We start from the raw sequence: 115,343 nt of genomic DNA on the forward strand, positions 1-115,343 counted from the left end.
ATTATCATAGGGTCGTTTGCCATAGTCAGGACGATGATGCTTCGTTCCGCCACAGAAAAAATTGAACTGGTTCAGGCTAATGTAGAGAAGACCCTGGAAGAAGAGATAGACAATGTCTCCATGCGTCTGTCTCATCTGTGTAATGTAAATAACAGTGATGTATTGGCTTTGGCGGCACAGACAGATGACAGCAATGCATTTAACAAATATAACTTTGAAAAGATTTTACGGGAAACTTTCAATTATATGATGATCCCAAGTGATGATATGCTGGCTTCCGTGTTCTATATGGTCAGCGGGGACAACACTTATATCAAGGATGACCTGGTAATACCCCAGACTGAGATCAAACAGTCAAAGTGGTATCAGCAGGCATTGTCGAACAAGAATAATGTGTGTATAGGCAGTTATTCGTCTAAAGTAACCTATTCTCTAAAGACAAAATATCAGTTTACCATTGCAGCGGGGCTGTCCCCGGACAACAGTCTGGACAGAACGAATAAAATTGAGATGGCAACCTTGTTTATTCAGTCTGAAATCGGAAATATGCTTCGGGAATATAACAAAGAAAGCAGTCTTGGAACCATGTACCTGGTGGACGAAAACAAAGAAGTGCTCCTGAATGTCAGCGATCAGGAAATCCAGCTTCCAAATGATCTGGATCTGAACCAGAGTATATATCGAGAGCGCTTAGGTTTAACGGCATTTACATATCTGGTAAAAGAGATTACCCCAACCGGTTGGAAGCTGGTAAGCGTGGTAGATTCAGAGATTCTGTTGGAGGAATTTAATAAAATTGCTTGTATTATTATAGTGATTACCGTAATACTCTTCATTTTATTTTACCTGTTTTCCAGCATCTTCTTAAAGCGTATTATACATCCGGTCAATGAGGTCATTGAAGGGCTGAAGCAGGTAGAAGGAGGAAGCCTTGACATTCATATTCCAATCAGCGGACAGTCAGAAATCAGAACCATGATCCATTCCTTCAACCGCATGGTGCGCAGGTTGAAAGTACTGATTCATGACAATGAGCAGCAGCAGCAAATGAAACACGAAGCCGAGATACGGGCACTGCAGTCACAGATTAACCCGCACTTTTTGGTAAATACACTGAGTTCGATCCGCTTTATGGCTCAGGTATCAAAGTTCGATGGGATTAAAAATATGGCGGAAGCATTAATTCGCATTTTGTCCTGTTCTTTTCGCAGAAACGGAAGTTTTTACAGCCTGAAGGAAGAGCTGGAGGTGCTCAGCAGCTATATTTTCTTGATGAAAGTGCGTTATTCAGATGGATTTGAATATACAGCAGATGTAGGGGAGGCATGCATGGAGGACCGGGTACCCCGGCTGATTCTGCAGCCGATTATAGAAAACTGTATCGTCCATGGATTTAGTGAAATGGAGGATATCGGGGAAATACAGCTGCGGGCTTATCATGAAGAAGACAAGCTTTGCATTGTCATTGAAGATAATGGAAAGGGCATGACAGAAGCTCAGATTCGTGAGATATTAAAACCAAAAGAAGATAAGGAGGACAATTACAGCATTGGAATATCCAATGTTTACAGCAGGCTGAAGCTGAATTTTGGAGAGACGTGTGAGATGAAAATTGTGAGTGAACCTGGAAAATACACCAGAACAACTATTGAGATACCGCGTAAAAGTATGGGATAGCTCATGAATCAGAGAGGATGATGAAGATGTACAGAGTTATGTTTGTAGATGATGATATGATTGTAAGGACAACACTGCATACGATCGTGGATTGGGAAAAGTTTGGGTTTGAAATTGTGGGTGATGCCAAAAATGGACAGCAGGCATTGGAAAAGTTAAAGGATACCTGCGTAGACCTGTTAATTACCGATATGAAAATGCCAATCATGGATGGTATTACATTGATTAAGCAGGTAAACCGGATGGAACAGGTACCAGTAATTCTCGCGCTTAGCGGTTACGATGATTTTCTGCTGGTGCGGGAGGCATTCCGGCTGGGGGCACAGGATTATCTGCTTAAATCAGATATCAATGAGATTATGCTGAGCAGCCATCTGGAACGCATCGCAGATCATCTGCAAAAGGCGAAGGGGAGCAGTCCGGTGGGGAAAACAACAGTAAAACCAGTGGGAGAAAGCCAGATTCTGCAGGATATGGCTCTTGGTAGGACGGAGTTAAAAGAATCTTTTTTTGCAGATTATTATTATATTGTCCGTTTTGAAATTCTGGATTTCAAACAGCAGGTATTGCGATTTGGCAATGACCTGGAGGATGCATTGATAAAACCGATGCTGGAAATTGCAAATCAGATACCCATGGTTGCTTCCAAATGTACGATCTGCTCCCTGTCGCCTTCTTCTTATCTCTTGTATTATCGTGCGAAGGATGCCGATGAAAATAGAAAGAACCGGGTGCAGTCGGTAAGCAGACAGATACTGAATAACTGGAAGAATTATATGAATCTCCCGGCAATTGCAGGAATCAGCCAGATCGGTTCAGGTGCATCCGGGTTCCTGGAATGCTTACAATCGGCTGGAGTTCTGCTCACATTTCAAAGTGTTTTCGAAAAAACAGATGTATTTACCACGGATATCCAGCAAAAGGTCAATTTACAGGAAGCTATCCAGGCGGGAATCCGTTACCAGGACTTAAAAGACAGCCTGAAATCCCTGGATAATGCGGCATTTGAACAGAGCTGTCAGAGAATTTTCACTAACTTTTACCAAATGGGATTTGAGCAGGCAAAAATAGAAAGCATCTACATGATCTACCAGGTGTCGGTGTCTCTGCGGGAGAATAACGATGATATTCTTAAGGTATTTCCCCAAGAGGTGGATTACTACGAAAAAATACAACGGATAACCAGTTTAAAGGAAATGGAGATCTGGATGACCAATTACCTTCGTTGGATTATGGATTACCTGGAACATAACTATGACAGAAGGCAGAACGATGTAATACAAAAAGCAAAGCGCTTTATCTGGGATAATTATGCCAATCCGGAACTTTCCCTGGGTAATGTGGCGGATTTTGTAGGATTAAATGAAAAATACTTCAGCACACGGTTTACGAAAGAGACAGGAACTACATTCAGCAGTTACCTGATGGAATTCCGTATCTCTAAAGCAAAAGACCTGATTCGAAAGACGGATATGAAAATTTATGAGGTCAGCCAGAGCGTAGGATATAACAGTGTGGAACACTTTAACAGGATATTTAAAAAGCTTTGCCAGATGAGCCCGGTTCATTATAAAAAGGGCGGGAGCAGAGTATAAAATAAACATGCTCTAATACTACAGGGAACAGTTTATAAGTGTCCTGTCATTGTCTATCGCATTCTCGTTCCGAACACCCCCCAGCTACAAAGCGTTCCCTTCATAAAAAACACAAATTTAAGCTAAAACTGTACGCCGTAGTACAAAGACATCTGGATTGAAAACCTTTGTTTTCAAACAGATGTCTTTTTTGCAAGTGTGGGCTGCATTCTCATACCTGACTTTAGATCAATAAAAACAACCAGGGTACAAGGAAATAAATCAAGTTCAATGATAAAATGAGACCAACCAGGTGGGAAGGAGTGGAATAATATGGTAAAAATGAAAAGTTTTAAAGCGTATATCCTGGCAGCGGCAGTGGTTTTAATCGTTGCAGCAGGTATTCTTTTTGCATGTTTTACGGGAAAAAATAAAAAAGTTGTGGCTGCAGTGAATGACATTCCCATCTATCAGGAAGAAATCATATTTGCAGCATCCGAACTGCGGTTGTCAATCCGCAATGAATGGATGAATACATATAACCTGGATTCGGAAGGGTTTTCCTGGGAAAAAAGTTATGACGGAGGGGAAAGTGCTTTAGCTTGCGTAACGGACAGGGCTGTCCGGATAATTGCAGGAGATAAGCTTCTTCAGAAAATTGCCCTGGATAAGGGATTGATGGAAGCCATCGATTACCCATCCATTCAAAAGCAGATGGAAAGTGAGAACGCACAGCGGCAGGAGAAAAAGAGCAAAAACGAGGTGTTTTACGGGATTACGAGTTTTCCTGAGAGCCAGTATTATGATTATCTGAACCAGAACCTGAGACTTCAGGTGATCCGGAAATTAAGTGAGGACGAGTTGCTTGTATTATCGGATGAAGAGATGCAGGAGATCTACAATGAGAACATGGAATATTTCCAAAATGAAGATTTTGAATCGGTGAAGATGAGTGTAAAAGACTTAGGCTTAAAGGAAAAATTTGATCAATATATGGAAGATATGCTTGCGAAAGCAGACATTCAAATAAACAAACCGGAGGTGATGGAGCAGGCAGTTAAGAAGGCAGTGATGTAGCAGAAAAAATAGAAACAGGCTATATCAAAGAAAAAAGGAGGAAAAGATTGATGAGATTGAAAAAGCAATGGACAGCCAGGGCAATGAGCGTTCTTCTGGCAGGCGCAATGACAGTTTCCGGAATTCCGGCTACGGCACAGGCAGCAGAGCCGGAGACAGTTACAGAGTCAGTTACGAATACAGTTACAGCGGTACAGCACGGGTACCAGGCAGTGATAAATGAATATGTACCTGTGACAGACGGAATGATCTATTATGTGGACAGTGAAACGGGAAGCGACGAAAACGATGGAACATCAGCAGATAAAGCATTTAAGACTCTGGAAAAAGTAAATGCAGTAAACCTCCAGCCGGGGGATTCCATCCTGCTGAAAAAGGGAAGTATCTTCGATAACCAGCGTCTGTATCCAAAGGGAAAAGGAACAGAGGAAAGACCTATTCTGATCAGCAGCTACGGTGAAGGTAATATGCCGGTGATCAATGCAGGCGGTTTTCGAAAGACAGGGGCTGCCAATCCAGACGGAACACCCGGATATGCAGGGTATAAAGAAGCAATTTTGATTGAAAACATGGAATATACTACGGTTACCGGTATTGAGGTAACCAATGACGATGATTTCACGGTGAACTGGCAATCCGGTGCATCCAACAAGGATGATGAACTGCCAAGAAGGCTGGGAATCCATGTAACGGTGGATGAACGGGCAGTAGAAACTTATAAAGGGCTGGATGAGCGTTCGTATAAGGGCATTGTGATTGACGGCTGCTATGTTCATGATGTAGATGGAAATGAAAACAGAGGTGTGAATAAAGTCGACGGTGGCATTGGGATTGAGGTTATTTTTAGTTCCAAAGCGGGCGTTTATCCTTATTTTGACGGTGTTACCATTCAGAATAATCAGATTGAGAAATGTGACCGTACCGGAATCAAAGGAATCCGTATTTCGGATTTAGACAATTTCCGACACAATGATCCCAGTAAAAGCGATTATGATCCCAATAATGACGCGGACAATAATGGGGCAAATGACGGGTCCCGCAGTAATAATATCCGTTACAAAGATCAGGCTCAGAGAAACTATAAGGTTCTGAATAATGATGTATCGGATATTGGAGGAGACGGAATTCTGGTATGTGAGACAAAGGGAGCAGTTGTAGAAAATAACTTACTCCACAATCATACCATGCGTGCCACTCCGGGAGCCAATGCGGGAATATGGTCCTGGAATGCATTTGACACCATGTTCCGATATAACGAAAGTTATGGCGGACCTTCTTATAATCAGGATGGATGTTCTTACGACAGTGATTATTACAGTGCAGGGACAATTTTTGAATATAACTACAGTCATGATACTCCAATGGGATTTATGCTGTTAATGGGTGGTAACGATACAGATGTTATCCGCTATAATTTAAGTCAGAATGATGGTATGGTAATGAGGCACATTGCAGCTGGAAGCAGTACGCCAAGTTATATCTACAACAATGTATTTTATTATAATGGAGATAACTGGAAGTGGTCTTTGGGATCTCCTAACTCCGTAGCATCAAACTGGAATTTTTACAATAACATTTTCTACAACACCAGTACCAAGAGTAACGGGGAATGGGGAAATGTGGACTGGTCAAAGGCAGGCACTGCCAATAACCTGGTCTATAATGCAACCGGAACTTATTCGGAAAAAGAAATTGCAGGTGCAATCCACGGAGATCCGGAGTTTGTTAAACCCGGAGGCGGTGCAGACAGGGCAGATGGAAATAAGGATAATATCTGGTCCTCTCTGGAAGCTTATCAGATTAAGAACAGTTCAATAGCGATTGGAGCAGGTACCTATGTAAATGTGGTGCCCCAGACCAAACAGTCTAATGCAGGACAGTGGGATTATACATCTGACCGTAATGCAACACAGGATTTCTACGGCAATCCGCTGTATAACGGAGTACCGGACATTGGTATCCACGAAACTGCAGATACCGGAACCCGTGATTTCACAATAGAAAAAAATGCTGTTTACCGTGTTATGAACACAGATCAAATGTCTTATCTGGAAATAAGCGGAAACGAACTGGCATTGAATAAAGAGGAAGACAATAATCAGGGATTCACATTTGTGGGAACAAAAGACGGAGTAAAGATCCGCATATGGGATTCCGAAGCAAACAGTTATCAGTATCTCGCTATTGTAAATGATACATTTGCTTTATCCGAGACCGATCAGACCGTATGGCAGACAGAAGATCTTCACAATGGACTGTTCCGTCTTCATGATGGAAATCAATACCTGAGTCTGGCAGACGGAAAAGTCACATTAGAAGCACCGGCAGATACAGCGGCACAGCAGTGGTATCTGAAACTGGCAGAGCATTCTTCTTCTTTTAACAGCGGCGGCGGGGAGATTGAAGGATATTCCCCTGATCAGGCATTTGATGCAGAAAAAGGGAAGTCCGGTTATTATGGTGAAGTGAAACAGATCAGCGGTACGGCAGCAGGAGCAGATGAAGTTTATAACACCGCTCTTACCGGTGCAGAATTTGGCTATAAGATCTATGCCAAACAGGGCGAATACAACGTGAAGCTGAATTTTGCCGAGTTAGAAGGCGTAAAAGACAGAACGTTTGATATTCTGGTAAATGGTGAGCAATACGATGTCTATACAATCACGGATACCGCCTCTGTAAAAGAAATAGGTTCGGTATATCCGGTGGACGGAATCATTGATATTCGTCTGGCAGCCGCATACAATGGAGACGGAATAGAAACAGACGCTATCTTAAACGGTATTTCACTGGAAAGAAATGCAATGTCTGATGTCAATATGCGACTGAACTGCGGTGGAGATGCTTCTGATGGTTTATATGCAGATGCCCGGTTCCCCGCAGGCGGCAGCGGATATTATGGAGAAAATACAGAGACAGAGGCAGGCAACAGACTGCCTGATCCTGATGCAGGAATGGGAACCGTTTTAAAATCTGCAAGATCAGGACAGGATTTTGGATACAAATTTAAAGCCCAGCCTGGAAATTACAGAGTAAAATTGTACTTTAATGAAGTAAATGATGAAGAGCATATCTTCAGCATTGCCTTAAACGGAAAAACTATTAAGGAAAACTATAGCATTAAAAAAGAGGCAGGCGGAAAAGAAAAAGCAGTGGACATTACGGCCTATACGGAGTCTCAAAATGGTTTGATTGATATTCACTTTACTGCAGCAGAGGGATCTTTGGCCATGGTGAATGCTATTGTAGTAGAGCCGTATGCAGGTATCGAAGGTGACAATCTGGCAGTTGGCAAAACAGTGAGCGCCAGCTCCGAAAAGGGCAGCAATACGGCAGACAAGGCTATTGATAATAATCAGTCCACACGCTGGTCGGCTGAGGACAGCGGAGACCAGTGGTATCAGGTAGATCTTGGAAAGAACTACATGATTAACAATGTGGCGGCAGACTGGACCCCGGGTGCTTATGCCACCAAATACCGTGTGGAGATCTCCGAGAATGGTGTGGATTTCACTACGGCGGCATCTGTAAATGCAGCATTGCCGGGATTAAATGTAACTACCCTGGATTCAGAAGTGGCACGTTACATACGGATTACAGGAGAAGAAAAAAATGCTTCCTGGGGAATATCCATGACAGAGCTTGGTGTGTATGGAACAGAAGTACGTGGAAATGCCCGGGTGAATGTTGCGACAAACCATGCAGACGGCACAGAAAATAATTATGATCTGATTATCGGTGCCCAAAATATCTACAAACGTTATAAAACAATGACGGTTAAAATGAGTTATGACAGCCATCTTGCAGAATTTGTGGAAGCAAAGACAGATTTAAACACCGGAGCACTGGTCAATGTCTCCACGTCGCAGCCGGATCTTTCTAACCCGGACAATGCGGTGGTAACATCTGTCTTCAGTATCAAAAAAGCAGATGGATTTATGGAAACGGCAGAAATTTTATCCGCCAGATTTAAGGCTTTAAGTCAGGAGAAAACGCCAATCTATACGGAAATTGCCCTGACCAATGCGGCAGGACACGTAACAACCCTTCCGGTAAAAAAAGTATTTATTCCGGATGAAGTAAGCAAGGAGCAGTTAGCGGCATTTATTGAAGAGGCAGTTGTGCTTCATGATGAAGCTGAAGTAGGCGATATGCGCGGACAGTATCCAAAGGAAGCGAAAGATGCATTCCATGAGGCCATTCGGTCAGCACAGGAAACAGCCGGGAATCCGGATGCTGCAGCGGACAGCTATAAAGAATCTTATCTTGCGCTTGAAGAAGCGGTGACAGTATTTAAGAACAGCGTAGTTGTTGCAAAATATACCAACTACCACAGAGATTATAACATAGATACAGAAGCCAATTATTCCGGCGGAACTGCAGCGGTTGAGAACCAGGCACTGAAGCTGAGTCTGTCAGGAGGCGGAAAAGTACATGTAGTAGACCAGGATTCCACCCCATTAAAAGAAGGCACTTATTATACCAGATTCTCCGTAAATAATTTATCAGACCAGACAAGGTTTGTAATTAAGCTTACAACCGGGAACGAGATAGTAGTGGGAATTGACGGAAACAGTAACTGGTTCTGGGAAGACGGCAAAACCTATGGATACTTTAAAGGCTTTGGTGTAAGCGTTAATACAGAATATGAATTACAGGTGAATCTGGTGATGACCGGAGCGAATACCTGTACATTAGAACCAGTTGTGAATGGAGTTTCCCTTGGAAAATCCGGAAATATTTATCATGACGGCGCAGCAGGCAAGGCAGGATTCTCTACCAGAAATGTTGCAAGAACCTTTACCGTCAAAGAGTTCTATTTCACAAATGCACCAAAACACGTGATCAATGTAACGGCTTCGGGAAAAGGAAGCGTCAGCCAGACCGGCGCAGTAACTGCGTTTGAAGAAGCGGACAAGACGTTATTCTTTACTCCGGAAGAAGGGGAGCGTATTACGAAGGTTCTGGCAGACGGTGTGGATGTAACAGACGAAGTACAGGACAACAGTTATACTTTTGCGTATATTCGTAATGACCATACTCTGGAGGTCACATTTTCAGGTGACGGAGGCAGCGGTGAAGAGACAGAAAAGGTTACCTACCATCAGGACTACAGCGTAGACGATAGGGCTGACTATGCGGGAAATCTGATGGAGAGCAGTGTAGTAGAAGAAGATGGCGTAAAGATTAAGCTGAACAAGGGCAGTGACAATAATTTCCCAATGGCAATTGATACAAATGCTCCGGAAATTACAGAAGGAACTTTCTATACCAGGTTTGCCATTGATAACCTGAGTGACCAGAGCCTGTTTGATATCAAGACAGGGGACGGCGGATTTATCCGCATTGGATACGAAGTAGATCCCCAGGCGGCAACACCAAGGGCGGCATGGTTCTATGATAAGTCCGGCAATAATCCGGGATGGGGAGATTTTAACCAGACAACCCCGCTTACAGCAAACCAAGAGCATACGCTAAAAGTTACGTTTACGAAAAATGGAACAACAAATTATGACATTACACTTTGGGTGGACGGCGAAAATCTTGGAACAAAAACGTTAGCTTATGCACAGACACCCGGAAAGTTTGGATTTGGTGCCAGAAGAACAGGTAAGACTTATACAGTCAAAGAGGTATATTACACTACAGAAGAGGAGTATAAGATTGATGTAACAGCAGGGGATCACGGTGCGGCAAGCCAGGAAGGTGATGTAACTGTATTCGGACTGAGCAGCAAGACCATTTTCTTTACACCGGATGACGGATATGAGGTGGACAAAGTACTGGTAGACAACGTAGAGACAGAAGTAACCGATGCTCAATATACCTTTACGGATATTACAGGAAACCATACCCTTGCAGTATCCTTTAAAGAGACAGAGGCTCCCGCCGTTGATAAATCAGCTTTACAGAATCTGTATGATGAAAACACCGGTAAAAAAGCAGAAGATTATACTGAAGAGAGCTGGGCAGCTTTTGATACGGCAATGAAAGCAGCGAAAGCAGTATTAGACAGCGGGACAGCAGACCAGGCGGCAGTGGATGCAGCGAAGGAAGCGCTGGAAACGGCAGCTGGAGGCTTACAAGCAGCAGAACCTCAGCCGGTAGATAAAACAGAATTGCAGGGATTGTATGATAACAATACCGGTAAAAAGGCTGAAGATTATACCCTGGAGAGCTGGAATACTTTTGATGGGGCAATGAAAGCAGCCAAAGAGGTACTGGACAGTGAATCTGCGGACCAGGATGCAGTAGATGCAGCAAAAGCGGCACTGGAAGAGGCAATTAAAGGTCTGGTTCCGGCTGAAATTCCGGATCCGGCAGATAAAGCTGAATTACAGGCACTTTATGACCAGAATGCAGATAAGGCAGCAAAAGATTACACAGAAGAAAGCTTTGCCGTATTTGATCAGGCTATGAAAGCGGCAAAAGGGGTACTGGACAGCGAAACAGCCACACAGGACGATGTGAATCAGGCGCTGCAGGTATTAAGAGATGCCATTGCTCAGCTGAAAGATGCAGGAACAGAGGAAGATATCAAAGGGGCGCTTCGGCTGCTTTATGAGGCAAATACCACTAGAGAAGAAGCAAAGTATACGCCGGATTCCTGGAAAGTATTTGCAGATGCCATGGAAGAAGCAAAACGAGTGCTGGATGATCCGGATGCAGTGCAGGAACAGGCAGATGCAGCAAAAGATGCATTACAGAACGCAATTAATGGTTTGGCAGATGCAGATCCAGTTCCGGAAGTCAATAAAACAGCACTGAAGAATCTGTATGATGCAAATTCCGGAAAAGACCAGTCGAAATATACGCAGGATAGCTGGAGTGCATTTGTAAATGCAATGAATCAGGCTGAGATGGTATTAAATGACAGTGAAGCAACTCAAGAACAGGTTAATGCAGCTCATGCAGCATTAGAAAAAGCAGCGGCAGGACTTACTGAAATTCCGGTACCAGTTATAAAAGTAACGGGAGTAAGCCTGGATAAGCCGGCAGTGACCTTTACAAAAGCAGGAGAAACTGCACAGTTAAGGGCTCAGGTTGCTCCGGAAGATGCGGCAAATAAAAATGTCACCTGGAAATCTACCAATACAAAGTCGGTAACCGTAGACCAAAACGGACTGGTAAAGGCAGCGGCGAGCGGTTCCGCGGAGATTATTGTTACTACGGAAGACGGCGGAAAAACAGCCGTTTGTAAAGTAACGGTAAGCATTCCGGATCCGGTTGTAAAAGTAACCGGCGTGAGACTGGCACAAAAGAGTGCAGTTTTATCAGCGAAAGGGGCTTCTGTAAAACTAAGTGCAGCCGTATTGCCGAAAAATGCATCAAATAAAACAGTGACCTGGAAATCTAAAAATAAAAAAGTTGCGGTGGTTGATGCAAAGGGAAAAGTAACTGCAGTTGGAAACGGAACCACAAAGATCACCGTTACCACAAAAGATGGTAAAAAGACTGCAGAATGCACAATCGAGGTACAGATTGTGAAGAAACCGGTAAAAGTAACAGGAACAAAGGTAAATAAGACTACCAGGACCACCTTAACCGTATCCTGGAATAAAGTAAAAGGCGCTGATTCTTATAAAGTATATGTTTATAAGTCAAATAAGAAATGGAAAGACTTTGCGGCTACAAAAAAGACAAGCATTACATTAAAAGGTTTGCCGGCAGGAACAAAGTACACGGTGAAAGTCGCAGCGGTGAATAAAGGCGGACGGGGAGCTTACTCTTCCGGCGCTTCTGCAGCAACAAGACCGGCAGCAGCCAGATTAAACCTTGCGAAGAAGAATGGTTCAGGCAGTGTAAAGCTTTCTTATAGTAAAGTCAGTGGAGCCAGATACGACATTTACATGAAGACCGGTAAAGGAAGTTACCGGAAAGTAACCACAGCCACGAAGACAAATGCAGTGGTAAAGGGGCTGAAAAAAGGAAAAAACTATCGTTTTAAAGTACGTACTTATATCAGAACCAATGGAAAGAACTACTACGGCAGTTATTCCAATGTATTAAAGTATAAGGCGAAATAAAGGGAATCAAGGTATTATTACCTGTCGGCATCTGAAAATATATCAAGAAATCAAACGTTTGTGCATAGTCCCCACCGGATGCACATGGTAGAATACATTTACAAAGTGAAAGGGAGGAAACAAATAATGAAGAAAAAAGTAATTAGTGCAATTCTTTGTGTATCAATGGTTGCAGGTATCTTAGCAGGATGCGGCGGCTCAACAGGAAGCAGTACAACGGAGGCCGGGAAAACAGAAGGAACGCAGGCAGCCGCAACACAGGCAGGTACAACCGAAGCCGGCACAGACGAAGCTAAGGGGGAAACAGCTGCAGCAGATGACACAGAGAAAGCAGATGCAAATACAGAACTGAGCGGAACATTGGTGGTTGCCCTTTGGGATAATGTTTCCATGCAGTTATTTGAGGATCTGGATCTGGCCGGAAAATTTCAGGAAGTGTATCCGGATGCCAACATTGAATTTGAGAAACTGAAAGATGATTCTGAGTACTGGAACGCAATGAAAATGCGTGCATCCGCCAATCAGCTTCCGGACATTATGTTTAATAAGACCTTTACCCTGTCAAGATTTAAAGATTATTTAGTTGACCTGTCTGATACAGAGGCTAATAAAAATAACAATATTGCAGAGGGCTATGCAGTTGATGGAAAAGTATTAGGTCTTCCGGAAAAAATGACAGCAGAATATGTGTATTACTGGAAAGATATGTTCAAAGAAGCAGGCGTAGAAGTGCCCTCAACCTGGTCAGAGCTGGAAGAAGTTTCTAAGAAGCTGCAGGAACATTTCGGAGCAGATAACGGTGACTTTATGGCAATTGCAATGGGCGGCAAAGATGAATGGCCAACCTATCCATTTACCGAGTTCATGCCGGCACTGGAAAGCGGAAACGGACAGAACTGGAATACAATGGCAACTCAGGACGAGCCATTTTCGGAAGGAACGGATTTCTATAAGGCATATACAAAGATTAACAGCTTATTCACCTCCGGCGTATTTGGAAAAGATCCGGTAGGTATCGGTAATGATCAGGCTACTGCATTATTTGCACAGAAGCAGGCAGCGATGGTTGCATCCGGCGGATGGGCACTTACCAGTATCTCAGAAGGTGCTGACAGCACAGATGAACTGGGAACCTTCTACCTGCCAACCAGGGAAAAAGCAGAAGATCCATTCAGAGCAATTACACAGGGTGATAACTTTATGTCTATTACCACACATGCAAAGAATCCGGAGTTGGCAAAAGCTTTTGTAGAATTCTACTTTAGTGATGCATGGTACCCGGAATACATCAAATCCCAGGCGGATGATAATACCATGAAGACGGTTCAGAAAGACAAAGACCCGATACTTGCACAGGCTGATGAGTTACAGCCGGACAAAGAACTTGTTATGTATGACGGCGGCGGTGATGACTTTACTGCACTGGTAGCAGAGACCACCTTTGATTATAAAAAATTAGGGGCTGAAATGCTGGTAAATGGATTTGATCTTCCGTCAGCACTAAATGACCTGAATACAAAATGGAAAGCAGCGAGAGAAAAATTAAGTATTAAATAAATAGGATAAGGGCTGCCTCAGCACAACTGTTGCAACAGTCTGTAATGGGGCAGCATTTTTTATGCAAGTAAGGGCGTATTTGAAAAATGCAGAACAATTTTCAATCGCCATCCAGAGGAGAAATGGAGGGATCTCATGAATAGTTTAACGAAAAAAAGGAATCGATTTATCATTCTGAGTCTGTTAGTTCCGGTTGTATTACTGGTGGCATTCGTTGTATTTCCGGCAGTGGATTTATTTCGAATGAGCTTTACGAATTGGGACGGGTACTCAGCAAACAGCAATTTTATTGGAATTGACAACTACATATCCATGTTTAAAAATAAAGATCTGTGGCTGTCCCTTCGCAATAATGGTATCTACTTTGCAGTCCATCTGTTAATGATTCCGGTGGAAATGGCAATAGCGGTCATCTTAACCTCTAAATTAAGAGCAGCAAAGGCCTATAAGACAATCGTATTCCTGCCCTATATCATCAATGGTGTAGCAATCGCATATGCATTTTCTTACTTTTTTTCACCGGTAAATGGTGCATTTGATTCTATATTAGAAGCATTGCATCTGGGCGGACTGAGCAGAAACTGGTTATCCGATCCGAAGATCGTAAACTTTGTTCTGGCATTTGTATCTTTATGGAAATTCAGCGGTTACCATATTGTATTATTTATAGCCGCATTACAGTCCGTACCCAAAGATATTGTTGAGGCAGCAAATGTAGATGGTGCAAATGCATTCCAGATCTTCCGTTACATTCAGGTTCCGTCCATTTCCCTGGTACTGGATTTCATCTTATTTGACAATATCAGAGGTGCATTACAGGTATTTGATATCCCGTTTGTTATGACCCAGGGAGGTCCGGGATATGCTTCTTCCACATTTACACTTTATACCATTAAGACGGCATTTACCTTTAACAACTTTGGTCTGGCTTCTACTATGGCAGTTGCAATTATGATCCTCATTGTGATTATCTATGTAGTACAAAACAGAGTGCTTCACATTGGGAAACCAAAGCCGCAGAAGGTATTAAAAATCAGAAGAAAGGGAGGGAAATAATATGAAGTCAGGTAAATCTAAGAGAATTATGACCCAGTGCGCAAAGCAGCTGATTTGTATCGCCATGGTTATCATTGTAGTACTTCCTATTATACTGACTCTGTTTGCAGCCTTGAAGACAAGGGGAGACATGATTAAGACATCCCCTCTGCTCCTGCCGGCACTGGATAAAATTACCTTTGAAAACTTTGAAAGGGTATTGGGAGATAAATATTTATTAGTAGGGTTTAGGAATACGTTTTTAATTGCATTTATCAGTATTATTTTCAATATCATGCTGGGATCGGTAACCGCATTTATTCTGGAACGTTTTGAATTCCGTTTTAAGAAAGTTGTATTTGCACTTTTTTTCCTTGGAATGCTGATTCCTACCTTTGTTACCGAAATTGCAAGGTTTAAGATAATACAGGGAATCGGGGCTTATAATACCCTGGGTGCACCAATCATTATTTATGTGGCATCGGATCTGATGCAGCTTTACATTTACCGGCAGTTTATATCCAAGATATCCGTATCGCTGGATGAGAGCGCTTTGCTGGACGGATGCGGTTATTTTGGGCTGTTTGGCAGAATAATTTTTCCGCTGCTGGCACCGGCAACCGCAACTGTGGTGATTATTAAAGCAATTACAATTATTAATGACATGTACATTCCATACTTATATATGCCAAAGAATTCTCTGCGGACACTTACTACATTCCTGATGAACTTTGCCAATGCCCAGCAGGGATCGTGGCAGAGACTGGCAGCAGGTATTATTATCGTAATGATACCTACGGTTATTATCTACATTTTCTTCCAGAAATACATTTTGGAAGGGGTTTCAGCAGGAGCTGTTAAGGAATAGGTTAAACACCCCTTTGGCCTTTGTAAAATACCCGGATATCATTGTAGGACTTCAAATTCCATGCTATAATAGGGATTATGAATTATGGTCATAAATGGCATCAGGAGTAATAACAGACAGAGGGGATTTGTATGGAGAAAGATGATAAAAAAGCATTGAGCATGCAGAGTTTCGTATTTGACTCGTTATTAAATAATATGAATGCTGTGTTGTATGTAAGTGACATAGAAACGGACGAGATTATATTTATGAGTAAAAACATGCAGGAGATCTTTGGGGTGGAAAATCCGGAAGGAAAGATTTGCTGGCAGATTTTACAGCGGGGAATGAACCACCGGTGTTCTTTTTGCCCGATTGCACATTTGCTGGAACAGGACAGCGAAACGCCTTTCTTCGTCTGGGAAGAAGAGAATACGGCTACGGGACGTATATACGAAAATTATGACAGTCTGATCAGATGGGCGGACGGCAGGCTGGTTCATTTACAGCATTCCGTTGATATTACGGAATTCAAGCGCATTACGGAAATTGCAAGTAAGGATGAGTTAACCGGGATGTTTAACCGGCGTGCAGGGAAATTAATGCTGCAGGAAGCTTTAAAAAAACTGCAGGGAACGGAAAGAACCCTGTGTGTATGCCTTTATGATCTCAACGGATTAAAACAGATCAATGATGTATATGGGCATTATGAGGGAGATAAAAGCATCTCCTATATAGCGCAGGCTGCACTGGATAATTTAACAGCGGATGATATGGCATTCCGGCTCAGCGGAGATGAATTTGTAATTATTTTCATGGATATCTGCCTGGAGGAGGCAGATGGCAGGGTACGTTCCATTCAGAAAGATCTGAAGCAGATTGTGAAGGAAAAGGCAGTTTCACATGAAGTATCCTTCTGTTATGGGATTGTGGAAATAACAGGAAAGGACGAATTTTCTGTATCCAAAGTTATATCCCTGGCGGATGAGGAAATGTATCGTCAAAAAAAGGTGTATCACATCAAAAAAGCAGAAGAGAGATTAAGCGGAAGTCTTTCTGAATATCAGGCTGCAGTAGAGGATTTTGATTATGATAAAGAGCACCTGTATGATGCTCTGATGGAGAGCACAGATGACTACATATACGTAGGCAACATGAAAACCGGTACTTTTCGGTATTCTCCTGCCATGGTAGAAGAATTCGGGCTTCCGGGGCAGGTTATCCCTAATGCGGCAGCCGTCTGGGGGAGTCTTATTCATCCGGATGATAAAAAATGTTTTCTGGAAGCTAATCAGGAAATTGCCGATGGAAGGGTAAATACTCACAATGTAAAATACCGGGCACAAAAACCCAGTGGGGAATGGATCTGGTTAAGATGCAGAGGTTACCTGATCCGCGATAAATATGATATTCCGGAACTGTTTGCAGGATTTATATCAAAAGTGAAAGATCCTTCTCTGGATTGAATATAGCGATAAAGCATGGATGCCATATTATTCTGGCAGAGGATATCAATGCTTTATCGCTTTTGTTATTGAATGGGAATTTCACAGGACATAAAACAGGACGGTCTGACATATGCTGTGAGTAAGAGATGTACAGGCAGGAGATACGGATGAAGGTACTCGTCTTTCTTTCTACTTTTATGATTCCCTTTGTTATATTTTATATTGTGGGATACGGACTGCTAATGAAGAAAAATGTTTATGAAACATTTATAAAAGGTGCGGTGGATGGATTTCACACCGTAATCCAGATCATGCCTACGCTGATCGGGCTTATGGTTGCAGTTGGAATACTGCGTGCTTCCGGATTCCTGGATATGCTTTCCGGTGTGCTGGGAGGGCTGCTGCAAAATGTGGGTTTCCCGCCTCAGCTGATGCCGGTCGCAATTGTAAGGATGTTTTCTTCCAGTGCGGCAACGGGGCTGGTATTGGATATTTTCAAGGAATATGGACCGGATTCGGCAATGGGGATACTTACTTCGATTATGATGAGTTGTACGGAGACCATATTTTATACCATGTCGGTTTATTTTATGACGGCAAAAGTAAAGAAGACCAGGTATACATTGGCAGGAGCACTGGTGGCTACGCTGGCGGGGATAATTGCAAGCGTTGTCCTGGCCGGGAGGATGTAACCGGAATTGACGTGCCTATTTTTAGATGCTAAAATGAACTCAGCAAAGTGCTTATACAAAAGCATTTACTCAATCAGATGAGTAAAAGGAGAGGGCAGGTAGCATCATGTTTAAAGTAATGATTGTAGATGATGAGATTTTCATTATCTCTCTGATCGAGAAACTGATCGACTGGGAAAAGTATGGGATGTGTATTGTTGGAACGGCAGATAATGGAATGACAGCTTTAGAAGAGGTGAAGCGGCTGCAGCCGGATATCATTATTGTAGATGTCCGCATGCCGGGGTATGACGGAATTACGTTTATGCAGAAAGTGCGGGAGTTAAATGATAAAGTAAAGTTCGTGGTCATCAGCGGACATAAGAAGTTTGAATATGCAAAAAGTGCAATGCAGTATAATGTGGAAGACTATCTCTTAAAGCCTGTCAGTAAAAATGAACTGGAGCAGATCCTGCAGAAACTGGGAACAAAGCTGGAGTCGGAGAAACAAAATGAAGCGGTTCTGAAAAAGCTGGATAATCAATTGGGCGTAAGCAAGGGGAAGCTTCGCTCTTATTTTTTTGAACGTATATTAAATGGCAGTCTGAATATTCCTCCGGAGGATCTCGCGGCAGTGAACCAGACTTTTTTTACAACTTTTAGTCTGGGGATTTTTCAGGTTATCTGTGTGAAGTTAGATGCAGCAGAGTCTATTCCGGATAAGAATTTTACGGATACGTTAATCGGGCGGGTACAGGAGCTGATGGCGGATGGGCTGGCTGGCTGCTGCTTTGAGTGCCTGGTTAAAACAGAACAAAATAGCATTACTATGCTGTTGAATTACCAGGCAAACCAGAGAGAGGAAGTCTGGAAAAAGCTCAGGGATAATTTTAAAGGAATCCAGGAAGTGTTGGTTAAATTTGAACAGTTATATATTACAATGGGGATGGGAAGAGAGGTAACGGGGCTTTCTGGTTTTTCGGAGAGCTATGGCTCTGCTGAAAAATGCCTGTATACCAGAACCGCACTTGAAATTGGAGCTATTATACAGGATTCTATGGTTAAAGAAGATCCCGGAATAATTGATATTATATTTTCAGATGAAGCCAGGGTAAGACTTGCAGAGTCATTTAAAAGCTTTCAGGTTGACAAGATTAAATTACAGGTTCTGGGGGCATTTTCGGCGGGGGATGAATACCGTTACCGTGATACATGCATTTATCATGAGATACTGCAGTTTATTCACCGGAAGTTTTATGAATATCTCAGGCAGATTGACATTTATAAAGGCAGTTATGAAGATTTGGAAGTACAGCTGATGGAAAAGCTGCTCTGGTGTTATACGCCCAGGCAGACAGCAGCCGCGCTGATGGATCAGATCAGTATTTTTATTGAAGAATATACACAGAACAGCAAAGGTGGTGAGAACCCTTCCATACGAATTGCGAAAAAGTATATTGCCGAAAATTATGCCAAGAATATCTCAATGGCATCTGTAGCAGAGGTGGTCAATCTGAGCGGTGTATATTTCAGCGTACTTTTTAAGAAAGAGGTTGGGACAAACTTTGTTGATTATCTGAATCAATACCGGATTGATATGGCGAAGAAGCTGTTAAAAGATGTGAGGTATAATGTAAACGAGGTGGCAGGACTTGTGGGATTTTCCGATGCCAGATATTTTTCCAAGATGTTTAAAAAAAACGTAGGGGTTAAGCCAACGGAATATCGAAGCAGAAATGTAACGTAAATGATTTGTTAAAATTGAATTACGGAGGTACCCATGAAAAATATTAAGAAAAAATTCATGCCGGGTAAATTAAACAGCAGCGGAGTGATGCTGGCTGCAGCGGTAAATCTTCTGCTGCCAAGCTTCTTATGCCTGATTGGAAAAGAAATAGCAGATTTTCAGATCATAAACAATTATATAGAGGAAACATCCATTGGATACTATCAGAAAATCGTCTTCTTGTGCCTGGGACTCAGCATTGTAATCCTGGGGGTAATAGATTATATTTTTCTGATCAAGCCGGTTTTTCATCTGGAAAGCACAGTAGAAGAGTATAAAACCCTCACCAGGATGGAGGACAGTGCGGTATATGAGAAGTATCTTGCAGACTCTTCCATAGAACGGATGTTTCTGGAAATGCTGGAGGAACAGAAGTTTATCCAACAGCAAAACCAGATTGCTGAAAATCAACGGCAGGAGACGGAGCTGCTGGCACTGCAGACTCAGATTAATCCCCACTTTTTGTATAATACCCTGGACTCCATCAGGGGGCTCGCCCTGATTCATGATGTGGAGGAAATAGCGGCGATGACAGAGGCTCTATCCAGACTATTCCGCAATATGATTGCCAAAGATGGGAAACTGTTAACCTTGCGGGAAGAGCTTGAAAACGTGGAGAATTATATGCTGATACAGGAATTTCGCTTCCAGGGGAGATTTGCCTACATCTGTGAGGTGGAAAAAAGCCTGCTGGACCGCTATCAGATTCCCAATCTGATATTGCAGCCGATTGTGGAGAATGCTATTATGCACGGATTAGAAAATAAGAACGGGAGAGGGCACCTGGTAATCAGTGGATATGTAACAGAGAAGCGGCTTGTTCTGAATGTTACGGATGACGGTGTGGGAATAGAAGAGGAGGCACTGGAATACCTGAAGAAGCGATTAAAGAGCAAAGAGCGGTCATCGCCCAGGGAAGCGGCAAAGTTTCATACCGGAATTGCACTTATTAATATCAGCCAGCGGATTAAGCTGCGTTTTGGTGAGATCTATGGAATTGCCATAGAGAGCACACCCGGTGTAGGGACGACTACGGAGCTTATATTGCCCTGCATTGAAGTGGAGGACAGGCAGGTAAAGGGAAGTATCTATGAATAGAGAAATTCTGAGAATGGAAGAAATAGAAAGTTATCTGGGAGGGAAAAAAATTTTAAGCGGTGCCAGGCTAAACTTGTTCCAGAATGAGATTATTGGAATTATCGGAGTAAATTATTCTGGAAAATCTACCCTGATTGGGGGGATAGCAGGATTTTATCCCTATGCGGCAGGAAGATCATATCTGAATGAGGAAAGTATTCGTATCACTTCTATTGAACAGGCGAGAAAAGCGGGTATATTTTATATACAGAAGCAATCTTCATTAATTGAGGACTTTACAATATTAGAAAACCTTTTTCTGACGGTAAAAGAGAAAACCGTTCTAATAAACAAAAAGGAAGTGAGAAACCAATGCCTTGAGATTATGGAATTATTGGAAGTTCAGGCGGATATTACGGACAAGGTGGGGACGCTGTCTTTTAAAAACAGGATCTTGGTGGAAATTGCAAAGGCAATTGTCTATGATGTAAGGATATTGGTTATGGACGATGTATTAAACGGAATGTCACAGGAAGCGCTCAAGTGGTTTTCAAAACTTTTTTACATACTGCGTTCGCTCCGCATCAGTATTATTTTGGTTGAGACAACTTTACGCTGTCTGAAACCATATTGCGACCGGTTATTTATTATGCGGGATGGGAAGACGGCAGCGGTTTTGGATAAAAAGCATCTAAAAGAAGATGAGATCATTTCTTACATGATCGGTTATCCGCTGAACGAAAGAGAAGAAGGGATTCGTGCAGTTCCAAAAGAGCTTCCCAGATTAGAAAATCTTCTGGAATTTTCAGATGTATATTTTGAAAATATTCTCCATGGTCTGGATTTTAAAGTTACTAAAGGCAGCATTACCGGGATGCTGAATGTGAATAAAAACTCCGGGAAGGCAGTGGAAAGGCTGCTTATGGGTCTTGGCAGTGCGGATAAGGGAGAGATTATATTTGATGGGAAAACGCTGCTCCTAAAGTCCACGGAACAGGCATTGCAGGCAGGGATTGCTGTAGTGCCCGAAGATGACCGGATCTTCTGGGAATTCAGTATAGAAGAAAATATTATGATGTCTGCACTTAAAATGAACAGAGGGCTGGCAGGACGGTTAAACCGTGGGGAATTAAAATACATATCCGGGGAATTATTTTCCGACTATATGAAATCCGCATGCCCATACTGTACTTTAGATTCTTGTGTGCCGGAAAGCCGGTTAGCTCAGAAGAAAATAGCACTTTGCAGAGTTCTGGCATCTGATCCTGCGCTGATAGTCCTGGTAAATCCCGCACAGACTATAGATGTGATATCCAAAGACAGTATATACGCAGATATTATGACATTGAAGGCAAAAGGGAAAACTGTACTTCTCATAACTTCTGATATTAAGGAGATGTTCGATGTATGCGACAGAATTATTGTAGTAAACCAGGGAAAGACAAAGGCGACATTTAGCGTAACGGATGGAAACAGGGATCAGTTGCTGCAAAGCTATGGGGAGAGTCTGAGGGATATCTGAAACGGATTATGGATGCTGGTTAAAAGCGCCCGGCAGAAGTTGTGTCAATGAAAAACAACAAAGGTTTCTTAAAAAATATATACAATGAAATAGAGAATATTAAGATAAGGATATCATAAATGACACATTGTCATTGTGGTATCTTTATTTTTATGGTCTAAAATATATAAAAAATAGTGAAAAAAGATAAAAATGAACACAATATATTAAATTTAGTGCATTGTTGCGGCTCCCTGGGACAGATATAATAGGTACAGAAACAAAAACAAATAATTCTTGCAAGAATTGAGGGTGTAAACAGGAGGAAGGTTATGCTAGGCGATACAATTTTAAAGTTGAATCATATTTCGAAATTATATCCCGGCGTGGTTGCTCTGGACGATTTAAATATTGAATTTAAAGAAGGCGAAATTCATGCAATGGTAGGGGAAAACGGCGCAGGGAAGTCCACAATGATTAAGACAATTTCCGGAGCTGTACAGCCAACCAGAGGAACGATTGAGATTAACAATCATACATATGAACAAATGACGCCAACCCTGTCCAGGCAGAATGGGATAGCAGTTATCTATCAGGAATTTACGCTGATTCCGGTACTCAGCGCATCGGAAAATATATTTTTGGGTGAATTCATTATGAAAGGGATGGTTTTAGACCGGAAGGAAATGGATAAGAAAGCAGAGGAGCTGTTTAATAGGCTCCATGTAGACATCGATCCTTCTACAAAGGTAGCAGATCTGACTACCGGTTATCAGCAGATTGTGGAGATAGCAAAGGCGGTTTCTAAGGATGCTAAGATTTTAATTATGGATGAGCCGTCTGCCCCTCTTACCACATCAGAGGTTGAGGCGATGTTTAAGATCGTAGATACCTTGAAGACACAGGGAGTGACCATTATCTATATCTCTCACAGAATGGAAGAGATCTTTCGGTTGTCGGACCGTGTATCGGTACTCCGGGATGGAAAATATATTACTACAGTAAATACGGCAGATACCAGTAAATCAGAATTAATTAAGCTGATGGTGGGCAGGGAGCTCAGTGAGACATATCCGGAACGAAAGAATAAAGCCTCTGAAACCGTACTGTCTATTAAAAAGCTCACGGGTAATGGTGTAAAGGATGTTTCCTTTGATGTAAAACGAGGTGAGGTATTAGGCCTGGCAGGGCTGATTGGCGCCGGCAGGACAGAATTGGCACAGCTGCTTTTTGGATATGAAAAGATTATATCCGGAGAAATAATTTTAAATGGAAAATCTATTCGGCCAAAAAACTGCATAGAGGCAATAGCGGCGGGAATTGCGCTGGTTCCGGAAGACCGCAAGCGTCAGGGGCTGGTATTGGAAATGAGCATTAAGGAGAATACAACCATGCCAAGCATGAAAAGAATTTCCACGCTTGCAGTGATCAGCAGTGACCAAGAAAAAGAGATGTCCCAGTCTTATATGGACAGTCTTCGTACAAAAGCCCCTTCCATCGAACAGAAAACGAAAAATCTAAGTGGTGGAAATCAACAGAAAGTAGTACTGGCAAAGTGGCTGGCGATGGATCCCCAGGTGTTAATATTTGACGAACCCACCAGAGGAATTGATGTGGGAGCAAAACAGGAGATCTACAATATTATGAACGAACTGGCGGACAATGGTAAGACGATCCTTATGATTTCATCAGATATGGAAGAATTAATCGGAATGTCAGACCGGATTGTGGTGCTGTGCAAGGGAAGAGTTACCGGGCTGCTAGAAAAAGAAGAAGTCAGCCAGGAATTAATATTATCAAAATCGGCAGGGAGTGATACGGATGAATAAGAGTAAAAAGTTATTTAAATCTAAGGAACTGGGAATTTTTCTGGTATTGGTGGCAATGTTTCTGGTATTTAGTATACTATCGCCGCAGTTTTTAAAGCTGAACAATATTTTTAATATCACAAAACAGATTGCAACCCTTGGTATCTGCTCAGTGGGATTCACCTTCGTCTTAATAACAGGCGGTATAGATTTGTCCCTGGGTTATCAGATATCGCTGATTAATATCATTTGCGCCTATATGATGACCAAAATGGGGGTTCACTGGGTGGCAGCCATAATGATTTCTATTCTGGCTGGTATACTGATCGGGCTGATTAATGGATTAATTATTACAAAAACCGGAGTGGCGCCTCTGATAGTGACCCTTTCCATGATGACTATTTTAAATGGTCTGAGTTATTTAATATCAAAAGGACTGCCTATGTTTGGATTCCCCAGGAGCTTTTCCTTTTTAGGACAGGGTAGTATACTTTCCGTCCCGGTATCCCTGATATTTTTGCTGATTATAATTGCAATAGGGGTATTTATCCTGAATAAGACTTATTATGGAAGATATTTCTATGCTATCGGAAGCAATGAAGAGGCGACAAAGCTTTCCGGTGTTAATACAGGCAAAGTGCGGATATTAGTATACAGTTTATGCGGATTTTTTACGTCAATCGGAGCAATATTAATGCTTTCGCGTCTGAATTCAGCGCAATCCGCAACAGGAGCAGGTTTTGAATTTGATGTACTGACTGCCTGTGTCCTGGGCGGTGTATCCAGCAGCGGCGGAAAAGGAACAATGCTGGGAGCATTTATCGGAGTGTTAATTGTAGGAGTTCTGGATAACGGACTGGTACTGCTAAATGTCAGTGAATACGTACAGCTGGTAATCAAAGGATGTATCTTACTGATTGCAGTGGTTTACGATACGATGTCCAGAGCAAACAGTGAGAAGATAAAGAGAATGAAGGCTATAAATGCTAATAATGCGTAATATTCACATTATCTTGTGGAAAATGTGGATACAAAATCAGATAATATGAAAAAAATGTGGATAACTTTTAATGCATTTTAATATTGAGTGTATTTATGACGAAATGAAGATAAAAAAATAAAATATAAAGTGATGAAAGGGAAGATTATGATGAAAAAAAGATTATTAAGCATGGTAATTTCTATAGCTATGATAACAGGCATGCTGGCTGGATGCAGCAATCCGTCAGACAGCGGAGGAACAACTGCAGCAGCATCAGCACAAACAGAGGGGACAAAAGCGGGAGGAGAAGATGGAACAGCAGCAGGAGCATTAAATGAAAACGGGGAAAACAGTACAATTACAGAAGCTGCCGGCAAAAGTGAGAGTAAGGATTCTTATAATGTAGGAATTACATTTTCAGATCTCAGTAATCCGGTTTGGGCAGAGCTGGTTCAGGAAGCAGAAAGCTATGGTAAAGAAAAAGCAATGTCAGTTACTTATGTAGATGCACAGAGTGATGCGACTAAGCAGGTTACCCAGATTGAGAACTTTATCCAAAATGGAATGGATGCAATTATTATCTGTGCAGTGGAGGCAAATGCTATTGCCGATGTGACAAAAAAAGCAAAAGAGGCAGGAATCTATGTAGTTGCCTACACCCAGGTATTAGAAAATTATGATGCCCAGTACCTGGTAGATCCTTATAATACAGGCTATGCATGCGGTAAAAAAGCTGCGGAGTGGATTAACGAAAAATATGGAGATGAAGAAGTTGTGGAATGGGCGCTTATGGATCTTCCGGAATTTCCTGAAATCATAGAACGTGCCAATGGAATCAAAGCAGGTGTGGAAGAAAACGCAAAGAATGCGAAATTAGTCGCTACTTCTCCGGCATTGACAGCAGAGCAGGGTCTCAGTAACGCAGAAAACTTTTTACAGGCAAATCCAAATCTAAAAGCAATCTGCTGCATTGGCGGCGGAGGAAGTGTAGGAGGAAATGAAGGGATTAAGGCGGCCGGCATTACAGATTTTGAATCTGTCGGACTCTTTGGGATCGATGCTACGGAAAACGAAATTTTAAATATCATCAATGGGGATCCTCAGAAATCTTCCGTCAGCCTTGGCGGCGGAAAAGCACACGGAAGAGCCTTGATTGATATGACAAATGCACTGCTGAAAAATGAAAAGATTGAGGAAACCCAGTATATGCCCATTGATGTGATAGATTCATCCAATGCACAGGAATATTACGATACAATTTATAAAAAATAATGAAAAAAGATAAAAAATGAAAAGCAATGAAACAATATTAGTTGCTAAGTAAAGAATTATTATAAAATGGAGGAGCACCAATATGAGTAAAACAATGAAAGCGCTGGTATCCTATGCGCCATACGATAACCGCTACGAAGACTTTCCGGTACCGGAGATAGGGAAAGGGGAACTGCTGTTAAAGGTAAAGGGCTGCGGGATCTGCGCAGGCGACGTAAAATCTTACCATGGGGGAATCCGTATCTGGGGAACTTCAGAAGAAAACAGGTACATAGAAGCGCCGTGCATAGGGGGACATGAGTTTTACGGAGAAATCGTAGAAAAAGCAGAGGATGTTACGGGATATGAGGTTGGAGAAGTTATTACGGCGGAGCAGGTAATTCCCTGTGGTGAATGTAAATTCTGCCGGGAAGGAAAATACTGGATGTGTACCCGGTCAGCAGTTTTTGGATTTAAGCAATATGCCAATGGCGGTTTTGCAGAATATGTTAAGATTGACAAGAATTGTATAAAACACAGAATTCCGGAAGGATTTACACAGGAGCAGGCAGTTCTGGTGGAACCAATCGCCTGCGGAATGCATGCATTGGAACGTGCTGATATCAAACACAGCGATGTGGTAGTGATTGCAGGGCTTGGAGCAATTGGGCTGTCCATGGTGAATATAGCCAGTCTTTATCTTCCCGGAATGGTGATTGGAATTGATGTAAAGGAGAACCGGCTGGCAATGGGAAAAGAATTTGGAGCGGATTTAGTATTGAATCCGGCAGAATGTAATGTGGCGGAAGAAATTATGAAACTGACAGACGGTCTGGGCTGTGATGTCTACGTAGAAGCGTCCGGAAGTCCCGGAAGTGTCACACAGGGAATGGATGCACTGAAAAATCTGGGGCGTTATGTTCAGATGGGTGTATTTGCAAAGGAAGTACAGGCGGATTGGAATGTAATCGGGGATGGGAAAGAATTAACGATAATCGGATCTCATTTGTCGGCGCTGACTTATCCTGCTGTGATAAAGGGGATACAAAAAGGGTTGATACGGACCGAAGGACTAATCTCCCACCGGTTTAAGCTGGAGGACTGGGAAGAGGCTTTTGAAACGGCGGAAAAAGCGGAAGATGCTGTGAAGGTGATGCTGGTTCCGCAGGAATAGAAATGTACTTTTTGCCACTTACACTCCCATAACCGCCCACTTACTAAAATAATATAGATTTCTCCCGGAATTTATTATAATATAAGTCCATAGGGAGGGGCAGAAAATGAAAGTAGTTATTAAGAAGATCCCGGAGGACAAAATAGAATATGCGGCGCTGCATGTGCATGAATTAACACCTCAGGCTGAACAGATTTCATCATATATTGAAAATGAAGAATATAATGCGGTCATTGTTCCATGTACTGCGGACGGGAAGATTTACAGGATCCCAAGTGAAAGTATTTATATAATTGAATCGGTTGACAATGTCCAATATGTTCATACCAGAGAGAAGATATTTGAATCTGCGAAAAAATTGTATGAGTTAGAAAAACTGCTCCCTGTAAAATTTGTCAGAGTTTCGAAATCTGTAATTCTGCATTTGAATAAAGTCAGCGTTTACAGTCCCCTGGCAAATGGACTTATGAAGGCGGAGCTGGATAACGGGGCATCTGTATATATTTCAAGAAAATATTTAAAAGATCTGAGAGCGTTAATTCGGGAGGGATTACGATGAGTGTGGAAAATCGAAAAGAATGTGGATTAAAGGGCAGCATTTTGGGTTTAGTGTTAATGATGAGTTCACTTTTAGTAGTGAGTTTCACCGGTGATGCAGCGGGCATTGTTCTGGCGCTGCCATATATGCCTGTTATCTTGGCTGGTTACCTGATATTGGGTGTCTTTTTCTGGTGGATACATGGAAGAACGCCAAAAGAACACAGTCTGTTAACCGGTGCAGCATCCAGCTATCTGGTGTTTCTTGTAGTAGTAGCGGTGATGACGATAGCTGCGTTTTTGACGCAGACAGTGCGTTACGTGATACTGGTAAATATTGTAGTATTGTTTGTGCTGTGGCTGATGGAATACGTATCTTTAAAAAAAATAGCAGATGAGCTGAATCAGGGAATGCCTCAAGGCAGATCTGCGTTAGTGGTAGATCTGGATGAAAAGCCAGCTACCATGGAAGCCTATTTTCATGAAATTGAAAAATACTGTGAAGCCAATCACTGGAATCTGGAATATATCAAAAAAGAGAAACCGGCTCTAATCAGGATAAATGGTAAAAAGTACGCTGTAAAAATGGGATTGTATTATACACCTATTGGAACGATTGTGTATACAATGACCTTTTCCAGCGCAGGTGAGCAGGATTAATAACTGAGACTGTAAGGGGAAGAAACGCCAAAATTTAATTTTCTGGTGTGTCTTCCCCTCTTAAGAAAATTTACCGGATAAATGCAACATCAATACGTCCATTGCTGGTCTTCGCAACAAGATGTTTTTTCTGATCCGGATATTTACTGTTCGGCAGATTATTAGAACCATTTACCGTGTGGCTCTGGATAGCGTAATCACGGATATCACCGATGATGGTACCTCTGACAGCACCATTGCTGGTTCTCATTACAATGTTATCTCCATTCAGGTTCTTACCTTCTACGGCACCATTGCGTGTAGAGAGCAGGAGTCCGAATGTAAAAGTACATCCAAATGCAGTAACACGGCCATTGTTCGTCACGGCCTCCAACTGGTCACCGGATAGGTTATTCAGATCCAAAGATGCATTGGTACTCTGTATTAGAACGGAATTGCAATGGATGTCGTCAACCCTGATCCGCGCATTACTGGTAATAAATTGTGAATTGGTCAGATGTTTCAATCCGTTTACAGAAATTGAAGCATTGGAGGATTTCACCCTCAGATTACCTGCAAAATCTACGGGAACTTCCAGAGTTAGTATCCAGGGACCACGGAAGAGATTGCGCCAGTTCCAGGAAAGGAAGTTACGCATGGTATGGCGGAAGTTAAATTCCCCGTCATGTTCTGTAAAGGAAACGTAATCACAGTCTTCCCGTGGATTAAATAGTACCCGGATGGGACCGGAGGTCACGGGAATTACTTCAATTCGTACATTTTCGGCTTCCACGTTAATTGTGTGTATGGGAGTAGAGGATGCATAACCCGCATCTTGAATGTTTTCCTGCCCGGTATTAGTTTGGGTATATCTCGGTCTGCCGATTTCCCTGTATTCTTCTTTAATTCGTTTGACAATGGATTCGACGGTACCAAATCCGGCAATGATATTTTCTTCATCACGCCCCAGCTCCAGACCGTCACAGATCAATTCCTGATAATATTCTTTTAACTGCTCTTTGTCAGCGTCTGGTATCTCCGATAATTGTTCCATTAATTCTTTGAAAAATTCTGCTTGCTTCATAGTGATCCCTCCTGGCTGTTTTTTTCTATGAAAGTGTAAATTTGTTTCATTTCTTCCCACTCATTTAAAAATTCCTGAATCTTTGCAATACCTGTATCCGTAATTTTATAATATTTACGGGTGCGCCCGTTGTATTCCTGCTTATATGTTGTGAGACTGCCCGTGGATTCCAGTCGTTTTAAGATAGGATATAAGGTTGATTCGGAAATCTCAATACATTTTGAAACCTCTCCATTGATCAAATATCCATAAGACGGACCTTGTTTTAAGACGGACAATACACAGATATCCAGCAGACCCTTTTTTCTTTGCGTATCCATGTAATACCTCCTGATACCCTGTTATGCATACTATGCATTGTATACTATGCATAGTATAGTATTGTGGTTAAAAAATGTCAAGAGGTTTTTTTGTTTTAATTTTGCCGTTTATCTGCCTTGAAAGCTGGCAGACTCTAAAATTCCAGAAGTTTCAGAAGACACTCCTTTAATTCTTCAGTATAAAAGGAGTATCGTGGATTTTTAAGCCATACAAAGGACATTGCATAATTATCAATCAGGCAACGCCAGATGTTGGCAATGGTATTTGAACGGGTTAAAGACATACCAGGGCAGGATTTTCTGATATAATTCAGCATTAATTCTGTAGCCTGGCCTGCCCATATATGTAAAAGTGGATAATTATAAGATATAGCAAGTTTCTGGCTGATCGGATAAAGCTTGATGGTTATTTCATTGTGTCCATAGTCATATGCTTTCTTTATAATATAATCAACCATTTCTTCGCCGGAGGGGTCTTTGGGTGCGAAAGTTATCATTTGTCTGGTATGTCCGGAAACATACTCATCCCAGATCTCAATAAACAGAATCTCTTTGCCTTTAAAATGTTTATAAAAGGTTCCAAGTGAGCATCCGGCGTCTTTCACGATGTCATTGATACTAGTATCATCAAAGCCATTTTCCAAAAAGAGATGAAGCGAGATGTCTTTAATTTTCTTATGTATTTTGTGATATTTCAATTCTTTTGCTAAACTGGCCATTTTGTCGTCCTTCTCGTTTGTATGTTAGAGGTTATGTAAAATTATGTAAGTAGGTCTTTGTCCAAAATGTACATTAAATGGAATAAATTATACAAAGAGTACGTCATAAATGACATTATAGCTGATTTTAAGAATGGTGTCGAGTGAAAAAGCTGTTATATTTGTAGTAAAATAGTCCGGCGGCATCTGCCAGAAACCAACCGATGGGGATTGCCCACCAGATACCTAAAAGCCCAATGGAAGGAACCGGAGCCAAAATATATGCCAGCAAAACACGGGTTCCCAGCGATATTACGGTGAGAACCACGGAAATTCCCGGTTTTCCAATACCCCGGTACAGACCGTAGAGAAGGAAGAGACATCCGATACCACAGTAGCACATGCCTTCAATGCGAAGATATTGAGTGCCGATGGAAATAATTTCCTGCTCCTGCGGCTGGATAAAAATCAGCATCAGTTTATCAGCAAAGATAAATACAGTTGCTGAAATAAAAAGGCAGAATATTACTGCGGTGCCAATCGCAGACCGGATGCCCTGGCGGATTCTTTCCGTTTTTTTAGCCCCAAAGTTCTGGGCAATAAAGGTAGAAAAAGCATTACCAAAGTCCTGTACCGGCATGTAGGCAAACGAATCTATTTTTACTGCGGCGGCGAAGGCGGCCATAACCTGAACACCGAAGCTGTTAACCAATCCCTGAATCATTAGGATTCCAAAGTTCATGATGGATTGCTGGATACAGGTAAGGGATGAGTATTGTATAATATCTCTTGTTAATTCCCGGTTAAATTGCAGGTGCCGCCTTTTTAGCCTTATATTCGGCAGGCGTTTCAGGCAGTAAACAGAAATACCGGCAGCAGAGATGCCCTGTGCGATTACAGTTGCCAGAGCGGCACCGCCGACTCCCATATGAAATGTAAGAACAAACAGTAAATCCAGCAGGATGTTTATCATTGCTGAAACAGCCAGAAAAATCAGCGGAGCCATGGAGTTGCCCATGCTTCGCAGCAGAGCCGCAAAATAATTATAGAGAAAGGTAAACATGATGCCAAAAAATATAATGCGCAGATAGTCTTCTGTCTCTGTCAAAATATCTGCTGGTATCTGCAGCAGAGAAAGCAAAGGGGAAAGCAGGCATAAAACAGCGATATTTATAATGAGACTGACCGATCCAATCAGAACAAATGAAATAAAAATACTGTTTTTTAAGCGTTCCATGTCCTGACCGCCGAACAGCATAGAAAAAACAATTCCGCTTCCCATACATAATCCTAGAATAATGGATGTCAAAAATACCATAAGTGTAAAAGAAGACCCGACAGCTGCCAGAGGGCCTGCACCCAGGTATTTTCCCACAATCAAAGTATCGGCTACATTATAGAGCTGCTGGAGCAGGTTACCAAGAATCATGGGCACTGCAAAGCGGAGCATGACAGAAGTAACCTTTCCGGTTGTAAGATCTTTTTGCATAATATCCTCCTGGTTCTACGTAACTTACGAAACGTAATATAAAATATTCATTATGTAAGTAGGGTAACATTTTGAAACAGGGATGTCAAACGAAAAGTGAAAAGTGGTACAGGGCTTAAAAAATCTTGTGATATAACGCAGAAAATGATATGATTAATGGTACTATAAAAAGCAGTACATTGGAACATACAAAGATAGTTATTACCAGGAAAGAAGGGGCAGGCAGAATGTTCTTAAGCGGTCTGGATGAAATAGATCAAAAAATTACAGCATTACTGTTACATAATGCAAGAATGTCTTATTCGGATATCGGTGAAGCAGTGGGGCTTTCCCGGGTAGCGGTAAAGTCCAGAATTCAGGCACTGGAGGAAAGGGGTGTGATTGAGGAGTACACAACGGTAATCAACCCCCAGAAGATAACCGGTGCCATATCCTGCTATTTTGAGATAGAAATGAAACCCGGTAAACGACCGGAGATTATCCGGATTCTAAAAGAGAATGATACGGTAACCCAGATCTACCAGGTTTCCGGAAAATGTAAGCTTCATGTCCATGCAGTTGCAGCGGGGCATGAGGAAATGGAAATGTTTTTAAAAGAAGTTATATACAAGCTTCCGGGTGTGACTGACCTGAGCTGCAACATTATATTATCCAGGATAAAGGATATTAAAGGACTTCGGTTATAAACACGCTATGGTGGTACAGTCTTAATATAATAAATACAAGAAGGTAAAGTATGCAGTTACTAAATGAAATACCAGAAAGCTTCTGGAGTCTGTTCCGTTCTCCCAATCGGAATACATACATGGAAGCTTTACTGAAGATAAATGAAGAATACCAATATAACAGTTATTTCTTAAGCAGGGAGGTCTGTATTCAGATACTTGGGGACTATTTTGCACAGCGGCGGGTAATGATGCAGAAGGAGGAACTGGAGTCTGAACTGGATATACTGGAACCACCGGCCACCAGGATACTGAACTGGCTGCTGAAAGCCCAGTGGCTGAAGAAGCTGGATGATTACTATATGCAGGTAACCAACATTATAATTCCGGATTATGCCGCCATTTTTATTGATGCATTTGAACGACTGAACAGTGATGAAGAAGATGACACGCAAATCTATATCCAGAATATCTATGCAATTCTCTTTTCTTTTAAAAATGATCCCCGGGCAAATACCAGTCTATTAAAAACAGCACTAGTGAATGTACGAAAGCTGAATAAATCCCTGCAGGATATGCTCCACAATATGGATAAGTTTTTCACCAGCCTTCTGGAACAGAAAAATTATGCAGATCTGTTAAAGGAGCATCTGGAGGGGTATGTAGAAGAGATCATCAACAAGAAATACCATATCCTGAAAACATCTGACAACTTTTATCTGTATAAAACCGATATTAAAGGATGGATACGGGAGATGCAGTCGGATATGGAGTGGATTTCACTGATGAGCCGGCGGGAGCAAAAAGAAATCAACGAGGGGGATATGCTGCGCATACTGGATGATATCGAGCGGGGATTTGATGATATTGAACACCGGATTTCCTTTATGGACAGAGAGCATATGAAATACGTGCGGGCTACCGTAACCAGGCTGAATTATCTCCTGAACGGGGAGGCAGACAGGCGGGGGCTGGTTATTCAGCTGTTAAATGAACTGTCAGCTGGTCAGGGGCAGGAAGATAAAATTAAAGAAGTATCCGCCAGGATGAATTTGTCTTCTTTTGAAATTCTCTCTGATAAATCCCTCTATAAAAAGAGGCGGGCGAAAAGCAGCTTTCATGCAGAGAACAGGTCTGAGGAAGTCAGAGAAGAGTTAAGCAGGGAAGAAATTTTAAAACTCAACCAGCTGCATAACCGGTATAGCAAAAAGCAGATTGAAGAATTTATTGAAAACAGGATGGAAAATGGCAGGATGAAGGTATCAGATTCCATGATAGAGACTATTGAGGAGTTTGAACAGCTCATCCTTGCATATGACTATGCCATCCGAAAGGGCAGCGGCTTTGCGGTGGAAAGCCAGGAAGTGGAATTTATTGAAAATGGGAAGTACCGCTACCCTAATCTGACGTTTGTGAAAAAGTAAAGTACACAGGAAAGAAGACAGGAAAGAAGACAGGTATAAAAATGATTACGTATTACGATGAATTATCACTGGAAGAAAGGCAGGAAGTAACTGCAGTAATCCAGACTTTATATAAACAGACGTTTCTTTTAGAGCGAAAATTTGATAAGAGAACGGGCAGATTCCAGTTTAATAAAGATTACCGAATCTGTAATAAACACCTGGAGTTTGTCAGGGAATATCTGGCAGTCAGCGGTATTGCGCTTCTGGATAACAGCCAGGGCGGGATTATATATATACAGGGTGAAAATATTGTGGGGGAAAAGCTGCCAAGGCTGGCAACACTTTATATTCTCCTCCTGAAATTAATCTATGATGAACAGATGTCAGCCGCATCTACCAGCGTAAATGTCTATACGACTCTGGGAGATCTGAATGAACGGGTAGGGAGTTTTCATTTGCTGAAGGACAGGCCGTCAAATACAGAAGTGCGGAGGGCTGTTGCGCTGCTTAAAAAGTATCAGATTGTAGAGCCCCTGGATGCCATGGAAGAACTGGATCAAAATGCACGCCTGATTATATATCCCTGCGTAAATGTAGTTCTGATGACAGATGATATCCGAGCCATGTTAGAAGCGCTTAAGGCAGAACCGTCAGAAAAGTTTATGGAAACAGAGGAAGCTGGAGACGATGACGGAACAGGAGAAGCAGCAGGAACAGAAGAAATAGAAGGAACAGAAGGAATAGAAGAAATAGAAGAAATAGCAGATGCTGATGAAACAGAAGGAGACGAAGATGAAGGAACCGATGACGAAGATGAAGCATAAATTTGAGGCATTGTCCAGAATGTGTCTGAACAACTGGCATTACATAGACCGTAAAATTCTCTCCTTTAACCAGGAAATTAATTTTTTTACCGGACATTCGGGAAGTGGAAAATCAACAATTATTGATGCTATGCAGATTGTGCTGTATGCAAATACAGATGGCAGAGGATTTTTTAATAAAGCTGCGGCAGATGACTCTGACCGAAGCCTGATCGAATATCTTCGGGGGATGATCAATATAGGGGATGATAATGAATTTTCTTATCTGAGAAATGAAAATTTTTCCAGTACTATTGTTCTGGAGTTAACCCGTACGGATACTTTGGAATGCCAGTGTGTGGGAGTGGCATTTGATGTGGATACTTCCACAAATGAAATCAGCAGGGTATTTTTCTGGCACGATGGTCCTCTCCTGGAACATGACTACCGGATCAAGCATAGAAGTATGTCTGTGTCTGAAATAAAAACGGAACTGCAGCAGCGGTTTACAAAGGAAGAGTGTTTTTATACTTCACATAACGAGCGTTTCAGAAGACAGCTTTACGATGTCTATCTGGGCGGACTGGACATGGAAAAATTCCCATTGCTGTTCAAACGTGCGATCCCATTTAAAATGAACATTAAACTGGAGGATTTTGTAAAAGAATACATCTGTATGGAGCAGGATATCCATATAGAAGATATGCAGGAAAGCGTTATGCAGTATGGCAGGATGCGTAAAAAAATAGAGGATACCTGCAAAGAAATTGAAGAATTAAAAGAAATACAGGCATTATATCAAAAGGTCTGTGAGAAAGAGCAGGAGCGTAAAAAATACAGTTATTTTACAGATAAACTGGATATTCTTCAGCTTAAAGAGCGGGTGGTCACTCTTCAGAATAAGGTAATCCTCTATACCCAGGATATAACCGGACAGAAGGAGCAGATCGGAGTTCTGGACCGGGAAATAGAAGAGCTGGGAAAAACCGGGGATGAGGTATTAAAGCACATTTCAGCCACCGGTTATGAAGAGCTAAAGCAGCAGTTGATCAGTATCAATGAGCTGTTGGAACGTATGGGAAAGAGTAAGGCACGCTGGGATCAGACCGGGTTAAGGCTCAAAGAGTGGATTGATCACGATATGACATCTAATTCTGTAATATGGGATATAGAAAAATTCATTAAATATGAAATTTCAGAGGTGGAACTGCATCATTTACAGGCATCCATCCGGGACCTGCAGACTGAGGTAACTGAACAAAAGCAGGATCTGGATATAGATATCCGTGCCCTAAAGACAGAGCAGAAAAAGATTCTGGAGGAATTAAAAGATCTGCACCATGGAAGAAAATCGTATCCCAAAGAGCTGCAGGACGCAAGACAGCAGCTGGCATATCAGCTATGTGAAAAAGCTGGAAAACCGGTAAAGGTGGATATATTGGCGGATCTTCTGGACATCAGGGATGAGAAATGGCGAAATGCCGTTGAGGGTTACATGGGAAACCACAAACTGGCCATTATTGTAGAGCCTTCATTTTCTAAAGATGCCATGGAGATTTACCGGAGCATGGATAAAAAGAAATATTATCAGGTAGCCGTACTGGATACGGAAAAAATTATGCAAAAAGAGTTCCGGGTAAAAAAGGGTTCTCTGGCAGAAGAGGTCATTGCAAAAGAAGACCATGTCAGGGCTTATATTAATTTTCTCCTTGGAAATGTTATGAAATGCAGCAGTGTGGAGGAACTCCGTGAGTCCTCTATTGGAATTACACCGGAATGTATCCTGTATCAGGGCTTTAAGCTGCAGCATATTAATCCGGATAACTATACCAGGTGGGCATATATTGGTGCGGACAGTCTGCGCAGACGGATGAAACAGTTAAATAAAAGAAGCCAGGAGCTGGTAAAAGAGTTAGATCCACGTCTGGAAACCAGAAAGTCTTACGACAAAATGCTTGGGATGGAAAGCCTGTCTAACGATGCGGCTGACTATCTGGATTGGCTGGCAGATATCAGGGACTGCAAGGCGAAGGAGAAAAGTAAAAAGGATCTGGAACTGAGAATTCAAAAACTGCGGGATAAAGATATTGCTTCTCTGGAAAAGAACAGAAATGAATTGCTGAAGCTTCAAAAGGAAAAGAGAAGGTGGCGTGAAAGTATCCAGAAAGCAATGTGGAAAAAGCAGGAGGAGATTATCGAAGGAAAACGCCTGCATTTGAATCTGGGAGAAGAACTGACGCAGAAAGAAAAGAAATTTCCTTCTGATCCGGCGATGGATGAGGAAGTGCAGGAATATTTGAAGAAAAAGACAAATCCAAACTTCGAGAAACTGCGGGACTATTTTACCGGGCAGGTGAATGCAGCCCTTCGTGGGCAGGATGAATTTTTCCGGGATCTATGTGCCCTGCGTCACCAATACCTGCTTCACTATCCAGCCAGAGGATTTGCCCATGACAAGGCAGATAACCGGGAATATGATGAGTTACTGGAAAGATTAAAATGTGATAACCTGCCAAAATACATGGAGATTGCCGGGGAGCGGGCACGACTGGCTACCAGGGAATTTAAAAATGATTTTATGCTGAAAATCCGCAGTGCCATTGTAGAGGCAATGCAGCGCAAAGACGAACTGAACCGGATTATCAGCAGGCTGGACTTCGGTAAGGATAAATATCAGTTTATTTTTGCTAAAAATAAAGGGCCTGATGGAAGATTTTACGATATGTTCATGGATGATTCCCTGGAAATTAATCCTTCGGATCTGTCCTTGTCTATGGAAAACCAGATGAATTTATTTACCATTGCCCATGAAAGCCACTATGGAGAGCTGATATCAGAGCTGATCTCTATCTTTATCCCTCCTGAAAATGCAACACCGGAGGAAATGGAGGAGGCGAAGCGCAATATGGATAAGTACGCGGATTACCGTACCTATCTCTCTTTTGATATGCAGCAGACTATCCAGAGTGAAAATGAAACAATCAAGATACATCTGAGCAGGATGTTAAAGAAAAATTCCGGCGGAGAGGGACAAAATCCCCTCTATGTAGCCCTTCTTGCAAGTTTTGCCCAGGCTTACCGTTTTAACCTGCCGCCCAAGCTCCAGCGCAATCCCACCATACGCCTGGTCATTTTGGACGAGGCATTTTCCAAAATGGACGGAGAAAAAGTAGCGAGCTGCATCAAACTGATCCGGGATCTGGGATTCCAGGTAATCATCAGCGCCACCAATGATAAGATGCAGAATTATCTGGAAAATGTAGATAAAACCTTTGTTTTCGCCAATCCAAACAAGAAAAGTATTTCCATCCAGGAATTCGAACGTGTGGAATTCCGGCAGTTGTCCGGTGAGTAAGTGACGCTTAGCAGCGAAAGCCTGAATCTTGGAAGAGGTGTTGCGACAGGGGCACCGCAATTGTCGCGCCTCACCTCTTCCGTACACATACCTGATTACACAAAACCTTCTTGTTTTCAGCTACCCCTCCTAATTTTTACTTACAATTTACATAAATAGTATAAGATATTAACAATGTCCTCCTAGAATATAACAGAAATGATAACCGGATTGCTGACAGATCAATGATCAAATTGTTATGGAGAATATCTGGAAAACAGGAGGACAATATGAAAAAATTACTAGTAATGGCAACAATGGGGTTAATGCTTACGACATTTACAATGCCTGTTCTAGCGGCTGACCAGAATGCTGCAGTGGATTCACTCTCACTTGGGGTTGGTGCTGATGAGACAGAGATCTATGTAAACTGGTACAGTAAGTCTGCTAATGCCGGAACCGTTCAATGGGCGAAAAAAGCAGATATGCCAGGCGAGGATTTCCCGCAGAAACATATGGAAGCAGCAGCCGTTACAGCGGCAGCTGAGAATAAAAGCGGCTTTTACAGCAATAAGGTTGCTTTAACTGGGCTGGAAGCAAATACCCAGTATGTATATCGTGTAGGAAATGATGGAAGCTGGTCGGAGATATATGACTATGACACAGAAAATTTTGACGGCGGATTCAGCTTTCTTCTTGCTGGGGACCCTCAGATAGGGGCAGGCTCCCAGGCATCGGATCAAAAGGGCTGGGAAGATACGCTGAATAAAGCAATGAACCAATTTCCGGAAAGCAGTTTTCTGATATCTGCAGGGGATCAGGTAAATACAAATAATAATGAAAGCCAGTATACCTCTTATCTGGCACCGGAAGAGTTGAAAAGCCTTCCGATTGCAACGAATGTTGGAAATCATGATACAAAAAGCAATGCTTACAGCGAGCATTTCAATATTCCGAATGTAGACCAGACAACAGTTACTGCAGGAGAATTCAGTGGAGATTACTGGTATAAATATGATGACGTATTATTTATGTCCATTAATTCCAACGATAGGAGTACTGCAAAACATAAACAGTTTCTGGAAGATACCGTAGCTGCACAGGGATCAGATGCAAAATGGAAAGTCGTAACCTTCCACCATTCCGTTTACAGTACTGCATCCCATACGCAGGACTCGGATATTATCCAGAGAAGAAATGAGCTGCCTCCTGTATTTTCTGATTTAGGCATAGATGCGGTCCTTATGGGACACGACCATGTTTACACCAGAACTTATATGATGAATGGAACAAATCCGGTTAAAACAGATAATGTAGAATCACAGGTTGTAAACCCTGCAGAGGGCGAAGTGCTCTATTTAACTGCAAACTCAGCCAGCGGAAGTAAATTTTACAGTATTATGAATTATGATTATCCATTTGCAGCCGTAAAAAATCAGGAAAGCGTACCAAATATAACAAATGTGAAAGTTACGGATACTTCTATGCAGTTTACTACATACCGTACAAGTGACATGAGCCTGGTAGATGATTTCACTATATATAAAGGGGTGGATGCAAATGGTGATTATACGGCACCGGTAATTACCGCCCCGGATAATGATACCGTTATTCTGGGAAAAGCATTTGATCCATTAGAAGGTGTAACGGCAATTGATAACAAGGATGGAGATATTACAGGTAAGATTAAAGTAGAAGGCACGGTAGATATTAATAAGGTGGGACAGTATACGTTAACTTATACCGTATCAGATACTGCCGGAAATGAAACAAAAATTGTACGTACAATAACAGTATTGGATGAGGATAAGACGGCACCTGAATTAAATGTGCCTGCGGCTACGGAGCTGTATACAGGCGATGAATTTGATCCAATGGATGGTATTACCGCAACGGATGAACGCGATGGAGATATCACGAAGTCTGTTACGGTAGAAGGCAGTGCAGACACCCAGACACCAGGGACTTATGAATTAACATACCGTGTTTCTGATGCTGCTGGAAATGAAACGGTCAAAAAGAGAATCGTTACAGTAAAAGAGTCCACCACAGAAGAGACAACGCTCATAACAACCCAGGATACTATCTGGAGGTATCTGGACAACAACACCGATCCGGCAGAAAACCTGGAAAGCAGAACCGCATGGACAGAAGAAAGCTTTGATGATTCTGTATGGAGTACCGCAAAGGGAAGCTTTGGAGCAAAAAAAGGACAGATCGCTGATCTGGGCGGCGGATGCACTCCAAATACCCTTTTGACACAGTATATTGAAGGCACAAAAGATGATATCCCAACTTATTTTTTCCGAACAACATTTGATCTGGAGGATGCAGAAAAAGTTGTGGGTATGACTGGAAGCCTGATGTATGATGATGCGGCTATCGTTTATATCAACGGTGTAAAAGCAGCTTCCTATTACGAGCCGGAAGGCGGTTTTGAAAGCAATATGTCTTACGGCGGTTCCAACAAGAGTAGTCCGTTGAATGGAACCTTCCAGCTGGAAGACTGGAGTATGTTAAAAGATGGTGTAAACACAATTGCAGTGGAAATCCACAATGGACGTATCGACAGCTCTGATGTATATTTTGATTTCCTGGATCTTACGGTTACGACTGAAAAAGAAATTGCGGATACGATAGCACCTGTGATCAGCTTCCCGGAAAAAACAGAGATTTATGTAGGGGATGTATTTGATCCTATGGCAGGCGTAAGCGCATCAGATAATGCAGACGGAGATGTAACAGCAGATATTCAGGTACAGGGTAAGGTTGATGTATCCAGACCGGGTACCACGGAACTGGTATACACAGTTACGGATAAGGCAGGAAACAAAGGTGAAGCCGTAAGAAAAATAACGGTTATGGAAAAGGAACAGCCGGTGGTACCGGATAAGTCAGCACCAGTATTGAACATTCCTGCAAGTACGGTAATTACAGTAGGAAGTAAATTTGATAAAATGCAGGGAGTCAGTGCGAAAGATGACAGGGACGGTGATATCACTGCGAAGGTAACCTGTACCGGTGAGGTAGATTCTTCAAAACCGGGAACTTATACACTGACTTACCGTGTAAGTGACAAGGCAGGCAATACCGTAACCCAGCAAAGAACAGTAATTGTAAAGGCAGCACAGCAGGGAACAGATAAGCCTGCGGTTGTAAAAGCCTCGGGTGTAAAATTAAACCACAGCAGCATTACCATTCAAAAGGGTAAGAAGTATACTTGGTTAAAAGCAGCTGTTACTCCCAAAAACACAACCAATAAAAAGCTCACCTGGAGTTCCTCGAATAAAAAGGTAGCCGCTATAAATGCAAAAGGTGTGGTTACTGCTAAAAAAGAGGGAACGGCTAATATTAAAGTAAAGACAGCAAATGGCAAGAAAGATACCGTAAAAGTAAATGTTGTAGACAGGAAAATTAAAGTCTCTAAGATTTCAATGGATAAAAAAGCAAGGATGTATAGAGGGACAAAATTGGAACTGGATGCAGCAGTAAAACCAGTAAATGCTTCCAAGAAGAAAGTATCCTGGTCAACATCAAATAGTAAAATTGCCACAGTTAGCCCTAAAGGAGTTGTAAAAGCGAAAAAGACCGGTACGGTTAAAATTACATGTACGGCAAAGGATGGAAGCGGTAAGAAAGCGGTATGCAGTATTACTGTTGTATCTAAGAAAAAGTAAATCACCATTTAGTTAGGGTAGAAATCCAATAATATAAATACGAATATGATTTGAATAAGAAATATTTGAAACAGAGCTGCTGCAGTTAAACCGGAGTCCAAAAGGCTGAGTCAGGCGCCTTCTTCCTGCTGTTTACTGCCACTGCTCTGTTTTTGCGGAACAGGAGATTACAGATGTTAAAAAAATACTGGATGGATAAAAAATGGCTTGCATTTTTAGCTGTATTTATACTAACAATTGCAGCAACGTTCATTTTCTATCAAAAAACGGATATGTCCTATGAGTTTGCGGACTCCAGCACCATTCGCTACGTTAAGGGAAAAGTAACAGAGGTTTTGTCTGAGGAATTAGAGAAAGCAGATGGAAATGATCCACGTATACTGGGGACCCAGAAGGTAAGGGTATATATAAAAGAAGGGGAACAAAAGGGAAAAGAACTGGAATTTGACAACGTACTATCCACGACCCACAATATTTATGTAAAACCGGGACAGGGTGTTTTAATCAAGGCTGATATGCCAGAGGGGGCTGCACCTTACTACTCTATTTTTAACTATGACAGAACCGGGGGAATTGCAGCAATTGCAGTAATTTTTATTCTTCTGATGGCGCTGGTTGGCAGAAGTAAGGGAATCAAAAGTGTTATCGGGCTGCTCTATGTATTCCTATTAATCATAGGATTTCTCATACCTGCGATTTACAGCGGCTGGCCTCCTGTACTGGCGACGGTACTCATGGCAGTAACTGCATCTGCGGTATCCATGATTCTTCTGAACGGATTTTCGGCAAAAACCTGGACAGCTATTTTATCTACTGTCGCTGGAATCTTGATAGCAGCATTTGTTTTTGCCATATTTGCCTGGATATTATCCGTAGACGGATATAAGCTGGATGAGGTAGAAGAATTGATTCTGGTTTCCAACAGTTCCGGTATGAAGGTTGGGGATATTCTGTTTGCAGGTACACTTGTTTCGTCACTGGGAGCCATTATGGATATGACCATGTCGGTGGCTGCGCCGTTGTATGAGATGCGAGAAGCTAATAATAAGATGAGTTCCAGGGAGATCTATAGAACCGGATTAAAGATTGGGAAAGATATGATAGGTACTATGTGCGAGACATTGGTTTTAGCATTTACCGGTACGGCAATCACTACGCTGCTGCTGTTAAAAGCCTATGGAATTCATATGGATCAGCTGTTAAGCTCTGATTATATTGCCATAGAACTGGCACAAGGGCTTACAGGGAGCATAGCTGTGATACTTGCAGTGCCGATAACTTCTCTGTTGGCGGGATTGATTAGAAAGAAAGGTGTTCATTATTTGTAACAGAGTAATCTGACTAGTGCATCCCGGCGTAAATACGTCGGGCGACACTAGACAGCAGAGCCTGTTTGAAAATTCATTCCTGTCATCTGCGCGCCCCATTGCGCATGGAATTTGCCCGGAAAATAGTCAGCACAGCCCGCTATGCCTCATATTTTCCGAACAATTATCCCCACAAAGTGTGGCGGACGGTTGTCAGAAAGCAATTTTCAAACATGCACTGGTTTCTTGTGCTTTATATGCAATATCAGTTAACCGCCCCAAATGACGACAGGTTACTTATATTTCTCATAATATTTTTCAGCTGAAGCATAATCCAGTTTAAAGCATCTTAGAAGTTTTTCAATAATTCGTTCACGGCAGATTCCCTCTTCAAGGTTATCCCTTATTAGGAATTCGATGCATAATTCTCGTTCCTGTTCTATTCCTATCTTGCGTCCGCGTTCTATGCCTAATGCAATTCCATTTTCCTGCCCAAGCTCCAATCCTTCCTTTTTTGCCATATATATAAGATGGTTATAGTCACGGATTGCTTTTTCCCTGGATTCGTATTCTATTCTTTTTGCGTCATCTGCACTTATATTTTTTAAGATCTGATACGCTTCATTTATGTACTCGTTCTTCTCTGCCATATCCTTGAAATCCTCCTCCCGCTTTCCGTTCAGAAATTTCGCCCATTGTAATAATTCGTTTTCCGGTTCTTCCCGATTCCCCAATTTGGGCAGTTCCAGTACATGGAACTCCAGTTTATCAGAATATAAGCTCCCCCGCGTGTCTTCCCGAAGATGAAAACAGGAATACCATTCATCCGTATCCTTTAAGAAATCAAAGTCCAGTATACTGATTTGGATACATTTCACAAGAACATCATAATTATCTCCGCTTATGATCTGATCTGTATACATCTTACAAGTGTAGAACAGGGTACGCTCTTCCCAGCACTGAAAAGGCAGGACCTGCATTTCCAGGTCTATCTGAGTGTTGTCATACATCATTACTCTTACATCCAGAATGCCAAGCTTTTGTGAATCACTTTCTTTTCGCAGGATAGTGTTTAGTAATACTGTTTCCTGAATCTCCTTCGGATCCAGATTTAAAAATGCTGCGATTAAACCTTTTCTGGCTTTCTCACTGTACATCAGCTCTTTAAAACAGAAGTCAACAGTAGGCAGCATGATAAACGGTTCTTTTTTCTCGGGTTCAGTATGGCTGTTACTTATTTTGGGCGAATTGTTCATGGTTAGTCCTCCTCTTACAGAAAGGCAGTTATCCTTTGCAGCGTAAGAGGTTGTTAGATATATTATAACGACTCACAGCTTGCATGGCAACGCCTTATATGAAATTTTACTTGTCGATTGGAAATTACCTGGCAGAATAGCCAGTGTTAAGAAATTTTATATAACAACATATTATCATAAAATATTATTTTGTGCAACACATTTTTAATTGAAGTTACTTATTATGAAATAAAAATAAAGATCCTCTTAATAAGTGATTAACGGCAGCACATCGTGTTCTGATGATATACGCACAAAATGAGTTTGCCTGGTAATGGATAGCCAGAAATAGGGGAAGTCATGATTCGTTCGAATCACAACTACCCCTATTTCAGGCTATGCGTAGATATAAAAACAGTTAAAAAAACGGGTTTAGCTGATTAAGGGACGCTTTGTAGATGGAGATGGTGCAACGGAAAGGTAAGTAAATACTCAGCTCTGCTCTACGCGGTTTTCTCAGCAGGGTGTAGACCTGGAGTTGTTCTTTTCTGGATGTGCAGAGTGTGTTTCGGCAGTTCAGTGTGAAATGTGCGAAATACGATTAAGTTTTGCTTGCTTTCCTGATCACAGACTTAACTGGATATAGGTACTATAGCCATTAGTAGAATGATGAAACCATCTGCAGTGATAATTATATCTGCTTTCTGCCAATAGCGTCCAGCATGCCCCCTTCTCTTTCCGTACACCATCTCCAGCTACAAAGCGTCCTCTTCTCAGCTAAACCCCAACTAAAGATAAAATTGTTCGCTCTACCCCTCCACAAAGCAAGATCAAAATACCACTATTTCAAAGTATTCATTATTTCACGTGCCTCGTCCGGTGTGGCAGTTTCAAAACCAATAGCCCGGATCAGATGTGCCAAACGTTCCACCAGCTCAAAGTTCATGGATGCAGATTTGCCGGGTGCCAGATAGGCGCTGTCTTCAAATCCAATCCGGACGATACTGGCACCCATTGCAATTGCTGCGGCTAGGAAGTTCCAGTTGTCACGTCCAAAATGAGTCACACCCCATTTGGCATTTGCGGGAACAAAGGAACGGAAAGCTGCAAGGCTTTCGACCGTAGGCTGCATACCTCCTTTGTGTCCGAATACCAGGTTATAAATAATCGGGTCCCGGAAGGGATATTCTTTTGCAGTCATTTCTATATTATGAATCATACCGATATCAAAAACTTCAACTTCCGGTATGGTTTTCTTATCATATACGGCTTTTGCACAGTAGCGGATATCCTCAAAAGAATTCTTGTATACGGCTTCACCAAGATTTGTGGAGCCGCCATTCAGGGATGCGGATTCTACTTTTACATAATCCAGAGGAGTGCAGCGTTCTTCAATGGTCAGATCGGAAACACCTCCGGTAGATGCCTGTACAAGTACATCTGTTTCAGCTAGTATTTTTTCAAAGCATTCCACCATAAATCCGGTATCCGCGGTAAGGGAACCATCCGGACGGCGGCAGTGCAGATGACACATTGCAGCACCGGATTCTACTGATTTTTTAACATCCAGCGCCAGAGCATCTGCATCAATGGGAGTAGAGGCAGCTACCGGTGCCAGAGAAATAATAACTTTATTCATATTTATACCTATTGCATATTACAGGCTTGCCTGCAATACTGCCACAATAAAACTGGTTGAAAGAATCAATCGTGGCATCCTTTCTATATCATAATTTTCTTTCAACCTTTAGTCATTTCTATTTGCTAGTACTACAGTGAACGTTTTGTAATGTTCTATTTAATGCATTATATTTGGGTTTCGCTGAGGAAGGACGCTTTGTAGATGATAGGTAGTGTACGAAAAGAGAAGGGGGCAGACCAGGACATTGGTTTGGAATGCTTAACGCAGAACTGGTATTTTCTAACCTTCCGTACACTACCTATCATCCACAAAGCGTCCTTCCTCAGCTAATCCCATTTAACAAATCTCTTCTACAATGTCCCGCAATGTATTTACTTCCCCTACATTTCCGGGGAAGATAATATATGGCGTATTTGGAAATTTACTTTCATCGCCGGTCAGCCATACAGGGATTCCTTTTTTGATCTGGCCCATTACCAGTGCTTTTTTAACCTGAAGTCCTTTTGTGCCCACATCGCTGGATGTAATACCGCCTTTGGCAATGATAAAACGAGGCTTTACGGTGAGAAGACGGATGATACTGGTCAGGGCATCAGAGATGTGAACGGATGCCATAAGAATTTCATCTTTGTCTGCGGTATCAGGTACCAGAAGCCTGCGGCTGGTGTAGATGATTACTGTTTTGTTGGATCGGATCAGTGATTCTGCCTGATCCAGGATACGCTGTACTTCTGCCTTTAATCCGCCATCCTGAAAATAAGAATTTACATTAAACTCCAGAAAAGTCAGGTCTTTTTCTGATTCCAGCAGGGCGTTTAACTGGTCTGTTGTCTTTTGGACGTGAGATCCAATAATTACAATTCCGCCTTTATCTTCCTTGCCGGCTATGAGGTCTTTCTTTGAAAGCAGTGGCACATCAGTTATCTGTCCCAGTACCTTTGGCAGAGCGGCGGCACTTCTTGCTATGAAATTTTTGCCCTGCCTGAGGGCACGTATCAGGCAGATACAGAATATCTTGATGTCTATGTAATCAATAGCATTTACGATAATTTTGGCAAAGCCGGATGCAGACATCAGTTTATCTGTAATGTTGTCCAGCTCCAGTGATCTTAATTCTTCCAGTGATATGGTGATGCAGTCTTCTTTGCGGAATCTTCCTTCACTTTTTTCTTCCACGTATTCCGTCAGATCGGAAGAGGTATAACCGAAGGTCTTATCTTTGGAAAATTCTGTATTTCCGGCTGGAATCAGGAAGCCGCCTTCTTTTACATAGTGGATATTGTTGATGGTGTATCGTCCGCCCTCTTTGAAAAAGGGACAGATAATTTCCCCGTCTGTAGGAATGTGGCAGTCTGTCTCCAGGGTGTCTTTTAAAACTTCTGTTTCCAGCGGATAGTGCCCACGCAGGGTAGAATCGCCCCGGGAAATCAGAAAAAATTCCTGACCGTTTTCTACAGCTGTTTTACCGATACGACGGGCAATCTGTGTGTGTACCCGGATGGTTTGTTCCCTGAAAAAACTACGGGAGTTTGTTAACAGGAAAAACATATCTTCTTTGGATGTAAAAGCTTGATTTATGGCAGACTCTTCCCAGTCCGTATAGACATATACGTCATGAACAGTCTGGATGCCGGTAGGATCATCATCCAGAACCACTATTTTTTTATGAAAATCCTGGTATTCCGACCGCAGCATAAGGTCGATATGTTCAGTATCTACAGAAGGGTATTTGTCCAGGACATCTAATGTTAAGGCCTCTGTAGTTTGCGCATTCTGTTTCATAGATAACATCTCCTTTGGGATTTAGAGCGAGTTTAAATTACCTGTTTCCAAAATTTATAATGATCGTTAATGGTTTGTTCGATTCCGGTAAAATCTTTCCTGGAAATCATGGTTAGCATTTCAGTATGAAGACGGATAAAATCGTCGGTATCATCTTCCGCTAAGACCATTTTCACAGCATTTTTCCGGGAAGGTATGGTAATACGGTCCACATAGGTATACATGCTGAGCAGCAGCTGATTTTGGGAGGCATTTGTCAGAGCCATATGAAAATCTATGTCTGCATTTAAGACGGTCTCAATATCCTTATCTTTTTTGGAAACGGCATTTATCAGGTTTTCCAGGCAGCCTTCTATATGGGCAATCTGCTCCGGTGTAATGGTGTGCATAATTTGCTGCATAATACCGATATCCAGTACTTTTCGAAGCTGGATAATTTCATCCGATGAATTCTTCTCAAGAAGAATACCATAGAGCATAGGGTCTAGCATCTTCTGGCTGTACCGGTCATTTACGAATGTACCGTCGGGGCGTTTGATATAGACTACACCGTAGGCTTCCAGGATTTTGATTGCTTCCCGGATGGAGTTGCGCCCCACCTCGAAGGTGGCGCAGAGGCTGGTTTCCGTAGGCAGCTTATCTCCGGGCTTTAATTCTCCGTTTATAATGGCATCGGTAATTTGGTTTACGATCCGGCTGACAATTGATTTGTTTTGCAAAGATCTCGAAAGGATAGGTGTGTCAGTTTTTGATTGGGCCATAAAGGCACCTCCTTTTCTGGGGTAGTGGAAGCAGCGTATCTTTTAGGATACGCCTATTTATAAGCCACAGGCATCCAGATCTTCATTTCACCAAAACCCCTGTTGTCCCATGCAAAGTATGGGATCAGGCGGATATGGGTCGTGGACATTCCGTGATATCGCAGGGTCTGGTAGAGGGAATCACGGTTGTATTCTTCTCTGTTAATGCGGTATACATCACCTTCCAGTGCGGCAAGGTCCCTGCCGCCTATAGTATAGGCAACCGGAGTGAATTCGGCGTCCAGTTTCCATAAAAGGTCATCTAAAGTTTCTACATCTGCATCCGGGCTTTCTATACAGTATACCAGAGGTCCGCGCTCAAGTGCAGCCTGATTATTCGTTTCTTCCACCAGAGCATGCGCAGTAGATAAACGGGCAGGCATATCAAATGAAACTGTTACATCGGATACAGTGTCCGGGTTGATACAAATCTTCTTATAGGTCTGGCTGTCATTTTGGGTAAGACAGATGGTCGTCTCTCCCCCAATGGTAATAGTTCCGTTTTCTACCCAGCCCGGAATGCGGACATTTAGATAGATTGGTGTCTTATGATCCGGGGACGCATATTTCAGGTCTTCAATGTGAAAGGATATATTTCCGTCATAAGGATAGTTCGTATCCTGGATTAGTGTAAAGGATGCGCCGCAGGGAAGCTCAATCTGGGAGCGGCTTGCACCGTACATACCCATCCAGAGGGTGTCATCCGATACGGTATAGGCATATTCACTGGACTGGGCAATGGTTCTGGCAAGGTTTGGAGGGCAGCAGTAGCTTAATATATACTCGCTTCTTTCCAGTGGCCAGATCAATTCGTAATCCAGTTTCTTTGCTCTGCGCAGCATGTTTTCATAGAAATATTTCTTGCCATCCATGCTGACAGCAGCGAGGTTTACATTCAGCATAGTACGTTCGATAATATCAAAATACTCAGCCTTCGGATCAGCCTGGAACATACGGTAAGCCCAGAATACACTTCCGATAGAAGCGCAGGTCTCGTTATAAGCGGTGATATTGGGAAGCTGGTATTCATATCCGTAAGCCTGGTGGATCTTCTGGTCAATGAAGAAGTTGCCATAGGGTGAGGTTCCGTTATAAAGGGCTCCGCAGCCTCCGGTTATGTAGAGCTTCTTATCAACCAGGTTGCGCCAAACTTTATCCAGCATTTCCTTATATTCTGACTCGCCTGTTTCAGCATACAGATCCGCAACACCTGCATACAGATAGTTGGAACGCACTGCATGTCCTAAAATCTTATCGTGTTGTTTTAGGGGGATACGGTCCTGGTTATCATCGGTACCATCTTTTACAGAGTCACGTAACTCAATAGCAAGCTTTGCAAGCTCCAGATATTTTTTGTCACCTGTTGTCCGGTACATTTCAATGAGACCCATGTAGTGGGATGGGCATACGGCGGTCTGTACTTCCCCGTTTTTAGCGTTATCCTGATACATCTGGTCAAGGTAAACGGCAGCTTTTTTAGCAATCTCCAGAAAGTTCTCTTTCCCGGTGATCCGTTTGTAAAGGCAGGCCGCAGTAAATAAATGGCCAAAGTTGTAAACCTCAAAATCATTGATATCACCTAAACGTGCAATACCGTTATTCTGGCGTTCGCCCAGAATCTGCTTGGTGGAAATATATCCATCTTCCAACTGGGCACGTCCGATGAGGTCTATATAATCATCCAGCTGATCTAAAAGTTCATGATTTCCGTTTTTAGCGGCGCTGTACATTGCGGACTCCATCCATTTGTAAAAGTCCCCGTCGCCAAAATTGGTTCCGTCAAAGGTACCTTCTGCCTCTCCGGCACAAATCCGGAAGTTTTCCACAACATGGCTGATATCCTTAGCTTCAAACATACTTTGTAAATGAGGAACTGTATCACCGGCGCATGCGGTAAATGCATCTGCCCAGAATCCCCTGGTCCAGTTAACGGCATTCCAGGGGAGAGGGGATACTTTTGAAAAAGGGGATTTTGTAGTATTAGTTAGCATGATAAAACCTCGCTTTCCATATTTGATTAATTATTAATAGTATCTGGTAGTCCATAAACTGGGAACTTCCATAATATGTATTTCTGCGGGAAGGGAACCGGACGGCAGGCCTGCGGCGGGGAGTCTGGTTCAGAAATTAAATCAGACCTTTCATACGCAATGCTTCTTTTAAAGCTGCCGCCCCGTAACGTGGGCTGGAAACTACCGGCTTACCATAAGTTTCTGCGATTAACTCTTCGCAGTAAGCCATGGAGCCCTGACATAAAAGAATTACATCTACATCCTGACAGATTTCCCCGGCTTTTTTCAGAAGAAGTTCCCTGAACTGTTCCTGATTCAGTCCGAATGCACCATCAATTAAGCCGTCTGTCAGTGTTACTGGTTTTCCGATTTCCCTGGCAACACGCAGGATGGTATTTTTAGTTGGTTCTAAAGTGGTGGGAAGTGTAGCCAGTACTCCGATACGGGAACCCTGCCTTGCAGCATCCCGGCACATTTCTTCATCTACCCTTACGATAGGCACACCGAGGTATCTGCCCATGTCCTGTACACAGTCAGCCGCTTCTCCCACAGAAGAGCAGATATTCAAAACGGCATCTGCGCCATCCTGAACTGCTTTCAAGAACATGGTAATCAGTCTGGCAGCAGCATTTGCAGTCACATATCCATGATCTCTTGTTTCAGAAAGGATGGTAGGGTCTTCGTAACTCATCAGTGTTACTTCCTCTGGGAGCTGGCACTTTACTTCACGTTCTACTAATTCAATTAATTCTGGTGTGGTGCTTGTATACACTAATCCTATTTTCATGATTTTACCTATAATATATTGCAGGGTTGCTGCAATACTGCCACTTATTAAACGGGTTGAAAGAATCTCTGTGTGGCTTCCTTTCTATTTCATAATTTTCTTTCAGCCATTTTCCTGTTACGCAGTTTTGGATTTATAACTTCTTATCCAACGTTCAACGTAGGATGTTAAAATATAACCCTATATTCTCACATAATACAAGATTTGTAAAGATAGGAATTGTGCATAAAATAAAAAGGTTATTTTGTAAGTATTGTACAAGATCTTTTGTGAAAGAAGAAATTGGCATTGTAAGACTGTAAAGATTAGTGTATTTTAAAGTAGAGTGCAGATGAAAAATGCAGTGATTTTTCCGCTTTTTGAGATTTTCAGGAAAAGTGGAATTGAAATGGAGAAAACGAATGAAAAAGATTGCAAGATGGTTTGGAAGGTGTAAGATCAAGGATCAGATCAGAACAGCGATTATTGCCCTGGCTGTTTTTTCGACGGTATTGCTGGGAGTTCTCAGTTACTTTCTTTCCAAACATATTATTGAGCGGAATTACCAGGAGGACTTTTCCTATAACCTGGAGATCTCGGATGAGATTACCGATATTCAGTTAAATAATATAATAGAGCTAACCAGAAATCTTCTGGTGAATCCCAGTTTTATGTCTGTTTTTAAGGAATCCGGTACAAATAAAAACAAGGATTTTTCCAGTACCCAGAGGCATACGCTGGAATCCTATCTGGGCAGAATTGCGACCCAGGAAACCCTGATTGGTGAGATTATTGTATTGGATAACACAGGAAAACTCTATACATATTCCGCTAATTCCGGTGAGAGTGTTTCCTATCATATCCAAAATGTGCTGGAAACCAGTTGGGTGAAGGAGATGAACGAAGCTAACGGGAAAGAAGTATTTTACGGGCAGAATATTCTGAATCCGGATAAGAACCGGGGAATGGTATCCATGGGGAAATTACTGGTAGATCCGGGGAACTATGAGGGAATCGGATATATGGTGGTAAATATTCGGCAGAAGATATTTGAAAAGGCCTTTGGATCTACTCACCGGGCCAACCAAAGCGTATCTTTTATGGTGGTAGATGATAAAAAACATAACTCCATTATGTATTTCAGAGGAAACGAAGAAGATCAGGAACAGATTGAACAGGAGTATTTCCGGGGCTCCGGATTTGGGAATCAATTTGTATTTGCCAGCGTGGAAAATGACCCCACCGGCTGGAAAATGGTGAGTATTATACGAAAAAGTGAACTTACCAGGGACAGTAATGTAATCGGGGCTATCATAATGGGAATCATTCTGATGCTGGTAATTTTAGGATTTTATATTTCCCGGTTTATATCCGGTAAAATCTATGAACCTCTCCGAAAACTGGAGAATACCATAGAGGAAGTGGGTGAGGGTAACAGAAATATCACCGAAGAATTTGATTCCAGTGAAGTTGGGCAGATTGGCAATAAATTCAAGCAGATGGTCAACAATAACCTGGAACTTCGTGAACGTCTGCTTTCCAGTGAGTTAAAGGAAAGAGAATCGGAACTACTGCTTTTGCAGTCTCAGATTAATCCTCACTTTTTATATAATACTATGGATTCCCTTTATTGTATGGCGGTAATCCACGAGGCGGATGATATGGCACAAATGGTAGATGCGCTGGCCCGTACTTTTAGGCTGAGCCTGAACAAGGGGAATAAACTGATCAAAGTCGCAGATGAAGTGGCCCATATTAAGTCTTATATGGAAGTACAGAACTTCCGTTATAATAATCGCTTTGAACTGGGGCTTGATATCCCGGGAGAGTTGGACGATGTCTATATTTTGAAATTTATCCTCCAGCCGTTTGTGGAAAACGCGATGTATCATGGGCTGGAACCACAGTTAGGAAAAGGGAGCATTCAGGTAGGTGCTGTCAGGGAAGAAGAAAAAATTATTTTTACCATTGTGGATGACGGCGTGGGAATTGCTGATTTGTCTGTATTGGAAAAAGGATATGGAGTACGAAATGTAAGAGAGCGAATTGCGCTGTATTACGGAGAAGGATATGGAGTCAGATTTGACAGTGAGCCGGGAGTGGGGACAAAGGTTACGGTCACGGTAGGCTTGTCTTATCAGGAAGGAGTAATTGCAAATGAAAAGAGTAGTGATCGTTGATGATGAATATATTGTAGTAAATGGAATAAAAGCCATGATCGCCAGAGAAAAAATGGATTTCGAGGTAGTTGGATTTGCCTATGACGGGATTGAGGGGCTGCGTGTGATCCTGGAAGAAAAGCCGGATCTGGTTATTACGGATATCCGTATGCCCGGTATGGACGGACTTTCTTTAATTGAAGAAGCAAGAGAATACACGCCGGATACAGTTTTTGTAGTGATCAGCGGATATCAGGAATTTGAGTACGCCAGAAAGGCCCTCCTGCTTGGTGTCAGGGGTTATATCGATAAGCCCATAACAATGGACAAGATACGTGACACCATGCAGATGACCGAAAGCCTGCTGGCTTACAGGGCGGATCAATCCCGTAAAGAGGAAACCCAGACCAGGAAGAAAGAATTTCAGGATATCAGTCAGGAATTAATGCATTCCATAGAAGAAGCTGATATTAGATCATATGAAGAAATACTTTCCGCTACGTTAGAAGCGCTTCAAAATTATACGGACACACTGGAAGAATATAAGAAAGAAAGCTACAAAATGGTCTGTCTTGCTCTGGGCATTTATTTTGAAAAGCGCAGAGAAAGAAAGGAAGAACAACATTTTCCATCCTATCAAAATGTGGAAAATATGGAATCTTATGAAGAGGTCAATACATTTGTAGAAGAAATATTCCGATCCATGCTTCAAAGAATGGAGGTTACAAAGATCGGAGGGATGCACCGTACTGTAGAAAAGCTGCTGACCTATATTAATGAGAATTACCATCGGGATATCGGACTTGCGGAACTGGCGGATATGGTAGCTATGAATCCGGCATATCTTAGCATTCTGTTCAAAGATGAAGTTGGTATGAGTTACATTAAATATCTGACTAAGACCCGGATGGAACATGCAAAAGAACTTCTGAACCAGGGCTATAAGGTCATAGAGGTCAGCGAGAAGGTAGGGTACAGCAATTATCGTTATTTTTGCGATATTTTTAAAAAAAATGTGGGGCAGACGCCGAATGAGTATAAGGGTACGGTGCGGAGGAAAAGTGAGTAATGAGGGGGATGAGGTAGCGTCCCCTTACTCAGCTAAACCTAGGACAAATCCTTCCGCATAAAAAGCCTCATCTAATAAAAGCTTTTCAGTGTGAATCAGAGTCTGCCCGCCCTTGCATTCAAAGGGGAGGGACTGCCCTGTACGCATGGAGCGGATTTCCCGGATATCAGCATCAATGGTCAGGGATAGCATATTGGGAAGGTCAGGGATTTCATCATACAGAAAGTAAGCATAGATATTCCCTGATTTTTGTGTATATTTTATCCGCTCCTGGAAATAGGGTGGAATAATTGATGTCTCATAGATTCCATCACCGAACAGAGCCAGCCATTTTCCCATATTTTTAATGGACTCTACGGCCGGTTTCGGAAGTTCGCCGTCGGGCTGAGGGGCAATATTGAGCGCAAGGTTTCCGCCCTTACTTACCACATTCAGCAGCATGTGGACCAGTTCCCTGCCTGTTTTAAAATGATCGGTATAATGAAAGGAAAATCTTTCTCCAACGGTGGCACAGGTCTCCCATGGAATGAACAGTGGCTGGTCAGGAATCTGTTTTTCCGGAGTGATAATATTTTCGTAAGGCCCTCCAACACAGCGGTCACAGACGATCAGATGGGGCTGTGTGGTGCTGCGCAGGGTCTCCACTACCTTTTCCAGATGGATGTCCTGGTCCAGATTATCCTTGCTGACCCATCCGCCATCCAGCCAAAGCACATCTATTTTTCCGTAGTTTCTTCCCAGTTCCAGAATTTGCCGGTGGGTGAATTCTTCAAATTTTTTCCACAGATCAGGGTGTTCCTTGATGTTATAATTCATATTCCTGGTTGGTGCCGTCCCAAATTCGCTGTGCCAGTAATAATCGCAGTGCCAGTCCGGTTTGGAGAAGTAAGCAGAGATGGCAAGTCCTTCTTTGCGGAAAGCATCATACAGGGAGCCTGCAATATCAGCATAGGGGCTGGTGTGAAAAGGACAGGATTCATGCGTAATTTTGTAATCGGTAGTTTCTGAATCAAACATGCAGAATCCATCGTGGTGTTTGGTAGTGAACAGGAGATACCGGAAGCCGCATTCCTTAGCCAGGCTTGCCCAGCGGTCGGGACGGAATTTCACTGGATTGAAAGTCTTATTTGCATTTATATACTGCTCCTTGAAGGTGGGGATGTCGGTCCAGTCCACGTCCTCCTGTGACCAGGACCCGTCTCCGTCAGAGAGAGGCCAGGATTCATAAGTTCCCAGCTGGCACCCGGGCGCCCAGTGCATCATAAGTCCCAGTTTTAATCCCATAAACCAGTTGATGTGTTCCTGTACAGCAGGACTGTCCGCAGGAACATATTTTTCGGCATCGGTATAGGTATGAATTCCATTAGTTACAACTTGTTCTTTCATCGTTATTCCTCCATTTTTAGGTTAAGGTGTTTCAAATGTAATACGGGCAGTGAGAATGCCCCGCTCTTTTCGGTAAGTCAGTCCGCTTGCTCCCTTGAAATTTAAACGGATCCGCTCATTGATGTTGCGGATGCCAAATCCGTTGGATACTTTTAGTGCGGTGTCTTCCGAGTGGTCTAAGAATTTGTTGAGTTCTCCTGCATCACAGCCTACACCGTCATCTGTAATGTCAATAATGACAGTACGGGCTGAGCGGTAAATATGTACCAGGATGTGAAGATCTTTTTTACTTTCCACCAGACCGTGGGAAATAGAGTTTTCAATCAGCGGCTGGAGGGTAAATTTGGGGATGTATACGGTGTTCAGATCCTCCGTGGCATCAACATCCAATACCAGGTTCTGGGAGTGGCGCAACTGCTGGATGTTGATATATTCCTGAATGTTTTGCAGTTCACTTGAGACAGGAACAAGCTTATCCGGTTCTGTAATGCTGTACCTCATAAGGTTTGCAATGGATGAGACAATCTCTGCAATTTCATCTTCGTTTTTTGAAAGAGCCATCCAGTTCACGATATCCATGGCATTAAATATGAAATGTGGATTGATCTGGGCCTGTAGTGCACGCAGCTCGGAACGTTTCTGCTGTTCAGTCTGCTCCTGAATATCCTGAATTAACTGGTTATTGTGGGAAATCAGCTGTGAAAAGCTGTCACAGAGCATGACAATTTCCTTATCTCTGGAAAAATGCAGGGTATCTACTGAAAAATTTCGTGTATCGTGTATTGTGCTGATCGTCTGCGCCATACGGATGATAGGGCGTGTAAAACGATTGGATATCAAATAAATGCCCGCCATCAGCACGAGAAAGATCAGGAATACAAACAACAGATAAAAGCGCATCAGATGGCTGAGCTGAGTCTGGATATCCCTGTAAGGTGTCAGAAACAATATTTTCAGATCATACCGCTGCAGGGAATTCAGACTCATTACATACCGCTGGTTATCCAGAGTGACAATTTCGCCGCCAAATGCCTGTCTTGCCATAAACCGGTCACAGGCTTCCAGGTACAGGGATTTTTGGGCATTGCTTAGGAATAAAAGTTCCTGCTGGCTGGTGAAAATTGCATATCCGCTGTTATCACTGATCGGATCAAGAGAAAAAGTACGTGCCAGGTCTTTGGCTGCAATGCTGATTACCATCACCCCCTGTCCTTCTTTGGAATAGGGGCCTGTATAGTAGTTATTATGAATAATCTGTGCAAAACAGAAATTCTTTGTTTCCGGATCCAGAAAAATACGGCTTCTTTTTCCTGATTCGATCAATTGCAGATACCAGCTCTCTTTCTTTACCTCGGTATCCGAAAAAATGTTGCTGGAAGAGACAAAAGGATTGGTATTCAGGGTCTGACTGTCGAAGAATTCTGCAATCGGAAGGCTGTCGTTCAGAAACAGCGTATTTTTCAGATACAGGCTGCTGCCCAGAATCTGACCGGTGGAATAATGGGAAAACTGGTTTGTAATGGATTGCCGGATCTTAATTTTCTCCAGGGAGTCTTTCACGGTTCCGGTGCTTAGGTAAATGCCGATTGCTTCGTCCCCAATGATTCTCAGGGAGGTCTGACGGATGGAATCCAGGAAACTCTCTACCATATTTGAATTCATAGTAACAGCTGATTTCTGATAACGCATAATTTCAGTTTCATATCCCTGGCGGAAGAGTATGAAGATAAAGGCATATGACAAGAGCGTGATTACTAATATTCCGCAGGAAAAGGCTAAAAATATTTTCTTTTTAATTCCCATGTTTCCTCCGTCTACTCAGATGTTTTTTTCAGATTCAGCGACTTTTGAATACATAAGTTGCGGTACTCGCTTGGCTTCATATTCATTTGTTTTTTGAAATATTTTGCAAAATATCTGGAATCCTCGTATCCGGATTTCAGAGCTACATCAGAAATGGAATACTGTACGTCGCTCAAGAGTTCCTTTGCCTTTTCCATACGCAGATTCGTCAGATAAGTACTCAGATTTTCACAGGTAGATTGCTTGAAAATGGTACTTAGATAAGAGATTGATACATTCATGGAATCCGCCAGATACGAGATATTAAATGACGGGGAATCAAAATGTTTCTGCATATATTCCCGTGCCGTCTCAATTAACGTGTCGGTACTTGCATGGCGTTGTCTGCTGCTGGCAGTCATTACGTCGCTGTAGCGGGTGATAATAAAATTTATCTTTTCCTCAGGGCTTGGAAGATCATAAAACTGACTCAGCGTTTTGGATTTCGATGTGTCTAATACAGACTGAGAGATATTCAGCTGTTCAAAATAGGAATACAGATAATTCAGAAGCTGGGTTCCCAATGCATTGCCTTCCTGACTTTTCATAGGAGCAAAGTATTCTTCAGAAGAAAAATAAGAATCAAAAAATTTCAAATCACATTGTCTTAGCGCTGTTAGTATCTCATCTTTTAAAGAAGGACTCCATGATTTCAGATATGTGTCCTTGCTGAATTTTTTTTCCTGATTGATACGCAGCAGCAATCCTTCCAGATCCTGGAGCTTCTGTCTTGTTACGGGCTTTAGAATGTAATCCGTCACTCCGTATTGGATTGCTTTCTGGGCATATGTAAACTCCCCGTGGGCACTTAACAGAATCAGTTTTATTTCCCAGTTCCGCGAAAAAATCTCTTTCGCCAGTTCCAGTCCATCCATCACAGGCATCTTGATATCCGAAATAATAACATCCGGAGGAGATAGCTCTATCAGTTCCAGAGCGTCTTTGCCATTGGAAGCAGTTCCGGTCAGGGTTCCTTCAAATCGCTTCCAGTCCAGCATGGATATCAGGCCTTCCACAGCGTACTTTTCATCATCAATTAATAATATATTCATAATTCTCCCTTCATTCATACAGGTATTTTGGCCTTTTGTTTGCACTTTCGCTCCATTTTTAGATTATAGCGGATTTTATAGGAAGAGACAAGTAAACGGGATGAATGCAGAAAAATAGTGCACCTTATCAAAAAAAAGTCAAGTTGTTCTGGCAGGGTTAATACTTGTATAATGGAAAAGGTAATAGAACCGGGGACATGTACAGAATTGAAAGGAACCCTGAGATGGTCAGGGAATGGAAAGGAGGAGATAATGCATATGAAAACAAAGGGGAACAGAACCGGAATTTCCGGTACTGCCAGAAAGAGAATGGTTTATTTTAAGAAAAACCTGCCTTTGACCTTGATGGCACTTCCGGCGGTTGTGATTATGATTTTGTTCAGATATCTGCCTTTAAGCGGGATTCTTCTTGCATTTAAGAAATTTAATGTTCGAAAAGGAATCTTTGGCAGCGAATACATAGGATTAGATAACTTTAAGTTTTTATTTAAAAGCTCAGATGCATTTATTATTACAAGAAATACGCTGCTTTATAATATCTTATTTCTGGTCATTGACCTGGTGATTGCGGTTGCAATTGCTATTGTGCTGAATGAACTATGGAATAAGAGGAGATCAAAGGTCTACCAGACGATATTTATGGCACCCTATTTTTTATCCTGGGTAGTAGTTTCTTTTGTAGGGTTTGCATTGTTAAGCGTAGATAACGGATTGTTTAACCGGTTATTGGAGATGTTTGGAAAGGAAGGGGTCAACTGGTACAGCGACCCGAAGTACTGGCCGGTGATCCTTGTTATTGTACAGATCTGGAAAACTGTTGGATATTCTACGGTAATGTATCTTGGATGCCTTACGGGGATACCAAATGATTATTATGAAGCCGCTGTTATGGATGGCGCTACCAAGTGGCAGCAGATCCGTTATATTACAATTCCATGTATGCGGTCTATGATGATTATCCTGTCCATTTTGGCAATCGGAAAAATCTTTTTCGCTGATTTCGGGCTGTTCTATCAGATGCCAAGAAACAACGGGCCATTATTCCCGGTGACAAATGTTATTGATACTTATTTATACCGGGCGCTGAAGGAAACCGGAAATATCGGAATGGCTTCGGCTGCAAACCTGTATCAGTCTGTGGTGGGCTGCGTATTGGTGGTGGTATCAAATATGGTTGTGAGAAAAATAGATAAAGAAAGTGCATTGTTTTAAGGGAGGGAATCGGCATGAGTGCTGGAAAGAAAAAAAAGAAAGAGGAGATTTTGGAATCCAATCCGGATTTTAACCGTATATCGGGAAAGTCCAATGTCATCTGGAATATTCTGCTGACGGTTATGGCATTGTCCTGTGTGCTGCCGCTGCTTCTGGTGGTAATTGTATCTTTTAGCAGCGAAAACAGTATCTATCAGAACGGTTACAGCTTTTTTCCATCCGAACTGAGCCTGGAAGCATACCGGTATTTTTTCCGGCTAGGAGACCAGATTGTCCGGTCTTATGGCGTGACTATATTTGTAACGGTCTTTGGCACATTGTTCAGTGTATTTATCACCTGTCTGTTTGCCTATGTATTATCCAGGTCAGATTACCGTTATAATAAAATATTGACGTATATGATGCTGTTTACGATGCTGTTTAATGGGGGGATGGTACCGAGTTATATTGTGAATACCCAGTTTCTGCATCTGGGGAATTCCATATGGTCACTGATACTCCCCATGAGCTTTAATGCTTTTTATGTGGTGGTACTGCGAACGTTCTATAAGAGTATTCCAATGGAGATTATCGAAGCGGCAAGGATCGATGGATCCGGAGAATTCAATACTTTTCTGAAGGTGGTTTTTCCGCTGTCAAAACCGGGAATAGCAACGATTTCCCTGTTTACCATGATCGCCTACTGGAACGACTGGTTCCTGGGAATGCTTTATATTATGGATCAGAAAAAATACCCGATCCAGACATTGCTGTGGAGTGTACAAAACAGTCTGGAATCGGTAAAGCAGTCGGCATCCAACGCACTTGAGTATGCGGAGGTTGCAAAATCCGCACCTACTGACAGCGGGCGTATGGCGCTGACCGTTTTAGTTGTGATACCTATTCTGCTGGCATATCCATTCTTCCAGAAATACTTTGTAAAAGGGTTGACGGTTGGAGGAGTGAAGGGCTGACAGATAGTAAATAAAAAATTAGTTTAAGGAGGAACAGGTATGAAAAGAAAGACAATTGCAGCGGTATTGGCTATTTCTATGGCAGCTGCGCTATTGGGAGGGTGCTCGGGCACTGGAGAGACAGGTTCTACGGCTTCTGAGACAAATGCCAAAGGCACGGAACAAGGGGCAGCGGAGTCAAACGGCTCAGAAGAGTCTAAGGAGACAAAGACGGCTGGTTCGGATGACATTGTAAAATTAAAATGGTATATGTCCATCAACCCTGTAGCACCGGACACCGATAAGGTCATTGAGAAATTAAATGAATATACCAGAGATAAAATTGGGGTTGAAATTGATTATCAGGTAATTGCCAATCCGGATTATAAGGAGAAGATGCCTACGTATATCAATTCCGGTGAATACTTTGATATCTGTTTTACTGCAAACTGGACGACAAATTATGCCCAGTTTGCCACAAGAGATGCATTTATGGATATCACAGAGCTGCTTCCCCAGTATGCGAAAGAAACCTATGACTTTATTCCCAAGGAGGAATGGGATGCGGTAAAAGTAGACGGCAAGATATACGGAGTGCCCTCTTATAAAGAGATGGGATGGCAGGGTTCGATCTATGCTAACAGTGATATGGCAAAAGAATATGGTATTGATTTGAGTAAGGTTAAGACATTAAATGACTATACAGAAGTTCTAAAAACCGTCAAAGAAAAATCTCAGGCAGAAGGAAAAAATGTGATTGGGTTATCAGGACTTAACAGTGGATTCCAGCTGGGCGTTCCATTTGAATCCCTGACAGGTACGCCTACTTTACCGGGTGCATCTGCAATTCCGGAAACGAACCTCTTCGCAGACCAGGAGGAAGTGTTCAACCAGTATGCCACACCGGAATATATGGAATATTGCAAGATGGTTCACGGATGGTATCAGAATGGCTACATCTCTAAGGACCCGGTACAGTATGATTCTGACATTGCAAACAGAGATAACGATTTTAACAACGGAAATCTGTTTTCCTATGTGACAGCGAATGCCCCCGGTGCGGCACAGATGCTGGAGACAACGGCGGGACACGGAATTACATCCATCGACCTGACTATGCCGATTTTTGAAACGAGAAGCGCTCTTGGCGGACTGCTTGCAATCTCATCCGGAAGCGAACATCCGGAAAAAGCCCTGGAATTCATTAACCTGCTGAATACAGACCAGTATGTGGGAACTTTAATCCGCCATGGTATTGAAGGCGAACATTATACAGCAGTGGGTGACAACCAGATTGACCGGACTATGGGCGGTACACTTTCACCGGAAAAGAACGGGTATGATTACACTTTTGGATGGCAGTTTGGAACTCCCTTCAATCAAAAATGGGATATCTCATATCCTGAAAATATTGTAGATTTGTTCCAGGAATACAACGGTAAGAGCATTACAGCAAAACACAATGGATTTATGATTGACACTACTACGGTAGAAACGGTAATTGCTTCTGTGACAAACGTGGTGGCACAGTATGGACCGGCGCTGGAATCCGGTATGGTAGATCCCGAGGAAAAGATTCCGGAATTCCTGAAACAACTGGAGGAAAACGGTGTGGATGAACTGTTAAGTGAGATCAGCAGCCAGATTAAGGACCACAAATAAAATGAAAGAAGGGAAGGAAAAACCAAATATCGTATTTATCCTGACGGATGACCAGGGGGCATGGGCAATGCACTGTGCTGGAAATGAAGAAATCAGTACTCCGAATCTGGACCGCCTTGCAAAAGAAGGAATGAGGTTTGAAAACTTCTTTTGCACTTCCCCGGTGTGCTCACCCGCAAGGGCATCCATTCTCACCGGAAGGATTCCGTCCCAGCACGGCGTGCATGACTGGATCCGTTCGGGGAATCTGGACCTTGAGAGCCTTGGCGGAAAAAAAGAGGACCCTTATTATGCAAGTGAAGAAAAAGCGATTCCCTACCTGGAGGGAATGCTTACTTACACGGATGTACTGGCGGCGAACCACTACAGCTGCGCCCTTGCCGGGAAGTGGCATCTGGGTGACAGCAGGAACCCCCAGCATGGATTTACACGCTGGTATACCATTGCCAGAGGGGGGTGTCAGTATTATAAACCGGATATAATTGAAGATGGTGAACTACACTTTGACAACCGGTATGTAACGGATCTAATCACGGAAAAGGCAGTTTCTTACCTGGATGCAATGAGCGGGGAAGAGCCCCCGTTTTATCTGAGCATCCATTACACGGCTCCCCACGACCCCTGGGATGAAGACCAGCATCCAGGAGAATTTGTGGAGCTGTATCGGGATTGCAGCTTCCGTTCCGTCCCGGATCTTCCGGTACATCCAAACCAGATTAAAAGCGCTCCCTCCGGTACCGGAGAGGTCCGCAAGTCGCTGTTAAGAGGCTATTATGCGGCAGTATCCGCTATGGATGCAGGGGTTGGGAAGATACTTGACAGACTGGATGAACTTGGGATCAGACAGAATACCATCGTTATGTTTATGGCTGACAATGGTATGAATATGGGTCACCACGGAATCTGGGGCAAAGGAAACGGAACATTCCCGTTCAATCTATATGATACGGCAGTAAAAGTACCGTTTCTTGCATCCTGGCCCGGAAAAATACCGGAGGGTATTACAGCGGAAAGCATGCACAGCCAGTATGATTTTATGCATACGCTGCTGGATCTGGTTCAGATCCCGGTAGAACTGCCCGGGAATCTTCCGGGCAAGAGCTTTAAAGAGGTATTGCTTAACGGTGATCAAAAGGATGACGGAGAGGTTGTGGTCTATGATGAGTATGGTCCCAACCGGATGATCCGCACCAGGGAATGGAAGCTGATCCACCGTTATCCCTACGGACCGGATGAACTGTATCATTTAAGCTGCGATCCCCGGGAGACGGATAACCTCATTGGCAGGGCGGAATATGAAACCGTGGAGAAAGAGCTTCTGGACAGGCTGACCCGGTGGTTTATCCGGTATGCAGATCCTAAAATGGATGCGTCCAGGGAAGGAGTGACCGGTTTTGGCCAGTTGTGCAGACCGGGGTGGTATTCCCAGGGAAGCAGCACTTATGCAAAATCTGAAAAATATCAAAACAAGGAGTAACGGAACTGATTTTATGCCCCGCAGCCAGTTATAGAACGTTTAGGGGTGGGGTTTTCAAATGGAAATAGGAGGAAAAGGGTATGGGAAAGAGACTAATCAGTATGTTTTTGGCACTTATCCTGCTTTTGGCAGGTATTCCGGAAATGGGGCTTCTTGCAAAAGCGGCAGAACCGGGAAGTGCGGATCTGTTGAAACTGGTTGTAAATGAGGTGCCGATGATTCAGCAGGAATTTAATCCGGAGCAGACGGAGTACAAGGGCACCGCATATATGAGCGTTAAAAAGCTGAATGTATGGGCGGTTCCGTCCGATCCTGAAGCGGAAGTAAATATCAACGGTAAGAAAGTGGATTCTGCAAATGTCTCAAAAGCTAATAATTACGGCAGACAGGCAGTGGAATTTGACCAGAAACAGCAGGCGGACATTACAATACAGGTAACCAATGGAGACAGTGCAAAAACATATCATGTGCTGATACAGAAGGAGGATACGGACTACCGCGGCAGATCCTTAATTGAAGTGAAGAGTGTTTCAGCCAAAAGTGAGCAGGAGGGATTTGAAGCCGCAAAGGCCATTGACAAGAATGAGTTGGTGGGCTGGAAACCAATTGCTGCCAACGCAAAAGAGGTGGTTGGACAGTACATTGATTTTGATTTAGGACAAAATTATGTGGTGAGCAGAATGACGGCACTGCTTAATACCCCGGAAGACTGGGGACAGAACAGCATATGGAAGAACATGGTGGGAGTGCAGGTTCGGGAAGACGGAAGTGAGGAGTGGACAACGGTATTTGAAAAAGGAAATCTGCGAAACCGGACTCCAAGACAGGTTACCGATCCATCCAGACAGTTTCACCGTTATGAGTTCGGAGATAACTACACAGGAAGATACATCCGATTTTCCTATACACAATATGAAATGAGTCTGATTCCAGAGATAAAAGAAATGATGATCTACGGCTATGAGCCAGGTGATCCCAGTATTCCTGAGCCATCCAGTGAAGAGATCAATCAGGAGTGTGTCGTACCCTCCAACCCCAACATTTCACGTGGACAGGAAATTCTGATGGATAAAGGATTCCAGTATACTTCCTGGGTTGCCAGCGGTGATTACGGAAGGGGAACTTATGATGCAAAAGAATATAAGGGCAGCGAACTGACCGGATTAATTTTTTACGATCCGCCGCTGGAAAATACAGAATTTTTTAAGTATACGCCGAATGCACAATGGGGAATTGCAAAAGCACCATGGGGAGGCAATGCCATGAGTGGAGCCGGAGAGCCAAGGGATTACCTCCCGGAAGAGATGCGCCCGTATGTTGCCAACTTTGTCAGCTCCTGTTTTGGGGATGAAGGACTATACAGCCTCACAGAAGTAAATTTATTTAAAAAGTGGTTTGACTGGAGCAAAGAAAACTATCCTGGCGTCATTCTGCATTCAAACCAGGCTCTCGGCAGAGGTTGGGAGAATAATAATGCACAGCCAATGCATGTATTTACGGAAATCGCACAGCCGGATCTGCTGACCCATGACAACTATTATTATAACGGTACCGGATGGGACAATGAAACCGGGTCTACAAGAAACGTAATTATGTCCAGCAGCTGGCAGAGAGAAGCCGCACTTGCCGGACTCACCGGAGATGGAACCATGCCCATTCTGTTTGGACAATATGTGTCTGCTTTTGACCGTGACCTGACAGAATCCCAGAAATATATGATCAATAATGTTTCCCTGGCAATGGGAATGAAGTGGCTGGATTTATGGCGGACAGAATTTGCTTTTGATGAATGCTTCTTATTTGACTATGACGGAACACCAAAACGTTCTTACTATGAATGGGCTGATATTATCCGCCAGACAAAAAATATGGGGGATGCATTGATACGGTTAAACAGCGATACCCTTGTAACGAAGACCGGGCTTAACGCCAGCGGGAATCCTAATACGGCAGCCAGCCGGCCGGCTACGGATGTAGTTGGGGGAATGGGAAGCTTTGAAGACAATACAGAGAAAAACACGGAATATTATATATCCGGTGTGGAAGCTGAGAATCTGGGTACCGTAAATGGAGGAAATCCGGGAGATGTGGTTCTGGGTTACTTTAACCCCCTTCCGGGGCTGACCTCCAAAGAACTGACTGATTATTTCGGATGCAGTTATCCAAAGGGATTTATGGTAGTAAATGGTCTCTTTGATGGAATGAAAAAGGCTGCACAGTCAGGAAACAATGGAAAGAACTGGATTCAGGTGGATGATGGAAGTGAAGAAGAAACAATGCAGCATATCACTTTGACTTTTGCAAAGGACCATCCGCAGCTGAAGAAGGTTAACCGAGAAACAGGCAAGATAGAGTCAGTGGAGATTGGCGCAGACAATACCCTGGAAATTACCATGGGCGGTGGAGCGGCAGAACTTTACTTTTGGTCTGATGTGTCCGCAAATGCTTCTTCCAATCCGGAACAGGCAGAAGCAGCCTTCGACCAGAATATTTCCACCGCTTGGGCAGCAGCAAGCGACGCTGTTTATCCCATCACACTGGATAAGAAATTTTCCGGTTCCTACATGATCAATAAAGTTACCATAAATGAATCAGGAAGTAATATCACCGGGTTTGATCTGGAATACCGCACAAGTGAGGGGAACTGGGAAAAAATTCTGTTAGACGATGCCGGCACCGGAAGTATAGGGGTGAGTAAAACCGTGCAGTTTGCTCCTGTGAAGGCAACAGGAATACGGCTTGTGATCCGGGCAGCAGACAAGGTTCCGGCCATCCGGGAAATCCGCTACTTTAAGTATGATGAAGCGGCAGATGATACCGCTGAAAAGACCGTTACCATTAATGACAATGATATGGGAGAAGGTATCAACCAGTTCTCATTTGATGACAATTTCACCTACCGTGAAACAGAAGATGGCAATTTCCCAACCACAATCGGGAATGACGTTCATTTTACCAATGTAACGGGAGCAGAATCTACCCTGCATTTTTATGGCACAAAGCTGGAGCTGTTTTACAGAAAGTACAACAGCAATGCCAATATCAGTGTATCTATCGATTGCGGTGAACCGGTGACAATTGACACGTCAGCCGGTGGCGAAAAGTTTGCTTCTACCGTCTTTGCAGATCTGGAACTGAAAGAACACACTGCCGTAATTCGTAAGACATCGGAAGCTCAGATAGCCATTGATGGTGCAAAGGTTACCTATAAAGGACAGCTTCCTGACAACACCGGACGGAAGGTTCAGACTTATGTCAATGACAAGTCTGATCAGATTACTTATAACCCGCAGGCAGTGTCCACCACAGCAAACGAAGAGCCGGATAAAAGGGCAGCAGGATGGGCACAGTTTACGCAGACAGATTCCACCAACACCGGCTGGACCTCCAGCAGTAAAGAAGGGGCTTACTATGAAATTGCATTCTATGGTACGGATGTGACGGTTTATGCCCCCAAGAAGCTTCGCCATATATTCGGAGGAAACGAAACGATTCCCTGGGGAGAAGCAGAAATTACACTGGACGGAGAACCAGTAGATGCCGGATATGATGTAGATAATGAAAATGGCAATGTGAACTTCGGACTTCCTGTTTTGAAAGTCCATGCCAGTGACGAAAATGCAGACCATAAGCTGCGGATTACCGTTAAAAGCGGTGTCAGCCGGATTGACTATGCCGTAGTGGGAAGCATTGCAGAGAAAGAACCGGCTGAAGTAACTACGGCAACTGTTACAGCGATTGCAGGAGAGAACGGAAAAGTTGAGCCGAAGATCCAGGAAGTGAAGCTTCATGATGACGCTCTGCTGCGTGCGATACCGGATGAAGGCTATATGCTGGATCAGATAGAATCAACGGGTAACTATTCCGTAGAAGGAAATACGATACTGCTTCCCGATGTTCAGAAGGATCATACCGTAACGGTGACATTTCGCCGTATTGCAGATAAGACGGCACTTCAGACCGCACTGGAGGCGGCAGAAGCTTATATTCCCGATGGATATACAGAAGGGAGTTATGCCGTATTAAAAGCAGCAATAGAAGAGGCAAAGGCTGTTTTGGAAGATGAAAAAGCAGAGCAGGATGCAATAGAGGAGCAGATTAACAAGCTTTCGGAAGCCATTGCCCAGCTGGAAAGCATTCTTGCCGACCTGACACAGCTGAAGTCCTTATACAATGCTGTTTCACAGATGGATATGAGCATTTACACAAAAGACAGCGCAGCAACCCTGAAAAATGCACTGGATCATGCAGCGGCTGTCGTTGAAAAAGAAAATGCTACAAAAGTGGAAGCGGCAGAAGCAGAGTCAGGTCTGTTGGTAGCGCTTGCCGGACTGGAGAAGAAAGAGACAGAACCCGAGACCGATAAATCATTGGCTAAGGCACTTCAAAATGCTTACAAAGACCTGGATCTGTCCGGATATACCCAGGATAGTGCAACCGTATTTACGGAAGCCCTGGATCGTCTGTCCGGCGTGATTGATAATGAAAATACCACACAGGAAGAGGTTGACAATGCCATAGCAGGGCTTCTGTCAGCAGCAACTGCACTGACAGTATCGACGGAAGATCCCGAAAAGCCGGAAGTAACGGTAGACTTCTCGCTGCTGAAAGTACTCTTCGATGCATATAAAGGAGTTGACACCACAAAGTACACAAAAGACAGTGCCGATGCATTCCTTGCAGCACTGAGAGCGGCAGAGGAGGTACTAAATAGTAAAGAAGCAGATCAGGCAGTAGTTGACCAGGCAGTAGTTGACCAGGCAGTGGCAGCCTTGGTGAAAGCAGAGGCAGATTTAACAGAAGCACCGGTTGTCACAACAGACACCACAACGCTGAAAGTACTCTATCATGTATACTCCGCACTTGATACCGGGAAATATACGGACTTTAGTGCAAAAGTCCTGAAGGATGCAGTGGCAGCGGCATCGGCTGTTTTAAATAATCCAAATGCAGCCCAGGATCAGATTGACCAGGCGGCAGCAGGACTGATGTCAGCAGCAGTGGGACTGGAATTAAAACCGAATGAGGCTCCACAGCCTGTGGTACCGGCACTGAAAAAAGGCCAGATTCTGACGTACAAGGGACTGAAATACAAAGTAACCAATCCTGTAGCGGGAAAAGCAGCTGTAATGGTAGTTGGAGCTGCCAGCAGGTCAGTTAAGAAGGTGAATGTTCCATCTGCGGTAACTTTAAGAGGTGTAAAATGCAAAGTTACAAAGATTGGACCGAAATCATTTAAGAATTACAAGAGGCTGCAACGGATTACCATTGGTGCAAATGTAACGGCGATTGGAAAACAGGCATTTTACGGAGACAGCAGTCTTACCAGAATCACAGTTAAGTCTAAGGTATTGAACAAAGCCTACAGCAATTGTCTGAAGAAAATATCTTCTAAGGCAGTGATCCGGGTTCCAAGATCGAAAGTCTACGATTATAAAAAACTATTTAAAAACAAAGGACAAAAGAGCAGTGTAGAAATAAAATAGCAGAATGGGATTGTAAAAAATGATTCCAACAGGGAAGTGAAGCACATGTATTAACTGGGAGGGGGCATATATGCCCTCTCCTCGTTGATTCTTTATACAGGCACCTATGATTATAAAGTTTCTGCTTATCGGTATGAGTCTGTTTAGTGAAAGGATAAAAATAATGGATTATAAATTTAAATTAATAAGTTCTCTGAATAAAGTCTTTCCGGGAGTGGAGCCCGGGGAGGATTTGGAAGGCATAACGTTATCGGGCTTTTGGGGAGAAACCATTTCCCTCCAATGTGCATACCGGGCGGATTCTTTGTATACCGGATATGGAAGGTTAGTAGTAAACGGAAGCTTAAAAGATGCGGTGCGGATACGTGAGGTAAAGCTCATGCCTTCCGTTCTGCCCTGCAACGGGGAATGTGATGGACATTATCTCTCCAAAGAACCCGGTCTTTACCCTGATTTGATAAGCAGTATTTCTCTAGAGCGGATAACATATATCCCACGTCAATGGCACGCTTTGTGGATTGATCTGGAAGCAGAAGAGGGAATGGAGGGAAAGCAGGATCTCATATTGCAGTTTTATAATGAAGAACAGATATTGGTGGGTGAGGTTCGGACAGAGATCTGTATATATCCCATACATTTGAAGCCCCAGACCTGTTTTCATACAGAATGGTTTCACTGCGACTGCCTTGCAGACTATTATCAGGTAGAACCCTGGTCAGTGCCGCACTGGGAGATCATGAGAAATTTTATCACCTTGTATGGCAAACGTGGCATGAATATGATATTAGCCCCGGCATTCACTCCGCCGCTGGATACCGCCATAGGAGAAGAGCGTACTACAGTTCAGCTGGTGGACGTAAAGGTTATGGGCGGAAAATATATCTTTTCCTTTGAGAAACTGTACGCCTTTTTCCAGATGTGCATGGAATGCGGGGTGAAATATTTTGAGATCGCTCATCTGTTTACCCAGTGGGGGGCGAAAAGTGCACCGAAAGTGATGGCAGAAAAGGACGGTACCCTGGTGCGGATATTCGGCTGGGAGACCGACAGCCAAAGCTTTGCATATCAGGAATTTCTGGGACAATTTCTGGATGCCCTGGTGCTCAGGCTGGATGAGTGGAATTTAAGAGGAAGGGTATTTTTTCATTTATCAGATGAGCCGGAAGAAAAGGACCTGGAAATGTACCGGAAAGTCCGGGAATCCGTATCCGCCCATTTAAAGGGTTACCCCATTATGGATGCAGTGTCCAGATATGCCTTTTATGAGAGCGGGGTGGTGGATAAGCCGGTCCCGGCAGTTGACCATCTGGAGCCTTTTTTAAAACATCAGGTGCCGGGACTTTGGACCTACTATTGCACAGCCCAGGGAAAAGATGTGACAAACCGCTTTTTTGCCATGCCTTCCGGCAGAACCCGGATTCTGGGGGTACAGATGTACCAGTACGGACTGGAGGGATTTTTACACTGGGGGTTTAATTTCTACAATTCCCAGTATTCCCGGTCCCATATTAACCCTTTCCAGGTCACGGATGCCGGGGCAGCGTTCCCATCCGGCGATGCATTTTTGGTATATCCGGGAGAAGATGGCTGCCCGGAAGAATCTCTCCGCCTTATGGCATTATCTCAGGCGATGCAGGATATCCGGGCATTTCAGATGCTGGAAGAACTCACATCCAGGGAATATGTAATGGATTTGATCAGACTGGCAGCAGAAGAACCCATAACCCTGGTTTCTTATCCGTACAGCAGTCAGTTTTTTCAGAATCTCCGGGAAATTGTAAATAAAGAGATCGCGGACAGAAAATTTTAGGTTTTCCTAAAAAATCCTAACATTTTATAAAAAATTAATGACTATAATTATTTTTAAAAGCTGATATGATGTATATATAACAAGTTTTTCGAAAAACTGACAGCACTTAAATTATAAAATGAAGGATTTATGGAGGAAAATAGAATGAAAAAACGTATACTTGCAGCGATTCTTTCTGCGGCAATGGTTATGGGGGCTTTAGCAGGATGTGGTTCTTCTTCGGGAGAAACCTCAAAAGAGACACAGAATGCTGGAACAACAGCAGACTCAGCAGCAGATTCAAAGACAGATACAGATGCAGCAGCAACAGGAAATAATGAGGACGGAAATGATACGGCATCTGCAGACTCTGACAAACCGGCTAAGAAATTTAAAATTTTGTCTATCTGGGCAGAGGATACAAAAGAAGGAAAATTATTATATAACCTGACAAAACAGTATCAGGAAGAAGTAAATCCAAACTTTGAATTTGAATTTGAGCTGGTTTCAGCAAATGACCTGACCACAAAGGTTGCTACTTTAGTCGCTTCCAATGATCTTCCGGATGCGTTTGCTTATGTGGCCGGTCAACCGCTTACGGAACTGATTAATGCAGATAAAGTTGTAAATATTTCAGAGCAATTAGAAAAACTGGGTGTATCGGATCAGATTGAAGAAGGCGCAGTTACCCTGTTAAAAGGACTTTCTAATACTGACAGCATCTATGATCTTCCACTGGGATTGAATATTGAAGGCTTCTGGTATAACAAGAAAGTATTTGAAGATGCAGGTGTGGAAGTTCCCAAGACCTGGGATGATTTAATCAAAGTATGTGACACGTTAAAAGAAAAAGATGTTCAGCCAATGTCAATCGGCGGATCTGAAAAATGGCCTTTAAGCCGTCTGGTGAATGCATATGTAATCCGTACCATGGGTGTGGATGCACTGACAAAAGCTACATCAGGAGAGATTTCCTTTACGGATCCTAAATTTGCAGAAGCAGCGAAACAGGTATCAGATATGGCTTCAAAGGGATACTTTGGCGAAGGTGTTACAACCGTTGACCAGACGACTGCAGGAAACATGATGCTGGCTGGTGAGTCAGCAATGTGCTACAACGGAAGCTGGTTTACAGAAGACATCACAAGCGAGAATAACCCGGCAGGAGAAGAGGGAATCGGATATTTCAGTATTCCTGTAGTAGATGAATCCGTCAGCCCGATCACCGAAGTTCCGATGAACTGTGGTAATATACTGGCACTTTCCAAAGATAAATACGATGATGCAACAGCAGACTGGTTAAAATATTTCGTAGAACATGCAGGCGATTATGCAATGAAGGAAATGGGTTCTGTAAAAGGCTACAAATATACGGTTGAAGGTGAATTAAGCCCGATCAACCAGGTGGTTGTAGATACTATTGATTCCGTAACAAATGCAGCAACCTGGTTCGAAGCGATGATGAACAATGAAACCAAGACAGCAGCACAGGATAACGTTCAGACCCTTGCCAACGGAGAAATGACACCGGAAGAATATATGCAGTCCATACAGGATGCTTATGATTTGAGCAAATAACATTTGCGGCAGCAGTTGAATGGACACATGGGCAGCGCATGCTGCCCAAGGAAATAAATGAACAGAGCGATAGATTATGGGAAAGACAGCAGCATGGAAACGTGTATCAGACTGGATCTCGGCCTGTCGCTCTTTTTATACCCAAAATGCAGACAAAACACGTACTTAAGGCAGTATTGTAAGCAGGCTTACGATATGCAAATGGAGGCAAGTATGAATAAAGTATTAGGAAATAAAAAAGCAATTGCTTTATTTGTAATACCTGGCCTGATCTTATATGTAGGGCTGGTATTCGTTCCGGTTATCTGGTCATTCGTATATTCATTCTACGATGGCACACCTGGGCTGAACTGGAGTTTTTCCGGTTTAAAAAATTATGAAAAGTTATTTATTGATGCACGTTTTAAAGATGCCCTGGTAGTGAACTTAAAGTATATCGGCATGGTTATGCTAGGACAGGTTGCACTTGGACTGTGTATGGCGCTGGTATTTAAATTCTGGTTAAAGCGATTCAAAAATGTAATCCGTACCCTGATCTTCTTTCCGGTAGTACTGCCAACAGTAGCGGTAGGCCAGTTGTTTGCAAAAATTTATGAGATTCAGCCAAACTACGGTTTATTAAACAGTATTCTGGCAAATATCGGTCTGCAGGACTGGGTACAGCCCTGGATTGGACAGGCAAGTACAGCGCTGAAAGCTTTAAGCGTCATGGATGTATGGGTTTCAATGGGATTCTACGCAGTTATTTTCTATGGTGCGCTTCTGGATATTCCGGATGACGTAATGGAAGCTGCGAAGATTGACGGATGCAACGCATGGAATTTGTTTAAAGGCATCCTCATGCCGCTCCTTCGCCCGGTAACTATCACCTGTCTGGTATTCAGCTTCTCCGGTACGGTGAAGATGTTTGAATCTGCAATGGCTCTGACCGGAGGCGGTCCCGGAAATGCAACGACTTCACTTTCCATGTATATGTACAATGCTTCTTTTGGATTTGGAAAAGTCGGATACGGCAGTACCATAGCAATTGTCATTTTTATTATCTGTATTATTGGAACTACAATTATTAAGAAATTCGACAGACAGGGATAGGAGGAGCGGATATGAACGGATATAAAGAAAAAAAAATAACAAAATCTGTATTAATTAAAATCTTTATTTTTATCCTGGTGATTATCGAAGTATATCCAATCTTCTGGATGCTGACTGCGGCGCTGAAGAAACCGGCAGAATTTGTAACAAAAGCAGCTTACGCTCTTCCCGATGGTCTTTATTTCCAGAACTTTATTGATGCGTGGACACGAGGAAACATGGGACTTTTCTTTAAGAATAGTTTGATTAACACGTTGGTCTCCCTGGTATTTATCGTAGTCTTCAGTATGACAATCGGTTTTGCCGTAACAAAGATGGAATGGAAGCTGAGAGGATTTTTCGAGAAATTCTTCTTAATGGGGATCATGGTTCCGGTGGCTACAGCGCTGATTCCATTGTTTCAGATTTACAATAAGATGGGACTGGTGAATACCCGGCTTTGCCTGATTCTGACTTACATAGCATTTGGACTGTCACTGTCTGTATTCCTGGTGACCGGATATATGAAATCTTTATCCAATGATATAATGGAAGCTTCCGTTATTGATGGGTGCGGTATCTTCAGTATGATGTGGCACATTGTAGTACCCCTTATGAAAAATGCGGCTGTAACCGTATTGGTACTGCAGTTCTTCTACAAATGGAATGATTTGATTTTCTCCATGACATTTATCAGTGATACCAAACTGAAAACCATTCAGACCGGACTTTTATATTTCCAGAATGAATTCGGGGCAAAAAACTGGGGAGCCATATTTGCTTCCGTATCCATGAGTGTTCTGCCTATGCTGATTTTATATATGATTTTAAATAAAACCGTAATCGAAGGTATGACAGCCGGAGCGGTTAAGGGATAATAAAAAGGAGGCGTTTTCCAAACGGCCTCCTTTTTGCTGTATGTTTTTAAGCTTTAATGATTCTCTTTGATCAGATGTTCAAACTCTTCCAGCGGCATTGGCCTGGCGTAATAGAAACCCTGCGCCCGGTGGCAGCCCATCTCCATCAGCATTTCAGCCTGTTCTTCATTTTCCACACCTTCACAAATAATGGAAATATTCAAACCATGGATTATATTAATAATTCCTTGTATAATGGTACGCATGCGCTTTTTCGCAATACCTTCCTGGAGAAAGCTGCGATCCAGCTTGATTACATCCACTGTAAGGTACTGGAGCATTCCAAGAGAGGAATATCCGGAGCCAAAATCATCAATGGATATGAGAAAGTTAAGTTTCTTCAATCGACCCAGATAATCCAGAACTCTTTCTTTGTTTTCCATAACTACACTTTCCGTTATTTCCAGTTCCAGATATTCATGGGGAACCTGGAATTGATCTGCTATCCGGCAAAGGGTCTGGGGAAAGTCTTCGTTTCTAAAATGAAGTCTGGAAAAATTACAGGATACCGGTTTTACTTCCAGACCCTGGTCGATCCAGGAACGGATAATCCGGCACACGTTAGTATAAATACACAAATCAATTTCTACAATAAAACCATTTTTTTCAAAAAATGGAATGAAAGAACCGGGATACTGTATTTCCTTTTTTGTGTCAATCCATCTAACCAATGCTTCACTTCCAATAATGGAATGATCTGCCATATTGTATTTGGGCTGAAAATAGGGGATAAACTCATTGTTTTCTAATGCGGCATGCATTACGTTTGCCAGTTTTCGTTCCTGCAGTTCTTCCTGGCGCATATTTTCATCATACTTGATTGTCAGGCTCTTATGGGTGATCTTTGCGCTTCTTCTGGCGTAATTTGCCAGATCCAGCATCAGGGATACATCCAGGGGATCGGTATCCTGTAAGAGATAAACGCCAAAGATAATAATCAGCCGGTAGGTTTTATTTTCTGCTATCAGAAGGTCATTCATTTGGTGATCAATGGACTTTGTCCGTTCCGTCATCTGGGTCCAGTTTTCATAACGCAGCATCAGCACAAACTGGTCAGCGGATACCCGGGCACAGCATTCACCTTCCCGTATATTTTCACGCAAAATATTGGCAAAATTACGTAGCAGCTGATCGCCTTCTGCAAAACCAAAGGTATCATTAATCGTTTTGAATTGATTAATATCAGCATAGATAAATGCATAAGTCCTGTTACCGGGAATGCTCAGTATTTTTTCTGCTTCCAGCCGGAATTTATTTAAGTTCCAGATGTTTGTAAGATCATCTAAATACATAATTTTTTCAATCTGCCGGTGATTCCTGGATTTCGTAATCAGAATGTAACTGAATACACTGATTACCAGGATAAAAACCAGAAATATAATACTCATAGTCTGCACCGGATATTGATAGAGCAGGTCGCGCCAGTTTACAGAGTGTGAGTTTAAACTGTTTTTCAGAACCAGTTCATTAATCATGTCATTAGAGGTATATTGCAATACCTTGTCCAGGATAGAGAACAGTCTGGGATCTGATGAACTGGAGATACCAAGGCTGATTTCATCGGAGTAATTTGTCATCGTAACAATAGAAAATGGCTCATATCTTGGATCAGATAATAGGTGTTCCGCAATATAGGTATTGGAATAAGTAATATCTGCATCACCCCGGGCTAATGCCTGAAAGCATTCTTCTGCTGAGTCATAATACAGAATTTCTTTATCCTGATTATCTGCTGAAATACTTTCAGAGAGAAAAAATCCGTCAGACAATGCCAGTACGGGTGAAGAAGTTTTCCGGTTGGCGCTGATCATTGCTACCGGCGCCCGGAGAAAATAGGAAGTGGTAGACAGCTGATTCTGTGCTGCCCACAAATAGTCATTGGCTACGCTGGCAATAATTTCAGCAGAACCATCCTTCACGGCATCAAGCGCATCTTTATAGTTTTCTTCCGGAATATAGGTAAAGCGAAGTCCCGTGGTATTACTGATCATTGTGAACAAGTCTGCCACTACTCCGGAAAATTTCCCCGCTGCAGTGTCCAGATAGCTTAAGGGAGACTGATTGGAGCTGTAAACCACATTAATAGGTGCCGTATCCTGGATGAACTCCTTCTCCGATGGGGTAAAGACAGGTTCCTGGGTGGTGCTGACTGAAAAATATTTTTGATAAAGTTTGATATCATAATAGGGATCTCTTAATTTAATTCTGTTTAAAGTAGAATTTAACTCGCCCAGCAGATCGGGTCGATTCTTTGAAACAGCCATATAGATTGGTTCCGGGGAAAACTGGGCAATACTGCGGTAAGTACTGCTTTTTCCAAGGTGTGTAATAGCGATGGCGTCTAAAGTCCGGTCATCCAGCGCTTTTAAAAGAGCCTGCGTTTCATCATAGGGAATCGTATCTACCTTAATATTATTGGACTTACAGTAGGCCTTAAAGTTTGCTGCATCCACACTGTCCCGGATAACACCGACCTTCATTCCGTTAAAAGAGGAAAAGTCTTCATAATCATAGCGGGTATCATCACAGCGTAAATTCAGCGTACTGTAAATATTGCACATGGCACTGTCAGGAAACAGAAGATCTTCTGCCCTGTCTTTTGTATAGTATAAGGCAGGCAGCATATCAATTTCACCTGAAATTAACATATCATATGCAGAAGTAAAGCTATTTGCATCCACAATTTCATAGTCCCAACCTGTATATTTAGCTATTTGCTGAAGATATTCGAAGTTAAATCCAACATAGTTACCTTCATCGTTCCGACTCATATAATCCCCGTCTTCGTAATAACCGATACGTACTTTTTCGGAAGCATGTACAGATTGGGAAAGAAGGGAAAAACAGCATAAAAACAGGCATAAAAAGAACAATGATTTAAAGATGCTTGAATCGCTTTTCATGGTGAACCCCTTTCCGCGCTAGAGAGAGTTTGAAAATTGCTTTCTGAAATATGTGCGTTACACAAAGTGGGGTGTGCAGATGGCAGGAATGTATTTTCAAACAGGCTCTAATTATGTAATATTATATATTCTTTAGGGAAAAAAAGCAATAAAGGATGTGATACAGGTGCAAATATTACAATAGATGATCAATGCAGGAATTGACACAGCGTCCGTCCGCTGTGCCGGTTCCATTCTTTTTTCATACAGCGGTATTTCTACATTAATACTCATTAATGCAAATAGGTCCCGCCAAAACCTCTCTGCAGATAGCAACCGTAAAATCTTTTCTGGTACAGTAGGTCCACTTAACCAGGGTAAAGCAGTGTTTCTCAATCTCAATGCCGGTTATGCATCTGGGATGAACGCAGCTGCCCGTGTTAAAAAATGGTGTTGCTGATACGTCTGCCAGCATTGGGCGGTGGGTATGACCGGTAATCAGTATGTGTCCTTCGTTTTTTGCCCAGGTGCTTAAATTCTGTTCTATTTTACGTTTCCGTATATTATTTTTTGCGGCGCTGGTAGGGTCCAGAATTCCGATGTATTCCAACGGCCGCCAAAGATAGCGTACCAGGAAACGGGAAAGATGCCAGAGCTTTGTATTGAAAAAATCTGCCTGGTGGCCATGGGCAAGGTAAACGTCACGAATACCCGGTATGACATCCAGGATCAGTCCCTCATAAAATTGTATGCCGGGCAGCAAAGGGGTATAGTTTCTGGACTCAGGACAGTAATATACCGTACAGTTACGCTTGGCATATCCAGGAAAGCTCTTCATAATGTCATGGTTGCCATAGATCAGATAAAGACGGTTTTCCTCATAAAATTTAGACATTAGCCAAAAGGTGTTGCTGTGTATATTTATAATCTGGGTCATGGACCGGTTTTCCCACAGTTCATCCCCATCGCCCAGCTCAATATAAGTAAAATTATTCATATAATAGTATTGAAGTGCTGCAAAAAAAAGATTCTGGTTCTTTAAAAAATTATCGGTAGAGGTGCCGTTGCCCCGATGGCAGTCACTCATCAGAATATATTTTGAATCAGGTGTTAGCGGCAGATGCAGAGCATTTTCAAACGCCTTACTAAGACGTGTATAGTAGCTCATGGCTTTTGGAAGCGTTTGCCTGAGATTCCCATGCAGACGACTTTATGATAGAGGGGCGGCAGATAAAACAGCAGATAAGTAAGCCGGTCCTGGGTATTCTGGAAGGGGCGGGTAAGCATCAAGTAGGTTTTCATGTATATCCGATTGGTAAAATTCAGATAGGAAATTCTCCGGGAAGACAGGACTTTTCCAGGTACAGTCTTGGGGGTTGTAAAACAAAAGGCTACGGTCAGCTGATAGAGAGACAGGTCGCTGAGTGCATAACCCAGAATTAACAGGCTGTCAACAAAGGCATCCATCATGCCGGTGTTGGGAAATGTAATAGATACCTGCATTCTAAGAGAATCCGGTTTTGAAAGATTACCGGTAAGAAAACCGGATAGTTTTTGATGCATAGCGGAAACGGTAAAGAGTGTTTCCGATCCCTGTATAAGCCGGAAGGAATATTTCAGCACTTTGTTTTGGGTGACATTTTCAAAATGTATTTCATTCAGGAAGACAGATGATACAAGGTGGTCTGCTGCATAGATGCCGATTTCAGCGCCCGCATGAATTCCATATTGTCCTTTCCAGAGTTCAATCAGCCAGGTTCTCCCTTCGTAATCAAAGTAGACAGGTTCACAATCGTATATAATATGGAAATGAGCAGCTTTTTCATCATATACTCCGGTATATCCGCTGTTTTGATTCCAGTCGTTTAAAGCTGTAGTGAAAATATGTTTTTCTGGATGCCAGGCCAGGCCAAAGGGGTTGACAGAACGGTTCAACAGCACTGTTTTTTCATAGTCAGTAAGAGCAGATACCTTTTTTATCATTTGCTTCCGTCTGTAATAGATCAGTATAATGCAGACAGCCGCCAGTGTATACAGCAGATAGAGAAGAATATACATAATGAACCTCATAATAAAATCCCTTACCATTATATATATGCAGAAGAATGGTATTTGGGTATGTTATTCGGACAAAATATTTGAAGAAACTGGAATTTCAGCAGACCTCTATATACAAGGCATTCTTTTTTCTTTAATTCGTTTTTTATGTAAAAATATTAATATGTAACAAATAATAAAAAAGTGTTGCAATGATTGTTGCATTGTGATACGATAACTGTATGAAAAACATTCTATACCCTGGCTGTTCTGCCAGTTGATTTCCAATTGATAATTAATTTTTCTTTGAATAATCAATTTCTATCAGCTGATTATTGTAAACATGTTCTGGAATAGTACCATTATCAGGCGGCATATTATAGTTAATAAATTCTAATAATCTCCCATGAATATTGTATGTAAATTAATATATGCACTATATATAATTAATTTGTAACAGTAAATTCAAGGAGGGTGTCTATGAACAGAAGAAAAGAACATATAAACATTTTTATTGCAGTTTTATTAGTAATCAGCATAATACTGCCTTCGTTAAGTGCAGCTGCAAAAGAAAAGGAAACTGTGCAAACCCAAAAAGCAACTGTAATTGATGTAACCGATTATGGGGCGGACCCAACCGGAGTAAAGGACAGCACAGAGGCGGTCTGGGATGCCCTTCAGGCAGCAAAAGAACTGGAGAAGAACGGAGAGCCCGTAACGCTGAATTTTCCAAAGGGTGAATATCACATCTATAAAGACAAGGCTCAGATAAGAGAATATCACACTTCTAATACAAACAGTATTCAAAGCCCTCAGAAGACGATTGGCATTTTGCTAGATGGTCATGAGAATTTAACAGTCGAGGGAAATGACTCCTTATTTATGATGCACGGAAATATGATGGCAATTGCTGTCGTAAACTCTGAAAACGTTACGCTGCAGAATTTTTCATGGGATTTTGCAGTGCCTACGGTATCCGAGATGACCATAACCGGGATGGGGACGAAAGAGGGGAAACAGTATACCGATTTTTTTATTCCCTCATGCTTCCCGTTTGCGATCAAGGAAAATACAATTGAATGGCAGAGCGAACCAAGTCCATATACAGGAGATCTTTATTGGACTGAAACCGGAATTCATAATGCCTATTCTATCGTGGCACATCACCCGGAAGAAGAAATGACCAGAGCATATTTTACTTCCGATTCTCCATTTAGCAATGTATCAGGCATAACAAAATTAAGTGATACGCAAATAAGAATTACCTATCAGTCAGCAAGACCTTCTATGCAGAAAGTAGGGATGCTGCTAGAACTGGCAAGCAGTGCTTACCGTGAAACAGCAGGTGCTTTTACCTGGGAAAGCAGGAATGTGCTGGTTCAAAATGTGAATGTACATTTTATGCATGGCTTTGGTTGGCTTTTGCAGATGACCACTGATGTTACTTATAGAAACTGTAACTTTATGCCAAGAGAAAATTCAGGTCATTATACGGTAAGTTATGCAGATATTATTCATGCATCCGGGGCAGCAGGGGAGATTAATATTGAAAATTGTAATTTCTCAAACTCCCATGATGACCCGATTAACTTACATGGTACATTTACCAGAGTGGAGCAGAGAAGAGATAACCACACGCTTCAGTTAAAATATATCCATACACAGCAGGGAGGTTTTCCCCAGTATCATGTGGGTGACCAGGTTGCATTTTTTACCAGAGATACGCTAGAGTCTACGGATCATGAAAGTCTTTATACTGTATCGGAAGTGGTTTCCAATCCAGGGGAAGATGAAAATGATTTGAGAACAATGATAATTAAGTTCCAGGAGGAATTGCCGTCTGATCTGTCCGAACAAATTGGAGGACAACCCAGGTTTGTAGCGGAAAATGTTACCTATGCACCGCAAGTGACGGTAAAGGGATGTACGTTTAAGAACGTGCCTACCAGAGGAATTCTGTGTACAACCAGAAATCCGGTATTGATTGAGGACAACACTTTTTTAAATATGTCTATGGCTTCCATTTACTTGTCTAATGATTCGGATGAGTGGTATGAATCAGGTCCTATCCGGGATATGACAATCCGGAATAACACCTTTTACATTAAAAACATAGGAAGAACCTCATGGGAATATGCCCCGGCAGTTTATATTCATCCGGTTACTAAAGGAGGCGGTCTGCCTTCTGAAGATAATCCCATCCATAAAAACATTCTGATCGAAGGGAATACCTTCCATATGGATACGGATACGGTGGTAAAGGCAGAGAGTGTGGAGAATTTAACCATACGGAATAATAAAATCCTGCGCACCAGCCCGGATATCCAGATTCAGATTGAGTCCGTTCAAAATCAGATCATAGTGGGTGAATCCAAAAAAATAAATATGACGTCTTCCGGGGACAAGCACGAAAGACCGCAGGATAATGTTTATGAGTTTACCAAATGTAAAAATGTATTGATTGAAGGGAATACATATGATGACGGATTAAAGCTTTATGCAGTAAAGCATCCGGGAATGTCGGATCATAATCTGGTAATCCGTGATAAAGAGATTAAAATGGTGGAAGACAGGAATCAGCCCGTAGCAGACCCTGTTCGCAGGATCCACTATGCAAGTACGAATCCGGAGGTTATTTCCGTGGATGACAATGGAAATATGACGGGAAAAAGCAATGGGAGATCACAGATATTTGCCTATTATGAATGGAATGGGACTATAATTAAATCCAATTCATTAGAGTTAACAGCAGGAAGCGGAACCCCATCAGAAGATGTATCCGTCACTATTGAGGAAGAAGACAACCTCCTGTTGGATACGGAGAATCTGGATAGTGAAAACATGTCCTATCAATTTACTGCAGCAACGGAACCGGAAGCAGAAATTACCTGGTCCGTAACAGATTTAAAAACAGGAGACTTATCGGATACGGCGTCAATTGATGAGAATGGGTTACTAACAGCCAAAAAAAGCGGCATTGTCTGGGTAAATGCTTTTGCAGGAAATAATACTGCAAGAAAAGCAGTCATTATAGTACTGCCACAGACGGAGACACTGAGTAAACAATTTTCGGTAGTAAGAGAAGATAAAGATAGCTATACCCTGACTCCGGATGGAGTTACCATCGATCTTCAGCCCGGCGACCTCTATCAGATCACAGGCAGCAATAATGTGAAGAATTTGTTTTTATACGAAATACCGGAAGGGATGAATAAGGATAATCTTCGCACGGTCATTAAAGCAGATAACCTTCCCGTGAAAGAAGGCGGGCAGTGGGATACCGGTTCCTTTATCCTGTATCGGGATGACGATAATTATGTTACCATAGGAAAAAAATCACATTATGATGGAATTGCTTCTGTAGTGGAGATAAATGGCACGGCAGTTGAGAATGGAGGAAATGCTTCCGAAAATGGGGTTTCTGCTGCATATTTGGGATTTACGAAAACAGATGAGGGAATTTCTCTGGACTACAGGCTGGAAGATGGTGAATGGCAGCATGTTACAGATATCCAGGAATCACCGCTGGGAGATAATTATAAAATTGGATTTGCAGGATGGGAAACCAACGACAGAGGGAAAACAATTAGTTTTACCGGACTCAAAATGGGTGATGCATCCCTGACGTATGAGGAAGTGGAGGCATTAGAGCCGGTTTCATTTACCGGATTTGAAAATCAAAAGCCCAGTGCAGCCAACCTGGCATTTCAGGAACAAAATTACCAGGCAGGCGACAAGGTAAGCATCCTTTATGACTTTGAAGACCCGGACGGGGACAGTGAGGGAGAGACGCTTTATCGGTGGAATTTTGCCCAAAGCGGTAAAACGGTTGTCACGGCGGAGCCATCCATAGAAGCAGAAGAGACAGGGGTATTGACCTGTCAGATCTATCCTGTTGACCAATACGGAACACCAGGGATACCTGCAGCAGCAGAAACAGTAATTGGAGAAGGTGAAGCAACAGCGGAATTAAAATCTTTAAAGCTAAATGGGCAGCAGCTTTATAATAAAGGCGGGGACCAAAAAGAATTTACATTCAATATCCCGGTTGAACTGGAGAAAGCAGAGCTATCGTATGAATCCGTTAATAACGAAGTTGGATTGATAGAAATAAGCAGAAATGGGATGCAATTGGAAGGAGAACTTAAAAATTCCGACGATATTGTAATTCCAATAGACAATGGTGATACTTATACAATCAAACGAAGTGACACGGATATTTACGTGATTCATATCAAAATGATACAAGACAGTAACACTCAGATTGATCAGATTGCCTTAGATGAATTAGGATTTTCAGAACAGCGGCCACAGGAAAAGAGCTATTTTCTGAATGCAGAGGCAGGCAAAACAAGTGGAAACCTTGTGATAACGGCAAATGACAGAATTGGTAAAGTGGATGTACTGGAAGGGGAATATCGGAAAGAGCTGTCTTTGACAAAGAATGGAAACACCTGGTCCGTACCGGTATCATTTATAAATGGATTGAATTCCTATTATATCCGGGTAACTGCAAAAGACGGCATGACCGTGAAACAGCATATGGTCCATGTAAACTATGAAGCAGATACTTCAGCTTTCTTAACAGGCATACAAATTAATGGAAAAGATATAGAAAATTTTGAAGCAGATAAACTTAAATATCTGACTACGCTGGATGAGGGGGCCGCAACACTAGAACTGGCTGCTGTTCCAAATGCAGGTGCAGAAATAAAAATTGTTATTAATGATGTTATTACCGAAGGAAATGAAGCCGTATCGTCCAATCTGCAAAAAGGCAGAAATCTGATAAAAATTATTGTTACGGCACCAGATGGCATCAACAAAGTAATTTACAATATAAATGCAATACTTCCCTATAAGGAAAACGTAAACCTACAGGATATTTTGTTAAATGAGAAGAACGTTGCGGCAGAATTTGGCGAAGAAAATTCCATAACAGAGTACATTTCAGGGGACACGGTTCAGGTTAAGGCAGCAGCCCAGGATAATGGAGCTAAGGTGGAACTTGTCTGCGGAACACAAAAAGCGGAAGGAATCCAATCGGCAGAGGGTGAATTTTTCATACACAGGGAAAATCCCCAGATAAAAGTTAAAGTAACGGCACGGGATGGGAAAACAACAGATGAGAAAGTTATCAATCTGAAAAAGGCAGTATATCTGTCTGATCTCACCTATGAGCCGGGAGCTACCGTTGGATATGGGGAAATACAAAAAGACAAATCATCTTCCGGAAATGCACTTACACTTGCAGATGATCTGGGAAAAGCTGTTACCTTCCACAAAGGCATCGGAACCCATGCGGAATCCGTTATAGAATATAACATAACGGGGAAAGAGTATGAGAAACTGGAAGGTTATGCAGGTGTTGACTATGACCAATACAATGCAGAGTATGGAAGTGTACAGTTCCAGATATTTGTAGATGGAGAAAAGAAATTCGACAGTGGGGTAATGCTCCAGAAAACGTCTATGAAAAAAGTGGACCTGAAAATAAAAGGTGCTTCCAGAATTACCTTAAAAGCATTAGCGGGAGAAAACAACTGGAATGACCATGCTGACTGGGCAGATATGAAATTGTTGTCAGAGTTTCAGGAACAGGCAATCAATGAGTTTACCCAGACTATTCAACGGCCGGAGCATGGAACGATTACATCCAGTGTGGAAGGAACTAAATTAACGCAGGGAAGCACAGTAACCTATACCTTTGCTCCGGAAGAAGGTTATCGCTTGAAGAGTGCCGCCATAAATGAAGCCTTAATTAACCCGGAAAATGGTATTTACACCATAGAAAGTGTTGAAAGAGATATTACGGTAACAGCAGAATTCGATAAAATACCTGCACCGAAGTATACCGTAATTTTTGATTCCAATGGTGGAAGCAAAGTAGAAAATCAAATAGTGCAGGAACATGAAAGGGTAACGCGTCCGGCTGATCCGGTCCGAAACGGTTATACATTTGGCGGGTGGTATCAGGATTCTTCACTGACAGTTAGCTGGAACTTCGAAGCTAACCAGATTCTGGCAGACACCACAATCTATGCAAAATGGAAAAAAGATGTAATTCCGTCACCGGGTAAAGTAAATAAAATTACACTTAATAAAAAATCTGTAAACCTGGCGGTAAAAGACAGCGTAAAAATTTCAGCCATTGTCCTGCCGGCAAATGCTCAGAATAAAGCAGTGGAATGGACTTCCTCCAACAGCAAAGTGGCAGTGGTAGACAGCACAGGAAAGGTATCGGCAAAGGGGGCAGGAGAAGCAATTATTACTGCAACAGCAAAAGATGGCAGCATGGTAAAAGACCAATGCAGGGTAAAAGTGGGGTATCGCATCACATATAAACTAAACAAGGGGACAAATGCCCCGGCAAACCCTTCTATTTACATTAGTGATCAATTGATTAAATTGAAAAAGCCATCCAGAAAAGGATATTATTTCTCAGGCTGGTATAAAGACCGTAAATTTAAAAAGAAAATAACCAGGATTTCTAAGGGAACAAAGGGAAATCAAACTGTGTATGCAAAATGGTCCAGGGTAAAAACAGAAAAAGTAAATAACCTGGAATTAGCAGGGAAAAAGAAAGGAAAATTGAAAGTCAGGTTCCAAAAAGTATCAAAAGCTTCCGGATATCAGATTGTATATGCAGCAAACAAGAAGTTTAAAAAATCCCGAAAAATAGATGTTACCCGCACATTCAAAACAATTAGCAAGCTCAAAAAAGGTATTTATTATGTTAAAGTGCGGGCTTATAAAAAGGACTCAAAGAATGCAAAAGTATATGGTAAATACAGTATCGTAAAAAGTATACGGATAAAATAATAATATTCGCTGTGGATCATATAAAAAAATTTAGAGACGCCATAAGATAACGGATGCTGTTATTTTATGGCGTCTTTTCCCATGCCGTTTGCAACTCCCATTTACCGGTATCAAATATTTGCCTTAAAAAATGACTCATATATTCCAGCTTTTTTCGAAGTGGAGGATATTGGAAATAGTCAATACCCTGTGGATGCATGGCATTTTCCATAATCCGTGCCCGGTCTTCGGATGGAAAACTTTTGGAATAATAATCAATAAAATATATGTTGCCGCTCTGGGAAGCAGCAGTAAAATCAAGATCTTTCTTGTCTTCATTTGTCCGGTAACTGTAATCATAGGAGAAGCCCGATGGATTCAATTGATTGAATACATCATCCTCATAATCATTAAGACCTTTCCCGGGTCCGGCGATTTTAGCATACCGGTCAATGGCATGGCTTATTTCGTGATAAATCGTACTTTCCAAACTGCTGAAATTGGATGCATTGAGAACAAGATACTGACTGCCATCCTCATAAAAGTAGACACCATTGGCATGATCCGGATTATTGTTTCCCACAGTACTAAAATTACCGGCAATATAGATGCCCAGCTTTCCGGTTTCCGTTGTGTTGAGTTGTTCAAAGAAGTCATCAGGATAGGAGGAAAGAGCTTTTTCTAATAGTGAAAGACTTTCTTTTAGCAAACGGGTCTGGTAAACGGGTTCTACATGATAACCCGGAAATTCTCTTTTACAATCATCGGCCAGGAAAATATTTACACCATACCGTTTGCCTAGTATTTCGGCACGATCTTTCAGTGCCTGAATCCCTTCCATGTCGGGCTGATCGGAGAAGTAATATTTTGTAGTATAATCCACAGAATCCTGTGTGAGTTCTGTCTTCTGATTCAGATCCCAGAGTACAATATGTGAGTAGTTATGTTTAAACTGGAATACTGCCATATGGATAGAAGGCAGATATACCAGGTCCTGGGGAGATCCAACAAACTGTTCACTGCCGGACTGCAGGGAAAATGAGGTTTTATATGTATTTTTTCCAGTGGACAGATCGTAGTAGTAGAGATCACAACTGCCGTAATCGGATGTGCTTTCCTGGAGTTTTGGAATGGAAGTCAGTGCCAGTCTGTTATCTAAATCAAACATGAGATTCCCATAGCCCAGGGAATCATCCAGTACCAGTTCCCGGATCTCCGGCTTACTGTCTGGAATCTGATAAAGTGCTTCCATTAACCCATCCTGGTATAGTGCACCAAAGGAATCATTCTGGGAGGTTAGCTGTATGCTGCCGGGAATAGTGCGAAGTATTTCATTGGCGGAGATATCTATAAAATTCGTAACATAAGAATTCTGCTCACTTCCCGTACCGTTAACCGCCAGTATCTTACCGTCAGAAAGCAGCTGTAAAGTTGTACAGAAGTTATTTTCCACCAATCCGCTTTTTATTGGACGGAGAGATTGGTCTGCAGTGGACAGCTCCTTCAGCCCGGATCCATCGGAGGCAAAATAATAAATCCATTTTTTATCCTCCGTAATCAGAGGTGTGCGGATACAGGGTTCTAACAATGAAATACGTCCGGTTTCTTTTAAACGGCTGTTGAGATAAATGAATTCCTGAGAAACGCTGTCAAATAAGCGGAGTTCTTTTTTGGAAACCGCAATATTCTGCTTATCCAGATGAATGGCACCCGTAATGGCAGCTGTGTGCAGGATTTTATTTTTAAGCGGGTCATAGAGATAGAGGGAAAGTGCATTATGATCCTGCTGGATTACCAGTAATTGTCCCTGAAATGACAACAGTATCTGATCCGTGTATTCTTTCTGGAAAGGATAATCCAGGTCTGAAAGGCTGCCGCTTTCATTGAGGGGAGTACCATTCTCCTGTTCGGTCTCTTTCGTATCAGATGTATCTAATGTGTTCGTATCAGGAGTAATGATGCCTGGCAGTTCCGACCAGGGTGAGCTGTTTTTAATGCTGGGGAGTGAAAGGATGGCTGAGTCAGTGCCCGAAAGGATGGAAGGTAAAACCGGCAGGTGCGCGTGTGACTGCAATGACTGAGCAGGAGTGGACGCCAAAACAGAGGCAGCAAGATTTTGCTGCCCGCAGGCTAACGGTATGATACAGATTGTAAGGATACATATTCGGGTTACTCTTTTTTTCATCACATCACCTTTATAATATCGTATGTCCGCCTGTCTGACTCAGTAACGGAAATTCAGTTACAATCTCAAAGCGTCCTTCCCGGTATGAGGAAGACATAGTGCCGCCGGATTTTTGCGCAAGAGCTTTGGCAATATTTAACCCAAGCCCGGTATTGTTGTGAGATCTCGCCCGGTCGGATACGTAAGTGCGGTCAAATACCAGGGGAGCTTCATCAATGGAGATCAGGTCCGTATCGTTGGAGAAGGTAAAACAAACCTTGTTGTCCGTCAGTTTTAGATTTACAATCACACAGGATTTCGAGTATTTCAGAGCATTTTGTGTAAGATTTGTAAATATGCGGACAAGGGCATTGCGATCCAGATTCACAAGAGGAAGATTTTCCTGCAAGTCCATATGTACCCGGATCTCTTTTTTCTCGAAATCTTCATAAAATGCCAGGACTACTTCGCATAGAATTTCATATACATTCAATGGCTGGGGGTTAAGCCTGTAGTCTTTAGAATCAATCAATGATAAATCATAGAAGCTTGTGATCAGAGACTGAAGTACTTTTGCCCTTTTACGGACAATCTCCACATAATGCTTCTGTTCGCCGGCGGTGGTATCCGGATCATCCATCAGTTCCAGATATCCGATAATTGACGTAAGGGGAGTACGAAGATCATGGGAAATATTGGCGATCTCCTGGCGGAGCTTATGTTCTTTCGACTCATATTCAATTCGAAGCTTTTGTTTTTCATCTAATTCCATGTTAAGGTCAATAAGAAACTTCTCCAGATCTTTATCCGGGACAGCCTGGTGGATGCGAAGATTCGTAACCGGCAGATCTTTGAGATCTTTAAACTGCCTCCTGGCATCTCGGATACCATGGCGCAGGGAGAAGTAAAGAATGGCAAAAACCAAGGCTGTTAGCCCGGATATGACGCAAAATATAGCCATATTCCCCCCTCCATTCCTTATCAGAGTATGTTTGTGTCACTATTTTACTTCTTTATTCAGGAAGCATTTATAACCAATATAACCGAATATCAGAGAAAAGACAATACCAACTATCCAGCACCGAAGCATTCCCAAGGGAGTATCCCAGACCATATTTAAGAAGTAGGAACCCGGTTGTTTCCCATATTCATTGAAGATTCCCAGAGGTAACACAGAAACAACTACCCTTGGCCATTCGTATACATTTCCAAAAATTTTCAGTAAATAATAAGGTCCGAAATGGATTAAGGAAAAGACTGCGATGATTGTACTGCTGTTATCAAACAGGAAGAACAGACAGTGAAAGGTAACCAGTCCGGCTATCCAGAGCGGAAGGGAACCCAAAATAGCGCGAAGCAGAGCATAGAGGTTTTCGTTTCCGCTGTTTTCCAGTGTCAGATAGGACGAAGCAATGATAACCACAAATAAAAACAGTGTAATAACCATGCACAGAACGATCTCTGTGATAAACTTTCCAAAATAAATGGAGAGTCTGCCGGTTCCAAAGGATACGGAGTTTTTCATGGTGTGGTTCTTAGATTCCTCTCCTATGATCAAATTTGATATGAAAAAGGTGAAGATCATGGGGAGAAACATAGCACTTGTTACATTCATAAAAATAAACCCGGTATTGGAATAGGGAAATCCGGCACCCGCCATGTTTTTAATTGATAGTGTAAACAAACAAAGTCCGATAAAGGTAGCAGCAAGTACCGCTGAAAAAATATATAAAAATCGTTCCCGGAATCCCCGGTACAGTTCACTCCTGATATAATTAATCATTTTTATACCCATTGCATATTGCAGTCTTGCCTGCAATACTGCCACAATAAACAGGTTGAAAGAATCACACTGTGGCTTCCTTTCTATATCATAATTTTCTTTCAACCTTAGAGCGTGTTTGAAAATACATTCCCGCCATCTGCATGCCCTACGTGCGGCATATTTGCCCGGAATTCAGGTTATGTAGCCCGCTACGTGCCCTGAATTCCGGGCAAATCTCCCGCAAACTATGACACACAGCTGTCAGAAAGCAGTTTAAAAACACGTTCTATTTCCTCCCATAAGCGACAGATAGTATGCTTCCAGGTCAATACCCTGGGTCTGCATTGAAAAAAGCTGAATCTGGTTTCCTATGAGCAGGGAAGAAAGAGCGGGTCCCTGATCGATGCAGCCAAACAGATGAATTACACCGTCCGGAAGTACATCATAATCCGTACAATGCAGGTGCTGCTCAATCAAAGCAGATGCTTTATCCGGCTTATCCACACAAATTTCTAAATAAACACGGCATTTTTTTTCAAGATCCTTTGTTGAAATCTGTTCTATCATAACGCCTCTTTCAATAAATCCATAGCGGGTAACAAGATTTTCCAGCTCAGAGAGGATATGGCTGGAAATCAAGATGGTGATTTTCTGCTGATGGTTTAAATTTAATAAAAGGTTACGAAGCTCTACAATACCTTCCGGGTCCAACCCATTAATGGGTTCATCCAGGATTAAAAAAGAAGGGTGGCTCATCAGTGCAAGCGCAAGTCCCAGCCGCTGCTTCATACCAAGGGAGAAGTCTTTAAACTTTTTCTTGCCGCAGTCGTCAAGATGTACCTGTGCCAGAGCATCTTTCATATACTGCCTGCCGGTAATTCCACGTTGTATACGGTAATATTCTAAATTTTGCACTGCTGTGAAATCAGGGAAAAATCCCGGCGTCTCAATAATGCAGCCGATTTTGTGCCGGGAGATGTTCAGACCTCTTGCAGAATCTTCGCCAAACAGGCTTAGATTGCCTGAAGTAGGGGCTGTCTGTCCGGCAATTAATTTTAACAGAGTTGTTTTGCCCGCACCGTTGTTGCCTACCAGTCCGTAGATATCACCGGACTGAATCGTTATATCTGTAGGGGCAAGTGCTGTAAAATCCCCATATTTTTTACAGATCCCACTGGCGGTAAATATGTTGGCATTCATTTCTTAAGTCCTTTCCAAAAGTGATATCTGTATTATAAGGGATGAAAAACAAATAAGCTCTTAAGCAAACTTAAAGAAATCATAAAGATGATTCGATGAAAGTCATGCATTTTAAGATTATGCCATCTTAAAGCCAATTCCCCATATGGTCTTAATATATTCTTCATCCCCGCATATCTTTGCTATTTTAGAACGAATATTGCTGATATGCACATTGATAGTATTGTCTTCTCCAAGGTAATTTCCATGCCATACTTCCTGATAAATGGCATTTTTGGAAAATACCCGGGATGGACTTTTTACAAGCAGCAGGAGGATGTCATATTCATAAATTGTAAGATTCAATGGAATCTCATCAATGGCAGCGCTTCTGGCATCTGCATCAATCGAGAGACTTTTGTATGTAAAGACCGCTTCATGAACAGGAATTGCTGAGTAGCTCTTGTATCTTCGCAGCTGGGCTTCCACTCTTGCAAGAATTTCGTCTCTGGCAAAAGGCTTCGTCATGTAATCATCAGCACCTGATTTTAAAAGGTGGACTTTGTCGTCCAGAGCAGTCTTTGCCGTCAGGACAATAACGGGTACATTGGATTTATTTCTGATATGCCCAAGCAGTTCTTCGCCGGAAATTCCCGGAAGCATCAGATCCATAATAATCAGATCATAATGGTCCAAAGAGAGGCAAAGTCTGGCTTCTGTACCAGAATAGGCAGAGGTGGTTTCATAGCCCTGCTTTTGGAGAATTTTTGACAAGAGCCGGTTAATATCATTATCATCCTCAACGATTAAAATCTTTTCCATAATGGGGAATCCTTCTTTCAGTCTTATTTTTATCGGATATGGTTATTGTTACTTTTATGTACCTGTATGGAAATCTTGGTAATATATTGTGAATCATCTTTTTCTGCAATTTCATCTATGATTCCCTCTTTATAGGAATAATCACAGATTTCATAATGGTTTTCTTCAATAAAGTCCAACAGCTGCTGATATGCACTGTCTGCATTATAGTAATTTCCTTTAAGATAAGTAACCGCATAAAATCCGGCGGGTTTAAGAAATAATTGCGGGAGAGACAGCTGAGTAAGTACTTTGGTGAAAAAATATGCATAAGTATCAAAGGCTCCGCCTAAGAGACTTTCCTTGTCGATCATGGCGCCGAAGGGGTGACCGACATTTAACTGATTTTGAAAACAAAAAGATAAATGTTCATACAGGGTTTGTATGACAAGGTCATGATTGCTGCTGTGGATGGGGCGGCTTAAAATCAAATATTCTGCCGGGCACTCGACCAATATAACCTTTCCGGGATCTATCTGCCGGCTGGAGGTTACCAGTTCCATTTTTGTCTGTATGAGCCGGTTAATTCGCTCCAGATGCCGGATTTCCTGGGAAACTTTCTTTTGCTGTTCGGTGAGAAGCGCCATCAGTCTTGGCGGATTGCGGGAGTCCAGATAGGACTTAATCTCTTTGAGCGGCATACCGATTTCCTTTAATGCCGTAATAACAGCAAAGACATCGCATTGCTGTTCGGAATAATACCGGTACCCCCGGGCATCTGTTTTCACAGGAGAAAACAGACCGATTTCCTCATAGTGAATCAGTGTTCTTTTATTGGTGCCGCATAATTTGGCAAAAGCTCCGGTATTTATACATGGATTTGAATTTTTTTGCATAATTATACAATCTCCTCTTGACTATACCGTAACGGTATACCTTATTATAAAGCTGCTAATGAATTAGGTCAACTACAGGATACATTATATAGAAAAAAGAGAACTGTTGCTATCGAAAAGGAGAACAATTATGCCAAAATTAAGCGACCGCGTAGGTACATTTACAGACTCTGTAATACGCAGAATGACAAGAATCAGTGATGAATATGATGCGATTAACCTTTCACAGGGATTTCCGGATTTTGATCCGCCAAAGGAAATCACCGATGCCCTGGCAAAAGCTGCAAAAGAAGGACCTCATCAGTACTCGATTACCTTTGGTGCTGAAAATTTCAGAGAAGCGCTTGCCAGAAAACACGGAAAGGGAATTGGAAGAACCATTAATCCGGAAACGGAAATCGTCGTAACCTGCGGAGGCACCGAAGCCATGATGGCAGCCATGATGACCGTCTGTAATCCGGGAGATAAGGTAGTTGTATTCTCACCGTTTTATGAAAATTACGGTGCAGATGCCATTTTGTCTGGAGCAGAGCCAAGCTATGTACCGCTGGTTCCGCCGGAATTTAATTTTGATGAAAAGGTTTTGGAAGATGCATTTAAGCAGAACGTAAAAGCAATTATCGTGTGTAATCCCTCAAATCCATGCGGAAAGGTATTTACCAGGGAAGAGCTTCTGACCATTGGAAGGCTTGCCGAGAAATACGACGCATTTATCATCACTGATGAAGTGTATGAACATATTATTTATAAGCCTTATGTGCATGTACCAATGGCGGGGCTTCCGGGAATGTATGAAAGAACCATTACCTGCAGTTCCCTGTCCAAGACGTATTCCATTACCGGATGGAGACTGGGATATCTGATCGGACCGGAAGAGGTAATTGAAAATGCAAAAAAAGTGCATGATTTCCTTACGGTAGGAGCGGCATCCCCATTACAGGAAGCAGCAACGGCAGGGCTGAATTTCGGTTCGGATTATTATGAAAATATGCAGCAGATGTATACGGAAAAAAGGGAGTATTTCTTAAAAGGACTGGATGATATCGGAATTGCCCACACTGTACCCCAGGGATCTTACTTTGTGCTGGTAGATATATCCAGGTATCTGGAGAATGAGATGTTTGCAGGATATTCGGATATGGAGTTCTGTGAATGGATGATTAAAAATATTGGAGTTGCAGCAGTTCCCGGCTCCAGCTTTTTCAAAGAAAACGTAAATCATTTGATTCGGCTGCATTTTGCAAGGGAAAAATCAACCCTAGAAGAAGCACTGCGCAGACTGAAGAAAATGGAACAGCTTTTAACAGATAAAAATGACGGTAAAACAGTGGATTTATAGAAAACATGGAACTTACATCTAATTGCATATAAAGTTCAGGAGAAAATAAAATGTCAGAATATACGGTTTCATTTACAAATTATACAATTGGTGCAGATGCATATCAGTCTTTTGGAACAGTCTGCGTAAAACTTGGCAAACGTTTTGTATTAATCGGAGGAGAGACAGCTTTACGCAAGGGAAGAGAAAAGCTGTCAGCATCCATAGAGGAGTCAGAACTTCGGATGGTGGAGTGTATCGCCTCCGGAAAAGACTGTACATATAGCAGGATACATGAGCTGGCAGGACAGATTAAAAAACTGGGAGCAGACTTTATCGCAGGCATGGGAGGCGGTAAGGCGCTGGATACGGCAAAAGGTGTTGCCTGTGACCTGCAGATTCCGGTAGTGACACTGCCCACGATAGCAGCTACCTGTGCGGCTTCCACAGCTTTATCCGTAGTTTACCGTGAGGACGGATCTTTTGAGAGTTTTTATTATTTTGAAAAACCGGCGGTACATACATTTATCGATACAAAGATTATTGCAGAAGCGCCCGATTGCTATCTGAGAGCTGGAATGGGAGACACCATTGCCAAACACTTTGAATGTCATCTTTCTGCAAGAGGAGACGAACTGGATCACAGTTCCGCAATGGGAAGAGAAATCAGCAATCTATGTTATGAACCGGTATTAAAATATGGGCACCAGGCATTAGAGGACTGCAGGAAGCATCAGGTTACCTATTCTTTAACGCAGGTTATCCTGGCAAACGTGATAAGTACGGGAATGGTATCTCTTCTGGTTCACGATGATTATAATGGAGCAATTGCCCATTCCGTTTTCTATGGACTGGCAATCCTGCCAGGATTCGAGGAGCAGAATCTTCATGGAGATGTGGTTGCTTATGGTGTTCTGGTTCAGTTAGCAGTGGATGGACAGATAGAAGAGATGGAACGCCTGTATTGCTTTCTGAAGGAACTTTCCATGCCGGTAAAACTGGAAGATATGGGAATAAAAAACGACCGTGGGGGAATGGCTGAAGTTTTAAAGGAAATTGTACAGGGACCGGATCTTAAGCATATGCCTTATCACGTGTCAGAAGATATGATATTTGAGGGAATGCAGCAAGTAGAGAAATTGAGTATAGAAAATATGTGAAAGCCTATGGTATGCATATTAGAGCGTGCTTGAAAATTCTGATAAAAGTAATTTTGAAATACGCTATAGGAGGAAAGAAAAATTAATGAACACATCAGATGTAAATGTAAAAAATATAATAAAATTTGTCCTGTTCTCTGTTTTTGGCATTGGAATGTTTTTGATTCCCATACCAAAGGATAATTCCTTTACTACAGGAATTTCTGAACTGCAAAGTGCTGTTAAATCCTGGATGTCAGCGATTCTTCCATATTTTGTATTGATCCTGATGCTGGTAACAACAATTGTATCTGCAGTTGACTTTATCTGGAAACCAAAGTGGATCAGGGATCATAAGGCATTAACAAGAATATTTAAGGTGACGCCATTTTATCTCATAACAAAAATTTTAAGTCTGGTTATTACGGCTATGGTTATATTCAAGGTGGGGCCGGAGTTAATTATTTCTGCGGATACCGGGGCAAATATGGTGAGTCTGGCGGGTTCCCTCGTATGCATTGTACTGGCATTTAGTTTTATTATGCCTTTTCTGACCGATTGCGGAATTATGGAATTTTTGGGAGTCATAGCAAAACCAGTGGTAAGGCCGCTATTTCGTGTTCCGGGAAGAGCATCTGTGGATTTAATTGCATCCTGGTTCGGGGCATCTAATGCTGCTGTAATTCTAACCCGTGAGCAGTACAACGGAGGATATTATACCGGAAGGGAAGCGTCTGTCATCATGACAAATTTCTCCCTTGTTTCCGTTCCGTTCTGTCTGTTAGTTGCAGAGACCCTGGAGATCACCCAGGTATTTCCAAGCTTTTACTTTGTAATCTGTATTGTAGGAATCTTCCTGGCTTTCGTACTCACAAGAATTCGTCCGCTTTCAAAAATACCGGATGAGTATAATCCGAAGACCGGAAAACGCATTCAGGAAGAAGTACCATCACACATTTCCACCCTGGGCTGGGCAATGGAACAGAGCTGCAAACGTGCCGGAGAATTTGGTGTACATACGGTAATAAGCTCTGGGATGAAAGTGCTGACCGGAATGTTTTTTGACCTGATCCCAATTGTAATAACCTGGGGAACGGTCAGCCTCATATTGGTAGAATATACACCAATTTTTCAATGGATCTCTTATCCAATGGGGTGGTACCTGCAGTTACTGGGTGTGGAACATGCATTCCAGGCAGCACCGGCAACCCTGGTCGGGTTTGTAGACATGTTTATCCCGGCATTGTTAATCAGTTCCATCACCTCTGTGAAAACAAAATTTATCATCGGGGTACTGTCTCTTGTCCAGATTATATACCTTACGGAAGTAGGGGCGGTAATTATTAAAAGTAAGGTTCCTATGGGATTAAAAGAGTTGATTATTATCTTTTTGGAAAGAACAATTATAAGTTTGCCGATTATTGTTTTACTGGCTAATATATTGATTAAATAAATACTATGTATAATGAAGCGGGGCACGTTTACTTTTTCAGTAATCGTGCCCCGTTTTTATAGGTTTTATTATGTCTATCTTGAAGATTATATTTATAATTAAAAATATTCTGTAATATGCTTAATTATTTGAAGTATAGCCGATTATGTAGAATTAGTACCTCAGCAAACGATTTATCAACAGCTCACAATAGGAAATAAATTTGGGGCAAATATGACGTAAAGTGGGGCGTGCAGATAGTTTTAAATACGATCTTGCTTACACTTCTAAGAATTTGCTTTAATTTCTATACTGAAGTAATCTTTCTCCTGAGCGCAATATATTATTAACTGATCAGAGTATTCTAAGTTTGGAGTGACAGTTCCAATTTTAGCACTATTTATATAATCTATTAAGACTTGTTCTTTATAATCTTCTTTTAGGCTCTCTAATATAGTTTTCAGCGTTTCCAAGATTTCTTTTCTTAATTTTATATTATCTAAAGGAGTATTATTCTTAATTGTGTAAGAAACAGAATAGACTTTTTCGTCAGCATCGCTACCCAAATAGATGTCAATAGTGTCAGCCTCATTTTTTAAGTGTATGTATGATTCACCATTAACACCGTCTGATTTGTCACTTAAAAAATTATTATTTTCCAATAATGATTTTCTTAATATAATGGGTGAAATGGAGAGGAAAGTATTATTATTCATTGCCTCATTTTCTTCCGCAATTGCTTTTCTTTCTATATCATTTTCACTCTCTTGATTTATAGAATTACTCTCAGTAGTCACAAGATTATTTTCTGTTAAGAATTTTTTGTTTGTAGAATATTCTGTATTTTCAGCCTCTTCCAAAGAAAAATTTGTTGAACAGCCGCATATAAAAAGAAAACAAAAACATAATACTAGTATTTGTGATATTTTTTTTATCATTAATTAGTCCCTTTCTTTTATAATGGCACCATGATCAAGCTCATATACTTTATCGCAAAGTAATTCAATATTTCTTTCATCATGACTTGTAAGTAGGATAGTTTTACCACTTTTTTTAGCATGTATAATCACCTTATGTATAGCATCTACCCCTTCCTTATCCAAAGCATTAAATGGTTCGTCTAGTATCAATATGGATGGGTTTTCCATAATTGCTTGGGCTATACGTAGGCGCTGCTTCATCCCTAGTGAATATTTTTTCACTTTTTTTTCTTTTTCAACCAATAAACCAACCGCTGATAGTGTATTTAAAATCTCATTATCATCTATTTCTTTTCTAATTTCAGCTAATACTTTGAGATTATCATAACCACTTAAGCTTTCTATAAAAATGGTTTCACCAATCACAACTCCTGCATCTTGAATAAATGCAATATCTTTACCAATAATTTTGTCATTTATACATATTTCTCCAGTATCTATATTCATAAAACCACAGATAGCGCGTAGTAGCATTGTTTTTCCAGAGCCGTTATAACCTATAAATCCATAACACTTTCCATCCATTAACTCAAGATTAATGTCAGATAAAATTTTTTGATTTTTTAATGTTTTAGTTACATTATTTAATTTTATCATTTTGTCTCCTTAATAAGGTAATTGTATTGATCGAACTGGTTTTCTATATTTTACAAGTAAAAAGAATACTATGTTTAGGATGATTCCATCTATAAAATAATTTTGGTTGTTGAAAAGTAGTATATTTATATTTGCTATTGTCATATCGGCAATAGTTATTATAATCAGTGCTATTGTTCCTGTAAAAAATGCCTCAGCTACCCCTTTATTACAATAGACTTGAAATATAACTTCTTGTAAAAAATTAATGAGTAAAATGCTGTTAATACTATGTAAAATTAAGAGACTTATCAGTTGATTTTCTGAAATTAATAGTCCGGATAAATAGCATTTATGTGAAATTATATATAACATACAGTTAAATACAAATATAAAACACATGGACATTTTCATACATGGACACTTCATTATTTTGATGGACTTTGATTTGCTGCCTGCTCTTGTGTATATAAAATTGAAATAGCTTCTATCTTTTAATAAGAATGAACTACACCCAATCATCAAACTAATAAAATAATATGATATGGGTAGAAAAAGTATGGTTACGTCGTTTTTACTTAAATAAGGATAAATACTATAATTATCAGAAACAAAAATTATTTGAAAAAGATCTATTCTTGTTAATTCATAATCGTTATTGTTTATATATATGCTCAATTTATCAAGACCCATAATTGCTGAAAGAAGAGCAGTGCATACACCCCAAATTATAATTATTGTATAGGTTAAGTATTTTCTTTTTTTAGGATACAATCTCTCTTCTTCTCCTTTTTAAAAATATCCATACCAATAAAAAGTCTAGAGCTGCCAACGGTATCAATGGGATAACCGTTTCTAGAGTAGAATAGGAACTATTATAAGCAATTACAGAGGATGGAATATGAAATAAATGTAATCTAAATAATGAGTATGTATAATATTCGAGCATATAAATTAAAATGGGAATAAACAATACATAAAACTCTTTCCTTGTATAAAGAGCAATGGCACATGAAAGTCCGGCAAATACACATCCGATTAAGAAATATATCGTCATTGACATAAAAATAAAAAAAATATAAGGAAATTTAGAGTAAAATCCTTCAGGAAATATTGATGCAAAGTCACTTATATTATCAAGAGCAGGAGTCATAAAAAAGCTGCCAATAGTAAAATATATTATAAACGCTAAACAAATACAAAGACCGCCTTCTAATGTATAAACTAAAATAGCCTGAATTAAAGTTTTGTTATAACTTTTAAATCTACCTGCACCAAAAACAAAATAACTTTTACGCTCACGTAAAAAAGGAATTGTAGGTACTACTGCAAAGAGCGGAAAAATATATACAATATAACGAAATGCTGAGTCAATATATATCTCCCAATGCATAATACTATCAAGAAAAATCTTTTGATACTCACTTTTGGTAAGTTCAGTTAGGTCAGGAGCATTATAATCCATAAAAAACATAATCTCTGCAAAAGTACTCTCAAAAAACCAAGAAATACCCAAGCAGAGAAGCAATGCAAAAAAACTAATAAAAAAATACGGATTACATATTCTATATATATTGATTTTTTTCATTTTATTTTCTCCATACTTATTTTGTGGGGGCGCCCCCCGCTATTTCATATAGTACCTATATACCATTGTCTATTATTATTATCCGTTAAATTTACAACTGCATTTAAATTTGTTGTAGCCATAGTTGCATATGCTGTATATGCTTCTGAAGTTTTAAATTGTATGTAAAAGTTTATCTTCATTGAATTCCCTTATGCTAAACAGTTATTTCAAGCGGAGACCTGCTCCAGTTTCCCTTCCCATATGCTTTGTTCTGATCTTTATCAAGTTTCAGATAACTAACATTAAACGCAGTGTTTATTTTTTCAATCTGCCAATATAATTTTTAATAGAAAGTTCAAATATTATTTTCAAGAACTTATATAATATTGTAATTTACCTTTTATATATTGTCAATATATTTCTATATACAATATATAAAAATGTATTGTATATATTTTTAACGTTTCAATACTATTAATTGTTGACAATTACATTTTACTATGGTATTTTTGAAGTATTATTGTAATTTAGATCGTTGATATTATTAAAGAAATATTGAAAGCAAAAATGTGGGAATCTATTGGAACGGAAAGTATTTATAGATCCAGGAGGTGATGATCATTAAAATTAAATTAACAAAAAAAGAATTAGAGATAATGAAGATATTATGGGCATCTAAAACAGCATTGTCTGTAACTGATTTTATTGAACGAAAACCAACTTTAGTAACCAGCACTATACAGGCGGCTCTTCGTTCTTTGTTAAAAAAATCCTATATAGAAGTAGAGAGTATTGTTCAGCATAATAAAGTATATGCCAGAACATATATACCAGTACTATCAGAAAATGAATATATGATGGAAAGCTTTAACACATCTTCTCTTGAAACCAAAATATTTTTGGCGGCATTGATTGATAAGGAGAATAACTTAGATACACTTGAACAATTAGAAAAGTTAATTCAGAAGCAAAAAGTAAAGATAAATCCAAAGGAGGACTAGGTAAATGGATCTGACAATAACATCCGTTATTTCTCTGGTTATTTGGGGGAATCTAGCGATCCTGGTACTTTCTGTATTGTTCAGTTCGTCAAAGGTATTTAATTCTATGAATTGTAACTGTATGCTTTTTTTGCTGGTTATTACGCTGTTAAGATTCCTGTGCCCTTTTGAGTTCATATCTATTTCTGTACCAATTTTATCTCAAAAGCTTCTTCCGCCAGTTTCAGATTTTCTACGCCTTACTTCCGTTTCTTTTGCAGGAAAAGAATTTTATGTATATGAGTTTCTACTTTTTGTGTGGATTACGGTTTCACTTACGTTACTCATAAAACTTCTATATCAATATATGCGATTTAAAAGTAAACTAAAATTATTAGTTTCTAACAGCAAATGCTTGGAAGTATTCGATATCACATCTCCAATATCGGAGGAAAAAATCCGTATTTACAAAAGTGCTTATATTTCTGGACCAATAATAAGCGGAGTTGTTCATCCTGTTATTTTATTACCCGATTTTTCATATTCAAAAAAAGAACTGCAATTGATATTGCAACACGAAATTCAGCATTACCATCTTAAAGATGTTCTTTTTAAAGTGGTAACTGAGCTTTTTTGTATTTCTTACTGGTGGAATCCACTGATTTACGTCTTGAAGAAAAAATTATTTTTTTTATTGGAGATTAGGGCAGACTCATTAGTATGTAAATCTTTCTCAGATACAGAACGTCTGGAGTATCTGCAGTGCTTAAAGGTATTTTACCAATATAAAACTACGTTTTATAGGTTTAGCTTAGGGTTTTCGGGTTTTAGAATCGAAAATTCACTTGTTCGAAGAGCAAAGTATTTAGTTGAAAACAAGCATGAAAAGAAAACTATGTTTTTTTCCAGTGGAATAATAATTCTAATGTTAATTATTTCTATATTTTATATTTTTGAACCATATGCTCCTCTTCCTTCAGAGATAGCCGAAACTACATTTACACTTTCACAAAACAATTACATTATACAAACTGAAGATAATTCTTATGAAATGTATGATAATGACAGCTTTTTAGGAACAGTAAATGACCCCTATTCAGATTTTCTTAAAGAACTGCCGATTTATTACATTAACAAAAAAGGAAAGGTTATTAGATATTGAAAAACAAATTAGTTCCGTGCGTCACAGTTTGTGGGAGATTTCTCCCGAATGAAGGCGCGTATCGGGCTACGTAACCTGAATTCGAGGCAAATATGCCGCAAAATGGGGAGTGCAGATGGCGGGAATGAATATTTCGACGCAGTCTAATGTAATTGCAAATTTAAATTGTCATATACTCCTTCTGATCCACCAGATAGTTACTAAATATCAGTGGATCAGGAGGAGTTTTTTGTCTATTTGCTTTTGGTAGTGTAAGCAATGGCTCCGCATGTTCTGAGAACTCGCCTTTTTCCTAATAGGAATCAACAAGTATCTGTGCACTTCAATTTAGTTGAAAATATGGTACTTTCATGCTAAGATAAACATAATATTAAATTTTACGGAGGGGTATCATGGACTATAGAACATATTTGAGAAATTATCCTGATAAAGATGGTCGATTCGGACCTTATGGGGGTGCTTATCTGACCGAGGAATTAAAACCGGCCTTTGAAGAAATTGCAGATGCATATCAGACAATCTGTCATTCATCCCAGTTTATCAATGAATTGCGAAGAATCCGCAAGGAATTTCAGGGAAGGCCGACACCGGTTTATCATTGCGAGCGTTTATCAGGACTTTTAGGAAACTGCCAGATTTATTTAAAAAGAGAAGACTTAAATCATACAGGAGCACATAAGCTGAACCATTGCATGGGTGAGGGGTTACTTGCAAAATTCATGGGCAAGAAGCGTCTGATTGCAGAAACAGGGGCAGGACAGCATGGAGTGGCACTGGCTACGGCAGCTGCATTTTTTGGTTTAGAGTGTGAAATTCATATGGGAGAAGTTGATATTGCGAAGCAGGCTCCAAATGTGACAAGAATGAAGATCCTGGGTGCAAAGGTAGTTCCCGTTTCCCATGGTCTTAAAACTTTAAAAGAAGCGGTAGATTCTGCATTTGAATCCTATGCCAAAAATTATAAAGATTCTATCTATTGTATCGGATCAGCACTTGGACCACATCCATTCCCTTTGATGGTAAGAGATTTTCAATCGGTTGTGGGATATGAAGCGAAAGACCAGTTTAAGGAAATGACAGGACTGCTTCCGGATGTTGTCTGTGCATGTGTAGGCGGAGGAAGTAATTCCATCGGTATGTTTATACCATTCCTGGAAGAGGCAGTGGATATTGTGGGAATCGAACCCCTGGGGCGTGGATCAGGACTTGGGGATCATGCGGCATCCATGACTTATGGAGAAAAAGGGGTTATGCACGGTTTCGAGAGTATTATGCTGAAGGATGACAAAGGAGAACCGGCACCAGTTTACTCCATTGCCAGCGGGCTGGATTATCCGTCTGTAGGTCCGGAACATGCATTTTTAAGAGATTTGGACAGAGTACAGTATACAACTGCCAGTGACGAAGATGCAATGGAAGCATTCTTTAAGCTTTCACGCTATGAGGGAATTATTCCTGCAATTGAAAGTTCACATGCAGTAGCTTATGCCATGAAGAAAGCACAGGAAATGAAACAGGGATCTATCCTGGTATGCCTGAGTGGAAGAGGCGATAAGGATATTGACTATGTGGTTGAACATTATGGATATGGGGAACAATTCCTGTAAGAAAATATTGTATAACCCACGGAAGTAGTGTATAATACTTTGTATATCAAAGTAAATTAATGGCTAACAGCCAGGTGAGGATCCAAAGAAAGAGGTGATAATGTGAATACGCATGATACGATAAATGATGTGTTGGTTAATTTGTTTAATGACATTATGGCAATAGAAGAAAAAGCGATTATTACAGGTGAATTTAAAGATATATCCAACAACGATATGCACATTATCGAGGCAATCGGTGAAAACGACGCAAAAAATATGTCTACTGTTGCAAAATCCCTTTCAGTAACCATGGGTACACTGACGATTGCCATTAACAGTCTTGTGAAAAAAGGATATGTGGATAGAATCCGCAGTGAAAAGGACAGGCGTGTCGTGCTGATTTCTCTTTCTGAAAAAGGAAAGCGGGCATTTAGCCATCACAAACAATTTCATGAACAGATGGTTAAAGCGACCATAAAGGGACTTTCCAGGGATGAGATGAAAGTTTTGGGACAGGCGCTGTCCAATTTAAAAGAGTTCTTTCGGAACTACTAGAGCGTGTTTTAAAATTGCTTTCTGGCACCTGTGCGTCACAGTTTGTGGGAGATTTGTTCCGGATGAAGGGCGCGTAGCGGGCTACGTAACCTGAATTCGGGGCAAATATGCCGCAAAGTGGGGCGTGCAGATGGCAGGAATGAATTTTCAAACACGCTCTAGTGCATCCAGGCATAAATATGCCACTATATAGCACCCGCTATCCGCGCCAGCTGCACGTCTGTGAATCTAGTCGTAGCCCGCTACGCCGTCGATTCACAGACGCACACCTAACGCAGATATCAGGCACTATATACCGACGTATTTACGCCGGGATGCACTAGTTTTAAAAAGATCAAATGCAGGAGAAGCCGAAAACTATAAAATTAGTTTTCGGCTTCTTTTTGTACAAATAATAGTAGCATTGCCCACAACTATTAGACGAAAGTGCATAGGAACGGTTGAAAAAAAGAGGTAGATTAATAGCAGTGTATCTAGTGCCGCCCGGCACTAGTCCATAAAGCTTTTAGAAAACTGAAATGAAGAGGAGAATAGTAATGCGGCAGACAAAATGGGTATGGGGGCAGATAAAAGGGTTTCAGAGAATATATATAATTTATCTGATGCTTTCTATGATTCCCCAGGTTATGATGTTGATAAACCCAATGATTACACAGCGTATTGTGGATGAGGTTCTTTATCAGATTGCGGACTTTCAGGGAAATATGGATCCCCTTATCAGACACTTAATTATGCTAATTATTTTAATGATTGTGTTTACTGGTATACGGACACTGATTCGCTATATTTCCATAGTCGGTATAGAGGATTGCGGGCAGTTGTTTCTGGTTTCAGTAAAGGATAAGATTTATGGTAAGCTGCAGCGCCAGGATCGGGCTTTTTATAAATGCCATAAGACTGGAGATCTGATGACCAGAGTGACCGGTGATGTGGAAATGGGTAAGCATGGTCTGGTTCATCTTCTGAGAGGATTTTTGGAGTGTGCCGTTCTTTATGGGGCAAGTGCGATTTATATGTTTACAAAGGATGTGGTACTCACGTTTTCCCTGATGGTATTTACGCCTCTTATTTTTATTGTTACATATCGGTTTGCAGTCACGGCTCATCCATACTATGTTGCACTGCGTGAGAAGTTATCTGTTTTAAACAGCAATGCGCAGGAGAATATCGAGGGAAACCGCATTGTAAAGGCATTTACCCGTGAGAAATATGAAAAGGAAAAATTCAAGAATAAAAACTGGGAGTTCAGGAACGCAAATCTGAAAGCATCGTTGGTATGGCTGCGCTATTATCCTGCCATTGAAGGATTTTCCCAGGCACTGCCTGTAGTGGTATTGATACTGGGAGGATATTTCCTGATGACAGGAAGGATTAGCGGAGGTACTTTCCTTGCTTTCAACAGTCTCTGCTGGACGTTAGCGGCGCCAATGCGTACCCTGGGTATGCTGATTAATGATACCCAAAGATTCTTTGCGAGCATGGATAAGGTCATCGACCTCTATGAAGCAGAGCCGTCTATTAAAAATAAAGAAGACGGCAGTCAGTTAAAGGTGGACCGTCTAAAGGGAGCCATTGAATTCCAGGATGTAAGTGTTCAATTAGAGCATAGTGACATATTAGAGCACGTAAATCTTAAAATCAATCCGGGTGAGACGGTAACCATTATGGGCGCAACCGGTTCTGGAAAGACTACCATTATTAACTGTATCTCCCGGTTTATTGATGTGACAGGAGGCCGTGTCCTCCTGGATGGTATTGACGTAAGGGATTATGATCTTGATACACTTAGAAGAAACATTGGAGTAGCGAATCAGGACGTTTTTCTGTTTTCAGATACGGTTGATCAAAATATTGCTTTTGGAAATACGAATTTGCACCGCCATGAAATAGAGCGGTCGGCAAAACTTGCAAAGGCCGATTTTATCTGGAACATGGGACAGGGATTTGAAACGATAGTCGGAGAGCGTGGAACCGGTCTTTCTGGCGGGCAAAAGCAGAGACTGGCGCTTGCAAGAGCGTTGGCAGTGAAACCACCTATTTTGATTCTGGATGATACCACTTCTGCAGTTGATATGGAAACGGAAACCTCTATCCAGGAAAATCTGGAGCATCTGGATGCTCAATGCACAAAACTTATTATTGCACAGAGGTTTTTTACTGCACGAAAATCCGATAAGATTATTATTTTGGAAAAGGGGAAAATCGTGGAATGCGGAACCCACAAAGAGCTTTTGAAAGCAAAAGGATATTATGCTGATATTTATATGCTCCAAAAGGGGCTGTCCACTATGGATGAAATAGATTTGGAGCTTGAGAAAGGAGGGGAGCAGGATGGCTAAAAACAGATTTGATCAAGACGAAAGCCTTGAAAAAGAATTTGACTTTTCTCATATGAAAAGATCAATTGTATACGTGAACCGCCATCGTAAGAAGATGATTATCTCACTTCTGCTGTCGGCAGCATCCGTTATCTGCTCCCTGATTCCGGCAAAAATTATCGGTTATGCAGTGGATAATACTATTCCGAAAAAAGATATGCAGCAGCTTATTACGCTTACGGCAGCTATGGTAGTATTAATTGGGATCAGCGTGGCGCTTGCCGTGGTGCGGGCTAAAATTATGGCATATGTAGGTCAGGATATTATTTTTGACATTCGAAATGATTTGTTCGAAAAGCTGCAAAAGCTGCCGTTTAAATATTATGACGAACGTCCTCATGGAAAAATTCTGGTCAGGGTAATCAATTATGTAAACAACGTTTCAGATATGCTGTCCAATGGTATTATTAACTTTATTCTGGAAACATTCAATATTATTTTTATATTATTTTTTATGCTGACGACCAGTGTTAAGCTGACACTCATTGTTTTGGCAGGAATTCCGGTTTTGGTTGCAGGTCTTCTGTATCTGAAGCCAAAGCAGCGTAAAGCATGGCAGTCGGTCAATAATAAAGGATCTAATATGAATGCATATTTTCAGGAGAGTATTAATGGGGTTACCATTACACAGAATTTTGTGCGTCAGCAGGAGAATGAAGCGATTTTTAAAGAGTTAAATACTGAGAATTACAATGCATGCATGCGAGCTCTCAGACTGGCATATCTGATTTCTCCTATTGTGGATATAGTGGCAGTGGCTGCGGTGGGGGCCATGTATCTGGCAGGTGTGGCATGGCTAAAGCCTGTGGTAAGCTTTGGTGTTATCCTTGTGATGGGGGATTATGCATGGAGAATGTGGCAGCCTATCATTAACATTGCCAATCTTTACAATAACCTGTTAAATACAATGTCTTACCTGGAACGTATTTTTGAAATTATGGATGAGCCGGTGGACATTGAAGACAAACCAGAAGCAGTCAAGCTTCCGCCCATCACGGGACAGGTTGATTTTGAGGATGTAACTTTTGCTTATGAGGGGGACCAGAATATACTGGAGCATATGGACCTGCATATAAAGCCGGGAGAGCATATTGCGTTGGTTGGGCCTACTGGTGCAGGAAAGTCTACAGTTGTAAATCTTTTATCCAGGTTTTATGATGTTAATGCCGGAAGGATTCTTGTGGATGGGCATGACATCTCAGAGGTAACGCTTCATTCTCTGCGGGAACAGATGGGAGTCATGCAGCAGGACAGCTTTATATTTTCGGGGACGGTGTCAGATAATGTGCGCTATGGCAGACTGGAAGCCAGTGATGAGGAAATCGAAAAAGCGTGTGAAACAGTATGCGCGGCAGAATTTATCAGGGAGATGGAGCATGGTTTTCAGACAAATGTGGGAGAGAACGGAGGAACACTTTCACAGGGACAAAAGCAGCTGCTTGCATTTGCAAGGACACTGCTGCGTAATCCTAAAATACTGATTTTGGATGAGGCTACCTCATCCGTGGATACGAAGACAGAAAGGCTCCTGCAGGAGGGGCTTCAGAAACTTATGGAGGGAAGAACATCTTTTGTTGTAGCACACAGACTGTCCACCATTAAGAACTGTACCAGAATCCTCTATATTTCCGATAAGGGAATTGCTGAGAGTGGAAGTCATGATGAACTCATGTGCCGGAAGGGACTTTATTATAATCTGGTTATGTCACAGTCTAAATAATAAATCATGGTAAACTCTTTCGATATTCGTTAGCAGTTTTCCCGGTAATTTTTTTAAAGGATTTGTTAAAAAACCGATAGTCGGAATACCCTACCTGATTGCTGATTTCCGTAATGGAAAGGCTGGGATCTAAAAGCAGCTCACATGCCTTCTCTATTCGGATGTGCTGCAGATATTCTACAATGCCGGATCCGGTTGCCTGCTTAAACAAGCTCGACAAGTAACTTTTACTTAAGAAGAAATTACCGGAAAGTTCTCCAATGGTAATTTTTTGAGAATAATTATTCTTTAAGTATTCGATGCAGTCTGGGATTAACTGGTGGAGATAACGGTTATCCTGAGTGCTTGCCGGAGTAGTTTTCATTTTATAGAAGCGATGGATTTTCAATAAAAGCTCGCAGAGAGTAAGCTTCAGTATCTGGATGTAATTGATACCCTCTGTAGTAAATTCCAAATATAATTTTTCATAAAGCTGTTCAATATCCGTGCGCATGGAGCCCTGGAGACGGAGATCAGGGGTATAAATGATTTCTTCTGCATAGAGCGATTTGTAGAGCATGATGTCCGTCAGCTCTGTCAGAAGCGGAAGGCTTATATTTATATCCGAAATAAACTGGGGCAGAAATGCCAGGTTATATACAACTAAATGCTCAGAATTTGTCCTGTCAGTAGGATAGAAGCAGTGTGCAGTCTGGGAATTTATAATATAGAGTTCACCCTTGCTTACCGGATAGGTAATATCGTTATACAAATGAAAGCCCTTTCCGTCGCATACGTAAGCAATTTCTATAAAATCGTGGGTATGTACCTTCAAATCTGAGAATTCGGTATGGTAATATTTTTCTATATAAAAAGAAAGTTCTTTTTTGGGAAATATATGGTCCGGTGTTAGATTTGGAATATCCATGGAAAATCCTTTCTGTATGGCTGGCTAGTGCCTCCCGGCGTAAATACGCCACTATATAGCACCAGCTATCCGCGCCAGCTGCACGTCTGTGAATCTAGTCGTAGCCCGCTACGCCGTCGATTCACAGACGCATACCTGACACAGATATCAGGCACTATATATCGACGTATTTACGCCGGGAGGCACTAGTCACGTTTATTTGATACCTTTATAATCATTATATAAACAAACAGTAAATTGTCAACTGGATCTGGCAAGAACGTGAAATTCCGCAATAAAGTAGAATAAGCACACTTTTGCATGAAGATACCGTATATTCCGCAAAAACTTACTATGTTATTAAAAAATAAAACATTACGATTCAGCAGTTACTATCCCCAAGGCAATAGCAGCAAAGGAACTGAGTAAAGGAATTGAGCAAAGGAATTGAGTAAAGATTCTTAATAAAGACACTTAGTAACGGCACAAAGTTGTGGGGATTATTAATCAATCAGAGAAACAGGAGGAAAGGACATAATGAATTTAGAAAAACGTCAGGAGTTGTTTCAGCATCCAACAAGGAAATACCGGGGCAAGCCATTTTGGTCATGGAATGGAAAACTGGAGGAGCAAGAGCTTTTGCGCCAGATTGATATTATTAAGGAAATGGGGTTTGGTGGTTATTTTATGCATTCCCGTACAGGACTGGAGACAGAGTATCTGGGTGAAGAATGGTTTGAACTGATCAATAAATGTGCGGAGTATGGCGAAAAGGAAGGAATGGAGTCCTGGTTGTATGATGAGGACAGGTGGCCATCAGGCAGTGCCGGGGGCATGGTCACAAAAGAAGAGAAATACCGTGCGATGTATGTGGAGATGATCTATAAAAATGAGGAGGAACTGGCAGAACTCCAATGGAACGAAAACATTGCGGCTGTGTTTGCATGCAGGGTAAGAGATGGTATTTTTAGTAGTAAGCGTTTGTTAAAAGAGGGAGATTGTCTGCCTGGCGGCGAAAAGGCTGTGGTATTCCGCCTGCGCCATTCTCAGTGTAACGATAATTACAATGGTTACTGCTATCTGGATACGATGAACAAAGAAGCGGTACAGCGCTATATTGAAGTAACACACGAAAAATATAAAGAAAAAAGCGGTGATAAATTCGGGGTGGAAATCCAGGGTATCTTTACAGATGAACCCCATCGGGGAGGCTGTTTTACCGACTTTGCAGAGGGGGAAGTCAATGCGGCGCCATATACACCGGGTATGTTTGCGGAGTTTGAAAAGCGATTCGGGTATAGTCTGCTTGAAAATCTGCCAGAACTATTTTTACGAAAAAAAGCAGGAGAGATATCTAAGGTAAAGCGGGATTATTTTGAATTGTGCCAGCAGCTTTTTTTAGAAAATTTTGCAATACCGATCTACAATTGGTGTAAGGAACATAAATTAATTTTCACGGGTCATGTTTTGCATGAGGATTCTCTTTGTGCCCAATCGGTTATGCAGGGGTCCCTGATGCGCTTTTATGAATATATGGAATATCCGGGAATTGATCTACTGGCAGAACATACACAGTGTTATTGGGCTGCAAAACAGATTGATTCGGTTGCACGGCAGCTTAAAAAGGAGTGGGTACTGTCTGAGCTGTACGGATGTACAGGGTGGCAGACTAATTTTGAGTCCTATAAGAATATTGGTGACTGGCAGGCACTTTTCGGAATCAATTTAAGATGTCCGCATCTTTCCTGGTATACCATGAAGGGAGAAGCAAAGCGGGATTATCCGGCAAGTATTTTACATCAATCATCCTGGTATACCGATTATCATTATGTGGAAGATTATTATTCCAGAATTCATGCGATTTTGCATGATGGTAAGGCGGAATGCGGGCTGCTGGTAATCAACCCGATCGAAAGTGTCTGGGCGCGCGCATACAGCGGAGCTTTTAATGGACTGAGTGCAGCAGATACACAGATAGAACGGTTAGAAAGACAGTATGCGGAAGTATTTCATGCCTTAACGGACAACCGGATTGACTTTGATTACGGTGAAGAAGATATCATGGCACGTCATGGCCGTGTGGAAAATGGAACCCTGTATGTGGGAGCCTGTGCCTATACCAAAGTTTTGGTAGCCGGTGCAGATACTCTGCGGGGCAGTACGGTAGAACTTTTGCAGAAGCTGGTAAGACAAGGGGGCAGGGTCATTTTTGCGGGCGATATTCCTGCCTATATGGATGCAGAGGCATCAGAGGAAATAAAACTGCTGGCAAAAGAAGCTGTAATCGTTCCATATGAAGAGGATGCGATTGCGGGTGCCTGCAGAAATGGACAAGAGATAGAAGTTACATCCGAAGGAAGTCATATGATTTATGCCAAAAGTATGGTGGTTGAGGGTGGAAGAGTCGTTATGCTTTTAAATACAGACAGAAAGAATGGATATGACAATGTAAAAGTTAACCTTGGAAAAGGAACATACCCGGAGTTGTGGAATGCCCGTGATGGTAAAATTACAAAACCGTTATATAACATACAGGACGACCGTATAGAAATCACGATTAATCTGGAGGCTGGGGGAGAACGGCTCTATATGATCTCCGATACAGTGCGGGACTTACCTGCCGGGGAGATTTGGGAAGGTACAAAGGAGGTCACACTTCCGGAAACCTTCTCCTACGCTCTGAGTGAGGAAAATATCTGTGTGCTGGATATGGTAACCGTACAGAATAAAACCGGTTTGAAATTACCAAGGCAAGAGGTATTAAAGGCAGATCGTGCATTGCGTGATTTCTATAAGGTTCCCTACCGTGGAGGTGAAATGCTCCAGCCATGGTATGAGGTCAAATTCGGCGGTGGAGATAAAGAACTGCTGACGCAGCTTACTACAGAGTATAGCGTAGAGATTTCTGTACTTCCGTCAGGCGTTCATCTTGTGGCAGAGGATTTAGCGCATATTTGCGGGGTAATCATAAATGGAAGGGAAGTGCCGGCAGTCAGTGCCGGAAAGTGGATTGATATCTGTTTTGACAGAATTTCTATTCCGGATGATGTCTGGAAGGAAGGGCATAATACAGTGACCCTGGTTATGGACTATTTTAAGACCTGCGGACTGGAGTCTGTTTACTTAACAGGCGGCTTTGGAGTGGACTTCCATGACGGAAAACCGGTGCTGGCAAGGTTACCAGAAAAACTATCTATTGGAGATATATCAAACCAGGGACTCCCTTTTTATTCGGGCAGTGTGATTTATCATGTGGATGGGTGTGAAGATAAAAAGGTATGTGTAAGTGTGGAAGAATTCGGAGGGGCACTGGTCAAGTTAATTGGAAAAGAAGAAGTGATTCTCGCCTTCCAGCCTCATAGGGCAGTAATTGAAAATTTGCGCGCTATTCAGGTTGTGCTGACCAGACGAAACACCTTTGGACCATTTCATCAGATTCCTAAAGTGGCATATGCTTACGGACCAGCTAATTTCCTGACAGAAGGAAAAGAGTGGCAGGACGAATATGTGCTTTATGAGCAAGGGATTTTAAAGAAACCAGTCATACAAAGCTAGACATCTATAGAATTACAGGATGGCAGCATACAGCGTATAAACAACTGCTGATGCTGCCATTTTTATAGCTATACAGTTTAGCAGAAAAATAGTAATCTTATCAGAAGATTAGCGATTTGCCTAATGAATCACCTGTTTACGAAAACTGGAAGGTGTAAATCCTGTTTCCTGTTTGAATTTACGACGAAAGCTGGAAGTGTTTACATATCCTACTGATATACTGATTTGGTCAATTGACAGATCAGAATTCATCAGAAGTTCTTTTGCTTTTTCCAGGCGGATCGTCCATAAATAATCAGAAAAGTTTTGATCGAACTTTTTTTTGAACAGATAACTTATATAAGCAATACTTACATGAAAAGTATCAGCCAGGGTGGAAATGGAAAAGTCGGGTGAAGCATAATTATCATGGATGATTTGCCTGATCTGCGTAGTATGTATCGCAGCATTTTCGTGCTCTGTTTCAAAGGTTTTCAGTAGTTTTTCTATGCTTTCGGCAATCTCCAGGCTTTTTTCCTGATAAGGACAGCTGCGGCACAAATATAGGGTTTCAAAATACAGGTCACTAAATGTCCTGAACTTGATGCTCATTCGGTTCATGCTATTGATGATGATCGTGAGAATATCAATCAAAACACATCGGACGAAGAAGTCTGGAAAAGCATTTCCGTGTTTTGCAGCCTTGTCAATCAGAGATAAGAGTTCGGTTATCTGTGTTCGTGCATTGGGGAAATCCTGAATTTTTAGATATCCGCTCAGATTGTCCAGCTGTTTATAAGGGTAGGAAAAGCTGGTACCCGGAGGGAGTGTGGACTCGATTTCCGGATATGAAATAATGGGGGCCTGGGACCAGTAGCTGCTTGCACGAACAGCATTTTCATATAAGGAGGGAATTTCAAGCGGCGATGTGGTGCTGTTGCTGAGGGCAGCCATACATCCCGTTTCATCATAAAGATCGGACAGAAGCAGCAGGAGAACCTCGTCCTTGTTTTTTTCTATCCCGGTGTAATTTACCATAAATGCCGCATAGTCCTTATCGGCCTCAAGCATAGCACAGGAATTGTGCCCCGGCAGTGCATCATCCAGAAATGCCAGATATTCATTCCACAAAATTGATTTTCTGGGAATGGGGCTGGATACTTTGATTACAAAAATGTGGTTATCCGGCTCCATGCTGAAAAATTGATCAATATCAGGAAAATGATCCAAATTAGGGTGGTCAATATTTGTAACAATGGAATCCAGAATGGATTTCTGCATGGAAAGGCGGTATTTATCAATTCGGTTTTGCAATTCTTCATTTTCAGAAAGGGCGGTAGTAAAAGCACTGTCTAGCTGCTCTACATAACTTTGATTTGGCACAAGCGTATGTACCATCTTCGTAGTAAGTTTATGAAGAGGCCAATAAGTAACACGCATTGCCCATAGAATTAATATCATTCCCAGTAAAGCAAGCAGCAGAAGCACTATATAAGTATTGCGAAATGCAATATTTACCTGATTAAGAATTGCTGCATTAGAAAAAAGTGCCAGAAACGAAAAGTCGCTGTTTAGCTTTTTTGATATATAAAGGGATTCCTCCCGGTTTAAGTGAGAACCATTGGACAGCTTTTCAGGATCTGATAAATAGGGAATCATCGCACTTGTGTTGCTTCCGG

77 protein-coding genes and 3 pseudogenes (2 of these 80 cut by a window edge) are annotated in these 115,343 nt (G+C 41.7%); 49 read left to right on the forward strand and 31 right to left on the reverse strand.

All coding sequences use genetic code 11. The annotated features are described in order from the left end of the window. The 18 genes from QR40_RS17095 to QR40_RS17180 form a co-directional block, all read left to right on the forward strand. Positions 1–1,677 carry the 3' portion of a sensor histidine kinase gene (locus QR40_RS17095; protein WP_044296102.1) on the forward strand. Its footprint begins 81 nt before the window's first position, so 1,677 of the gene's 1,758 nt are visible here — the last part of the coding sequence; its start codon lies off the left edge, out of view; it ends in the stop codon at positions 1,675–1,677. Between the two features lie 26 nt (positions 1,678–1,703). Further along, entirely contained in the window at positions 1,704–3,272 is a 1,569-nt protein-coding gene (locus QR40_RS17100) for a response regulator transcription factor (RefSeq protein ID WP_044296103.1), read from the forward strand. A 312-nt stretch (positions 3,273–3,584) separates the two neighbouring features. After that, positions 3,585–4,328, forward strand: coding sequence for a hypothetical protein (locus QR40_RS17105; RefSeq protein ID WP_044296104.1), 744 nt, complete (start codon positions 3,585–3,587; stop codon positions 4,326–4,328). A 50-nt stretch (positions 4,329–4,378) separates the two neighbouring features. Beyond that, complete coding sequence (locus tag QR40_RS17110; protein ID WP_044296105.1) at positions 4,379–12,355, forward strand: Ig-like domain-containing protein; 7,977 nt, start codon at positions 4,379–4,381, stop codon at positions 12,353–12,355. A gap of 126 nt (positions 12,356–12,481) precedes the next feature. Continuing rightward, positions 12,482–13,912, forward strand: a complete 1,431-nt coding sequence (locus QR40_RS17115; protein ID WP_044296106.1) for an ABC transporter substrate-binding protein — start codon at positions 12,482–12,484, stop codon at positions 13,910–13,912. A 135-nt stretch (positions 13,913–14,047) separates the two neighbouring features. Further along, entirely contained in the window at positions 14,048–14,968 is a 921-nt protein-coding gene (locus QR40_RS17120) for a carbohydrate ABC transporter permease (RefSeq protein WP_027295501.1), read from the forward strand. A gap of 1 nt (position 14,969) precedes the next feature. Continuing rightward, positions 14,970–15,815, forward strand: coding sequence for a carbohydrate ABC transporter permease (locus tag QR40_RS17125; RefSeq protein ID WP_027295502.1), 846 nt, complete (start codon positions 14,970–14,972; stop codon positions 15,813–15,815). Positions 15,816–15,946: 131 nt separating this feature from the next. Continuing rightward, a complete protein-coding gene (locus QR40_RS17130) occupies positions 15,947–17,260 on the forward strand; it encodes a sensor domain-containing diguanylate cyclase (RefSeq protein ID WP_052430902.1) in 1,314 nt (437 codons plus the stop codon). A gap of 149 nt (positions 17,261–17,409) precedes the next feature. Then, entirely contained in the window at positions 17,410–17,934 is a 525-nt protein-coding gene (locus QR40_RS17135) for a spore maturation protein (RefSeq protein ID WP_027295503.1), read from the forward strand. Between the two features lie 106 nt (positions 17,935–18,040). Next, positions 18,041–19,660 (forward strand): response regulator, encoded by a 1,620-nt coding sequence (locus tag QR40_RS17140; RefSeq protein WP_027295504.1) that lies wholly within the window; start codon positions 18,041–18,043, stop codon positions 19,658–19,660. A gap of 33 nt (positions 19,661–19,693) precedes the next feature. Then, a complete protein-coding gene (locus tag QR40_RS17145) occupies positions 19,694–20,797 on the forward strand; it encodes a sensor histidine kinase (protein WP_052377920.1) in 1,104 nt (367 codons plus the stop codon). Next, positions 20,790–22,298 carry an ATP-binding cassette domain-containing protein gene (locus tag QR40_RS17150; protein WP_044296107.1) on the forward strand — a complete coding sequence of 503 codons (1,509 nt, stop codon included), beginning with the start codon at positions 20,790–20,792 and terminating at the stop codon, positions 22,296–22,298. The genes QR40_RS17145 and QR40_RS17150 overlap by 8 nt, the downstream gene beginning before the upstream one ends. A gap of 311 nt (positions 22,299–22,609) precedes the next feature. Beyond that, positions 22,610–24,106 carry a sugar ABC transporter ATP-binding protein gene (locus tag QR40_RS17155; protein WP_044296108.1) on the forward strand — a complete coding sequence of 499 codons (1,497 nt, stop codon included), beginning with the start codon at positions 22,610–22,612 and terminating at the stop codon, positions 24,104–24,106. Then, entirely contained in the window at positions 24,099–25,085 is a 987-nt protein-coding gene (locus tag QR40_RS17160; RefSeq protein ID WP_044296109.1) for an ABC transporter permease, read from the forward strand. The genes QR40_RS17155 and QR40_RS17160 overlap by 8 nt, the downstream gene beginning before the upstream one ends. A gap of 147 nt (positions 25,086–25,232) precedes the next feature. Next, the gene (locus tag QR40_RS17165; protein WP_160295825.1) at positions 25,233–26,339 is read left to right on the forward strand and encodes a sugar ABC transporter substrate-binding protein; all 1,107 of its coding nucleotides are present in this window, start codon (positions 25,233–25,235) and stop codon (positions 26,337–26,339) included. An 82-nt stretch (positions 26,340–26,421) separates the two neighbouring features. Then, positions 26,422–27,492, forward strand: coding sequence for a zinc-binding dehydrogenase (locus QR40_RS17170; RefSeq protein WP_044296111.1), 1,071 nt, complete (start codon positions 26,422–26,424; stop codon positions 27,490–27,492). Positions 27,493–27,598: 106 nt separating this feature from the next. Further along, the gene (locus QR40_RS17175; RefSeq protein WP_044296112.1) at positions 27,599–28,051 is read left to right on the forward strand and encodes a LytTR family DNA-binding domain-containing protein; all 453 of its coding nucleotides are present in this window, start codon (positions 27,599–27,601) and stop codon (positions 28,049–28,051) included. Beyond that, complete coding sequence (locus tag QR40_RS17180; RefSeq protein WP_044296113.1) at positions 28,048–28,689, forward strand: DUF4318 domain-containing protein; 642 nt, start codon at positions 28,048–28,050, stop codon at positions 28,687–28,689. Before QR40_RS17175 ends, QR40_RS17180 begins: the two co-directional genes overlap by 4 nt. Before the next feature lie 70 nt (positions 28,690–28,759). Here the strand turns inward: QR40_RS17180 and QR40_RS17185 are convergent, their stop codons facing one another. The 4 genes from QR40_RS17185 to QR40_RS17200 all read right to left on the reverse strand — a co-directional run bounded on the left by QR40_RS17185 (position 28,760) and on the right by QR40_RS17200 (position 32,259). After that, on the reverse strand, positions 28,760–29,752 hold the full coding sequence (locus QR40_RS17185; protein WP_044296114.1) for an HAAS signaling domain-containing protein: 993 nt from the start codon (positions 29,750–29,752) through the stop codon (positions 28,760–28,762). Next, a complete protein-coding gene (locus tag QR40_RS17190; RefSeq protein ID WP_027295513.1) occupies positions 29,749–30,072 on the reverse strand; it encodes a PadR family transcriptional regulator in 324 nt (107 codons plus the stop codon). Before QR40_RS17190 ends, QR40_RS17185 begins: the two co-directional genes overlap by 4 nt. A gap of 134 nt (positions 30,073–30,206) precedes the next feature. After that, positions 30,207–30,791, reverse strand: coding sequence for a TetR/AcrR family transcriptional regulator (locus QR40_RS17195; RefSeq protein WP_044296115.1), 585 nt, complete (start codon positions 30,789–30,791; stop codon positions 30,207–30,209). Positions 30,792–30,918: 127 nt separating this feature from the next. Next, on the reverse strand, positions 30,919–32,259 hold the full coding sequence (locus QR40_RS17200; RefSeq protein ID WP_027295515.1) for an MATE family efflux transporter: 1,341 nt from the start codon (positions 32,257–32,259) through the stop codon (positions 30,919–30,921). A gap of 227 nt (positions 32,260–32,486) precedes the next feature. On the opposite strand from QR40_RS17200, the gene QR40_RS17205 reads away from it, so the two are divergent. From QR40_RS17205 to QR40_RS17230, 6 genes are all read left to right on the forward strand, one after another. Continuing rightward, positions 32,487–32,945 carry an Lrp/AsnC family transcriptional regulator gene (locus QR40_RS17205; protein WP_044296296.1) on the forward strand — a complete coding sequence of 153 codons (459 nt, stop codon included), beginning with the start codon at positions 32,487–32,489 and terminating at the stop codon, positions 32,943–32,945. Positions 32,946–32,995: 50 nt separating this feature from the next. Next, positions 32,996–34,348, forward strand: a complete 1,353-nt coding sequence (locus tag QR40_RS17210) for a Wadjet anti-phage system protein JetA family protein (protein ID WP_044296116.1) — start codon at positions 32,996–32,998, stop codon at positions 34,346–34,348. A gap of 41 nt (positions 34,349–34,389) precedes the next feature. Continuing rightward, on the forward strand, positions 34,390–35,154 hold the full coding sequence (locus tag QR40_RS17215) for a DUF4194 domain-containing protein (protein WP_063837584.1): 765 nt from the start codon (positions 34,390–34,392) through the stop codon (positions 35,152–35,154). Further along, positions 35,102–38,488 (forward strand): ATP-binding protein, encoded by a 3,387-nt coding sequence (locus QR40_RS17220; protein ID WP_242858549.1) that lies wholly within the window; start codon positions 35,102–35,104, stop codon positions 38,486–38,488. Before QR40_RS17215 ends, QR40_RS17220 begins: the two co-directional genes overlap by 53 nt. A 269-nt stretch (positions 38,489–38,757) precedes the next feature. Then, positions 38,758–42,144, forward strand: coding sequence for an immunoglobulin-like domain-containing protein (locus QR40_RS29975; RefSeq protein ID WP_052430903.1), 3,387 nt, complete (start codon positions 38,758–38,760; stop codon positions 42,142–42,144). Positions 42,145–42,317: 173 nt separating this feature from the next. Continuing rightward, positions 42,318–43,472, forward strand: coding sequence for a YibE/F family protein (locus QR40_RS17230; protein ID WP_044296118.1), 1,155 nt, complete (start codon positions 42,318–42,320; stop codon positions 43,470–43,472). A 47-nt stretch (positions 43,473–43,519) separates the two neighbouring features. Here the strand turns inward: QR40_RS17230 and QR40_RS33770 are convergent, their stop codons facing one another. From QR40_RS33770 to QR40_RS17260, 7 genes are all read right to left on the reverse strand, one after another. Beyond that, positions 43,520–43,615, reverse strand: coding sequence for a DUF6783 domain-containing protein (locus QR40_RS33770; RefSeq protein ID WP_377142213.1), 96 nt, complete (start codon positions 43,613–43,615; stop codon positions 43,520–43,522). A gap of 129 nt (positions 43,616–43,744) precedes the next feature. Beyond that, the gene (locus QR40_RS17235) at positions 43,745–44,707 is read right to left on the reverse strand and encodes an Rpn family recombination-promoting nuclease/putative transposase (protein WP_044289597.1); all 963 of its coding nucleotides are present in this window, start codon (positions 44,705–44,707) and stop codon (positions 43,745–43,747) included. An 820-nt stretch (positions 44,708–45,527) separates the two neighbouring features. Then, positions 45,528–46,325, reverse strand: coding sequence for a beta-keto acid cleavage family enzyme (locus QR40_RS17240; protein WP_044296119.1), 798 nt, complete (start codon positions 46,323–46,325; stop codon positions 45,528–45,530). A 339-nt stretch (positions 46,326–46,664) separates the two neighbouring features. Then, a complete protein-coding gene (locus tag QR40_RS17245; RefSeq protein WP_044296120.1) occupies positions 46,665–48,110 on the reverse strand; it encodes a four-carbon acid sugar kinase family protein in 1,446 nt (481 codons plus the stop codon). A gap of 32 nt (positions 48,111–48,142) precedes the next feature. Further along, positions 48,143–48,871, reverse strand: a complete 729-nt coding sequence (locus tag QR40_RS17250; RefSeq protein ID WP_044289599.1) for a FadR/GntR family transcriptional regulator — start codon at positions 48,869–48,871, stop codon at positions 48,143–48,145. 53 nt (positions 48,872–48,924) lie between these two features. After that, on the reverse strand, positions 48,925–50,901 hold the full coding sequence (locus QR40_RS17255) for a glycoside hydrolase family 127 protein (RefSeq protein ID WP_044296121.1): 1,977 nt from the start codon (positions 50,899–50,901) through the stop codon (positions 48,925–48,927). 136 nt (positions 50,902–51,037) lie between these two features. Then, complete coding sequence (locus tag QR40_RS17260; RefSeq protein ID WP_027295525.1) at positions 51,038–51,709, reverse strand: aspartate/glutamate racemase family protein; 672 nt, start codon at positions 51,707–51,709, stop codon at positions 51,038–51,040. A gap of 401 nt (positions 51,710–52,110) precedes the next feature. Here QR40_RS17260 and QR40_RS17265 point away from each other — a divergent pair, with 401 nt between their 5' ends. Both QR40_RS17265 and QR40_RS17270 read left to right on the forward strand, forming a co-directional pair. Continuing rightward, positions 52,111–53,868, forward strand: a complete 1,758-nt coding sequence (locus QR40_RS17265; RefSeq protein ID WP_044296123.1) for a sensor histidine kinase — start codon at positions 52,111–52,113, stop codon at positions 53,866–53,868. Further along, positions 53,846–54,916 carry a response regulator transcription factor gene (locus QR40_RS17270; RefSeq protein WP_044296124.1) on the forward strand — a complete coding sequence of 357 codons (1,071 nt, stop codon included), beginning with the start codon at positions 53,846–53,848 and terminating at the stop codon, positions 54,914–54,916. The genes QR40_RS17265 and QR40_RS17270 overlap by 23 nt, the downstream gene beginning before the upstream one ends. Positions 54,917–54,940: 24 nt before the next feature. Here QR40_RS17270 and QR40_RS17275 read toward each other — a convergent pair whose 3' ends face one another. The 3 genes from QR40_RS17275 to QR40_RS17285 are packed head-to-tail and all read right to left on the reverse strand — an operon-like array spanning position 54,941 to position 59,196. Further along, a complete protein-coding gene (locus QR40_RS17275) occupies positions 54,941–56,302 on the reverse strand; it encodes an alpha-L-fucosidase (protein ID WP_044296125.1) in 1,362 nt (453 codons plus the stop codon). Positions 56,303–56,323: 21 nt separating this feature from the next. Continuing rightward, on the reverse strand, positions 56,324–58,105 hold the full coding sequence (locus tag QR40_RS17280; RefSeq protein WP_044296126.1) for a sensor histidine kinase: 1,782 nt from the start codon (positions 58,103–58,105) through the stop codon (positions 56,324–56,326). An 11-nt stretch (positions 58,106–58,116) separates the two neighbouring features. Next, on the reverse strand, positions 58,117–59,196 hold the full coding sequence (locus QR40_RS17285) for a response regulator transcription factor (RefSeq protein ID WP_044296127.1): 1,080 nt from the start codon (positions 59,194–59,196) through the stop codon (positions 58,117–58,119). 258 nt (positions 59,197–59,454) lie between these two features. On the opposite strand from QR40_RS17285, the gene QR40_RS17290 reads away from it, so the two are divergent. The 9 genes from QR40_RS17290 to QR40_RS17330 all read left to right on the forward strand — a co-directional run bounded on the left by QR40_RS17290 (position 59,455) and on the right by QR40_RS17330 (position 75,281). After that, positions 59,455–60,408, forward strand: a complete 954-nt coding sequence (locus QR40_RS17290) for an ABC transporter permease (RefSeq protein WP_081820493.1) — start codon at positions 59,455–59,457, stop codon at positions 60,406–60,408. A gap of 14 nt (positions 60,409–60,422) precedes the next feature. After that, entirely contained in the window at positions 60,423–61,361 is a 939-nt protein-coding gene (locus QR40_RS17295) for a carbohydrate ABC transporter permease (protein WP_044289600.1), read from the forward strand. Positions 61,362–61,400: 39 nt separating this feature from the next. Beyond that, a complete protein-coding gene (locus QR40_RS17300) occupies positions 61,401–63,002 on the forward strand; it encodes an extracellular solute-binding protein (protein WP_027295533.1) in 1,602 nt (533 codons plus the stop codon). 1 nt (position 63,003) lies between these two features. Next, entirely contained in the window at positions 63,004–64,479 is a 1,476-nt protein-coding gene (locus QR40_RS17305; protein ID WP_044296299.1) for a sulfatase-like hydrolase/transferase, read from the forward strand. 80 nt (positions 64,480–64,559) lie between these two features. Continuing rightward, entirely contained in the window at positions 64,560–69,965 is a 5,406-nt protein-coding gene (locus tag QR40_RS17310; RefSeq protein ID WP_044296128.1) for a discoidin domain-containing protein, read from the forward strand. Between the two features lie 163 nt (positions 69,966–70,128). Continuing rightward, positions 70,129–71,775, forward strand: coding sequence for a DUF4091 domain-containing protein (locus QR40_RS17315; protein ID WP_160295826.1), 1,647 nt, complete (start codon positions 70,129–70,131; stop codon positions 71,773–71,775). Between the two features lie 144 nt (positions 71,776–71,919). Beyond that, on the forward strand, positions 71,920–73,332 hold the full coding sequence (locus QR40_RS17320) for an ABC transporter substrate-binding protein (RefSeq protein WP_044296129.1): 1,413 nt from the start codon (positions 71,920–71,922) through the stop codon (positions 73,330–73,332). Between the two features lie 213 nt (positions 73,333–73,545). Next, entirely contained in the window at positions 73,546–74,424 is an 879-nt protein-coding gene (locus tag QR40_RS17325) for a carbohydrate ABC transporter permease (RefSeq protein ID WP_027295537.1), read from the forward strand. A gap of 11 nt (positions 74,425–74,435) precedes the next feature. Beyond that, positions 74,436–75,281, forward strand: a complete 846-nt coding sequence (locus QR40_RS17330; protein ID WP_044296130.1) for a carbohydrate ABC transporter permease — start codon at positions 74,436–74,438, stop codon at positions 75,279–75,281. 53 nt (positions 75,282–75,334) lie between these two features. Here QR40_RS17330 and QR40_RS17335 read toward each other — a convergent pair whose 3' ends face one another. Beyond that, positions 75,335–78,223: an EAL domain-containing protein gene (locus QR40_RS17335; RefSeq protein ID WP_044296131.1), complete on the reverse strand. Its 2,889-nt coding sequence runs from the start codon at positions 78,221–78,223 to the stop codon at positions 75,335–75,337. A 52-nt stretch (positions 78,224–78,275) separates the two neighbouring features. Between QR40_RS17335 and QR40_RS33775 the strand changes: the two genes are divergently transcribed. Beyond that, entirely contained in the window at positions 78,276–78,359 is an 84-nt protein-coding gene (locus QR40_RS33775; protein ID WP_416389852.1) for a DUF6783 domain-containing protein, read from the forward strand. Positions 78,360–78,485: 126 nt separating this feature from the next. On the opposite strand, the gene QR40_RS17340 is transcribed toward QR40_RS33775, so the two are convergent. Further along, the gene (locus QR40_RS17340) at positions 78,486–79,370 is read right to left on the reverse strand and encodes a metallophosphoesterase (protein ID WP_044296132.1); all 885 of its coding nucleotides are present in this window, start codon (positions 79,368–79,370) and stop codon (positions 78,486–78,488) included. Next, positions 79,367–80,272 (reverse strand): DUF4474 domain-containing protein, encoded by a 906-nt coding sequence (locus QR40_RS29980; RefSeq protein ID WP_160295827.1) that lies wholly within the window; start codon positions 80,270–80,272, stop codon positions 79,367–79,369. Before QR40_RS29980 ends, QR40_RS17340 begins: the two co-directional genes overlap by 4 nt. A 447-nt stretch (positions 80,273–80,719) precedes the next feature. On the opposite strand from QR40_RS29980, the gene QR40_RS17350 reads away from it, so the two are divergent. Continuing rightward, positions 80,720–87,061: an NPCBM/NEW2 domain-containing protein gene (locus tag QR40_RS17350; RefSeq protein ID WP_044296133.1), complete on the forward strand. Its 6,342-nt coding sequence runs from the start codon at positions 80,720–80,722 to the stop codon at positions 87,059–87,061. 64 nt (positions 87,062–87,125) lie between these two features. Here QR40_RS17350 and QR40_RS17355 read toward each other — a convergent pair whose 3' ends face one another. The 7 genes from QR40_RS17355 to QR40_RS17380 all read right to left on the reverse strand — a co-directional run bounded on the left by QR40_RS17355 (position 87,126) and on the right by QR40_RS17380 (position 93,845). Continuing rightward, entirely contained in the window at positions 87,126–89,225 is a 2,100-nt protein-coding gene (locus QR40_RS17355) for a hypothetical protein (protein WP_044296134.1), read from the reverse strand. A gap of 10 nt (positions 89,226–89,235) precedes the next feature. Further along, positions 89,236–90,165: a sensor histidine kinase gene (locus QR40_RS17360; RefSeq protein WP_052377924.1), complete on the reverse strand. Its 930-nt coding sequence runs from the start codon at positions 90,163–90,165 to the stop codon at positions 89,236–89,238. A gap of 39 nt (positions 90,166–90,204) precedes the next feature. After that, the gene (locus QR40_RS17365) at positions 90,205–91,032 is read right to left on the reverse strand and encodes an ABC transporter permease (RefSeq protein ID WP_152614230.1); all 828 of its coding nucleotides are present in this window, start codon (positions 91,030–91,032) and stop codon (positions 90,205–90,207) included. A 129-nt stretch (positions 91,033–91,161) separates the two neighbouring features. Then, positions 91,162–91,227 (reverse strand): DUF6783 domain-containing protein, encoded by a 66-nt coding sequence (locus tag QR40_RS33780; RefSeq protein WP_416389853.1) that lies wholly within the window; start codon positions 91,225–91,227, stop codon positions 91,162–91,164. 15 nt (positions 91,228–91,242) lie between these two features. Next, positions 91,243–92,169: an ABC transporter ATP-binding protein gene (locus QR40_RS17370; RefSeq protein WP_044296136.1), complete on the reverse strand. Its 927-nt coding sequence runs from the start codon at positions 92,167–92,169 to the stop codon at positions 91,243–91,245. 117 nt (positions 92,170–92,286) lie between these two features. Continuing rightward, the gene (locus tag QR40_RS17375) at positions 92,287–92,970 is read right to left on the reverse strand and encodes a response regulator transcription factor (protein ID WP_044296138.1); all 684 of its coding nucleotides are present in this window, start codon (positions 92,968–92,970) and stop codon (positions 92,287–92,289) included. Positions 92,971–92,999: 29 nt separating this feature from the next. Continuing rightward, complete coding sequence (locus QR40_RS17380) at positions 93,000–93,845, reverse strand: MerR family transcriptional regulator (protein WP_044296139.1); 846 nt, start codon at positions 93,843–93,845, stop codon at positions 93,000–93,002. A 130-nt stretch (positions 93,846–93,975) separates the two neighbouring features. On the opposite strand from QR40_RS17380, the gene QR40_RS17385 reads away from it, so the two are divergent. The 3 genes from QR40_RS17385 to QR40_RS17395 all read left to right on the forward strand — a co-directional run bounded on the left by QR40_RS17385 (position 93,976) and on the right by QR40_RS17395 (position 97,755). Then, on the forward strand, positions 93,976–95,184 hold the full coding sequence (locus QR40_RS17385) for a pyridoxal phosphate-dependent aminotransferase (protein WP_044296140.1): 1,209 nt from the start codon (positions 93,976–93,978) through the stop codon (positions 95,182–95,184). A 50-nt stretch (positions 95,185–95,234) separates the two neighbouring features. Next, the gene (locus QR40_RS17390) at positions 95,235–96,323 is read left to right on the forward strand and encodes an iron-containing alcohol dehydrogenase family protein (protein ID WP_044296141.1); all 1,089 of its coding nucleotides are present in this window, start codon (positions 95,235–95,237) and stop codon (positions 96,321–96,323) included. Positions 96,324–96,408: 85 nt separating this feature from the next. Then, positions 96,409–97,755, forward strand: coding sequence for a YjiH family protein (locus QR40_RS17395; RefSeq protein ID WP_044296142.1), 1,347 nt, complete (start codon positions 96,409–96,411; stop codon positions 97,753–97,755). A 266-nt stretch (positions 97,756–98,021) separates the two neighbouring features. On the opposite strand, the gene QR40_RS17400 is transcribed toward QR40_RS17395, so the two are convergent. The 3 genes from QR40_RS17400 to QR40_RS17415 form a co-directional block, all read right to left on the reverse strand. Then, positions 98,022–98,672 (reverse strand): hypothetical protein, encoded by a 651-nt coding sequence (locus QR40_RS17400; protein WP_044296143.1) that lies wholly within the window; start codon positions 98,670–98,672, stop codon positions 98,022–98,024. Positions 98,673–98,675: 3 nt separating this feature from the next. Further along, positions 98,676–99,311, reverse strand: coding sequence for an ABC transporter ATP-binding protein (locus QR40_RS17405; RefSeq protein WP_044296144.1), 636 nt, complete (start codon positions 99,309–99,311; stop codon positions 98,676–98,678). 742 nt (positions 99,312–100,053) lie between these two features. After that, positions 100,054–100,878 (reverse strand): hypothetical protein, encoded by an 825-nt coding sequence (locus tag QR40_RS17415; protein ID WP_044296146.1) that lies wholly within the window; start codon positions 100,876–100,878, stop codon positions 100,054–100,056. A gap of 596 nt (positions 100,879–101,474) precedes the next feature. Here QR40_RS17415 and QR40_RS17420 point away from each other — a divergent pair. Together QR40_RS17420 and QR40_RS17425 are read left to right on the forward strand one after the other, a co-directional pair. Continuing rightward, complete coding sequence (locus tag QR40_RS17420; RefSeq protein ID WP_044296147.1) at positions 101,475–101,861, forward strand: BlaI/MecI/CopY family transcriptional regulator; 387 nt, start codon at positions 101,475–101,477, stop codon at positions 101,859–101,861. 4 nt (positions 101,862–101,865) lie between these two features. Beyond that, the gene (locus tag QR40_RS17425; RefSeq protein ID WP_044296148.1) at positions 101,866–103,002 is read left to right on the forward strand and encodes a M56 family metallopeptidase; all 1,137 of its coding nucleotides are present in this window, start codon (positions 101,866–101,868) and stop codon (positions 103,000–103,002) included. Here the strand turns inward: QR40_RS17425 and QR40_RS33785 are convergent. Beyond that, the gene (locus tag QR40_RS33785) at positions 102,992–103,162 is read right to left on the reverse strand and encodes a DUF6783 domain-containing protein (protein WP_416389854.1); all 171 of its coding nucleotides are present in this window, start codon (positions 103,160–103,162) and stop codon (positions 102,992–102,994) included. The two genes, QR40_RS17425 and QR40_RS33785, sit on opposite strands and share 11 nt — an antisense overlap. On the opposite strand from QR40_RS33785, the gene QR40_RS33790 reads away from it, so the two are divergent. The 3 genes and pseudogenes from QR40_RS33790 to QR40_RS33260 all read left to right on the forward strand — a co-directional run. Then, on the forward strand, positions 103,082–103,252 hold the full coding sequence (locus tag QR40_RS33790; protein ID WP_394910049.1) for a DUF6783 domain-containing protein: 171 nt from the start codon (positions 103,082–103,084) through the stop codon (positions 103,250–103,252). The genes QR40_RS33785 and QR40_RS33790 overlap by 81 nt on opposite strands. A 142-nt stretch (positions 103,253–103,394) precedes the next feature. After that, positions 103,395–104,609, forward strand: a complete 1,215-nt coding sequence (gene trpB, locus QR40_RS17430) for a tryptophan synthase subunit beta (protein WP_044296149.1) — start codon at positions 103,395–103,397, stop codon at positions 104,607–104,609. A gap of 156 nt (positions 104,610–104,765) precedes the next feature. Beyond that, positions 104,766–105,032: pseudogene (locus QR40_RS33260) on the forward strand (transcriptional regulator, SarA/Rot family); the annotation flags it as partial. Positions 105,033–105,054: 22 nt separating this feature from the next. On the opposite strand, the pseudogene QR40_RS33265 reads toward QR40_RS33260, so the two are convergent. Next, positions 105,055–105,237 (reverse strand): annotated as a pseudogene (locus QR40_RS33265) (DUF6783 domain-containing protein); the annotation flags it as partial. On the opposite strand from QR40_RS33265, the pseudogene QR40_RS33270 reads away from it, so the two are divergent. The 3 genes and pseudogenes from QR40_RS33270 to QR40_RS17445 all read left to right on the forward strand — a co-directional run bounded on the left by QR40_RS33270 (position 105,175) and on the right by QR40_RS17445 (position 109,244). Further along, positions 105,175–105,339: pseudogene (locus tag QR40_RS33270) on the forward strand (DUF6783 domain-containing protein). The pseudogenes QR40_RS33265 and QR40_RS33270 overlap by 63 nt on opposite strands. 343 nt (positions 105,340–105,682) lie before the next feature. Then, complete coding sequence (locus QR40_RS17440) at positions 105,683–107,485, forward strand: ABC transporter ATP-binding protein (RefSeq protein ID WP_027295553.1); 1,803 nt, start codon at positions 105,683–105,685, stop codon at positions 107,483–107,485. Then, positions 107,478–109,244: an ABC transporter ATP-binding protein gene (locus QR40_RS17445; RefSeq protein WP_044296150.1), complete on the forward strand. Its 1,767-nt coding sequence runs from the start codon at positions 107,478–107,480 to the stop codon at positions 109,242–109,244. The genes QR40_RS17440 and QR40_RS17445 overlap by 8 nt, the downstream gene beginning before the upstream one ends. A 4-nt stretch (positions 109,245–109,248) precedes the next feature. On the opposite strand, the gene QR40_RS17450 is transcribed toward QR40_RS17445, so the two are convergent. After that, positions 109,249–110,151 carry an AraC family transcriptional regulator gene (locus QR40_RS17450; RefSeq protein ID WP_052377925.1) on the reverse strand — a complete coding sequence of 301 codons (903 nt, stop codon included), beginning with the start codon at positions 110,149–110,151 and terminating at the stop codon, positions 109,249–109,251. A gap of 516 nt (positions 110,152–110,667) precedes the next feature. Here QR40_RS17450 and QR40_RS17455 point away from each other — a divergent pair. After that, on the forward strand, positions 110,668–113,685 hold the full coding sequence (locus QR40_RS17455; RefSeq protein WP_044296151.1) for a hypothetical protein: 3,018 nt from the start codon (positions 110,668–110,670) through the stop codon (positions 113,683–113,685). A gap of 120 nt (positions 113,686–113,805) precedes the next feature. Here QR40_RS17455 and QR40_RS17460 read toward each other — a convergent pair whose 3' ends face one another. Next, positions 113,806–115,343 carry the 3' portion of a helix-turn-helix domain-containing protein gene (locus QR40_RS17460; protein ID WP_044296152.1) on the reverse strand. It continues 673 nt past the right edge of the window, so the window shows 1,538 of its 2,211 coding nt (coding positions 674–2,211); its start codon lies off the right edge, out of view; its stop codon occupies positions 113,806–113,808.

Source organism: Robinsoniella peoriensis (genome assembly GCF_000797495.1).
In the GTDB taxonomy this organism is placed as follows: domain Bacteria; phylum Bacillota; class Clostridia; order Lachnospirales; family Lachnospiraceae; genus Robinsoniella; species Robinsoniella peoriensis.

Coding starts and splice junctions, on each gene's coding strand:
- QR40_RS17100 (WP_044296103.1), top strand. CDS start 1,704: ATGTACAGAGTTATGTTTGTAGATGATGATATGATTGTAAGGACAACA.
- QR40_RS17105 (WP_044296104.1), top strand. CDS start 3,585: ATGGTAAAAATGAAAAGTTTTAAAGCGTATATCCTGGCAGCGGCAGTG.
- QR40_RS17110 (WP_044296105.1), top strand. CDS start 4,379: ATGAGATTGAAAAAGCAATGGACAGCCAGGGCAATGAGCGTTCTTCTG.
- QR40_RS17115 (WP_044296106.1), top strand. CDS start 12,482: ATGAAGAAAAAAGTAATTAGTGCAATTCTTTGTGTATCAATGGTTGCA.
- QR40_RS17120 (WP_027295501.1), top strand. CDS start 14,048: ATGAATAGTTTAACGAAAAAAAGGAATCGATTTATCATTCTGAGTCTG.
- QR40_RS17125 (WP_027295502.1), top strand. CDS start 14,970: ATGAAGTCAGGTAAATCTAAGAGAATTATGACCCAGTGCGCAAAGCAG.
- QR40_RS17130 (WP_052430902.1), top strand. CDS start 15,947: ATGGAGAAAGATGATAAAAAAGCATTGAGCATGCAGAGTTTCGTATTT.
- QR40_RS17135 (WP_027295503.1), top strand. CDS start 17,410: ATGAAGGTACTCGTCTTTCTTTCTACTTTTATGATTCCCTTTGTTATA.
- QR40_RS17140 (WP_027295504.1), top strand. CDS start 18,041: ATGTTTAAAGTAATGATTGTAGATGATGAGATTTTCATTATCTCTCTG.
- QR40_RS17145 (WP_052377920.1), top strand. CDS start 19,694: ATGAAAAATATTAAGAAAAAATTCATGCCGGGTAAATTAAACAGCAGC.
- QR40_RS17150 (WP_044296107.1), top strand. CDS start 20,790: ATGAATAGAGAAATTCTGAGAATGGAAGAAATAGAAAGTTATCTGGGA.
- QR40_RS17155 (WP_044296108.1), top strand. CDS start 22,610: ATGCTAGGCGATACAATTTTAAAGTTGAATCATATTTCGAAATTATAT.
- QR40_RS17160 (WP_044296109.1), top strand. CDS start 24,099: ATGAATAAGAGTAAAAAGTTATTTAAATCTAAGGAACTGGGAATTTTT.
- QR40_RS17165 (WP_160295825.1), top strand. CDS start 25,233: ATGATGAAAAAAAGATTATTAAGCATGGTAATTTCTATAGCTATGATA.
- QR40_RS17170 (WP_044296111.1), top strand. CDS start 26,422: ATGAGTAAAACAATGAAAGCGCTGGTATCCTATGCGCCATACGATAAC.
- QR40_RS17175 (WP_044296112.1), top strand. CDS start 27,599: ATGAAAGTAGTTATTAAGAAGATCCCGGAGGACAAAATAGAATATGCG.
- QR40_RS17180 (WP_044296113.1), top strand. CDS start 28,048: ATGAGTGTGGAAAATCGAAAAGAATGTGGATTAAAGGGCAGCATTTTG.
- QR40_RS17185 (WP_044296114.1), bottom strand. CDS start 29,752: ATGAAGCAAGCAGAATTTTTCAAAGAATTAATGGAACAATTATCGGAG.
- QR40_RS17190 (WP_027295513.1), bottom strand. CDS start 30,072: ATGGATACGCAAAGAAAAAAGGGTCTGCTGGATATCTGTGTATTGTCC.
- QR40_RS17195 (WP_044296115.1), bottom strand. CDS start 30,791: ATGGCCAGTTTAGCAAAAGAATTGAAATATCACAAAATACATAAGAAA.
- QR40_RS17200 (WP_027295515.1), bottom strand. CDS start 32,259: ATGCAAAAAGATCTTACAACCGGAAAGGTTACTTCTGTCATGCTCCGC.
- QR40_RS17205 (WP_044296296.1), top strand. CDS start 32,487: ATGTTCTTAAGCGGTCTGGATGAAATAGATCAAAAAATTACAGCATTA.
- QR40_RS17210 (WP_044296116.1), top strand. CDS start 32,996: ATGCAGTTACTAAATGAAATACCAGAAAGCTTCTGGAGTCTGTTCCGT.
- QR40_RS17215 (WP_063837584.1), top strand. CDS start 34,390: ATGATTACGTATTACGATGAATTATCACTGGAAGAAAGGCAGGAAGTA.
- QR40_RS17220 (WP_242858549.1), top strand. CDS start 35,102: ATGAAACAGAAGGAGACGAAGATGAAGGAACCGATGACGAAGATGAAG.
- QR40_RS29975 (WP_052430903.1), top strand. CDS start 38,758: ATGAAAAAATTACTAGTAATGGCAACAATGGGGTTAATGCTTACGACA.
- QR40_RS17230 (WP_044296118.1), top strand. CDS start 42,318: ATGTTAAAAAAATACTGGATGGATAAAAAATGGCTTGCATTTTTAGCT.
- QR40_RS17235 (WP_044289597.1), bottom strand. CDS start 44,707: ATGAACAATTCGCCCAAAATAAGTAACAGCCATACTGAACCCGAGAAA.
- QR40_RS17240 (WP_044296119.1), bottom strand. CDS start 46,325: ATGAATAAAGTTATTATTTCTCTGGCACCGGTAGCTGCCTCTACTCCC.
- QR40_RS17245 (WP_044296120.1), bottom strand. CDS start 48,110: ATGAAACAGAATGCGCAAACTACAGAGGCCTTAACATTAGATGTCCTG.
- QR40_RS17250 (WP_044289599.1), bottom strand. CDS start 48,871: ATGGCCCAATCAAAAACTGACACACCTATCCTTTCGAGATCTTTGCAA.
- QR40_RS17255 (WP_044296121.1), bottom strand. CDS start 50,901: ATGCTAACTAATACTACAAAATCCCCTTTTTCAAAAGTATCCCCTCTC.
- QR40_RS17260 (WP_027295525.1), bottom strand. CDS start 51,709: ATGAAAATAGGATTAGTGTATACAAGCACCACACCAGAATTAATTGAA.
- QR40_RS17265 (WP_044296123.1), top strand. CDS start 52,111: ATGAAAAAGATTGCAAGATGGTTTGGAAGGTGTAAGATCAAGGATCAG.
- QR40_RS17270 (WP_044296124.1), top strand. CDS start 53,846: ATGAAAAGAGTAGTGATCGTTGATGATGAATATATTGTAGTAAATGGA.
- QR40_RS17275 (WP_044296125.1), bottom strand. CDS start 56,302: ATGAAAGAACAAGTTGTAACTAATGGAATTCATACCTATACCGATGCC.
- QR40_RS17280 (WP_044296126.1), bottom strand. CDS start 58,105: ATGGGAATTAAAAAGAAAATATTTTTAGCCTTTTCCTGCGGAATATTA.
- QR40_RS17285 (WP_044296127.1), bottom strand. CDS start 59,196: ATGAATATATTATTAATTGATGATGAAAAGTACGCTGTGGAAGGCCTG.
- QR40_RS17290 (WP_081820493.1), top strand. CDS start 59,455: ATGAAAACAAAGGGGAACAGAACCGGAATTTCCGGTACTGCCAGAAAG.
- QR40_RS17295 (WP_044289600.1), top strand. CDS start 60,423: ATGAGTGCTGGAAAGAAAAAAAAGAAAGAGGAGATTTTGGAATCCAAT.
- QR40_RS17300 (WP_027295533.1), top strand. CDS start 61,401: ATGAAAAGAAAGACAATTGCAGCGGTATTGGCTATTTCTATGGCAGCT.
- QR40_RS17305 (WP_044296299.1), top strand. CDS start 63,004: ATGAAAGAAGGGAAGGAAAAACCAAATATCGTATTTATCCTGACGGAT.
- QR40_RS17310 (WP_044296128.1), top strand. CDS start 64,560: ATGGGAAAGAGACTAATCAGTATGTTTTTGGCACTTATCCTGCTTTTG.
- QR40_RS17315 (WP_160295826.1), top strand. CDS start 70,129: ATGGATTATAAATTTAAATTAATAAGTTCTCTGAATAAAGTCTTTCCG.
- QR40_RS17320 (WP_044296129.1), top strand. CDS start 71,920: ATGAAAAAACGTATACTTGCAGCGATTCTTTCTGCGGCAATGGTTATG.
- QR40_RS17325 (WP_027295537.1), top strand. CDS start 73,546: ATGAATAAAGTATTAGGAAATAAAAAAGCAATTGCTTTATTTGTAATA.
- QR40_RS17330 (WP_044296130.1), top strand. CDS start 74,436: ATGAACGGATATAAAGAAAAAAAAATAACAAAATCTGTATTAATTAAA.
- QR40_RS17335 (WP_044296131.1), bottom strand. CDS start 78,223: ATGAAAAGCGATTCAAGCATCTTTAAATCATTGTTCTTTTTATGCCTG.
- QR40_RS17340 (WP_044296132.1), bottom strand. CDS start 79,370: ATGAGCTACTATACACGTCTTAGTAAGGCGTTTGAAAATGCTCTGCAT.
- QR40_RS29980 (WP_160295827.1), bottom strand. CDS start 80,272: ATGAGGTTCATTATGTATATTCTTCTCTATCTGCTGTATACACTGGCG.
- QR40_RS17350 (WP_044296133.1), top strand. CDS start 80,720: ATGAACAGAAGAAAAGAACATATAAACATTTTTATTGCAGTTTTATTA.
- QR40_RS17355 (WP_044296134.1), bottom strand. CDS start 89,225: ATGAAAAAAAGAGTAACCCGAATATGTATCCTTACAATCTGTATCATA.
- QR40_RS17360 (WP_052377924.1), bottom strand. CDS start 90,165: ATGGCTATATTTTGCGTCATATCCGGGCTAACAGCCTTGGTTTTTGCC.
- QR40_RS17370 (WP_044296136.1), bottom strand. CDS start 92,169: ATGAATGCCAACATATTTACCGCCAGTGGGATCTGTAAAAAATATGGG.
- QR40_RS17375 (WP_044296138.1), bottom strand. CDS start 92,970: ATGGAAAAGATTTTAATCGTTGAGGATGATAATGATATTAACCGGCTC.
- QR40_RS17380 (WP_044296139.1), bottom strand. CDS start 93,845: ATGCAAAAAAATTCAAATCCATGTATAAATACCGGAGCTTTTGCCAAA.
- QR40_RS17385 (WP_044296140.1), top strand. CDS start 93,976: ATGCCAAAATTAAGCGACCGCGTAGGTACATTTACAGACTCTGTAATA.
- QR40_RS17390 (WP_044296141.1), top strand. CDS start 95,235: ATGTCAGAATATACGGTTTCATTTACAAATTATACAATTGGTGCAGAT.
- QR40_RS17395 (WP_044296142.1), top strand. CDS start 96,409: ATGAACACATCAGATGTAAATGTAAAAAATATAATAAAATTTGTCCTG.
- QR40_RS17400 (WP_044296143.1), bottom strand. CDS start 98,672: ATGATAAAAAAAATATCACAAATACTAGTATTATGTTTTTGTTTTCTT.
- QR40_RS17405 (WP_044296144.1), bottom strand. CDS start 99,311: ATGATAAAATTAAATAATGTAACTAAAACATTAAAAAATCAAAAAATT.
- QR40_RS17415 (WP_044296146.1), bottom strand. CDS start 100,878: ATGAAAAAAATCAATATATATAGAATATGTAATCCGTATTTTTTTATT.
- QR40_RS17420 (WP_044296147.1), top strand. CDS start 101,475: ATGATCATTAAAATTAAATTAACAAAAAAAGAATTAGAGATAATGAAG.
- QR40_RS17425 (WP_044296148.1), top strand. CDS start 101,866: ATGGATCTGACAATAACATCCGTTATTTCTCTGGTTATTTGGGGGAAT.
- trpB (WP_044296149.1), top strand. CDS start 103,395: ATGGACTATAGAACATATTTGAGAAATTATCCTGATAAAGATGGTCGA.
- QR40_RS17440 (WP_027295553.1), top strand. CDS start 105,683: ATGCGGCAGACAAAATGGGTATGGGGGCAGATAAAAGGGTTTCAGAGA.
- QR40_RS17445 (WP_044296150.1), top strand. CDS start 107,478: ATGGCTAAAAACAGATTTGATCAAGACGAAAGCCTTGAAAAAGAATTT.
- QR40_RS17450 (WP_052377925.1), bottom strand. CDS start 110,151: ATGGATATTCCAAATCTAACACCGGACCATATATTTCCCAAAAAAGAA.
- QR40_RS17455 (WP_044296151.1), top strand. CDS start 110,668: ATGAATTTAGAAAAACGTCAGGAGTTGTTTCAGCATCCAACAAGGAAA.